This is a genomic window from Bacillus sp. FSL W8-0223 (genome assembly GCF_038006805.1).
GTDB classification, from domain to species: Bacteria; Bacillota; Bacilli; order Bacillales; family DSM-4216; genus Bacillus_O; species Bacillus_O smithii.
Map to the genome: position 1 here is coordinate 2561902 of NZ_JBBOVX010000001.1, position 115343 is coordinate 2677244.

Below are 115343 nucleotides of genomic sequence, written 5' to 3' on the forward strand. Positions count from 1 at the left end.
CGTTTGGATCGCTTTTTTCTGAGAGGAAGCATACTGTACGCCAATTCTTTCTTCTAATTTTCCCAAGGCTAATAAAAATTCTGATTCAGGAAATTGTTCCTCGTATTGATCTTGGGCTAAGATGCGCTGAATATTGGAAACAATCCCTTTTTCAGCGAAATAGAGAGACGGAATATAAATTCTGTCCTCTTCTTCAATCAGCTTCTTCTCTTTTTTCAATTGATGAAGCTGTTCGGATATGTCAGTCTCAGCGATTGGAGTGCTGCTGTTTTTATCCAAGAGAGCTTTTCCTTTTGAAAGCAAGTCCTTTTGATCCAAATAGACATGACCTTCTTGCAGACATTCCGATTCCAGCGTATACAAACAGGCTGCTTTCAAACGTTCTGGGTGTGTCTCATCCATTCCAAGCTGTTTTCCTAATTCATCAGCGCGCGAAAATCCGATCCCTTCCACGTCCTCCACAAGCTGATAAGGATTTTTTTGGATAATATCCAACGTTTGTTCTTTATAGGTCTGGTAAATTTTCATGGACATTTGCGGACCGAATCCGTATTGATTTAAGGCGACCATGATTTGTTCGAGCCCTTCATTTTCCTTTAAAACATCGTAAAGAGCTTTCGCTTTTTCTGAGGATAGATTCGGAACACCATCAAGCACGGAAGGGGATTTCAATATTTTGGAAATGGCATCTTCGCCTAAGTGATCGACAATTCTTTCCGCCGTTTTTCGCCCGATTCCCTTGAACAATTCGCTCGATAAATAATTGATCACTCCTTGCCTTGTCTGAGGAACTTCTTTTTGAAAATGTTTGCATTGAAATTGAATTCCGAATTTTGGATGCTCTTGAAAAAAGCCATAAAAGGTGTATGTTTCATGTTCGTGTACTTGCGGAAAATAACCAGTAATGACCGCTTCTTTTTCTTCATATTGGTCATTTGTTTCTTCCACTTTTACCCTTATGACGGTATAAAGATTTTGTTCATTGCGAAAGATGGTCGCGATATGGCGGCCTTTCACATATGTTTCCTGTTCTGCAAACAGGCTGATATTGTGCTGCCCTTCCATCATTGAACCTCCTTGCTTCGGTTCCAAATCCCACAGCTCATGTTTGATGATTCCCTTCATCTCGAAATTGGAAAGAAAACGGGAAACTCTCCTTAAAGGACGATTCGTTCCACCAACCAGCGATCGGAAAAAGTTTCACAGAAGATGAAAATTTCATTAGATTTTTTCCAGCATCTTTAAACCGTAGCCGGCAAGAAGATGATCTTCTTGCAGTTCAAGCGCTTTTTGAAACATTTTTTTAGCTTGCTCCCGGTCCTCTCGATAACCGGCATAAGCAACTCCTAAATTATAATAAGCGTCGGCATGATTAGGATTGAGCTGAATGACTTTTTCAAACTGTCGAATCGCTTCTTCATAAACGTTTAGCTTTGCCAAAGAAAGTCCGTATTGAAAAAGAGCTTCGCTGTCGTTCGGATTCAATTCGGCTGCCCGTTGTAGATAAGGCAAAGCGAGTTTGTTTTGTTCCAGTTGGACAAAACACATCCCGGCCATAAAATAGCTGTCTTCATCTTGCATTCCTTTTTGAATCGCTTTTTCAAAACAGCCGACCGCATCCTCAAAACGATTTTCATTATAATAAAGGCTGCCGAGTGCATAATAAGCAGCGGCCGCATTGCCGTCCACCTCAATGGCTTTTTGAAAAAAATTTTCCGCTTTGCGCATCTCGCCCACAGTAACTAGAACGTTTCCAAAATTAATATAGGCAGCGGGATCTTGCGGATTCTCTTCGATATGTTCTGTAAACATCTTCAATGCTTCTTCGACTTTTCCTGCTTGCAAATATTCAATTCCTTTTGCATTTTTGTCCATCATGACACCTCTGATTTGTTCTAATAGGAAGTATATCATATTTGGAGATCCCATTTTCATTTACAAAAAGAAAGGGTTAGACCTTCCGACACAATATATAATAAGTTTATATATCGTGCAGCCCGATTAGGTCAAACCCTGATAAATCGACTGATTCTAGATGATCACTTGAAAACGGCGGTAAATCTTTGGTTTATTTTGAAGCGATTTGGATTCCTATTACCCGACATACGACAAACGATTGCCGTTTTTAAACACTTGGTCAATGGTTCCGCCGCCCAAACATTCCTCACCGTTGTAAAAAACAACCGCTTGTCCCGGGGTCACAGCTCGTACGGGTTCGTCAAACACGACGCTGGCGCGACCGTTCGAAAGCAATTGGACTGTTACCTTCGTATCTGGTTGACGATAGCGGAATTTAGCCGTACAGGTAAATTGCTGCGGTTTTTCGCGATCCGATACCCAGCCGACGTTTGTCGCAATAATCGAATCTGAGTATAGGGCATCATTGTGGAAGCCTTGTCCTACATATAGAACATTGCGTTTCACATCTTTTCCTACGACAAACCACGGTTCACCTGAACCACCAATTCCAAGGCCATGGCGTTGTCCGATGGTATAATACATTAATCCATCATGTTCTCCCATCACTTTTCCATCCAGCGTTTCCATTTTACCGGGCTGAGCGGGCAAATACTGGCTTAAAAACTCTTTAAAATTCCGCTCCCCAATAAAGCAGATTCCGGTGCTGTCTTTTTTCTTCGCTGTAGCAAGCCCTGCTTCCTGTGCGATTTCCCTTACTTGCTTTTTCTCTAAATGTCCGATGGGAAACATTACCTTTTCGAGCTGGAATTGCTGCAATTGATTGAGGAAATACGTTTGATCTTTATTCGAATCTTTTCCTCGCAAAAGTTTTACTTCTCCGCCCCGTTCTTCAACTTGAGCGTAATGTCCGGTGGCCACATAGTCCGCACCAAGATTCATGGCATGATCCAAAAAGGCCTTAAATTTAATTTCTTTATTGCACATGACATCCGGATTAGGAGTGCGGCCCGCCTTGTATTCATCCAAAAAATACGTAAAAACTTTATCCCAATATTGTTTTTCAAAATTTACCGCATAATAAGGAATGCCGATTTGGTTGCAAACGCGAACGACATCATTATAGTCCTCCGTGGCTGTACAAACGCCATTTTCATCTGTGTCATCCCAATTCTTCATAAAAATGCCAATTACATCATACCCTTGCTCCTTTAGCAAAAGAGCGGCTACAGATGAATCTACTCCGCCGGACATGCCGACGACGACACGGGTATCTTTCGGTGATTTTTTCATTCTGCTTGTCCACTTCCCTCACTGCTTTGTCAATCGTTTTACTATCTTTGAAATAATAGCCGCCGCTTGAAGAATTTGATCTTCTGTATTATTAATGCCGAAGCTAAATCGGATGGAGTTGGTCAAACGGTCAGATTGGCTTCCGAACATAGCTCGGAGAACATGAGAAGGATCCACAGACCCAGCTGTGCATGCAGATCCACTGGAAGCTGCTATCCCTTCTAAATCCAAGTTCACAAGCATCGCTTCCACATTCGTGCCAGGAAAACTCAAGTTTACTACATGCGGAAGAGACTGTTCAAGCGTTCCGTTGATTGAAAACTCGACTCCTTCTTTTTTCAGCGTTTCGATGAGCAATTGCTTCAATTTATGGTAAAAAGCATATTTTTCCGGCTTTGTCTTTTGGGAAATTTCCACGGCTTTAGCAAAAGCAGCAATCGATGCGACATTTTCCGTTCCTGCCCGCCGTTTTCTTTCCTGTTCCCCACCGTGAACCGTTGGAATTAAGCGAACACCGTCCCTAACATACAGGAAGCCTACTCCTTTCGGTCCATTAATTTTATGACTGGAGACAGACAATAAATCGATATGAAGGTCTTGCACATCGATGTCTGCCAATCCGTATGCTTGAACTGCATCCGTATGAAAAACAGCTTGATGATTCGTTAACAACTCTCCAACTTCCCGGATCGGCTGCAGCGTACCAACTTCATTGTTGGCGAACATGATCGAAACAAGGATCGTATCGTCCCGCAAAGCCTTCTTCAACTCTTCCACAGAAATACGGCCGGTTTCATCCACCGGTAAATAAGTAACTTCAAATCCTTCTTTCTCCAAAAATTCACATGTATGCAAAACAGCATGATGTTCAACGGCTGTCGTGATGATATGTTTGCCTTTATCCGCCATGCCTCTGGCCACACCAATTAACGCCAGATTATCCGCTTCAGTCCCACCGCTTGTAAAAATAATTTCATCAAAGTTGGCATGAATGCTTTTCGCGATGAATTCTCTAGCTTGATCCACTACTTGACGAGCGTCGCGGCCAAAGTAATGGATGCTGGACGGGTTTCCATAATGATTTTGCATGGTTTCGGTTAAGACTTGGATCACTTCCGGGTGAACAGGACTTGTTGCTGCATGATCCAGATAAATGCGTTCCATTTTGAGAAATTCCTCCTTAAATGTAAAACATATAGGCATCCGATTCGCCTCGATCGGTATAATTCGCTAAGTCCTCCAATGTTGTGCTCTCAAGAACGTCCTTCACAGCATCTCGAATGCGCATCCATAACTCTCGTTTTGGAGGATCTTCATCTTCGATTCCTTCCACCGGGCTAATCGGACCTTCCAATACACGGATAATATCACCTGCTGTAATTTTGGAAGGGTCTCTGGCAAGTACATAACCTCCGTATGCTCCGCGGATGCTTTTGACCAAACCGGCATTTCTTAGTGGAGCGACTAGCTGCTCTAAGTAATGCTCAGATAAGTCATGCGTTTTTGCAATGGAGCGCAAAGGGGTCGGTCCCTCTCCGTATTTCTTGGCTAACTCAATCATAATCGTCAAGCCGTATCGGCCTTTAGTGGAAATTTTCATATTTTGCACCTCTATTCAATTCATTTTTTGATTTTTGCATTTTATGGATAAAGTAATCAGTGATTTTTTGACATTGTGGAAGTGTTATGCCTACAATCGTACCCATGAACAGACTAAATAAAATGGTTCCGACATGTACAGGTCCTCCCAAAAGAAAACCCATTATGAGAACGATTACTTCCATTCCCCTTCGAACGTGGGAAACTTTCCATCCCGTTTTCGAAGTAACGGCAATCATTAAACTATCTCGAGGTCCGGCTCCAATTTGGGCAGAAATGTAAATACCCATTCCGTATCCATTGATGATGATGCCGAGCAGAAACATGCACAGCTTTCCTAAAAAACTGTGGGGTGTTACGATAAAAGGCAGACTTAAATACATATCCATGAATATGCCAACAAGAAGCATATTTAAATAAGCGCCAAATTGAGGCCACTCTTTCATCAGTAAAGCAGATAAAGCTAAAACAGCCAACCCTACAAGTATTGACCAAGTCCCAACCGTTAACCCTAGTTTATAATATAATCCTACATGCATCGTGTCCCAAGGTGTCGCTCCGAGATCCGATCGAATCATGAACATAAGGCCGAGAGACATGACAAGCAAACCAGTCATAAAAACGACTAATCGAAAGATGATATTCCCCTTTGTTTTCACATAAACGCCCCTTTAGATCCCCCGCGTAGAACAAATAAAGATTAGCTTTTGTCATTATAGCATACAATCTGAGCGAATACAGTTGAACTTGCCTTTTCCTATGGTAAGTTATTGTCAAAGATGTTTAAAAGACAAAAGACATTTTAAAAACGGGAAACCGATATAACTTTAGATCTGGAGAGATGAAGTATGAGTACAAAACCGTTAGCATTTCGAATGAGACCGAGAACCATTGATGAAATTGCCGGACAAGAACACTTAGTCGGAGAAGGAAAAATCATTAGAAGAATGGTCGAAGCAAAACAGCTTTCATCTATGATTCTTTACGGGCCGCCAGGAATAGGCAAAACTTCCATTGCTTCCGCGATTGCCGGCAGTACTCAATATGCTTTTCGACAACTGAATGCAGTCACCAATAACAAGAAAGATATGGAAATTGTCGCTGAGGAAGCGAAAATGTCCGGAAAAGTGATTCTGCTTTTAGACGAAGTACATCGTCTGGATAAAGGGAAGCAAGACTTTCTTCTTCCTTATCTTGAAAATGGCAGCATTACATTAATCGGAGCTACAACCAACAATCCATACTTTTCGATTAATCCGGCTATTCGCAGCCGCTGTCAAATATTCGAATTAAAGCCGTTAACCCCGGATCAGATTCTCTCATTGTTGAAAAGAGCTCTTCATGATGAAAAACGGGGACTCGGAAAATGGAACATTCAAATCGACGAAGACGCGTTGCTCCATTTCGCGCATGGATCAAACGGAGATGCCCGCAGTTCATTAAACGCGCTCGAATTGGCTGTCTTATCTACAAAAGAGGATGAAACCGGTACGATCCACATTAATCTTGAAATAGCAGAGGAATGTCTGCAAAAGAAAAGTTTTGTTCATGATAAAGATGGAGATGCCCATTACGACGTACTCAGCGCTTTCCAAAAGTCCATTCGAGGAAGCGACGTAAATGCCGCGCTTCATTACTTAGGAAGGCTGATTGAAGCTGGCGACCTTCCCAGCATTTCAAGAAGGCTTCTTGTCATCGCTTACGAAGATATCGGCCTTGCCAATCCTCAAGCTGGAGTTCGAACATTGGCCGCCGTCCAAACAGCAGAGAAAATAGGCTTACCTGAGGCGAGAATTCCGTTGGCAGCAGCCGTTATCGAACTTTGTTTGTCTCCAAAATCCAATTCTGCCATCATGGCCATTGATTCGGCTTTAGCGGACATTCGAAACGGGAAAAGCGGAGATGTTCCAGACCATTTAAAAGATGCCCATTACAAGGGAGCCAAAGCGTTAGGAAGAGGAATCAGCTATAAATATCCGCACGACTATGAAAGCGGCTGGGTAAAACAACAATACTTACCAGACACATTAAAAGATGCCGTCTATTATCACCCAAAAACAACCGGGAAATTCGAAAAGGCGCTGGCATCTGTTTACGAAAATATTTCCAAACTTCAAAACGATCATTCTTAAAACCCAATAAAACGATGCCAGGATCATTCGAACGGCAGATTCCCCTTATATTCATGGTAATTGACATAAAGGTACGGCTTGTCATACCGCTATTTTTTAAACGCAACTGACGAGGGTCAATCGGCCAGTGGTGACCTCTTCATCATGCTATGGCTGTGACAATTATCGATTTCTGAAAATAAAAAAAATAAAAAGTAGACCATTTTCTTTACAAAAATCTTGACTCTTTTCAAAAAAATAAATTAAAATGATATTCGTCGCATTTTATGTTATTTTGTCGAATAGAGAGAAAGGAGTGGTTTTTTTGAAAAAAATTGGATTAGCTTGGCAAATATTTATTGGGCTAATATTAGGAATTATCGTCGGGGTTATTTTTTATGGCAATCCCTCCGTTCAAGGATTCCTACAACCTATCGGCGATATATTCATAAGACTCATTAAAATGATTGTAATCCCGATTGTTGTTTCCAGCCTCATCGTTGGAGTTGCAGGGCTTGGCGACATCAAACAATTGGGAAAATTGGGCGGTATTACGCTGCTTTACTTTGAAATCATTACCACCGTCGCAATCATTTTAGGGCTGTTGGTAGGAAATATCGTAAAACCTGGTGTTGGCGTAGACATACACTCTCTTCAAAAAGGTGATATCTCAAGTTACTTAAGCACCACAGAACAAGCAACCTCTCACTCATTTGCAGATACCATTGTCAACATCGTCCCTGACAATTTATTTAAAGCATTGGCGAACGGCGATATGTTAGCCATTATCTTTTTCTCCGTTATGTTCGGGCTCGGAGTTGCCGCGATCGGAGACAAAGGAAAACCTGTACTGAAATTTTTCCAAGCAACTGCCGATGCCATGTTTAATGTGACAAACATGGTCATGAGGTTTGCACCGTTTGGCGTTTTTGCCCTTATCGGCATTACCGTATCGAAGTTTGGAGTAAGTTCTTTAATTCCGCTAAGTAAACTTATATTAACAGTTTACGGAACCATGTTTTTATTTATTCTGGTCGTTTTAGGATTAGTTGCCAAACTATTTGGCATTAATATCTTTCATATCTTTAAAATCCTAAAAAACGAGTTAATCCTTGCTTATTCCACTTCCAGTTCAGAAACCGTTCTGCCAAAGTTAATGGAGAAAATGGAACGATTCGGATGTGCAAAAGGGATTACCACTTTTGTCATTCCTACCGGTTATTCCTTCAACTTGGACGGCTCCACTCTTTATCAATCAATAGCCGCCATTTTTATCGCCCAGATGTACGGCATTCATCTTTCAATTGCTGAACAAATTTCCCTAGTGTTAGTTCTTATGGTCACTTCCAAAGGAATTGCGGGGGTTCCCGGTGTTTCATTCGTTGTGTTACTTGCGACACTGAGCACCACCCATTTACCAGTGGAAGGATTGGCCTTTATAGCTGGAATTGATCGAATTATGGACATGGCACGTACAGTTGTCAATGTTATCGGAAATTCACTTGCTTCTATTATCGTTTCCAAATTGGTTGGACAATACGACGCTGAAAAAGGAAAAGAATATTTGAAAGAAGTCTCGTAAAGAAATGAAATGCTTGTCCGTATTTAGTGGACAAGCTTTTTCATCTCTTTTCAAGAAACGTGATGATCTGTATTTCACAGCTTTCCACTAATTCAGAAAGCTTTTCCGTTACCTCTTTTCTTCGGCATGACCCTCTAGCACTTCGTTTTGAACTGTTCGATAAAAATTCAACATTGACTTTTTAGAAAATAAGATGCATGCAACGGAATGTTCATCCGCACTTAGTCCCCTCGTACGGACAACCCAAGCAACGAATAAAATGCCATTCGTTAATTGTTGACCACTCGTCATATTTTCCCAACCAATATTAAAATGGTCCCAATGGCTAATAATCCAAAGAACAACGTCCATATTACATACATAATGAATGATCCTATCCTTTCCTTGATCTCATTATATTTTCTTTGACAATAAAATTGATAAATCCTTGCAGGATGATTCAAAAAATACGAAAAGGATTGTTCCAATGAGCCTTTATCTGTATAATTAGTTGTAAATACATTTGTTTACATATGTAATTACAGGAGGAAATCTTCAATGAATGACGCATTAAAACAAAACACTCGCAAGCTCCTAGGTATAGCCGGTTTCGCTTGGCTGTTTGACGCCATGGATGTCGGAATGCTGTCGTTTATCCAAGCTGCCCTGCAAAAAGATTGGAATTTGTCGGTCAAGGAAATGGGATGGATTGGAAGCGTTAACTCCATCGGTATGGCAGCAGGCGCCTTTTTATTTGGTTTGCTGGCTGACAGAATCGGAAGAAAGCCGGTCTTTCTGATCACGTTGCTTCTCTTTACGATCGGGAGCGGATTATCGGCGTTCACAAGCACTCTTGTCTTATTTCTATTCTTCCGATTTTTTATCGGGATGGGCTTAGGGGGCAAACTTCCCGTTGCATCAACACTTGTATCGGAAAGCGTACCGGCCAAAGATCGTGGCAGAATCATTGTCCTTTTGGAAAGTTTCTGGGCAGGCGGCTGGTTGCTTGCTGCTGTCGTCTCCTATTTTATTATTCCAGAATACGGTTGGAGAATGGCATTATTATTAGGAGCCATTCCGGCACTGTACGCCCTGTATTTACGCTGGAATTTACCCGATTCAGCCCGTTTTCAATCGGTAAAAACAAAACGTTCTTTCATTCTAAACATAAAAGAAGTATGGTCTCGTCCACATATTCGAAAAACGATCATGCTATGGATCGTCTGGTTTTGCGTCGTGTTCTCTTATTACGGCATGTTCCTTTGGCTCCCAAGCATTATGGTCATGAAAGGATTCAGCCTAATTAAAAGTTTCGGCTATGTGCTGATTATGACTCTTGCACAGCTTCCCGGCTATTTCACTGCTTCCTGGCTGATTGACAGAATCGGCCGTAAATGGGTCTTAATAATCTTTTTGCTGGGTACTTCCATCAGCGCATGGCTTTTTGGAAATGCGGAAACTTTGCCGTTGTTGATTACTTATGGAATTTTACTATCTTTCTTTAACTTAGGCGCTTGGGGAGCACTTTATGCTTATTCACCGGAACAATACCCGACGGCTATCCGCGGTACAGGGGTTGGAATGGCCACTTCTTTCGGACGAATAGGAGGCATCCTCGGTCCGCTTTTGATCGGTTTTCTTGGCAGCGAGACTTCTATCTCCGCCATCTTCTCTATTTTTTGTGCGGCGATTATCATCAGCGTTGTCAGCATCGCCCTATTAGGAACGGAAACAAAAGCGAAAGATCTGGCTTAATGCCGAAAATGCAGCTGATTAGATGAGGGAAAACTTCGATCCATCAATGTACCAAAAAAAGAGCGATGATCATTGGAAAGAACATCATCGTTCTATTACGGCAGCCTAAATGATGAACGATGACGTCGTTTCTTGACACCTTTACCAGCATGTCAAACGGGCGTCATTCTCTTTGCCTTTATTTTCATGGATTACTGCTCAAAAAAGAAATGCTTGCCTTAAAAATCGAGTAGGAGGGAGCGATTAACTCCCGTCCTCTCACACCACCGTACGTACGGTTCCGTATACGGCGGTTCAATTAAGATAATTGACGCAAGTCTTTATAACTTCCGTGAATAGCTGTTCTCTTTATGCCAGTGGTCACTCCACCCTCCAAGAGGTCTCCCACGGGATTCACCGCTTCCTCCCTCAAGTGAGGTACTACGTTTTCTGTGTTCATCATGACTCACTGAATACCAAGGGCTATTCTCTCTTAATTGTTCGGTCCTTCTTAGTTGTTCTAGACCAACTAATACTATGACCTCTGCTGACTTCTGACGGTTCAGCTACTTATCACTAAGTAGGTTATGAAGAGTACTTCACATATCCGCCAGACCTCCCCGGGTAAGTACATGCACTTTCACACCATCTATCCGCCTCATTTACTCGATATGACCTTCGACAGAAAGAGCTTTGTTTTGTTATGCAAACTCACTCAATCATACCTAGCCTTATATGAGGTTCGTGTTCCTCGGACCGGTGTTTTGCCTCCAGCTTCCTTCAGATTCCGCGTCACCACGGACACCCTTGCTCTTGGCTAACCTCTACTTCTGTCTTCGGGGTTCGGGACTTACACCCTATAGTTCATGTACATGCCGGGCGCACATAAAAAGCCGCCTGTACCGGCGGCTTTTACCCGTTTTGCACCCGTGCTATTTCTATTCCTTCTAGCAGCTTTCGAACCACGTATGAGGCCATAATCAGGCCGCATACAGATGGAACAAACGCATTCGAAGATGGGGGCATTTTCGCTTTTCGAATACTTGCTTCGTCGTTGCCGACCACTTTGCGGACGTCTTCGCGGATAACGATGGGGCTTTCATCGGAAAACACAACAGGGACCCCTTTTTTGATCCCCTCTTTCCGCAATCGGGTACGAACTACTTTCGCAATCGGGTCAGTGTGCGTTTGGGATATATCGGCAATCCGAAATCGGGTTGGATCCATCTTATTAGCGGCTCCCATGCTAGAAATGATGGGAATATCTCGTTTCAAACATTCTTTCATTAAATGAATCTTATAAGTAATGGTATCGGATGCGTCAATGACGAAATCAGGGCGATAGCCAAAGAATTGCTCATACGTTTCTTCCGTATAAAACATTTTTAAGGCGATGACTTCACAATCAGGATTTATATCCGCGATTCTTTCTTTCATCACATCCACCTTTGCTTTTCCGATCGTGGACAGCAAAGCGGGAATTTGCCGGTTCACATTCGTTATATCCACTACATCTTTATCCACCATTACAATACGTCCAATTCCGGAACGTGCCAACGCTTCAACAGCAAAGGAACCGACTCCTCCAACGCCTAGTACAGCAACCGTGCTGTTTGCTAATTTTTCCAGCCCTTCTTTTCCAATCGCTAATTCATTTCTCGAAAATTGGTGAAGCATATTCTCACTCCTATTATGTAATCAGCCGTTGCCTAAGCTCGACAGTTTTTTCGCCAAAAACTATCTTACCTCATCTAATAGAAAGGATTCAATAGACGTTTTTATGGAGGATAGTCGAATGACCTGCCTGATAAGAAAACCTTTTCATTCAATACGCAAAAACAACCGCTGCATGCAGCGGTTGTTCATCAAAGCAAAATGGTTTATTCGGGCTATTTAAAGTCTACGGAAACAAAAGTACGAGTCCCAATCGTGCCGTTGTCAAAGATCTATACGTTTTGAACCCGCTCTCGGCAGGTGGGTGCCCTGTTTTAAGCTTTGCAAGTCCTCCATCCAGAGAAAGAGGCATTTGCGCTACTTAAAAACTCCAGGCTCCCGTAAATCTAAGTGTTCGGTCAAAACAGAATAGGTTACTAACGTACACATCAGGACTCGTAATCGTTACTGATATATTAACATAGCCTTCTTGATTTATCAACATTCAATACACATAATCTTTACCCATTTTTTTCAACAGACAGTCTCAAATGCAACTCTTCCAGTTGGCTTTGACTAACTTCCCCCGGTGCATCCGTCAACAAGCAGCTTGCACTGGCCGTCTTCGGAAAAGCAATCGTATCGCGCAGATTAGACCGGCCAGCCAGAAGCATGACGATCCGATCCAGTCCTAATGCGATTCCTCCATGCGGCGGAGTTCCATATTCAAACGCTTCAAGCAGGAAACCGAATTGTTCCTCTGCTTCTTCTTTTGTAAAACTTAGCGCTTTAAACATTCTCTCCTGTATATCTTTCTCAAAAATCCGCAGTGAACCTCCGCCCAGTTCATAGCCATTGAGAACGATATCATATGCTTGAGCCCGTACTTTTTCAGGCTCGCTTTCAAGGTACGGCAAATCCTCTCTGAAAGGCATCGTAAACGGATGGTGGACAGCGTAATATCTTCCATCTTCTTCGTCATACTCAAGGAGCGGCCAATCGGTTACCCATAAGAAATTAAATTGATTGTCATCGATCAGACCTAGTTCTTTTCCAAGTTTAAGACGAAGAGCACCGAGAGCATCGGCCACAATTGAGTTTTTATCTGCGACGAAAAGAAGCAAATCGCCGCTCTCTGCTTCCGCCGTTTTCTTCAGCTGATCTTGTTCTTCTTCGCTGAAAAATTTGGCGATCGGTCCTTTTAATTCTCCATCTTCTACTTTTAGCCATGCGAGACCTTTAGCACCGTAACGCGCTGCAAATTCTGCCAGCTGATCGATATCTTTTCGGGAATACTGGCCTGCAGCTCCTTTGGCGTTAATTAACTTTACTTGCCCCCCTTGAGCTACGGCATTGGCAAATACTTTAAAACTTGAATTTTTAACAATTTCAGAGACATCGATCAGTTCCATGCCAAAGCGGGTATCCGGTTTGTCGGAACCATAGCGGCTCATTGCTTCTGCATAAGTCATTCGCGGAAATGGTTCGGTGATTTCCAGTCCTTTGACTTCTTTCATTAATCGTTTCAACATTCGTTCAGTCAAGTCCATAATATCTTCTTGACTTAAAAAGCTTGCTTCGATATCGATTTGAGTAAATTCCGGTTGGCGGTCAGCGCGCAAATCTTCATCTCGAAAACAGCGAGCAATTTGATAATAGCGATCAAATCCCGACACCATTAACAACTGTTTAAAAATTTGGGGAGATTGCGGAAGTGCGTAAAATTCTCCCGGATGCACTCGGCTCGGCACTAAATAATCGCGTGCTCCTTCCGGTGTGCTTTTTGTCAAAATCGGCGTTTCTACCTCGATAAATCCTTCTTCATCAAGAAAACTGCGAACCGATTTTGTAATGTTGTGACGCATTTGAAACGTTTCAAACATCGTATTTCTACGCAAATCCAAGTAACGGTATTTCAAGCGCACATCTTCCGAAACTTCGGTCCGGTCTTCAATCGTAAACGGCGGATTTTTGGCTGCGCTTAAAATCGTCACTTCATTCGCCTGAATTTCAATGGTCCCAGTTTTAATATTGGGGTTGATCGTTTCACGACTGCGCGCCACCACTCTTCCTTTTATGTCAAGAACATACTCGTTCCGAACTTTATCTGCTGTTTCATAAGCTTCTTTTGATGTTTCCGGGCTGAATACCACTTGGACAATTCCCGTCCGGTCACGCAGATCCACAAAAACCAAGCCGCCTAAATCTCTTCTTCTTTGCACCCATCCTTTTAAAACGACCTCTTCACCAATGTGCTGGTCTGTAATTTCTCCACAATAATGAGTTCTTCCAAACAATCTTTTCTCCTCCTCAATTGATAGACATAGATGAAATGGTTCATTGATCTTGGCATTTACCCCTCTGTTTTGCAGAGGGGTCGATATACAGATTGATTCGTACTTTATATTTCTTTTAATTCAGAAACAAGCCGGTCAATAGGAACTTCTCTTTGCTCACCTGTTTCCATCTGTTTTAGGACGACCACCTGTTTCTTTAATTCGTCTTCACCTAAAATCGCCGCAAAGCGAGCGCCTAACCGGTCCGCCTGTTTCAACTGAGCTTTCATTTTTCGATCTTGGTAGTCTTTATCGGCCCGAATTCCGGCATGGCGAAGCTCTTGCAACAGCTTGACGGAATAATCTTTTGCTTCCTCTCCCAAAGAAACAAGAAAACAATCGAGACCTCGTTCTACAGGCAATTTGACTTTTTCCGCTTCAAGTGCCTGCAAAAGCCGTTCGATGCTGAATGCAAAGCCAATTCCCGGCATTTCCGGACCTCCCAAGTCTTGGACAAGTCCGTTATATCGTCCGCCGCCGCATAAAGTCGTGATGGCACCGAATCCTTCAGCATTGCTCATAATTTCAAAAGCGGTATGATGGTAGTAATCCAATCCGCGGACAAGCGTAGGATCTACAATAAATTCAATTCCAAGTTCCTTTAAATAAAATTGAACTTTATCAAAAAATTTTCTGGAAGGTTCTGTTAAATAATCCAATATCGATGGAGCCGTCTTCATCAATTCATGGTCGCGATCTTTTTTGCAGTCTAAAATCCTCAGCGGATTCTTGTCCAGCCGATTTTGACAATCAGCACAAAATTCACCGATCCGAGGTTTGAAATGCTGAATAAGAGCTTCCCGATGAGCAAGTCGACTTTCTTTATCGCCCAACGAATTTATGACAAGTTGAATATTTTTTAGACCTAACTTTTTGAAAATAGTCATGACAATTGAAATGACTTCAGCGTCTATAGCCGGATCCTCGCTTCCAATCGCTTCAACCCCAAACTGGACAAATTGGCGAAAACGTCCGGCCTGAGGACGTTCGTAGCGAAACATCGGCCCTGTGTAAAACAGCTTAACAGGCTGATTAGGATCTCCGTACATTTTATTTTCCACATAAGAACGGACGACAGAAGCGGTTCCTTCCGGTCTAAGCGTCAGACTGCGTCCGCCCCTGTCTTCAAACGTGTACATTTCTTTTTGCACAATATCCGTTGTATCTCCGACCCCCCGCTGAAAAAGCTCAGTGTGTTCAAAAATCGGAGTACGAATTTCAGAATAATTATAGGTCCGACAAACCTCTTTGGCCGTTTGCTCAATCCACTGCCATTTTTCTACAGTTCCCGGAAGGATATCCTGAGTGCCTCTTGGAATTTGTATCATGATTTCTCCTCCTTCGTACCTAACCACTATGTACATGAGTTCTTACGGATGAACCCATCGGGCTAATCGAGTAGGAGGGAGCGATTAACTCCCGTCCTCTCACACCACCGTACGTACGGTTCCGTATACGGCGGTTCAATTAAGATAATTGACGCAAGTCTTTATAACTTCCGTGAATAGCTGTTCTCTTTATGCCAGTGGTCACTCCACCCTCCAAGAGGTCTCCCACGGGATTCACCGCTTCCTCCCTCAAGTGAGGTACTACGTTTTCTGTGTTCATCATGACTCACTGAATACCAAGGGCTATTCTCTCTTAATTGTTCGGTCCTTCTTAGTTGTTCTAGACCAACTAATACTATGACCTCTGCTGACTTCTGACGGTTCAGCTACTTATCACTAAGTAGGTTATGAAGAGTACTTCACATATCCGCCAGACCTCCCCGGGTAAGTACATGCACTTTCACACCATCTATCCGCCTCATTTACTCGATATGACCTTCGACAGAAAGAGCTTTGTTTTGTTATGCAAACTCACTCAATCATACCTAGCCTTATATGAGGTTCGTGTTCCTCGGACCGGTGTTTTGCCTCCAGCTTCCTTCAGATTCCGCGTCACCACGGACACCCTTGCTCTTGGCTAACCTCTACTTCTGTCTTCGGGGTTTGGGACTTACACCCTATAGTTCATGTACATGCCGGGCGCACATAAAAAACTCTCGCCCCTTGCTTGCGCTTGCCAAAACAAGGGACGAGAGTAGATTCCCGTGGTACCACCCTAATTGGAGCGAAAATTGCTCCCACTTTGTCCGTTAACGCCATCTGCGTTCCCTCCTACTAAAAGTTCAGAGGGAAACCTAAGGAGTGTTTTTCGTTAAACAGCCATGCAGAAACGCTTTCAGCCCAAGGCATTTCCTCTCTTTGCATGCGTTTTTAACTACTCTTCTCCCTCATTGGTTTTATCTATATGTGTTTGATAGAATTCGCACATGCCAATGTCCTTATTATAAGGAATTTCTCAAGAACGTTCAAGCCTCTTTTTTATCCGCTTGATTTCGTTCAGAGACACACCGAATTCAGAAGCAAGCTCCCATAAATTCGCTTCTTCTCTATCTATACGATCATGGAAATGGATGCCAAATAAAGGCTTGTTTTCACTTGAGACCATTGTTTGTTTATCGTTTGCCCGCATGATGATACCTGCCTTTCGTAAAATCTGATCCATCCGCAGTGAGATTGTTTCTATTATTTCCTTTTTCCTAATTTTTCATAAAAAAACAGGATTTTTTTTGAAAAAGAAGAATTGAAACAGTGAGTTCCTTTCAAAAGACGGATCAGAATCAAAACAGACATGGATGGTGAGTGATGGGTACACGTTTTTTGACGTTGTTTCTTTTGTCGCTTTTGATTGTTTTGCTTCAGACTAGCTTGGCTTACGCAAACAGCATCACCGTAAACACTGATGTCGTCAATGTTCGGGAAGGCCCCGGCTATTCTTTTGGAATCATCGGCAACGTGAAAAACAACGAAACCTATTCTGTGCTGGAATCACAAAACGGCTGGTACAAAATTGAATTAAAGAATGGAACAAAAGGATGGATCGCCGGCTACTTAACTACGTTGGATCAAAAACAGAGCGATTTCAGCCGACAAGGGATCATCATAGCAGACCACGTCAATGTTCGAAACATTCCTTCAGAGCAAGGAGATATTGTCGGAAAGTTGAATAGCGGAGATTCAGTGAAGGCCGAACAAACGAAAAATGAATGGGTGCAAATCGAATACCAAAACCAAACAGCTTGGGTAAATCAACAATTTATTCGCCTCAATGATCAAAAAGAAAACGTTTTGAACAATAGGATGGCCGTCGTTCTTTACAACAATACCAATATTCGAACTGAACCATCTACCGATTCCGCTGTTACGGCAAAAGCAAATGCGGGTGATCGTTATCCGATCAACAAAGAGGTTGGAAATTGGTATGAAATTTATTTATCGAAAGGGCAGACAGGGTATATAGCCAGCTGGGTAGTCGCTGTTCATCAAGCCAATGTTTCTTCCCAATCAGCACTGGATCCAAGCGTTCTAAAAGGAAAAACCATCGTCCTTGATCCGGGGCATGGAGGAAAAGACCGAGGAACAAAAGGAGCAAGCGGCACTATGGAAAAAATTTTAACGTTGGAAACAGCAGAACGTTTATACGAAAAATTGGAACGGGCTGGGGCGCATGTTTTTTTAACAAGAGAGGATGATTCCTATATTCCGCTGGCTTCGAGAGTGGCCATGTCCCAAATTTTAGGAGCCGATGCCTTCATAAGCATCCACTTTGACAGCAACCACAATCAAAATATTCGGGGCTTTACCACTTATTACTATCATCCTTATCAACAGAGGCTGGCTCAAGCGGTGGAAATGTAAGTAAAAAAAGCAAGTCCGCTTTTTTCTCTCGGCGTTAAAAAAGGCGATTTTTACGTACTAAGAGAAAACAGTCAACCTTCTGTTTTGCTTGAACTTGGTTTTTTAAGCAATCCACAGGAAGAGCAAACCATTATCACCCTTCCCTATCAAGAGCAGGCAACAACCGGCATTTACAACGGTCTCATTTCTTATTTTTCACAATAAAAAGGCGGCCAGTCGGCCATCCTCTTAAAATCACGTTATTTGCTTTCCAATATTAAGGTGACCGGCCCATCGTTGACTAATTTGACGTCCATCATCGCTCCAAATCGGCCGGTTTCCACGTGCACGCCTTTTTCGCGCAATAATTCATTAAAACGATCATATAAAGGCTCTGCATGGCTCGGTTTAGCGGCGTTCATAAAATTGGGACGCCGTCCTTTTCTCGTATCGCCATATAAAGTAAATTGCGATATGGAAAGAATTTCTCCATTTACATCAAGGATGGATAAGTTCATTTTTCCCTTATCGTCTTCGAATACTCTTAGCCCGGCAATTTTTTCCGCTAAATAAGCGGCGTCTTCTTCTGTATCTTCATGAGTGATTCCAACTAGAAGGACAAAACCGGATGAAATTTGTCCGACCGTTTTTCCGTCCACTTCGACGGAAGCTTCTTTGCTTCTTTGCAGTACGACTCTCATTTTCCACACCCTTAATTCATAATTCTTCTTACCGCATAAATGTCTGGTATTTGCTTAATTCGTTCCACCACTTTATGCAAGTGGCTGACGTTGCGTATGAAAATCGACATGTGTATTCTAGCTACTTTATTGCGATCGGATCGGCCGGTAACCGCTGAAATATTGGTTTTTGTTTCATTGACCACTTGGAGGACTTCATTTAATAAACCGCGGCGGTCATAACCCGATATTTCGATTTCTACGTTGTATTCTTTATGATTTTCCGGATTGCTTTCCCATTCGACCGGAATTAAACGATCTTTCGTCTCTTCAGTATGGATATTAGGACAATCCGCACGATGAACGGAAATACCGCGTCCTTTCGTAATATAGCCGACGATGTCATCTCCAGGAACCGGATTGCAGCATCTTGAAAGGCGGAGCAGCAAATTATCGATTCCTTTTACTCGAACACCGACATTCGTTTTACTAGTAGTCGGGAATGTTTTCAGCTCTTTGATCGCCGATTCTTGAACACTGATTTCTTCATCTCTCTGTTTTCTCAATTTTTCCGTCAATCTGTTGGCGATTTGGGCAGCGGTAATGCCATTATAGCCGACAGCTGCGTACATATCTTCTTCCGATGAGAAATTGAATTTTTCAGCTACTTTTTTAATATTTTCCGGCGTCATTACTTCTTTTAAATCAAAATCCATATTGCGGATTTCTTTTTCTACAAGCTCCCGACCTTTTTCAATGTTTTCTTCTTTCCGTTGTTTCTTGTAAAACTGTTTAATTTTATTTTTCGCTTGGGACGTTTGGGCCAATTTAATCCAGTCTTGACTTGGACCGTAAGAATGCTTGGACGTCAATATTTCCACGATGTCCCCAGTTTTCAGCTTGTAATCAAGAGTCACCATTTTTCCATTGACTTTTGCACCGATCGTTTTGTTGCCGATTTCCGAGTGAATGCGATAGGCAAAATCGATCGGAACAGAGCCGGACGGAAGCTCGATGACATCTCCTTTTGGAGTAAATACAAATACCATATCGGAAAATAAGTCAATTTTCAGAGATTCCATAAATTCTTCCGCATTGGCCGATTCTTTTTGAAACTCAAGAATTTCACGGAACCAAGAAAGTTTCTTTTCAAAAGAAGAGTTTTCATCAAGCGTTTTTCCTTCTTTATATGCCCAGTGGGCAGCAACCCCATATTCAGCGATGCGATGCATATCAAAAGTCCTGATTTGAACTTCCAAAGGATCGCCTTTCGGACCGATGACAGTCGTATGCAGCGATTGGTACATATTAGGCTTCGGCATGGCAATATAATCTTTGAAACGCCCCGGCATCGGTTTCCAGCATGTATGAATAATTCCAAGCACCGCGTAACAATCTTTAATGCTGTTGACTAAAATTCTTACAGCCAATAAGTCGTATATTTCATTGAATTGTTTGTTTTTTATGACCATTTTCCGGTAAATGCTGTAAATATGTTTAGGGCGGCCTGATATTTCCGCTTCAATCGAGACTTCTTTCAGCCGCTCCCTCACTTCTTCAACGACCTCTTCCAAGTATTCTTCGCGCTCAGCCCGCTTTCTCTTCATCAGATTGACAATTCGATAATATTGCTGCGGGTTTAAATAGCGAAGTGCGGTATCTTCCAACTCCCACTTGATTTTAGAAATTCCCAGCCGGTGAGCAAGCGGGGCGAAAATTTCCAGCGTTTCATTGGCGATTCTGCGTTGTTTTTCAGCCGGCAAATGTTTCAACGTACGCATGTTGTGCAGACGATCAGCAAGCTTAATCAAAATCACTCGAATATCTTGAGCCATAGCCAAAAACATTTTCCGGTGATTTTCCGCTTGCTGTTCTTCATGAGACTTATATTTAATCTTGCCAAGCTTCGTGACTCCATCCACAAGCATGGCAATTTCTTCATTAAATTCCCTCTTTAAATCGTCGAGGGTCATTTCCGTATCTTCCACGACATCATGCAAAAAACCCGCTGCCACTGTTGCAGGATCCATTTCCAAATCCGCTAAAATGCCTGCAACCTGCACCGGATGCATAATATAAGGTTCCCCGGATTTCCGGTATTGATGTTTGTGTGCTTCTTCTGCCACACGATAGGCCTTATATACTAAAGCTACATGCTCTTCATTTAAATATTGTTTCACCCGATCGATTACTTGTTCGGCGGTTAATACCTGATCTTTCGCCATATAAATACTCACCTTTGTAATTTTAAAAATATTTGGGTATTGAGTTTTAAAAATAACTTTATTTTTCTATTATCTTTAAAAAAAGAATAGATGTAAAGTCATCTATTCAAATTTATTGAAAAGAATGTTGAATTTTGTCGATTAATCTTTATTACAGCCCTTTTCGCCATTATCTCCTGCCAATCTGAGCCGCCATTTTCTCTGCCTTGCCCGCTGGACAATGAAAAGGATTCATCTTTCGTTATCGTTCGACCTTTTTAAGAAGACCAAAAAGCCCTTATAAAAAGGGCTTTTCATCCATTTTTTCGTCTTCGGCTAGTAACATTATTGTACCGCTTAAAACAAAATTGTCCAAGCGTTTTCCATCAAAAATGAGCGTTTCTCTACATTTGATCGAGTCGCATCAGCAAAAACACTCGAAAAAAGAGTGCCATACCTTAAAACTCTCATAAAAGAGAGTCGTTTATTCGTATTTCATTAACGCCAGAATATCGTACCCGTCCAGCTTCTTGCGTCCTTCCAGATAGGCCAATTCGATTAAAAAGGCAATGCCAACAACGATACCGCCGAGTTGTTCCACCAGTTTAATCGTTGCTTCGATTGTTCCTCCGGTTGCCAATAAGTCATCGATAATCAATACTCTTTGCCCCGGTTTAATGGCATCTTTATGGATGGTTAACACATCTTTTCCATATTCAAGGCCATATTCTACTTTTACCGTTTCTCGAGGAAGCTTACCTTCTTTTCTTACAGGCGCAAATCCAACTCCAAGAGCATAAGCAACAGGACAGCCTACAATGAACCCACGCGCTTCAGGTCCTACGACTATATCTACTTTTTTCTTTTCTGCATAGGCTACGATTTGATCAGTCGCAAATTTAAACGCTTCGCCATTATCCATGAGCGGCGTGATATCTTTAAATTGCACTCCAGGCTGAGGCCAGTCAGGCACGACAGCAATATACTTTTTCAAATCCATGTTTTAGTTTCCTCCTCATGATTTTGAGACAAATAAAAATATTGATTAAACCAATCTCTCAATTGTTCGTAGTTTGAATATAACAGTTCGTTCTCGATTTGATATTGCTCCTGTTTTTCGCGATAAGCTTTGGATTCATTTAAATCTCGCTTAGCCGGCGCTTCATTTAATGAAATAAGGCCATCTTCTATTGTAACAAATCCGAGTTCTAAAAACACTCTGGACATGAACTCAATCGTTTCTTTCGACCATCCCCGGTATTTAGCCAAATCGCCGCTGTATCGTTTTAAATCAAAAGTTTTCTGTTTGAGAAGAAAAGCATAATACCATTTAAAATGCTCCCTTGTGGGCACTGTACTGAAATAATGCTGCTTTTCTTGATAAAAATGGGCATAAATTCTGTTCGGACTCTTATGAGAAAGCAAGATTTCCATATATTCTTTTTTTGGAGGCAAATCCATAAAAACGATATTTCGACCGGAAATATCGAGATTAGCGGCTGTTTCCAAATTAGAAACGACGACAAGATCTTTTTCAAGAGGTTGAAGTCGAAGCCGGGCTATCGTGTCTTCATGAAAGACAATCAAAATCCTGTCATCCGGAACAAGATCCATCCACTTATCGAGTTGCCGCATTCCCCTGACATCGAACAGCTGCCATTCCTTTACTTGAATATCCTGCAGGACGATCTGCGGCTTTTTGATATGATTCCATTCGTTGATGCCAAGTTCTCCGATAACCGAAACCTTCGATTGAGGAGCTATGTGATCAGCCATTTCTCCCATGCCGAAACCGATAGCGTCCAAAGAGGCGTCACCACTGGCGAGCTGCATTTTCAAATGAGATTGATCTGCACCGATTTTCCGCATGTTGCGAAAAGCCAGATCCCCCAGTAAAAACGTTGGCTTCGGATTTTCCGTACCAAAAGGGGCAAGCAGCTGAAGTTCTTCAATCATCGACAGCTCGGCATCCTCCAGGTTTATGGCCATATCCACTTCCGTTTGTGGTATAAAATCTTCCTCATTCAGCTGTTCTCGAGCCAATTCGATCATTCGGCTGCGCAATCGATCTACGTCTTCGATTTTCATCGTCATTCCTGCTGCCATCGTATGTCCGCCAAAATGGGGCAATAGATCGCGGCACTCCGATAAGCTATCAAACAAGTTAAATCCTTGAATGCTGCGGGCAGATCCTTTTGCAAGCCCGCTTTCCCGATCAAAGCTTAAAATAATAACGGGTCGATAGTATTTTTCAACAAGCCGAGAAGCAGCAATCCCGATAACGCCGGGATTCCAACCTTCTTTCCCGATCACAAGGACGGGATTCCGGTCTGGCGGATAGGAAGTTTCAACGATTTCCACTGCTTCTTTCGTCATCTCATTTACCATTTGCTGCCGATCTGCATTCATCCGATTAATCTCTTCTGCAATGGAAAGAGCCGTTTCTTGATCTTCCACAAGAAGCAAGTCAACGGCGGGATAAGCAGAATCCAATCTTCCGGCGGCATTCAGTCTAGGGGCTATCATATAACCAATAGTATCTTCATTGATCTCTTCTAAGGATACGCCGTTTAATCGACAAATCGCTTGAATGCCCAAACGACTTGTCTGCTGCAGTTTTTTTAAGCCTGCTTTTACAAGAGAACGGTTTTCTCCCAAAAGCGGCACTAAATCAGCAACTGTCCCGATGGCGGCTAAATCTAATAGATTCTCCGGCAGCTCGCCATATAAAGCGTGTGCCGTCTTGAATGCCACTCCTACACCTGCCAAATAAGGAAACGGATAATTTCCTTCCGGATGCTTGGGATGAATAACGGCAAATGCTTCAGGAATGACAGGACCAGGTTCATGATGGTCCGTTATAATGACATCCATACCCAATTCCTTTGCCAGAGCCACTTCTTTCACAGCCGCTATCCCCGTATCTACGGTAATGATCAAATGAATATCGCGCGATTTTGCCAATCGAAAAGCATTTTCATTAGGTCCGTATCCTTCGGTAAATCGATTCGGTATGTAATAATCAACATTCGCTCCTAAATCTTGTAGAGCGGTAACCATAACCGATGTACTTGTCACACCATCGGCGTCATAATCTCCATATACCAAAATGTTTTCTTCGTTTTTAATGGCCTCTTTTATGCGACGAACTGCCTTATCCATATCTTTTAAGAGAAATGGATCATGAAAGCTTTCTCCTTTATCAAATAAAAAACACCGTGCCGATTCTACCTCGGTAATACCACGGTTCACTAACAGTTCGGCCAAAAGAGGGCTGATAGCCAGTTCATTTGACAATGTTCGAACAGTCTCATCCGAGAGATGTTTCCGAACAATCCATCGGGTTTTTGGTTTTAACATACGTTCACCCCTCAACTCATCCTATTATACAAAACTCATATTCTGCTTTCAATGACGGATTCACCCCCCACAGTTCGATGCCATGAAAAAAGCCGCAGGATGATCCTGCAGCTTTTAAAAGATGTTATTTATTTCATTTATACTTGCGGTTCGTCGCTCCATTTGCGTTTTTCTTTATACGTTTTTAAGGAACCTTTCTTCTTCAATTCTCTTTTTTTCATCACCAACCATAATTGAGCGGCAATAAACAAGGAAGAGTAGGTTCCGAAAATCAATCCGATGAAAAGAGCAATGGAGAAATTGCGAATCGATTCGCTTCCGAAAAGAAGCAGCGCCACAACAGTAATCAACACGGTTAAAACCGTATTCACCGAACGGGTCAACGTTTGCCGCAAGCTGCGGTTTACAATATCAGCCAATTCATCATACGATTTAATGCGGCGGCGTTTTTTCAGATTTTCCCTAATCCGGTCAAACGTGACGATCGTATCATTTAAGGAATAACCGACGATTGTCAACACGGCGGCGACAAATGTAAGATCTACTTCCAGTCTCGTTAAACTAAAGACGGATACAATCACAAATACGTCATGCAGCAAGGCCGCAATGGAAGAAATCCCCATGTAAATTTCGAAGCGAAATGCAAGATAGATAACGATCCCTATGGAAGCGATGATCAAAGCGTAAATCGCATTTTTCACCAGCTCTTTTCCGACAATAGGAGATACGCTGCTCACATTCGGCTCGTTTCCAAACTTCTTGTGGAAATGTTCTTTTACTTGGGCAATTTCTTTTTTGGTCAACGCTTCTTTAAATCTTGCTGCCCCGATATTTTTCTTATCGCCGGATATCAAAATTCGATCTGCTTTCAGATGGACAGCTTTCAGCTCATTCGCTACTTTTTCCTCCGTCAATGGCTGATTCGCCATAATTTCCAATCTCGTTCCACTCGTAAAATCAATACCCAAGTTCAACCTGTAGATTCCCAACACGATCATACCGGCAATGATCAAAATCAATGAAAAAGCAAAAAACTTGCGGTGATGCTTGACAAAATCAAAACGGTCAAATTTCGTACTCAAATCTAATGTATCTACGTTTTCTTTTATATCGTGGATATCTTTTTTGCGAACTCCAAACCATCCTGGACGGTTCTTGACCAGTCCGCTTTGAACAATTAATCCAAGCAAAACTCTCGATAACCAGACAGCGGTGATAAAGCTGACGATGATGCTGACAATTAAACTGGTCGCAAAACCTTTGACAGAGCTTGTCCCGAAGAAAAAGAGAACGGCAGCCGCCAAAAGAGTCGTAATATTGGCGTCAATTATGGTCAATAAAGAGTTTTTATTACCGGCTTGAAAGGCAGACCGAATGCTTTTTCCAACCCTTATCTCTTCCTTCACCCGTTCAGCCGAGATGATGTTGGCATCGACCGCCATTCCAACCCCAAGGATCAAAGCCGCTATTCCCGGAAGGGTCAACGCGGCGTGCATCCAATCGAATATCAAAAGTACTAAATAAATATAGATGGAAAGGGCAATCACAGCGATGATACCCGGCAACCGATAGTAAAAAATCATAAATAAGTAAACGATCGCAATCCCGATGATTCCGGCAAGAACGGTATCATGCAACGCTTGTTCACCGAATTGGGCGCCGACCGATGTCGAGTAAACTTCTTTCAGCTTCACCGGCAATGCGCCAGCATTTAACAAAGAAGCAAGGTTTTGGGCTTCTTTGGTGGTGAAGTTGCCCTCGATCGTCACTTGATCCGTGTCTAATACTTCGTTTACGTTAGGCGCGGATATAAATTTCGGATGTTTTTTCTGAATTTCTTTTTTAAAGGAATCTTTTCCTTCTTCAAAATCAAGCCAAATGACAAGCTGGTTATTGGGAGCCATGCTTACAATTTTTTGAGTGACCTTTTTAAATTTATTCCGGTCCTTTAATTTAAGCACAACGTTCGGCTTGCCATCCTGCGAAAATGATTGCTTCGCTCCTCCGGAGACAAGATCCGAACCATCAAGCATCACATGGTCATTGACATCGCGAAACGTCAAGTTAGCTTGAGTCGATAACATTTCACGAGCCTGATTTTGATCCTCCACCCCTGCCAGCTGGACGCGGATGCGATGACCATTCTCAATTTGAATACTCGGTTCGCTTACCCCGAGAACATTAATCCGCTTATCAAGGGCTTCGGCTGTATCCGCTACTACTTTATCCGTAATTTTTTGTCCTTTTTTCGCTGGTTCGACTTTGTACAGAACTTCAAAACCGCCCTGCAAATCAAGGCCCAGCCTGATATGATTCAAAATATTTTTAGTTGTTGCCCCCGCCAAGCTTCCGATTAGAATCACAATCAAAAAAAAGGCAACAATACGGCTCCGCTTTACCATTCCAATTAAAGCCTCCTTAAATATGTACTGCAAAGATACAAAAAAATTCTGGCGAATAAGGCACCAGAATCGCTCAACGTATTTATTATGAAGCAGAAAAAAGAAGCTGTCAATTTATCATCGTTCTTTTTGTGGATGAAAAAGGTATTGGATTTCTTCTCGATTTTGATCTGTCAACAAAGGAGAGGAACGATACGCTTCCACCGTTGCATAATTCATAAAATCTCCAGGTTTCAGTGCAATAATATCGCTTACTAATTGATAGATCCGAACATCTTGTTGGGCATTCTTCCATTTTTTCTTGATGAAATAATTCCATAATGAATCCAGTTGAACCGACTCATAGCCTAACAGCCGAAATTCTTCCACCTTGCTGACAAGAGCTGGTGTTAATCGATGATAAAACCGCTGATATGGGTGATGATTTTTTTTCATTTTCATCCCGCCTTTTCCGATAAATGAACATCTTGTCATGCTTTGTCCATTTGTTTGCATATATATCATTGTAAAAGATAACGGTACAGTTGAGAAGGCAGGGAGGAAAATGTCGAAGTTTCTTAGAGGAACACTCATATTATTAATAGCGACCTTTGTGACCAGAATCTTAGGGTTTATCAATAGAATTGTGATCGCTCGGTCCATCGGCGAAGAGGGAGTCGGATTATACATGATGGCCTACCCAACTTTTATACTAGCGGTTACATTGACGCAAATGGGGCTTCCTGTGGCTATCTCCAAAAGTGTGGCGGAAGCTGAAGCAAGAGGCGATTTTCGGAGGATCAAGAAAATCCTTGTCGTCTCACTTGGAGTCACGATTTCTCTCTCGCTCGTCTTTACACCGGGATTGCTGTTATGTGCGCCTTTTATCTCCAAAACTTTGTTTACAGATGAACGGACTTTCTATCCGCTTCTGGCCATCGCTCCCGTTATCCCTGTCGTTGCCGTCTCCTCGGTTTTAAGGGGCTATTTTCAAGGTAGGCAAAATATGAAACCATCCGCAATATCACAAGTATTGGAGCAGGCGATTAGGATCGCTCTCATCGCCGTTATGACAAAAGCCTTCCTACCATACGGCGTTGAGTTTGCGGCCGCAGGAGCGATGATCGCCTCCGTGCTCGGCGAACTTGGATCCCTGTTATATCTGTTTACCATGTTTAAAATGAAAAAGAGATTCCGCGTGCGAAACCATTTTTTGAAAACCATTTTTTCAGGGGGAGATGTTTTTAAAGAATTAATGATTGTGGGTATTCCGACGATGGGCAGTAGACTGATCGGCTCCTTGTCGTGGTTTTTAGAACCGATTGTCGTTTCCCGCAGTCTGGCCATCGCTGGAATCGCCTCCGGTGTGGCCACGCAGCAATACGGGATGTTAACGGGCTTTGCGTTGCCGCTATTACTGCTGCCTTCTTTTATTACCACTTCTTTATCTACTTCATTAGTACCGGCGATCAGCGAGGCCAATGCCCATAAAAACTATCGGCTTTTGGAATACCAAGTTCAAGAAGCTTTGCGATTTTGTCTAGTCACCGGAGGACTGGCTGTCATTATTCTTTATTTGTATGCCGAACCATTGATGCAGCTAATGTATGGATCAAATAAAGGGGCAGTGTTTATTCAATTGATGGCTCCTTTCTTTCTTTTCCAGTATTATCAAGGACCTCTTCAGGCGGTTCTGCAGGCGCTGAATCTTGCGGATGCAGCGATGATCAACAGCTTTATCGGCTCTTTTGTAAAATTGGCCGTTATTTTCGTACTCGCCTCCCAGCCTTCATTCGGCATTTACGGAGCGGCACTTGGGATTGTGACGGGAACCATGTTAGTGACGTTGCTTCATCTAATGACAGCCGTTAAAAAATTATCTTTAACGATTTATGTAAGAGATTATCTTCATTTTATATTTGTCGTCGTGGTTGTCATTATATTCTCCAAACTGGCAGATCAATATGTACTCACCATGGAAAGTCCATTCATTCGTTTTTTGGCGGGAGCCACTTTCACTTCCGTCCTCTACATCATTTGTTCCGGAGCGGCCGGTCTAATTAAAAAAAGAGATCTGCTAAAAATCCCTTTTGTAAAAAGATGGGTATAAAACGTTATGATCGGTTCTCACTATTCAGCAATGGCTTACCAACCAATACAGCAAATCATTAACCCACCTGTTGCTCTAATGGTCAATGGATCCGATTGAATGGTGAAAACGACAAGCAAGAACTGTTTCTAGTGTTGCCCGTACAAACAAACCATTCAATCTCGTTGATGATTTCCATCTTTTTTAGGTGGAGGATCGCTGATATCAATATAAAATTCTCCGTCCTGATAGCTGCAAAAAGAAATGTCTTTGATTTTTTTTAAGCCTCTTTCACGCAGCTCCCTTTTCAGCCAAAAAGGAGTTTTATGGATCATTTTTAAATTTTCCTCTTGTATGACACCGTCTAAAATAAGAGGAAGTGTAAAAGAATTTTCCTCTCTTTTTTTGTTGTCTTTTTTTAATACGGATAGGCTTCCAGAAGGCTCCAAAATAGCAAACTCTACATCGGCAATATTGCTGACATTTTTTTCTCTAAGTTGGACCATTAAGTCATCAAAATTATATCGATTTTTTTTCATCACTCTTTCGTCAATTTTTCCTTTGTTGATAATAATCGCCGGTTGTCCATCCATCATTTTGCGAAAGCGCGCGCTTTTCAATGAAATATAAGAAGATAAAATTTGAACGACCATAATAATCAACATAGGGAACAATGTGTACATGATCGGCGCATTCGGTTTCTCTATCGCGATAACCGCCATTTCCCCGATCATGATAAATACTACCAAGTCTAAAATACTCAATTCTCCTATTTCACGTTTCCCCATTAACCGAAAAATAACTAATATGGCGATATAAAGAAAAATCGTTCTAATTCCGATCAACCAATAAGTCACGAAATTCCCTCCCTGGATGTCGTTCACCTTTTTAGTATGTGTGAACAAGGATCAAAGATTTAAGGAAGAAGCTGGAATTTAGAATTTAAAATGATGCTTCTATTCCAAAAAAGAAGTGCATAAGCTTGTACTGGGAAAATTTAAATTTCAAGGCGGGAGGAGAAGCCGTTTTATGCAAAGGCAAATTAGTGCAGTTTTATACGGGGTCATCGCTATCCTGATCATGGCGGTGGTAAGCAGTCTTATATTTGCAACCATTTTACGTTTTTCGCAATTAACCGAACAATCTATTCATTTGCTTGTCACCATTATCTCTTTTTTTAGCCTATTCATCGGGGGATATATCACAGGAGGAAAAGGAAAGGAAAAAGGATTGCTTCTTGGAGCGATTACAGGAATCATTTATAGTTCCATTATTTTTCTATATCAGTTTCTCGGATACGACTCCATCTTTTCTTTAAAGCAACTCATCTTCCATCTTTGCTATATCGCCACCGCCATGCTAGGAAGCGTATTGGGCGTCAATCTTTCCGGCGGGAAAACGAAAGAGTCTTAGCAAGTTTCTGACCTCTGTTTTGCGCTTTAATCTATCCATAAAAAAGAAGCAATTCGAATGACCAAATTGCTTCTTTTTTTATTACGAGTTTGTTGAAGACGAGTTCGTCGAAGAACTTTTGGCTTTTTCAATCACATCACGAACCGCTGACCGGTCGTATGTCAAACGGCTGCCATCTCCGCATCGAATGACAATCGTATTTTCATCCAGCGAATCGACGATGCCATGAAGACCGCCAATCGTAACGATCTTATCTCCTTTTTCCAAGCTGTTCTGCATATTCATGACTTGCTTTTGCCGTTTTTGCTGAGGACGGATAAGCAAGAAGTAAAACAGAACGAACATGATAATTAAAGGCAAAAATGTTCCTAAACTACCCAATCCATTCACCCCTTTCTAAGTACAATAAACACTCAAAGCTTGAGGTTCAAGCTTACGTTCCTTTTTAAAAGTTTTTGGCATCAGGACGATTAAAACCGTACTGTTCAAAAAACTCTTCTCTAAAATCACCAAGCCGGTCTTCCCGGATAGCTTGTCTGATTTTCTCCATTAATTTTAACAGAAAATAAAGATTGTGGTAAGTCGTCAACCTAATTCCCAATGTTTCATTCGTATGAATTAAATGACGGATATACGCCCTCGAATAGTTTCTGCACGTATAGCAATCACATTGCTCATCAATCGGCCGAAAATCGCGAGCGTATTTTGCATTTTTCACCACAAGCCGACCTTGGCTCGTCATCAGCGTACCGTTTCTGGCAATTCGCGTTGGAAGTACACAATCGAACATATCAATTCCCCGAATGGCGCCATCAATTAAAGAATCCGGCGACCCTACTCCCATTAAATAGCGCGGTTTATCAGCCGGCAAAAGCGGCGTCGTGAATTCCAGCATTTCATTCATGACCTCTTTCGGTTCTCCCACCGACAGTCCACCGATCGCATAGCCCGGAAAATCAAGAGACACTAAATCATTGGCACTTTGCCGACGAAGTTCTTTATACTCTCCCCCTTGCACAATCCCAAACAACCCTTGGTCTTCCGGTCTTTTATGAGCTTTCAGGCAGCGCTCAGCCCATCGCGAAGTCCTTTCTATCGACTTTTTCATATAATCGAACTCAGCCGGATAAGGAGGGCATTCATCAAATGCCATCATAATGTCTGATCCAAGAGCGTTTTGAATTTCCATCGCTTTTTCAGGAGATAAAAACAGTTTTTCCCCATTTAAATGATTGCGGAAATACACGCCTTCTTCCTCAATGCGACGAAGTTTGCTCAAGCTGAATACTTGAAAACCGCCAGAATCGGTTAAAATCGCTCCATCCCAATTCATAAAGGAATGAAGGCCGCCCGCTTCTTGGATAATATCATGGCCGGGCCTTAACCAAAGATGATACGTATTGCTTAGAATAATCTTAGCCCCCATCTCTTTTAATTCTTCCGGGGACATGGTTTTCACTGTCGCTAACGTTCCAACGGGCATAAACATGGGCGTTTCAAAACTTCCATGCGGCGTCGTCACTCTACCAAGCCTTGCACCCGTCTGCTTACAAGTTTTCAATAATTCATACTTGATGGCTGGCAATGTTCCATGCTCCTTCCTCTTTTGATGCTAACTTTGTCTGCCAAATCAATTTATTTTATAAACATCGCATCTCCAAAACTAAAGAAACGATATTTTTCCCGCACGGCGGTTTCATAGGCATTCAGGATGTTTTCTCTCCCTGCCAAGGCGCTCACAAGCATAATCAGCGTCGATTTAGGAAGATGGAAATTCGTAATCAACCCGTCGATCGCGCGAAATTGAAATCCCGGATAAATAAAAATATCCGTCCAACCGCTAGCGGGAACAATTTTTCCGTCGTGATCCCTGGCAATCGTTTCGAGCGTTCGAGTTGAAGTAGTTCCAACACTATAAATTTTCCCGCCTTCTCTACGAACTTTTTCAATTAAATCCGCCGTTTCTTTAGACACTTGATAGAACTCGGCATGCATATCATGATCTTCCACCCTATCTACCGACACAGGACGGAACGTTCCAAGACCTACATGCAGAGTAAGAAAAGCCAGATGAACTCCTGCAGATTCAATCTCCTTAAGAAGTTCCTCCGTAAAATGAAGTCCAGCTGTCGGTGCGGCAGCCGACCCGCGTTCTTTTGCGTACACGGTTTGATAACGGTCTTGATCTTCAAGCTTTTCTTTTATATAAGGGGGCAACGGCATTTCTCCAAGCTGATCAAGAATTTCGTAAAAAATGCCGTCATAATGAAATTCGATCACTCTGCCGCCATGATCGAGCTTCCCAACGCACTCCGCTGTCAATTGACCATCTCCGAAAATGATTTGGCTTCCTTCTTTTAACCTTTTGGCCGGCTTCGCCAACGTTTCCCAGCGATCCCCCTCCAATTGTTTTAAAAGCAGAATTTCTATATGAGCACCCGTATCCTTCTTTACTCCATACAATCGAGCCGGAAGAACTTTTGAATCATTCAATACTAAACAATCACCGGGATTCAGATGGTGCAATAAATTTTTGAAAATATCATGCTTGATTTCACCCGTTTCCTTATCCAACACCATCAGCCGGCTTTCTGAACGATTTTTTAAAGGAGTTTGGGCTATTAATTCTTCTGGTAATTCAAAATCAAAATCTTCTACATTCATTCGATGTCACCTTTTCAATTCAATCTTTTCTAAGCAGAAAAATTCTTGTTTCTAAACGTTTCCCATCCTATATGCAGGATTGGAAGAACATCTTTTGCCAAATCGAGGCAGGCCGCCTGCGATTGGCAAAATGATTGGGTATTCCAAACGACCATAAGCCTTGAATGAAGATGCTACGGCCGGTTAAAACGCGACAAAAAATAGAAGATCGCGGACAACAGGACGCTTAACAGTATGGACGTAGCAATGGGAAAATAGAAGGTCATATTCCCTTTTTTTATGAGAATATCTCCCGGCAGTCTCCCAATTTTGATAAACTGCATGAGAAAACCGACCAAAAAAACAATGCCTCCAACAATCATCAATGTTTTTCCTAAACCGCTCATTCTTTAGGAACCTCCATTTGAAAGTGGTGATAAACAAGTTCCGTAACCATTCTTCCCCTAGGCGTCCGTTGTAAAAAACCTATTTGCAATAAATACGGCTCATATACTTCTTCTATTGTACCCGGTTCTTCGCCGATGCTTGCCGCAATTGTATCCAAACCAACAGGGCCGCCGCGAAATTTTTCAATGATGGTTAAAAGCAGCTTATGGTCAATGTGATCCAGCCCCATTTGATCCACCTGCAGCAACTCAAGCGCCTCAGCGGCAATATCGTACGTAATCAATCCATTTCCGCGAACTTGTGCATAGTCGCGAACTCGCTTTAGCAGGCGATTCGCTATTCGCGGCGTCCCCCGCGAGCGTCTGGCGATTTCCATCGCCCCTCTCTCTTCAATTTCCGTATGGAAAATATCGGCGGTCCGCAAAACGATTTCTTTCAACTGCTCTTGATTATAATATTCAAGCCGGCTTAAGACCCCAAATCGATCCCGCAAAGGAGCTGAAAGCGATCCAGCTCTCGTCGTCGCTCCGATAAGCGTAAAAGGAGGTACATCAAGCCGGACAGAACGAGAACTCGGACCTTTGCCGATGACGATATCTAAGCAAAAATCTTCCATGGCAGGATAAAGCACCTCTTCAATGGCCCTTGGAAGACGATGAATCTCATCAATAAACAAAACATCTCCGGGCTCAAGCGATGTCAAAATAGCCGCCAAATCACCCGGACGCTCAATCGCCGGTCCTGAAGTCGACCGCAGACGGACACCCATTTCATTAGCGATTACTTGAGCCAGCGTGGTTTTTCCCAATCCCGGCGGGCCATACAAAAGCACATGATCCAAAGTTTCCTGTCTCATTCGAGCGGCTTCAATAAAAATTTCCAAATTTCTCTTTACTTTGTCTTGACCAATATACTGCTTCAGTGTTTGCGGGCGCAGACTCGGTTCCATTGCAGCTTCTTGCCAATCTGCTTCACCCGACACAATCCTTTCCTCCACCGTTCATCTCCTCCCTCCTTATATCCCATATTAACGGGCAATACGTCCCTTCCCCTTCCTTGGGACTGCAGCACAGAAGACACCCTTTTTAAGGGAAGGCTTCCCCATATGCCCGATTGCTTCCATCCCACGGCTGGAAGTGTCACTCTATATTTTCAACAGTACTTGTAAAGCTTTCTTTATATATTCATCCGTTGAAAGGGCTTTTCCTTTCAACACATGAGCCGCTTTTTGAATTTCGTTGCGGGAATACCCAAGCGCCTCCAACGCAAGAGCGGCTTCCTCCCATTCAGGAGAAAATTCAGCAGGAGATTCAGGTGATGAGGAGGAAAATAAATTAGGAAAGTAATCGGGAACGACATCTTGCAATTTGCCTTTTAAGTCTAAAATCATTTGTCTTGCCGTTTTCTTGCCAACGCCAGGAAATTTCGTCAAAAATTTTTCATCCTCGTTTTCAATGGCGGCGATCACTTGTTGAGGGGCTCCCGAAGCCAAAATGGCCAAAGCTCCTTTTGGACCGATACCTGAGACATTTAATAATTTTTGAAATAACTTTTTTTCTTCGGCTGACTCAAAACCGTACAAAGCAAGCAAATCTTCCCGTACATGCATGTGTATGTACACTTTTTTCTCGCGTCCCAGCTCTTTTGAAAACACAAATGGATTCGGCATCATGATTTGATAGCCTATTCCTTGATGATCGACGACGATATATTCAGGACTTACATATTCAATAACACCTTTAATATATTCAAACAAACCAACTCTCTCCTTTTATGCTAACCATGATTGTACCACATCTTGATTTGTGAAGCGAAAAAAAAACGGGAGAGAATGAATGGGACTGTCAGGAACAAAAAAGAAAAGAAGCGCAGCATTCACTCCTATCCTTCTATGTTGTCAAAACGGCCGAAACAAGGCCGTGCAACTTTTATAACAGCCGTTGCGGCAACTAATCGGCAATGATGGAAGCCGAAGTAGATTTCATCCTTCATCTCCTTTAACAAAACATCTGTTCTTATTCTAACAGAAAAAATAGAAAACAAAAAACAGACCAATCGAAAACGAAACCAAGAAACCGACGGAATTTATTTTTTTAAAAGAAAAGTGGCGATCCTGCTTTCGCCATACGGAACCCTTATCTTTCCGTATCATTTGCCGACTTTAGACAATGCAGCCGCTACGATCTTTCTTTCAAGATTTTTTTCACTCGTTTGATGTCAGATACATTTTGATTGGCCATTAAAATATAACTGAATGCAGACGGAACAAGGAACAGCTGCAGCAGTGACAACGTGATCATATAGCTATATGGTTCATGATAAGAAGTAGAAACGATGCCAAGCACAATTCCAACTCCTACGTTACCGACAGTTCTGCCTAAACTATTGAAAAGATTAGCGACGCTAAATGCTGTCCCCCTGTGCTCAGGAAGATTCACATCTGTTATCAGCGCCAGCCAGTTTGGCGTGTTGGCAGATTGAGCAGCAGATGCCAAAAGCGATAAAGCAAACAATAAAGCAATCCATGGATTTGTGAATATTTGTGTGATTAAACCGCCTAAAACCGATAAAGCATTATGATCATTCGGCAATGACAGATGATCCAACGGAATGAAAAACATGAGTATATAAAGAGGCATCGTCAGAAATACGAAAACAGCCGTTAATAAAGCTCTTCCTTTAAACGTTTTCTTTTGCAACTGATCACCAAGATGGCCGAAATAAGCGGAAGTCATCCCGCCGATTTGAAAAATCGCATAAAGATAACCTGATGCAATCATGGCTGTTTCCAAACTGTACCCTTGCTGCTGAATTTTATAAATATATAAAGTTGGAATCCAAATGAGGCTACCCGTTGCAATATTCATAAAAAATGCCTGCAAAAACAAAAACACGTTGCTGCCTTTTAGAAGAATAGCGGGAAGATGCTTGGCCTCTATTATGTAGTTGTAAGATTGTCCATTTCTCATCAAATCTTTCAACTCAGGATCTGACTGGCCTCTGGACGGTTCTTCTACAAAAACGTAAAGAATAATGAGAAAAAAACCGATCAACCCAACGATTTCAAAAGGCCATCTCCAACTCGTATTAATGGCCGTTAAAGAAGCCATCAGAGACCCTAAAATACCGCCTAAGCCTTGTGCCATGCCCCAAAGGCTTAACACCATCCCCCGCTTTTGATAGGGGATATAATCCGTTAAAACACTGAAACCAATAGAAGCAATACAGCCTAAACCGATTCCTGTTATGATTTGAAACAGTAAAAGCTGCCCGTAACTTTGGCTAAAGGCCGTTAAAAATACAGATATGACCCAAATAAAGGTCCCAATCATAATCAGTCTCTTACGTTTATATTTTCCGGAAAGATATCCCCAATAAACGGAGGAAACCGCTGTAACTAAAATGTTAACAGCTGAAACAACTCCTAATTTCGCAACTTCCACATGTAAATCTTTTGCTATATAGCGAAACAGCGGAGGAAATAATCCAATGATGATATTGTCAAATGCCGCAAGGGCAATAAAAACAAAGATCGTATAGATGATTCTCCATTTCGTACGTTTCAAATATAATGAAAGCTCCTTTGTCTAAAAATTTGATGATATGGTTTGCTTTAAGATCGTCAACACGAATTGGATTTCTATAATACAAGATTTCTTATGCAGCAAGATGCGGCAGCTATTGTCAACATGCATTTCCTTTCAGATTCGTCCAGCCAATGGAAGTGCAGTTTGCAAAAAAACTTCTTTGGCATTTCATCAATATGATATTATATCTACAGATCATTTCAAACAAAAGATCATGACTAAGGTTCATCCTGCTTTTTTATTGGTTAAACAGGGATGAATGCAAGACAGCCGTCTATTTTTTCTTTACATACTATTTGGAGCAAGAACATATTTCTATTTTGGAAGTCTTTTTTAGTGAAAACACAGAAAGAACTCCGTTTTTATTTTTGAGTAGTACAATACTACCTTCAGGAATTCAAAAGTGTTTTCTTTTTTTTGCTTGATCAAAATGGAAGAAAATTTTAGTATTCTCCCTATCATTTATTGGTATGATTATATTATACAATGTGAAGAAAGGCTTGGTAAAATGGGCGTAAAAGTGCTGATCATTTCCTCTGATCATACAGGTCATGGGCATAAAAGCATTACAGAATCTTTATGCGAAAAAATTGGAAGGGACCATGACATCAACATACACGTTGTGGATGGCTTTTCGCTTGGCGGACAAACTCTGCTGTCGATCGGCAAACTATATGGACCGATCACGAGAAAAGCCGAAAATTTATGGAAGATGGTATATAACATATCAGCTGATAACCCAACGTTAATCAACTATTTTATAGAAGGATTAATCAAAAATAACTTTCTGCATTTGCTGGACGAAGTAAAACCCGATTTGATTTTGTCGGTGCACCCTAATTTTAACGGCTCGATTTTAAATATTTTAGAGAAACAAAATATTAAAATCCCATTCATTACACTGATAGCTGATCTTGTCAACATTAGCCCGTTATGGGCAGATATTCGAGCTGATTATATCATCAGCCCGACCGTGGAAGCGGCGGATAAGTGTATGGAATACGGCATTCCAGCGGAGAATATAAAAATTTTAGGATTTCCGGTTCGTTCCAGGTTTTTCAGAAACAACACCAATAGAAAGGTCCGTTATCAAAAAGGCGCCCCTTTAAAATGCTTGATTATGAGCGGCGGCGAAGGTGTAGGCAATATGAAGAAGATTGCGGAAATTTTGCTCGATCATTTTGATTGCACCGTCAAAATTGTGGCAGGGAGAAATGCGAAGCTGAAAGCAAAGTTAGAGCAATCCCTTTTTCCACAATATGGAGATAAAGTAGAGATATACGGTTTCACGAAAAATATCCATGAACTGATGTTTGCCTCTGATATCGTCTTTACAAGAGGGAGTCCTAACGTCATGTTTGAAGCCATTGCTTCCAATACGCCGATGATTATAACCGGTGCGTTGCCCGGCCAAGAAGAGGACAACCCCTACTTTGCCGAAAAATCAAATTTGGGAGTAGTGTGCAATAAGACAGACGATATCAAACAGACAATGACCGAATTGCTTAAAAATGATGGAGAAAAACTCAATCATATTATCGATAGCCAAAGAAAATTCATCAATCCGCATGCAGCAGAAGATATTTTACAATTTGTTTTAGAAGTGAAAGATCAGCAAATGGAAGTTGCAGCCGGTCTTTCTTTTAAATAAACTTCAACCGGACATCGGTTTAACGGATGGCTAGTTGACAGAACGATCTTTTTAGGGGACCGCTGTCACCCGCCTACCAATATATTTGACAAACAAATCACTACGAGAAACGAATCCTTGTTATATCGGGTTCGTTTCTTTTCTTTTTCCAGAAAGTCATTTGAATCTGAATAGTCAAATCCCCTTTGACAGCAAGATAACAATATTTTCAGCACTCTCCTTTTCACGGCTTTTTTGCCGCGAGCTCTTTATAAGTAAAAATAAAAAGGCCTTTTCTCAGTGTTAAGTCGAGGAAAGGTCGTTTATTTTCTTGAAAACGACTGTGATTGAATACTGTATCCAAAAGCTTGGATTGAAATGAACAAAGGTCAAAATCATCCTGTTTTTATTTTTCGATGGAGTATGGCTTAAACGTTTCAATTACTTTCGTATATTTTTCTTTTGTCTTAATGGGAATTCCGTGTCGTAATTCTTTTTGAACGCCGCTTTCAAGTTTATGAACATCAATTTGAAAAAAAGATTGAATAATTTGGGCGTTTTTTCCTTCCGGTTTTCCCTTGAAAATGGATAAAACCCCTTTGTCCGTAATGCCAAAATATCCGTTAGCTTTTAATAAAGGAGATATATCGTTTATTTTTTTTTGAAACACAGCTTCTGTATCATCCATTTCTACCAATTTCCAGTTTTTATAACGTTCAAGTATATCTCCAATAGAAATGAACGGCTCTGTCCGGATTTCTTCGCTGACCTCTCCATCCAAATAAATTCTGTCTAAAATCACGGTCATCTTTTTTTCAGAAACATTGGGCGACACGACACCGGCAGTACTTATTGGCTTTTCTTCACTCTCGGCCGATTTTTTGCTCGTATCCGTTTTGGCTTCATCGTGGAAAATCGTAAGGAAAAACGCTCCTGCCACCAATAACATCATAAAACTGATTCTTGTAAACAGCGTCATGTAAACACCACCTAAATGTAATGAACTCTTGTTGATAGTTTGTTCCAAAAAGGAGAAATATAATCATAATCGAAAGAGCAAATATAGTCCTTTCAACGGACGACTATCCCCTTTTTTTCTCTCATTTTGCCAAGGATACGGCCTCTTGACAGCAGAAGAAAAAAATTCTATCTTTGGCTTACTTATTATAGAATGAAGGAAGGAAAAAGCGTCCGTCGTCGCTGACGCAGCGAAACGAACTGACGGACGGACTATGCGGAGCAAAGGAGAAGATCATATTGCAACAATTCCTTACATTCAAAAGGCTACGCAGTTCAGCAAAATTTTTCTTTTCATTAGCCATCATTGTATTTGTCTTTTTTCAAGGAAAAAGAGAACTTTCCAATATCTCCATTAGCGATTCCATCCGCATATTAAAAAGTCTTTCATCCTACCAAGTGACGGTAGTTGTATTATTAGGCTTGCTCGCGGTCAGTACGATGTTTCTTTATGATTTCTTTCTTCTTCGTTTTTTGAACTTGAATATTCGTACGGGAAAAATATTCCGCATCTCTTGGATCGCCAATACGCTTAACGGAATTTTGGGCTTTGGCGGCATCATCGGCGCGGGATTAAGAATGATGTTGTATAAGCAGCATACGAAAGAAGAATCTAAGCTGTTGCGGGGAATTGCTTGGATGGCGACAGGCACCCTTGCCGGCTTGTCGTTTTATTGTCTATTCGTGCTCTTGAACTTTTTTCATGCCAAACCGCTGCTTGCCAGCAAAAAGTGGCTCGACATCGTAGTAGTCGTCATAGCGCTCTATTTGCCCGCCTTTTTTCTTCTGTCTCGCATCAAAGGGAAAGACGCTACTTCTTTCACTTTATCGGTACAATATATGGTCGCTTCTATTATCGAATGGCTGTCAGCGGCCATCGTCGCCTTTTTTTCGTTGCGGGTTCTGGGGATCCATGTACCGTTTGGAACAGCTTGCGGCATTTTCTTCACTTCAGCTGCTGCCGGATTAATCAGTATGATTCCCGGAGGCTTAGGCGCTTTTGATGTTATTTATTTAATCGGTTTTCAAGAATTGGGCTATCAAGAAGAAACGATTGTATCCGCTCTGTTATTGTATCGTACTGTTTATTACTTTTTGCCTTTTCTTCTCGGGCTTATCTTTACCATTTACGAATTCAGCGGCAACGTATTGAAAAAGCCGGAAATGAAACCGATTCTTGGACCGGCGATTGATACTTCGAGCGTCGTCTTGTCCTTGCAAAAAAGCTGGGTACAAAAAATTCCGTATTTGTCTTTTTCCATTTTGGTGTTTTTGAGCGGAGTCTACTTATTTTTATATGGAATTGAGCCTTATCATTTTGATCATTCGATCGCCGGCAAAGATTATACTCGTTATATCAAATTATTGTTTGACGCCTTTCTGGTCGCTCTTTCCATCACTTTGATATTAAGTGTCAAAGGGGTTTATTTAGGGACGAAGAGAGCTCGCCACTTTGTTTTCAACAGCTTTGTTCTGGCGCTTCTTTTTGTTCTCTTAACAGCGGGAACCGTTTTAGAGGTTATTTGGCTGATTGGCATGATCTTGCTTTTTGGCTACTCGAAGAAAAAGTTCGACCGCATCCGCCGTCCTGTAACGGGGGTCCGGAAACTGGTTCTTGCCGGCTTGTTTATGTTGTTTTATTGGATCTACTTTATTACGTTAAACAGTCTTCCTGATTATGCATATGAACTAGGAATGACCGTGCAAAAAAATGATGTCGAATTGACATTTGGAATGAGCACCGCTATCTTCCTCATTCTGAATATCATTTTTTATTACACTTTTGAATCCAAGCACAACGAAAAATTCGAAATGGAAGTTTCCGATGAGAAGCTTTTGGAATTGCTTCATCATTATGGGGGAAATTATTTAAGCCATCTGGCGTTTTTAGGGGACAAATCCTTTTTCTTGTCCAAAGATGGAAATGCCTTTATTCAATTTTCGATCATTCGCGATAAAGTGGTGGTGCTTGGCGATCCGGTGGGAAACGAAGACTCGTTTTATTCATTGTTGAATGATCTTTATAAAAAAGCGGATCGTTTCGGTTATCATATCATTTTTTATCAAGTCCAATCTAAATACATGCCGATGTACCATGACTTTGGCAACTCTTTCTTTAAACTGGGAGAGGAAGCGATCGTCGATTTAACTTCATTTTCCTTGAGAGGAAAGCGAAAGGCAGGACTTCGATCCACCAAAAACAGATTAAAAAGAGAAAATATACGCTTTCGGATGGTGGAACCACCATTTACAGACGAATTTTTCCATAATATTGAAGAAGTCTCTAATCAATGGCTCGGTAAGAAAAAAGAAAAAGGATTTTCTTTAGGTTATTTTGATCGAGACTATCTCTCGCTTGCCCCCGTCGCGGTATTGGAAACGGAAGAAGGAAAGATCTTGGCCTTTGCCAGCTTAATGCCGACTTACCAGAAAGGAATTATTTCCATCGACTTAATGCGATATGTACCCGATGCTCCTCCCGGCATTATGGACGGTCTATTGATTGCCATGATTGAATGGGCACAAGAACACGGCTATACCACATTCAACTTAGGTATGACGCCGCTTTCCAATGTCGGCCAAACCGAAACTGCTTTTTGGCCGGAACGGATTGCTTCCCATATGTTTCATCATATTCAATATATTTACCATTTCGCCGGACTGCGAAAATTCAAAGAAAAATATGATCCAAACTGGGAGCCAAGATATATGGCTTACCGAAAATACCGCTTCTTGCCTTTCTCGATGATCGATGTCGCAAGACTCATCAATCGCGGGAAACCGAAACCATCATCTTCTTAATGATACAGCAAAAAAGGACATGCCGGCATTCTACGCGTTTATCGCAGATTGCCAACATGTCCTTTTTTTATCATGAACGCTCACGTAAAAAGCTTTTATATAAAATCGAAAAACGAGGCCTTGCTCCAAATGGATGATGGATGAAACTTATTAAGCTTCTTGATAGTTATGATAAATTTCTTGCACATCATCGTTGTCTTCGAGCATGTCGAGCAATTTTTCCATTTTGGCTGATTGCTCATCATCAAGCACCGTATAAGTTTGCGGAACCATCGTGATTTCAGCGGTTGCAAAAGCAAATCCCGCTTTTTCCAAGTTTTCTTTCACTTCCATAAAGTTCTCCGGATCCGTATAAATTTCAAAAGCTTCCTCGCTCGTTTCCATTTCTTCCGCTCCGGCTTCAATAGCTTGCAGAAGCACATCATCTTCGTCGAGATTCAAATCTTCTCTTTCAATGACCAAATAGCCTTTGCGGTCAAACAAATAGGAAACACAGCCTGTTTCCCCAAGATTTCCTCCATTTTTCGAAAAAGCCATCCGCACATTTGATGCCGTGCGGTTTTTGTTGTCAGTCAAGCACGTGACCATAATGGCTACACCGCCGGGGCCATATCCTTCATACACAATTTCCTCGTAATTTTCTCCATTTTGATTGCCGCGAGCTTTTTCAATGGCTCGCTTTATATTGTCATTAGGCATGTTTGCCGCTTTCGCCTTTTCAACGACAAGCCGTAAAGCAGGGTTGGCGTCAGGATCAGGAAGCCCTCTTTTAGCGGCTACGTAGATTTCTTTCGCCAGCTTTTGAAACACTTTCCCTTTTTTTGCATCCTGCGCATTTTTTCTCCGTTGGATATTTTTCCATTTAGAATGACCTGCCATCCTAAATACCCCTCTCAAATCTGTTTTTCCGACAATAATATAGCACATTTTATTTCCTTTTGGTAAGTTTCTGGGTATTACGGACCGTTCAGGCGAACACAAGCGCAGCCTCGACAGACCAAAGGCTCTTCCTCTTCTTCGCTTTTGCTTTTTATTCCTTCCAACGCCGAATGATAATGGATGTGCCGGTCTCCTCTTTGATTTCTACGGAATAATGGAAAAAGCGCTGTTTGGCATTAACTAAGTGAAATTGTAGATGACCGCGGTGGGCGAGAATCAGTGGAAAAAGCGGACCAGGCGAGGCCCGAGAGCGAGAAGACACACGGAAAGCGAGTGAATTTCACGATAGAAAGCTTTACTCAAAAAAGGGGTGCCCCTGTGTCATATTACTGACTTTCGGGACATCCCCTTTTTCTTTATCTTTCCTGATGGCGTAAAGTTCGCATCATTTCTTTTAAATCAAGTTCTATTTGATCTTTTGGTCCGCCGTCCCTTAGTTCATTATCTATATTGCGAACGCGGCCGAAATTGCCTATACCCGTAACAACAGTGCATCGGCGCCCGTTTAAATACGGTTGGACTGCTTTTTTGACGCTTGATTTGACTTTTTCTTTAGCCGATCCGTTTTCGGTTATGACCGCAATGATCACATCTTTGTTATAAACGACGGCTCTTGCATCTTGAACATGATTGACTTTTACCGCTTTAGCGGCCAGTCTCTCTGCCATTTTCCCTTCATAAGCTTGATAATATGAATTTTTGGTCTGAGGCAATTGAGTTTGCAAATGTCCATGATAGTTTGCATCTTTACGACTGAACTGATTATCTCTGGCCCAAAAGTTTTTATCATCTTTCGCAAGCGGAACGGTCGGGTTGGGAGGATTTCCGTTATCATCACGCACTTGCAAATATCTTCTTTTATGTTCACGAATGGCCTGACCTTCTCTGCCGACAGAGTGGTCATACAGTTCTGTCATCGGGCCATCATGCCGGTCATTCGTATCGCCGCCATGCCCTTCGTTGGAAAAAACACCCTTTGGATGATAATTGGCCCGGTCGCCTCCATAAGCGTCTTCTCCTCCTGAACAAGCGGCAAGACTCAAAACCATCACTCCCGAAACGAGAGATTGGTAAATTTTTTTCACCATTATCCCCTCTTTTGCCACATAGTGAGCTCGACAATCAGCTCATTTTATAGTGTGCGGGGCTTAAAAAAAACTATACGAGGGAATGGATTCGAAAAACGATACGTCATTTGAACATTCTAGCGAATATTTTGTTAAAAAAGGCCGTGCGTTCGTCCATTTCCTTGACGGTTATTTGATATAAATACGGTAAATGACCGCTTCGAGGGCGTTTGAAAAAACGGTTCCATTCTCTAAAGATATCGCTTGGAAACAGCAAATGAGCAAGAAAAAATGGATCATCTTGATATTTGTCCAAAAAGGGGTGTTTCCAAAGAAGGGATTCATCCCAATGAAGAATGGGCAAAACTCTCATGGCAAACTGAATGTAATCATATGTTTTCGGAGCAATGGCAATCAGATCGAAATCCGTAATAAACAAGCGATTAGAGCGATCTTTGATAAAATTATGATGGGCGACGTCGCCGTGAATGATCGCCATTTCATCTTGTATCGTGAATTTCGATATTGCCTCTATCGCTCGTTCCCCCATCCATAAATACTTTTTGATCGTGTTCAAAGATAAATACCATTCCAGTTTCTTTCTGTTGGCCTCAAATTCATGATGCCTCTCTTTCCATTTTTTTGTTTGATCAAACTGCGAAATAACAGACAAAAAAGAGGAATAAAATGTCTCTGTGCAAGCGTGGAATTCATTTAAAACAGAAAGAGCTTGAATTCTTTCTTCTTCTCTTTTATAGGAAAAAGGGGGAATGGATGATTCGATCCATCGGAAAACACCATAAAATCGTTTTTGAAAGGAGATGACTTCTTCCGTCTGCATAGGATGAGGCTCTGCTGTTTTGAAAAAATGAACGCTATGAAGCGAACGAATAAGTGCTTGTTGTTGTTTCCATTTTGTTTCTGAAGAAAATTCCTTCAGAAACCATGGTCCTGACGGCAAAAAAATTTTCCATTTTCCTTCTTTTATAGGCTTATAGGCCAGCACGGGTTCTTTCAACACATTTTGAACAGATAAAAGGAGACGATGACTAAAATCGTCCCCACTACATACATCATTGATCATCATCATGACTCTCATCATCCGTTCTAGAGGTCCTAAAATCCGAATTTTGATCAGACGCCGGCGGATATCCCTGTTCCCCGTAAGGAGCCGCCGGTCCTGAACTGGGCTGGCCATAAAAACCGTATGGTGCCTGCGGATACAGGGGCTGATAAGGCGCCGGCTGAACCGGCATGAAAGTCCCTCCTGGATAAGACGGGATTTGTTGTCCGCTTTGATCTTGGCAATGGCAATCATTTGACCATTTACCCTCCGTCGGTCCTGCCTGTTGATAAGGCATTGGTTGATTGGAAATCGGTTGATTTGGCATTGGTTGGTTTGGCATCTGATTTGGCATCGGTTGATTTGGCATCTGATTTGGCATCTGATTTGGCATCGGCGGATAGACTGCACCAGGATAAGAAGCACCATAATAAGGATCATATCCAGTTCCCGGTGCCACTGGGGAAATCGGAACATAATTCGGCTGGTTCCCGTAAGCACCCGGAGGATACATTCCTGGAGCCTGACTTTCCGTAAAAGGCAGCAGCGCTGAGGAGGACTCTTCCATTGGTTCATTCATCCCCGCTCCGGGAAGTCCGTACGGATAGGAAGGCTGGTGAAAAACCGGATTCGCGGCAGGTTGAACAACCGGGACGGGATGCGACCACTGCGGTTGATACGGATAAACCGGGACGGGAGCGGGATAACAATTCGTATAGTATGGACTTACATATGGAAAGTTCCCGCCACATTCAAATTGGGCGATTTGATGATGATGAGACGATGATTCCTTTTCTTCCGTGAATTCCACTGACTCCTCCAGTCCGGGAAATATATTGGGCGGCACCTTATGAATTTCTTTTTGCGTTTGTTGACTAATTTGTTTGTTCATTTGCTCCATTGTCACGTCAAAATGCTGATTGATTTCTATATCCGGAACGATTGGCTGCGGCATTATGGGGGCGACATGTTTGGGCTTTTCTTTCGGGACTTCTTTTTTGGTGACTTGGCTGGGCGTTTCTGCGGTTGGAATAGTAGGAGGTTTCGATTCTTTAAATGGATGTTCGTATTTTTTTATTTCTTTTCCATGATGTCCATGGTGGCCATGATGATGGCTGGGCCCTTTTTTTACGTTTCCCCCTGTTCCGGGTATTTTAATTTTCATGCCAGGCATAATCATTTCCGGATTGGAGAGCTGAGAATTTATCTTTTTTAATTCTTCAAAAGACACGCCGTACTTTTTTGCGATCGTCCACAGCGTATCACCTTTTTGCACTATATGGATCTTCAACATTTTTCCCTCCTTAGGCGTAAGTCCATATATTGTATGCCTCAGATCCCAAAATGCGATTGAACTTACACAAAAATTTATGTTTTTTCCCCAAAAAATATGCCTTTCCTGCTCGGAAAGACATGATAGGCGGCCATTTTGAATCATGCAAGTGCAAGCATTCGTTCAAGCGCAAGTTTGGCTTCAATCGCTACTTGTTCAGGCACCTTGATGAAATTGACGGAATCTCCTTTGTAAATGGACTCCAATGACCAAAGCAGATGGGGAAGATCAATACGGTTCATCGTCATACACGGGCAAAAATTCGGGTTAAGGGAAATAATATGTTTATCCGGATGTTGTTTGATCAGACGACTGACGAGATTCATTTCTGTTCCAATCGCCCAAGATGTTCCCGGCGCCGCTTTTTCAATTGTTTGGATAATGTAGTTCGTGGAACCGCTGCTATCCGAAGCCTCCACGACTTCCCGACGACATTCCGGATGTACGATAATATTGATGTTCGGATATTTATTCCGTACTTCCCGGACATTATGGATAGTAAAATTTTCATGTACAGAACAATGCCCTTTCCATAAAATCACTTTAATCTCATTCACATCCCCATCGTAGATCAATTCGTCTTTCAACGGGTCCCAAAGAGCCATTTGTTGAAGATCGACACCTAAATCATAAGCGGTATTTCGTCCAAGATGTTGGTCCGGGAGAAACAGAATTCGTTCTTTTTGCGAGAATCCCCATTTCAATATTTTATGGGCATTGGAAGAAGTGACCGTGGCTCCGCCGTTTCTGCCAACAAATGCTTTGATCTCCGCCGTGGAATTCACATATGTTAATGGCAAAACGGTGTCGCCAAACCAATTCGCCAGCTTGTTCCATGCCCTCTCTGTTTGATGGATATCCGCCATATCCGCCATCGAGCAGCCGGCTTTCCTATCGGGCAATATCACTTTTTGATCAGGCGCGGTCAAAATATCAGCCGTCTCCGCCATAAAATGAACACCGCAAAAGACAATGTATTCCGCCTTTTTATTATCAGCGGAAATCCTCGCAAGCTTAAAAGAATCTCCAACGGCATCCGCAAATTGAATCACTTCATCCCTTTGATAATGATGCCCGGGAATAAACAATCGTTCTCCTAAACGAGTTTTCAATTCTCGGACTCTTTCTTCCATCTCTTGAATGGTCATCTTGTTATAACGCTCCGGAATCACCGTTGTTTGTTGAAGCGCCTGCAACAAATTCATCATCCAATCCCCCTTTTAAGATATAAAATTTGGCTGCACCTTTGCGCTGATATCGAGCACTTGGTAAGAGTGGGTCAAAAAGCCAAGCGAAATCCATTGTACACCCGTTTCGGCATACGCTCTCAAATTCGACAAAGTAATGCCTCCTGAAGCTTCTGTAATAATATGGTCCGGCACATAAACGATCCAATCGCGTATTTGTTCCGGAGTGCAATTATCAAACATAATAATATCGGCACCGGCTTCTACCGCTTCCAGCAGCTGTTCTTTCGTTTCAATTTCCACTTCTACTTTCGTCGTGTGCCCGGCAAACTGTTTTGCCCTTTTCACCGCAGACAAAATACTCCCTGCAAATGCAATATGATTGTCTTTTAACATAATGGCATCAAAAAGTCCTTTGCGATGGTTATAGCCCCCGCCTACACGAATGGCATATTTTTCAAGCATCCTTAGACCGGGAGTTGTTTTTCTTGTATCGCAAATATTCGCCCTCGTCCCTTGAACGATTTCAACTGCCTTAGCCGTTACTGTGGCAATCCCGGACATCCTTTGAATCAAATTTAAGATCACCCTTTCGCCTTGGAGAAGGCCGCGCATCGCACCCTTGATTTCAGCTATGAGTTCTCCTTTTTCCACAACATCGCCATCTTTCCGATATACGGTTACCTCCGAAGTGGGATCGATCAGACGAAAACCTGTCTTAATGACATCACTGCCACAAAAAACGCCGTCCGCCTTTGACAAAAAGTAAAAAGAGCCGCGATCATCAGCCGTAAAAATGGCTTCTGCACTTATATCCCCGTCCCCAATATCTTCGATAAAAAAATCTTTAAGCATGGATTCCAGTTTGATGCGATTCATAAGACTCTCTCCTCCATGTTATTTTCGTTTGTTCATGGATAATGCGCCGATCTTTCCAAAAAAGGTCTTCATTTGGAAAATCGCTTCGTATGTGGGCACCGCGACTCTCTTTCCGAATCAATGCCGACTTCGTCATGATAAAACTATTGATAAACATAAAAATCGTTTGAATTTGTTCGATTGATAGCCTTTCCAAAGATTGTTCCATCAAAGATTCCAACAACTGAACCGGCAGCCAATTCAATTGTCTGTTAAGTCCGGCTTCATCTCGGATGACGCCTACATTTTCGATCATGTTCCATTTCAACTGTTCTGAATCGAGATTTGGCATTTCGTCTTCTTTCGCTTTCAACGGATAGTCATAAAGAACGGATCGTATCAACGAAACGTGAGATTCATGGTTGATAAACTCAGCTGTTCTTTTCCCAAACACAAGCCCTTCTAAAAGAGAATTACTAGCCAGCCTATTGGCTCCATGGACCCCGCTGGATGCTGTTTCCCCGATCGCATATAATCCATTGACCGAAGTTCGTCCAAAGGAATCGATGACGATTCCGCCCATTAAAAAGTGGCTTCCGGGCACTACCGGGATTTTCCCTTCCTTAAGATCCACACCCTGCTCGCGGCATAATTGAGAAATGCTCGGGAACTTTTCTTCAAAATGAGATATTCCGCTTATATCTAAAAAAACGTCCTGCTGTTCTGCTCTTCTTTTGTAAATCTCATAGGCGACAATATGTCTCGGAGCCAAATCTTTTTGTGGATGAACTCCTTCCATGATCCGCCTACCTTTACCGTCCAGTAAAATAGCTCCGGCTCCTCTTACCGCTTCTGAAATTAAACCTTTTGTTTCTCCAGCCACATATAACAATGTGGGGTGGAACTGAACAAATTCCATATCAGCCACTGCCGCTCCAGCTCGGTAAGCCATCGCCACTCCATCTCCGATCATTCGCGGATGATTGGATGTATACGGATAAAGTGCGCCTGCTCCCCCAGTTGCCAGAACAATATGACGGCCAAAATAGCGATGAACAGAACCGTCAACTGATTTTGCCGCTACGCCGATACATCGGCTTCGATCATTTGTAAGCAGTAGTTCAAAAACCAGCTCATTCTCCACTATTTCAACATTTGGCGGTAACCGATCCAATAAAAATTCAATTAAATAACGACCTGTTGCATCCCCGCCGCAATGAACAATTCGGCGGCGACTATGGGCTCCTTCAAGTCCTAATGCCACCTCTCCCGTTTCATTCCGGTCGACAGGAAGACCGCTTTTGATTAACTCTTTCACCACTTCAGAACCTTCCCGCACGAGACCATCCACTACTTTAGTAGATTGGTGGTACCTTCCGGCAACTAACGTATCCTGAACATGCAAATCCAATCGATCCGTCTCGGAAACAACCGCAGCAATCCCTCCCTGTGCCTTGTAAGAGTTGCTGTCTCGGATTTTGCTTTTTGTCATGATCACTACATGAAATTGCGGATGAAGATAGCGAGCAAGCTGAAGAGCCGCCACCCCTCCCCCGATAATCACTACATCCGCTTCTTTCTCCATTCTTTATCTCTCCTTTTTGTCTCTACGCGCCTGTAACATTTTCCTCTATACTCCCCCGAAGATTTTTGTTTGAATTTTTACAGATATCTTGACATATATATTTACACAAAATTAAACTATTGACAAGCATTTTTTGAAATCGATCGTTTTTTGACAGAATCGAAAGGAGTGGGAAAAATGAAATATTTTGACTGTGCGGCCACTGTTCCAATGGACGAAGAAGCTCTTTCTGCCTATGTGGAAATCAGCAAAATGTATTTTGGAAACAGCGAAAGCCTCCATAACATCGGGATCAGCGCCCGGGACGTGTTGGAGAACGGCCGCTCCATTCTTGCCGAACAAATGGGTGTAGAACCTAAAGGACTTTTTTTTACTTCAGGAGGAACAGAAAGCAATTTGCTTGCCATCATATCACTAGCCAGAAAAGCGCGGGAAATCGGCAAAGGAAACCATATCATCACGGCAGAAAGTGAACATGCTTCTGTCCTTTCCGCCGTTCACTTTCTGGAAAAAGAGGGATTTCAAATAACCAAACTGAAAATGGAAAAAAACGGTCAAATATCGACTGAACAAGTCCTTAAAAATCTTCGTCCTGACACGATATTGATTTCCATCCAACACGTGAATCAAGAAATCGGAACACTTCAACCTATACAGGAAATCAGCAGGATTATCGATCGAAAAAAAGTGTTATTTCACACAGATTGCGTCCAATCTTTTGGAAAAGTCGATATACAAGAAATCATTCCTTATGTGGACAGTATCTCCGTCGCTTCTCACAAAATCGGCGGACCGAAAGGAGTCGGAGCCGTCTATATTCGCCCAGACTGCTCCTATGAACCGGTCTTTCCGCTTCTTTCGCAAGAAGACGGATTCCGTGGCGGAACGATCAACGTACCCGGAATTGCCGCCTTCGCGGTAGCTGCTGCCAAAACAGATCCTCCATCTTACTGGAAAGAATGCTCAAGAAAGCGTAAACTTTTTCGTTCAGCCTTGCCAGACTTCCCATACACCATTTATGAGGCGGAACAAAGCGTCCAGCTTCCATCCATTATCGGAATGACCATGGACGGAATAGAAGGACAGCTTGTCATGCTCGAATGCAACCGGCTCGGCTTTGCCATTTCCACCGGCAGTGCGTGTTCAGAAGGAAAAGGAGAAGGAGCCAAAACGATTACCGCCATGAGAGAACCTGATGCTTCTGCAAAACAGTTTTTCCGAATATCCTTCAGCGATCAAACGCCTGATTTTGATATCATAGAGCTGGCAAAAACACTTTATGAAATCGCTCGCCGGTTCTCTCCGGGTTCGCTAGCTCAACGAACTATGATACAATCGTAGTAGAAAATCGGCTAAAGAGATATTGAAGCAATTGGAGGGATTTTGTTGTCTTCCGGCAGAAAAATTTTAGGGGAAGAGCGAAGAACGCTTATTTTGCAGTACTTGAAACAATCGTCTGATCCGATCACTGGAAGTGAACTAGCGAAAAAAACCAACGTTAGCCGTCAAGTGATTGTTAACGATATTACTATTTTAAAAGCTAGAAATGAACCGATTATTGCCACAAGCCAAGGATATATGTATTTACCTCAGTCAGGCAATGATGGCGTTTTTGAGCGGACGATCGCCTGTTATCATACTCCGGATGAAGCGGAAGCGGAGCTTAATTTGCTTGTGGACTATGGCCTTACCGTAAAAGACGTAAAAATTGAACACCCTGTATACGGTGATTTAACTGCGTCCATAATGGTATCCAATCGCAAAGAGGTCGAACAGTTTATGGCCAGAATTCGCGAAACGAACGCTGCCTTTTTGTCGGAGTTGACCGATGGTGTCCATCTCCATACTGTCAGTGCCAAGGATTCCCGCACTCTTGACGCAGCGGAAAAAGCCCTGAAAAAAGCAGGATTTCTCTTAGACGAATAGTTTGACGCCTCGGAGCACCCGCAAAGGTTTTATTGAATTTCCTGGCTTAATCGCTCTTTTCATTTCATTTATGAAAAAAGGGCATCAAAAGCCTTTTTGGCTGGATGCCCGTTTTCCATATTTAAATTTGATACGATAAATAGCTTCCAAGAACTTTGACTGTACAACCCAGCGCTTCCATCTCAGCAAAGGCGTTGGGAAGCAAAATGTCGTCCATCCTTTGATTAATATCGATAATGAAAAAATAGTTTCCCAGTCCGGTCTTGACCGGCCTGGATTCAATCTTGCTCAAGTTGATTTTTCGCCAAGCAAGCGCTGATAAAACTTGATGAAGCGCACCCGCTTGATCCGATGGCAATGTGACCATAATCGTCGTCTTTTCCACACCAGACTCATAAGGTAATTCCAGCTTTTGTTCTTCTTTGGACAGCACAATAAATTTGGTATGGTTGAAATCATAATCGTGAATATTTTCCTTCACGATGGTTAAGCCGTATTTTTCGGCGGATAATGAATTCCCAATCGCAGCGGTGAGCTCTTCCGGATGTTCACTTACGTAACGTGCAGCGGCAGCAGTCGATGCTGCTTCTTCACATGGCACTTTCTCAAAATATGTATGTAAAAACTTATAGCATTGGGCAATGGCATGAGGATGAGACATCACTTTTTCGATGTTCTTCCAACGCTCTGCATTTTGAGGATGCATTAATAAATGCTGCCGAATGGGGGCAATCAACTCTGCAATAATTTTTAAATCGACTTCCTGGGTTAAATAATCAATGGTTAAATTCACGGTTCCTTCCAAAGTATTCTCCAGCGGTACCACTGCCAAATCCGCTTTTCCTTCCATAACCTCATCCATACACTCCGGAATGGTCATGCATGCTTTTTTTTCCGCTTTTGGAAAAGCAGAACAAACGGCTAAATCGGTAAATGTCGCCGCAGGTCCTAAATAAGATATCTTCATTTGATTTCTCTCTCCCTCTGTCAAGAAAATTATGAAAAATGGAGTGACACTCCCATCGGTGTTTCACGGATGATTAATGGAGCTATTTAGGCATCAGAGGCAACTGCCCCTCCATGCGGGAACACGAATGGTTAGTGGAACCAATCGGGCATTTAGAGGCAGTTAGACCTTTTCCCCTTCTCTTTTTTCTCCTGCACATCTCCTAAAAAGGGCTTACTGTCCCTTAATGTGGGAATAATATACCTAATTTTTATGCACCCGAACCTAGCACTTCCACTTTTTCGACAAATTCCAGTTTTTTCAGCTTGTTGAGCAAGTCATCCAAGTCCGTTGACATATTGGTCACGTCAAGCGAAAGAGTGACATTCGCCCGGCCTTGAATGGGAATCGTCTGGTGGATGGTCAGCACATTGCAATGGAAACGAGCCGCTACCTCGAGCAATTGTGACAGCGTCCCTGAACGATCCTCCAAATAAAAAAACAACGTAATGATCTTCTCTTTTACAACCGTATGGAAAGGGAATACGGTATCCCTGTATTTATAAAAGGCGCTCCGGCTTAAATCAACTTTGTTTACAGCATCTTGGACCGAATCGGCTTTTCCGCGTTCCAAAAGTTCTTTCACTTCCAACGTTTTTTTCATGGCTTCCGGCAGGACATCCTCACGAACTAAGTAAAATTTTTGATTCAGATCCTTTTTTCGCAATGCATTTTCCCCCAATTGCGATAAAATAAAACTTTTGGCAGTGCTAGTGGAAAAGAATCTTCGGCCGAACATAGCTTAACGAATAGTCCGGCCCGACTCCATCATTATTCGATAAATTCAAATTCGTAATCCAATAAACGGACAGTATCCCCGTCTTTCGCTCCTTTTGCTCTGAGAGCCTCATCGACTCCGAGGCTTCTCATTTGTCTAGCAAAGCGTCGGATGGATTCATCACGGGTAAAGTCTGTCATTTTAAACAGCTTTTCAATTTTTGCCCCACTCAGAACAAAGGCGCCATCAGGATCTCTTGTAATGGTAAACTCCTCTTCAGGCCGTTCGTATTTATACACGACTCGGTGAACGCCTTGTTTTTCTTCGGCATCATGAAGAGGAAATTCAGGTGTTTCTTCCAGCTTATCCGCAATCGCAAACAATAGCTCCCGTATTCCTTCTCTCGTTGCAGCTGAAATAGGAAAAACAGGATAGTCTTCTTGAAGTTTTTCTTTAAACCGTTTTAAATTTTCATGTGCTTCTGGAATATCCATTTTATTAGCCACAATAATTTGTGGTCTTTCGGTTAACCGTAAGTTATATTCTTTTAGCTCATTGTTGATCGTTACATAATCCTCATATGGATCTCGACCTTCTGACGCCGACATATCGATCACATGGACAATCACACGCGTTCGCTCAATATGACGCAAAAATTGGTGTCCTAATCCAACCCCTTGATGGGCTCCTTCAATCAGCCCGGGCAAGTCAGCCATCACAAAACTGCGGCCGTCTTCTGTTTCTACCACGCCAAGGTTAGGAACGATCGTCGTAAAGTGGTAATCGGCAATTTTAGGCCTTGCGCGTGACACTACAGATAACAGCGTAGATTTTCCTACACTTGGAAAACCGACAAGACCAACATCGGCAAGGAGCTTTAATTCAAGAACGACATATCGTTCTTCTCCCGGTTCGCCTTTCTCGCAAATTTCCGGAGCCGGATTCGCGGGAGTGGCAAAACGGGTATTTCCTCTTCCTCCTCTTCCTCCTTTAGCTACCACTACACGCTGGCCGTGTTCCGTTAAATCGGCAATGACTTCTTTTGTATCATCATCGATCACAACCGTTCCCGGCGGTACTTTGACCACCATATCCTCCGCATTTTTTCCATGCTGATTTTTACTCATTCCGTTTTCTCCGCGCGGCGCTTTAAAATGGCGCTGATAGCGGAAATCCATCAACGTTCTCAGTCCTTCGTCGACTTCGAACACAACATCGGCTCCTTTGCCGCCGTCTCCCCCGGCAGGACCGCCTTTAGGCACATATTTTTCACGTCGGAACGCTACCATGCCATTTCCGCCGTCTCCGCCTTTAACATAGATTTTGACTTGATCGACAAACATAGAAAACCTCCATTTACTTCCCAATAAAGTCTATTGAAGATCGTTTTATTCTAAATGGTACCATACAAGTTTTTTATCTTATACGTGTGTAAAGATCGCTTATCAAAAAAACGAAGAACAGATGGTCTTCTTTGACAAAGTTTATCTTTATTAAAAGGTTGCCGCTCTTTTTTGAAGAGCGCTGCAAATTTTTTTAACACGAGGGAGAGCTGGGGACTGCTCACCTAAGCATCCAGAATCCATTTATTTCTTCATCATCATTGGACTTCTTTCAAAACAGAATGGTTATGTCCTGTGCCAGCCACACTTGATGATTATCTTTCCATAGGAGAAAAACAAACTTGAAATTGCAAGTTCTCATCTGTTGATTCGATGAATTCCACCTCTGTTTCGAAAAGCGATTTGACGGATTGCTCAATCCATCTTTCCAGTTCATGGCTGTCTTTTATTATCCCACTTAAGTCAAAAAAGAAACAATGCGCCTTGCCTCTTTCTTGAATAGAAAGAAATAAATGATTCTCTCCTCGAGGATCCACCCTCTTTTCGATTTCTTGGCACAAAGTGCACATCCATTTTGTTATGAGCTGATCGTTTAACGAAACGTTGCGATAATCATCCAAAATCTCGTATTCTAGCGTCAGTTGTCGAGACCGCCAATTGTAAGTCATGATCCATTCAGCCAAACATGGCAAATTTAAATTGGTCAGCCTTGTTTCCTGACGGCTATTTAAAATAATTTCGTCAATCACACGTTTTGCATTTTCTGTATGTCCTAAATCAAGATTGCCCTTGATTAACTGGATGCGATTCATCCAATCATGCCGCACGTATTTTAAAACTTCCAGCAGCGTCCAGTCATTATTCATTCTTTTACTCCTATTTTGTCATATAGTAACCATCCCACACTCAATGGTTTTCCCATTCTTCTTCATTATGAAGTATAACAGAAAAGATTGAAATGAGATACAGAGGATTGCTTATTAAAAAGCAGCTGCATGCAACCAATGAACGACCAAACGCTTTTTACCGCTTCCGATGCTCCTTAAAACAAAAAAAGAGGGCGCCCAAAAGTTTCCCTTTGGGCACCCCTAACAGAAAAAGGATTATGCTTCTTTCGCAACAGGATAGACGCTAACTTTCTTTTTGTCACGACCGAATCGTTCAAAACGAACAACGCCGTCAATTTTAGCATATAGCGTGTCGTCTCCGCCACGGCCAACGTTTTCGCCAGGATAGACTTTCGTACCGCGTTGGCGATAAAGAATAGAACCGCCTGTTACAAATTGTCCATCCGCACGTTTAGCGCCCAAGCGTTTTGCGATAGAGTCGCGGCCGTTTTTAGTAGACCCAACCCCTTTTTTCGATGCAAAAAACTGAAGATCTAATTTAAGCATTCTTTCCACCTCCTACAGTTTTAAATACGATCTTGATAAAATCTCCGTACTGCTGTTCAATCGTTTGCAAGGACACCACCATGGCTTCCAAAAGAAGCTGAACTTTTTCCAATTCTTTTCCCGTCGTCGTTTCAGGAATAACGCAACGGAGAAAACCTCCGCCGCCTTTTTGTTCAATCTCCGGTTCCACATTTGTCAACACCATGATGGAATTAATGGCCCCGAATGATACAGCTGATGCCCCTGCGCAAACGATATCTTGGCCATATTCAGCAAAATCGGCGTGTCCGTCCATTGTAAATGAACGAATTTTGCCGGAACGATTTTTTTCGATCACGACATTTATCATCTTATATCGCCTTACGCGTTGATTTTTTCAATCACGACTTTTGTGTAAGGTTGACGATGACCTTGTTTGCGGCGATAATTTTTCTTTGGTTTATATTTAAAAACAACGATTTTTTTGCCGCGGCCATGTTTTTCCACTTTGCCAGTGACCGTTGCACCTTCTACAAGTGGAGTGCCTACTTTTACATCTTCGCCGCCTACGAATAAAACTTTGTCAAAAGTCACAGTTTCTCCTTCAGCAGCATCCACTTTTTCGATATAAACAGTTTGACCTTCTTCCACTTTCAACTGTTTTCCGCCAGTTTCAATAATAGCGTACATTTACTGCACCTCCTTAATAACTAAGACTCGCCAATGGCAGGTGTTTCGCAAAGCGAAAACTTAAAACCTGTTATGAGCGGTTGTAGCACGGGTGCTACAATAATAACATTGAGATTTTACCATCTTTTATAAAAGAGTGTCAACCTTTTTTCGGTCTTTCTCCTAGCAATTTCATTTCTTCCTCTGTTCCCAGTCGGCTGATTTCTCCAAAAGGATGTGGCCGATTGACAATCCTATAGAATATTTTTTTCTTTAGAAGATTCTCTAAATGAAAATGATCGCCATTTTGTTCGCCGGCAAATGCTTTTTTGACATCCTCCGTTACATCAAGCAAAACAGCTTCTTGATCCTGTCTCGCATATTCGAAAAGAGCTCTCTCCATTTGAAAAGCAGTCGTTGCTGCGCTTAAAACTCTTCCTTTCCCCATACAAACAGGGCAAGGCTCCGTCAACGTTTCCAGCAGGGAGTTTTTCGTTTTCTTTCTTGTCAGCTGGAGTAATCCGAGAGAAGTAAATTCGTACACGTTCACGCTTTTCGGATCCTTTGCTGTTTCTTCCTCCAGCACTGCCCGGATTTGTTCTCTATCTTTGTCCGAGTCCATATTAATAAAATCGATTAAAATGATGCCGCTTATATCACGCAATCGAATCTGCCTTGGAATTTCCCTTGCTGCTTCGATATTTGAGAGAAAAGCAGTATGACGAAAATCGCTTTTCCCCGTATATTTCCCCGAATTTACATCAATAACTGTCATCGCTTCCGTTTTTTCAATAATGACATATCCGCCGCTTGGAAGCCAGACAATTTGTTTTAATGCCTTTTGTATCTCCGCATCAAGGTCAAAAGTGGAAAAAAGATCTTGCGGATGATGATGAAGCTCACAACGCCAATGTTGACTGGAGAAACGGGCATCGCTAGTAATCAACTTTTGAAAAGCAGGATCGTCCACAATCAGCGACCCGCTCTTTAATCTGATCATTTGAGCGATCGCTTCTTCCTTAAACGGATCTCTTTGAAATAATAAAGAAGGGGCTTTTTTATTCGGTATTTGGGACAATACCTTTCTATGCATTTCCCGCAACGCCACCCATTCCTTTTCAATTTCTGTTTTTTCACCAGCGGCAACAGAAGTTCTTAAAATGACGCCTTCCTGCTCTTTTTTCATTTGTTGTGCCCATTGTTTCCAGTTTTCTCGTTCTTCTTGACCCATTTTTCTTGAAACGGCGATATGATTTCCTGCCGGTATATAGACTAAATACATCCCGGGCCATTCTATGAGGGCCGTCAACTCAGGACCTTTATGATCAGTGGCGTCTTTTTTTACTTGAACCGCTATCTTTTCCCCTTCAAACACTAATTGTGAAATCGGCAATTGGCGGGAATCAGGAATTTGATCTTTAGGCAAATAACCGTTTTTTCCGATTCCGATATCGACAAAACAAGCGTTCATGCCCGGCTCAATTTTTTGGATAACCCCATAATAAATATTTCCGACAATGGATTGATGCGAAGGCTGAAAAATATGAAATTGATCCGCTTTTCCGTCGCGGAGAACTGCCATGCGCTTTTCCCGTCCTTTTGCACTTACGATAATTTGATTCATCATTCCACCCTTTTCAACATATCCACATTAAAACAAAAAAACTTTTTGTCGCTGGAAGATAAAAAAATAGGTGCAAATGTCTCAAATCTATCTGTAAGAAACATTCCACCTTCCTTGATATCTCAGCAAAAATCTGAACATAACCGATTGGTCACATCCATATTCGATCCATGTACGTCTGTCAAAAAAAGATTTATCATGTAAATGGAAAAACAGCACCTCGTCCACTATACTTTACTCATTTCGTCAGCACCCGTCAATAATAATAAAGAAGGTCGCCAATTTTCACCGTTGTTTGTTTTTCAGAGAAATAGGCGTGTAACACTTCATTTTCATCTAATTTTCCTTTTTCTTCTCCATTTTCCATCACAATGATCGGATGTTTGACTCCCCGTTGAAACTGCATTAATACAGTCGATAAAACCGTATCGCTCGATACAGTGATCGGTTTAAGCTGATGTATCCCCCTTCGATTTCCGTAATAACGTTCAAGCAAAAAGCGCATCATCACATAATGACGTTGTTTCCATTCTTGCCAAAGCGAAAAATATAAGAATGAGAGAACAATCCAAAGATGGAGTTGAAACGGAGCCCATATCAAAACCATTGCATGCAGGCAAACGAGCAAAAAAAAGGAACTAACGACTGTCCACTGCATAGCGCTCAAAAAAGTTTTGACTCTTGACAGTATGAGCAAGATTAATTTTCCGCCATCCAGCGGCCAAATCGGCAATAAATTAAAACAAAGAATCATCCAATTGTACATAAGAAAATCATCATAAAATACTTTCGGAACTATATGAAAAGAATACAACAGTGCGGCTAATCCCATCATCCATACATGTTGAATCGGACCAGCGATGACGACCAGCAATTCTTCATGCAAAGGTCGATTTCCGTGTTCATCCATTTCCGCCACTCCGCCGAACGGGAGCAACGATACTTTTCTGATTCTCCACGAAAAAAACAGGGCTGTAAAAAAGTGCCCCATTTCATGGATGGCAATAATACATAACACCATGATTAAATCGAAAAAGTATCCAGTGGCAACGCTAATTCCGATCACCAGCCAAAGAAGAGGATGAATATGAATTTTTGAAAAAAAAGTGACGGCTTTATTCAAATTTGATCACCTTGTTTGGATCGATGTAATGATCGTCTTGTTTGATTGCAAAATAAAATTCACCAGAAGTTCCGTCTGCCCGGTCTTTCGCCTTTCCGATTGCTTCCCCCGCTTGAACGCGTTGATAGGGCTCCACAGAAATGGATTGCAATTGCCCATACCAAGATTCGGATTGATCAGGATGCTGAATGACTACTGTATTCCCCGTTTCGGCTTCTTTCCCGGCAAAGATGACAAGCCCACCTTTCATCGCATCTACTACTTCCCCTTTTCCTGTCTTCACCATGACTCCTTTTCCATTCGCTTGAAATGTTTCCACCACTTTTCCGGACGCCGGAACGGCCAAATCCTTTTTTGGTTTGTCCACTGTGACTGTTTTTTCTTTCTGCGGCCATATGGCCAAGGGCTTCCCAAACTGTTTTTCATACCAGTTGGCAATGGAGGCAAACTGAATGTCTGTTTCCATTGCTTGGCGTATCCACTTTTGACTGTCGACCATCACAGGTGATTGGCTTTTAAATACAATCGCGGTCCCCAAAACAAGCGCTCCCGAAGCCAATATTTTAAAGAGAAACCATTCCTTTTTCACGAAAGGCCTGTACTCATCATTTGGAGCTTCGTAATCAATGGCTTGGTGATCAAATTCCATTTCTTCTCCAAATGCCATATTGATAGGCTGAAAGGCGCGCTGATTGGCTTGACGTCGTTTTTCCCTGTTTCGTTTCGCAATTCTTTTCTTAATTTCCTTTTTTCGATCCTTCATCTCTCATCCCTCTTTGCTCCGTTTATGTTCCATCTTATGACTTGTCCAGAGAGAGTATGACTATTGCCCATCATTTCAAAGAAAGGAGAGACAAAAAAAATCGGCCTCTTCTTTGGTCAGAATATCCCAAAGCAAAGCCGAATCGTTTCCTGAAAATGTTCTTTCAAAATTTATTTGCTCCGAATGCCAAAAAACTTTTTAATTCGCGAAAAAACTCCTTCTTTTTCTGTTTCAAGCGGTTGAAGAGGGATGGATTCACCGAGGATTCGCCGGGCAATATTCCGAAAAGCAATAGACGCCCGATTATTCGGATCATGTGCAATCGGTTCCCCTGCATTCGAAGATTTAATCACTTCATCGTCATCTACCACGATTCCGAGCAAATCAATGGACAAATGGGTTGTAATTTCATCGACATCCAACATTTCACCATTTTCCACCATATGGCTGCGAATGCGATTGATCACAAGCTTAGGTGGCTCAATATGACTTTCTTTTTCCAAAAGACCAATGATCCGATCAGCATCCCGTACCGCCGATTTTTCGGGAGTGGTAACCACTATGGCCTTATCCGCTCCTGCCACTGCATTTCGATAGCCTTGCTCAATGCCTGCAGGACAATCGATTAAGATATAATCAAAATCCTGTTTCAATTCTTCAACCAGCTTTTTTATTTGTTCCGGAGAAACAGCCGACTTGTCGCTCGTTTGCGCAGCTGGAAGCAGAAAAAGCAGATCATTAAACCGCTTGTCTTTCACGAGAGCCTGATGAATTTTACAACGCCCTTCTGCAACATCCACCAAATCGTAAATAATTCTATTTTCCAATCCCAATACCACGTCTAAATTTCGTAGTCCAATATCTGTATCTACTAAACATACTTTTTTATCTAATAGAGCAAGAGCTGTCCCTAAATTGGCAGAAGTGGTTGTTTTTCCGACTCCGCCTTTTCCAGATGTTATGACGATCGCCTCACCCACTTTATTGTCCCCCTTTAAATCTCGTAATATTTGGTCTAAGATGTTTTAAAACTTGCAAACGATCGACGACAATTTGGTTGGATTCATTTATGTAGGCACACTCCATTTCATGACTCTCATCTTCGCTATATTCATCAGGAGCTCTATTTAAACAGTTGCTAATCCTTAACTGTGTTGGAACCATTTTTGAAGCGACAATAACCGCTTCATCATTGCCATAGCATCCGGCGTGAGCAATCCCTTTTAAGGATCCCATAATAAAAATATTGCCGCCCGCCATCACCATACCGCCAGGATTGACGTCTCCAACCAACAGCAAATCACCCGGAACTTCGATCACTTGACCTGAACGAACAATGCTGGCGATGGTGATAATTTCGCTTTCTTGTTTCCATCGCATAGCCTCCTCTATTGAGACTACATTCATGGAAACATCTTCTACAATTAAATTCTTTTTTGAACCGATCAACTCTTTAATTTGATTAATTTGTTGGTCTGTCAAATAACGATTGCCTGTTTGGATTTTCACGGAGATAAGCGGTGAATCGTCGTCTTGATGATCCAACAATATTTTTTCCTGCAATTCTTCAAGCAGTTCTTCATAGGAACAACGATCATTTAAATGAAGGGTCAATCCGTCCTTTGTTCCTTTCATCACAACATTTTGGCTTTTCTTCATGGCGCACTGTTCACCTCTGTCGTCCAGTAATTCGACATCCATTCGGCGTTTTCCTTTTTTATAGTCATGTTCCGATTATGTGAATTCCATATAAAAGAGAACGATTCGTTTCGCATTCTTTGTTGCGTTGGTTCCAACGTGCTTTTTGATACAGGGGGGCTTTACCATATCGTCCATTCCCACTAAAAATGAAACATTGCTTTACGCATCCAAAATCTCTCGCCTCAAACGAGTGAACACATTTTTTAACAGTCCTCCGAATACTAGATAAAAAGCAAGATTCAGAATAAGAGTCGCCCATAGCCGATCAGACAAAAATTGTCCAAATGTAAGATCCGTGCGCTGGATTAATAAATTTAAAGCATAAAGTATGGATTCTAAAACGGAAAGATCGATCACCACAACCAAAGCAACGATCAAAAAATCACTTTGCAAGACCTTCATCAATTTGGATGTAATATAAACAATAAACGGGAAAACAAACATATAGACACCTAACATTTCGGTATAGAACACATCAAATAGCAGACCAAATATAAATCCATATTTTATGGCTGTGGATCGATTGTAAAAAATCGTCATTAAAATAAGAGCCACCGCAAAAAAACGGGGAGCTAATATCCACCTGCCATCCAGCACAGATTCCGGGGTCCAGTTAAAAAACACATTTTCACTCAGGAAACATGCAACCATAATAAGAGGAAGAAGAAACTGTTTCACATTTCCCCCTCCCCATCAACTGTGCTTTGCTGCTGTTGTGAATTATCTGAAGCCATACTCGCGGTTCTCATTTTCCGTTTGACAACCATCACGTGTTCAAGATCATACATATCTGCCGCCGGTTTGATATAAGCTGTTTGCGTCAGACCGAATTGGTCCGGCACCAATTTTTTCACTTTGCCAATTAAAAGCCCTTTCGGGAAAACACCGCCAAGTCCAGAAGTGATGACGCTATCTCCTTTTTTAATTTTCGCATTGAACGGGATATCCTTTAACAGCAAATATCCTTTATCTTGATCGTAACCTTCAATGAGGCCGTAAACGTTTTTCTTCGATTGAATCACCGCTGAAATTCTGTTTTTTGGATCTTGCGCACTCAACAATTCAACCGAAGCCGTAAACTTTGCCGCACTTTTTACTTTGCCGATCAATCCATTCGCCGTTTGAACCGCCATACCGGGTTTTACCCCTGCCGCTTTTCCTTTATCGATCGTGACAAGATCAAACCACCGGTCCGGATTACGCGCAATGACCGTTGCTTGTATAACGCTATAATCTGACAGGCTTTCTTGTTTTTTCAAGACTGCCCGCAACTCTTGATTATCTTTTTTCAATCGGTTAACTTCACTTTCAATTTGCCCCAATTGTGCTAAATGGGCTTTTAACTTTTCATTCTCTTGATATGTATTTTTTAAATTCTGAATATCTTCAAAAAAATTCGTTATAGCGCCAGCAGGCTTTGAAACAACGGATTGTCCTAAACCAACAATATCTTTTACAAATTGTTCCGGCCAAGAGATATTTGCTTTATTGCGCAGGGAATATCCGATCAATGCCACGAGAACGATAATGCTGACAAGAAGAACTATAAGACGTTTATTCGAAAAAAACTGTGGCATGAAGTACACCTCTATTTTATCCTTTTTTCATCAACGGATGAAATCAAAAGTCATCAGCAGATAGGCTTCCCAATCGGCAAAAAAACAGGGGCAGCTGGTTTCAAGAATGAGAAAACTTTTTTATTTACTGTGCGCCAGCCGCCTCTTTTGCCGCTTGCCGCCCCATTTTCACGGGCGGAAGGGAATCCTATTTGCGATAAAAATCAATCTTATCTTGCTTTATTTTTGAACATATGAATATGATCGAGCGCTTTACCCGTTCCAACGGCTACACAATCAAGAGGATTTTCGGCAATGATCACAGGCATATTCGTTTCTTGGCTAATCACTTTGTCTAAATTGCGAAGCAGAGCTCCTCCCCCAGTCAATACAATTCCTCTATCCATAATATCAGCAGCCAGTTCCGGAGGAGTCTTTTCCAACGTGCTTTTCACGGTATCCACAATAGCATAGACGGTATCTTTTAAGGCAGTGGCAATTTCCTTCGCGGAAATTTCAATCGTTTGTGGCAATCCTGTTAACAGGTCTCGGCCGCGAATATCCATTTTTTCGACTTCCGCTTCACCATCTGCCGATCCGATTTCCATTTTAACAATTTCCGCTGTTCTATCTCCAATTAATAAATTATACTGCTTACGAATGTACGCAATGATCGCTTCATCCATTTCATCACCTGCCACTCTTAATGACTGGCTCGTCACGATGCCGCCCAAGGAAATAATCGCTACTTCAGTCGTTCCTCCGCCAATATCCACAACCATGCTTCCCGTCGGCTCCCATACCGGCAAATTAGCGCCTATAGCCGCTGCAAACGGTTCTTCAATGGTATAGGCATCCCTTGCACCCGCTTGACGAGTGGCATCGATCACGGCTCTTTCTTCCACTGCCGTAATCCCCGAAGGAACGCATACCATCACATATGGTTTTCGCGTAAAAAAGCCTTTATTCTTAGTTGCTTGAGAAATGTAATACTTCATCATGGTAGCTGTCGTTTCGTAATCCGCGATGACTCCGTCTTTCATCGGACGAGTAGCCACCACATTTCCAGGAGTCCGTCCGATCATATTTTTAGCATCATTTCCCACTGCCACAATTTGTTTTGTATCTGTCTGAATAGCGACCACGGAAGGCTCCCGTACGACAATTCCTTTTCCTTTTGCATAAACAAGTGTATTGGCCGTTCCCAAATCGATTCCTAAGTCTCTTGCTCCAATTCCAAACATTGTTGTATCTCCCTTTCTAACTGATACGAAATAGCAATTGAAAATGTGATCTCTGCAAAAGCCATCCATTAGGTAAGCACGTTTTTTTGCTGCCTAATAGGATTTCCCGCTTTAAAAAAGACTGTTAAAGAAGCGAACCAGTTCGAATGCTTGAATTGCCTTTTTGTGGTTCTCATTCCAACTGATGCCCCTTTAGTGCCACAACTTGATAAACTGTCGTTTCTCCCACAGCGGCAATGTGAGCAGAAAAAACCAAGGCAAGGCTTTCAAAACGCGCCTAACCCTCTAGATTCTGATGGCCCTATTCTCCATTGGAATTCGAAAAAACTTGTAAAAATCATAAATTATATTATAGCGTAACCCCCAGAAAAATCATAGCATTATAAGTAGCCTTTTTCTTTTAAACTAATGTATTTTTGGTCGCCGATAATGAGATGATCGAGAACTTCAATTCCGATGATTTTTCCACACTCAGCTAAACGTTTGGTCACCTCAATATCTTCTCGGCTAGGCGTCGGATCACCGGATGGGTGGTTGTGAAAGCAAATAATGGAGGCAGCGGAGCGGCGAAGCGCTTCTTTAAACACTTCCCTAGGATGAACAATCGAAGCATTCAAACTACCGATAAAAATGGTTTGTTTGTGGAGAACTTGATTTTTGGTGTTAAGGAAGAGGCACACGAAATGTTCTTGTGTTAAAAACCGCATTTCTTGCATGACATAATTTGCACCGTCTTCGGGAGAGCGGATAACATACCGTTCGTCTAATGAAAGACTGTGGATACGTCTGCCCAGTTCCAGCGCCGCCATGATTTGAACAGCTTTCGCCCGACCAATTCCTTTAATAGAGGTAATTTCTTCTAAAGTAGCATCTTTTAACATTCGTAATCCTTCGAACTGATTTAATAGCCGATTTGCCAGCTGCAAGACGGACTCTTCTTTTGTCCCCGACTGAAGAAGAATGGCGATCAATTCATGGTTGGACAAGCTGTGCGCTCCTTTTAATATCAGTCGTTCCCGCGGCCGATCTTCACGTGGAACGTTATGGATCCTAAGCGATTCTTTTGACAAATTTGATCCTCCTTGTATCAATATTGGTTTATCATCTGTTCTCCGCTCACTCATGAAAACGGAGTCAAAAAAGGAATTGTGCTTTGGTTCGCCGGACTTTTCTATTTGTAAAATGAGGAGGAAAGAATAGAACGGTATCGTGATCATCCCCGTTATATCAGAGGTTCTAATAAAGGGGATTCCAATACGATGCCTTCATTTCCTTGGTAAAAGATCGGGCAAGCCATGACAAGGAAAATTTCAGGGGTGTCTTTTCTTTTTGGAAGATTCGCATAGAAATAAACTTGCGTGTAATAGCGGTTCCTGACAAGCCAATCCGTTTTTACAACAGCTCCAATGCCACTTTCTTAGATGAAAGGCTCTGTCTTCCTCTTTCATCTCATGAAACAAATGGCCGATATCCCATTTCTTTTAATGTCCAGAATACCCTTGCTATTGGCAGTCCTACCACCGAAAAAAAGTCGCCATGAATTTCTTTGACGAATATTGACCCCAGACCTTGGATTCCGTATGCACCCGCTTTATCAAACGATTCCCCGCTGTTGAGATAGTCATCTATTACATCATCAGGCAATGTCCAAAAGGTAACATCCGTCCGTTCATAGAAAACGCGTTGCTGCTCCCCATGTACAATGGCTGTTCCGGTATAAACGGAGTGGGTTTGTCCAGACAGCATCTTCAACATGTTCTTAGCTTCCTCACGGCTTTTCGGTTTTCCTAAAATTTGATTGTGAATAGACACCATTGTATCAGCTCCAATAACAAAAGCTTCCGGTGCATGAGATGCCACTGCTTTTGCTTTTTGGAGGGCAAGAGACATTACCGCTTCATCAGGGGGAGCTTCTGGTGAGATCTTCTCTTCTACATGGCTGATTTCAACTGTAAAGGGGATATTCAGTCTTTGAAGAAGTGCTTTTCTGCGTGGAGAACTAGAAGCCAAAATCAATTTTTGCATACCTTCACGTTCCTTTCATGTCAGGGAGATACACGTCTATTTTACCAATATTCACCTTATAGTACAAATCCTTCAATCCTTTCACCATTCATCTTTTACTTTAAATTTTGACGATTTAAGTAGGACCAATCCTTTGTTTTTTGTAAACATAGGAAACTGTTTTGTCATTCTTTCATTTAAAAAATTTACAGGGTATAAAAACAAAAAATTCAGACAATTCCAAGAGGGTTCGGGTGTAGTTAGTTTGTCAACTCCTTAAATTCTACTTTGTTCATCCTTCACTCAGTCCGATTTACCGTTGACAAACAGCAAGCAAAAGTTTTCTTTACCTGTAAAACTAAGGTCGTGATAATAAGTATTAAAGCAAAAATTTAGGGATTCCTTTATTTTAGGAATCCCTAGAAAAAAACAATGCTAGTTATGTTTTAAATTCTTTTTGCCACTAAGTAATTGAGTAAACTTGACTACCCCAAACATTGCCATTGCAAAAAACAATACTGATATTACGCTTGAAACGATCATTCCAGTACCTCCCTTATTTTATGGAAGTACAACGTTTTCCTTTAATTGTTGCTCTTAACCAGCCGTTTCAACCACCAAAATCCCTAATTGGAGTCCCGACGTAAAATACAATGTTGCTTGTTTAGAGTTATCTACTTTTAGTTTACTTGATTTTACTCACCGTTTAAGCGACAGAACAACAAAAACCAGATCCTTATCGAAGCGAATTCAATACTGCATCCAACTGACTTTCCGTTTTGACGGACGCCCTGCAAAGAATCAAAAACTACTTTGCAGAGGAATAGGCGCCGATAAATTTCAACAGTTGTTCTTGGGCATCAATGCCTTTTTGTCGATCCGCTTGCTTGCTCAAATGAACGATATCCTTTCCAGCCTCTAATAGTGATTTTTGCATGGTTTTTAAAGCAGTTGTTTTAGGAGTTTGTTTTTCTACTTTTTGCAAATTAGATTGAATGATGTCTCGATTGGCTAAATCGGCTCCTTTGTTCAGAACAATATTGGCACTCTCCGCCGAAAGCAGCTGAAACAAAGAAACGTATTGCTCCACCAGGCCAGTGTCGCTTTTAGCAGCTTGGATCTTTCTTTCCGGCATCGTAAAAGTTTTCGCATAAACATCCACTTTTTTTTCTTTCCAAAGACTGCCTAACTTCTTTGCATCTTCAATCGATCCAGCCGTACCCAATAGAAGAACGTATTGTCCATCCTGCATGAACGTTTCGGCAGGGACCCCTTTATCTTTCACTTTTTTCAGCACCTCTTGCGCTGCTTCTTCTTTGCTGAAAATACCTCCCTGAACAATCGACGCCGAAAGTTCTGGAAGTACAAGCGTTTCCTCCTTATTGCTTTTTGCCGGCACAGTTCCTTGCTGGGAAGAGCGGACCTGCTTAACCGGTGTTCCCGCATCCGCATTCGTGACAACTTTAACAATCACAAAGCCGAGCATGATGCCGACAATCATAGCGCTGACTATGGATAACGCAAGCGATGCAGCCTGTTTTCCTCCCACTGATCTTTTTCCGCTTTTTTTCTTTCCTTTAGAGGTTGAAACATATTCTATTTTATGAAAGCCTTGATCCTCTCCCATTTTTTGAACTTCTTCTTCTGGAAGGACCCACGCAAAAGATTCATTTTCTTCGCCACTGTTTTTTTCAATCGCCGCAGCAGTCTCCTTTTGACTGGTATTCCAACGATGAGTGATTGAGTTCTTCTTTTCCGATTCTTTCCCATCTAGTACAATTTTGATCGTGCGATTTTTTTGCTCGTCCAATTTGCCTGCCCTCCCCGTGCATTCTTATTGCCTTATCCTAGCACACTCAATCAAAAAAAGAACAAGAGTTTTGTCGTCTTTTAAAGGCAGTTTGTCGTCAAATTTTTTCACTGCTTTTCTATTTTCGCAAGGCATGCATGAGAAAACGGTCGTAAATTTTCTAAAATATTCGCTTGCCCACTCGAAATGTCCCTTATTTTCCGCCAAAAATGTTAAGATCACGAATCATTCTCTCAAGATCATTACAAAACTTTATTTCAATAGCAAGCAAAAATTTTTTCTTATGTATAGTTGATGAAGTCTCTAAGTTATGGCATCGCCATTGACTTATAAACGTTATTTTGAAGGGTAGTTGTTGCATCACGGGAAGGCCGCATATGTAGATTCCCTTGCTATCATCAAAATGGATTTATTGACTCGTTATGACGACAAATCTTTAATCAAGAAAATACGTGTCGAATGGTAGAATAATCGTTGGATAAAAAAGCTATCAAAAAATAGTTTCTCCTTCGCCCGGACAGTCGATTTTTATATGAGAATAACAATTTTGATTCAACAACAAGAAAACTATTTCGAGCAAAAAAAGAAGACCCGCTACGAGTCTTCCTGATCGTTTTTCCTGCAAAGGGCAGTAAGACCTCTTCTCAATAAAGCTAACTGTCCCTGATGCCGATTGGTTCCACTAACCATTCATGTTCCATGAATGGAAGTGTCACTTTATCCCGCATGAAGGGGCAGTAAGTTCCTTCCTCTCCAGAACATATAGGACTAATAGAGCTCCAATTGGAGGACAACTGCCCCTAATGCCCGATTGGTTCCACTAACCATTCATGTTCCATGAATGGAAGTGTCACTTTATTTGTTTTTTTGGAATGCTTTTTTCACTTCTGAAAGAAAATACAGCGAGCCTGTAATCATGAGCATTTCGTTTTCTTGAAGAGAGGCTGTTTTTTCCTTCAAGAAAGACGGCCACCCTTCTCCAATATACGTTCCGTTGCAGCCTGAAAATTCTTCTGGTCCGGCTGCTTTCGGAAAATCAAATGTGGCAAAAACAAGTTCATCCGCGATTTCTTCAAGCGATCGCACCATGTCGTCTATATTTTTCGTTTTCAGCGCCGCAAAAAGAATCGTGAGTTTATATTCCGAATAACGCTGCCTTATCGTTTCGGTAAGCGCCTTGATCCCGTCAGGATTATGAGCGCCGTCCATCATGACTAAAGGCTTCTCGGACAAAACTTCCATTCTTCCTGGCCAAAACGCATTTTTTAATCCGTCGCGAATATGCTCCTCTTCAATTAAGAAAGAAAAGAACGTTTTCAAGTAGGAAGCCGCCATTAATGCAAGAGCAGCATTTTCGACTTGATGGACTCCTTTTAATCCGACAATTAAATGGTCCCAGCTTCCTAAAACGGATGAGAGGTTGATCTTTTCACCCTCCGGAACAGAAGCAACATGTTCGACCGAGAACTCTTTCCCCAATCGATAAAGGCTGGAACGGCCTGTCTTGCTTTTATTTTGAATGACAGCAAGAGCATCCTCTTGATGGACCGCCGTGATCACAGGGATTCCGTTTTTAATGATTCCTGCCTTTTCAAATGCAATTTTTTCAACAGTATCCCCCAAATACTCCATATGGTCCATTCCAATATTCGTAATCACCGTCAATATCGGAATAATCACGTTGGTGGAATCAAATCGTCCTCCCATACCCACCTCAAAAATGACTAGAGGAACCGGGCGGATTTTGGCAAAATAATAAATAGCCATCGCCGTAATGACTTCAAATTCTGATGGACCACCCCATTCTGTATTTTCCAGTTCTTCCGCCAATGGTTTAATCACATTGGTCAGCTGGACAATCTCTTCATTGCTAATGGGTTTGCCGTTCACGCTGATTCGTTCGTTAAATTGTTCGATATACGGGGAAGTAAAAGTTCCGACATGATAGCCCGCTTCTTGCAAAATGGAGCGGATCATTTCAACCGTTGACCCTTTGCCATTTGTCCCTCCGACATGTACGGCTTTCAAGCGGCGCTCCGGATGATCAAGCTTCTCCATCATCCATTCCATTCTCTTTAAACCCGGTTTTATTCCAAGCTTCAATCGTCCATGAATCCATTCTAACGCTTCTTCGTATGTATGAATCATTTTTCAATCCCCCCTTTATTACAATACTACTTGAGAAAAACGATTTCAAAAAAGAATACAAAAAAAGACTGGAAGGAAGGGGGAATAATGGCTTTGCAGAAGCAAATCCATTCCTCCTCATTTTCCAGTCCTTTTTCTTTTACGGAAAGCACATTCTGCTGGCTATTATAAATTTTGTAATTCGTTAATTCTTTCTTCGACAGCTTTTCGTTTTTCGAGATAGTCTTTTTCTTTTTGACGCTCTTCCTCAACCACTTTTTGAGGCGCCTTTTTCACGAAGTTTTCATTGCTGAGTTTTTTCTGTACTCTTTCCACTTCTTTATTCCATTTTTCCCATTCTTTTTTCAATCGGGCAATCTCTTCTTCCAAGTTGATTAAGCCTTCAAGCGGCAAGAAAATTTCCGCTCCCGTTACAACCGCCGTCATCGCTTTTTCCGGAGCCTCTATGTCCGTTGCAATCGTCAACGTTTCTGGATTGCAAAAACGTTCAAGATACACACGGTTTTTTTCCAGAACGGACAAAATATGTTCATCTTTTGCTTGTACCACCATTTTAATCGGCTTGCTAAGAGGCGTATTCACTTCCGCCCGGATATTACGGACAGAACGAATGATTTCCACCAGAAGCTTCATTTCATCAGCGGCTTCCGGATCAGAAAGTTCCGGACGAACGACCGGCCAGCTCGCAACGGTAATCGACTCTCCCTTATGAGGAAGATTTTGCCATATTTCCTCGGTAATAAACGGCATGAACGGATGCAGCAACCGCATCGTTTGATCCAATACGTACGCTAAAACGGAACGAGTCGTTTTCTTGGACACTTCATCATCGCCATAAAGAGGCAATTTGGCCATTTCGATATACCAATCGCAGAAGTCATCCCAAATAAAATTATATAATACCCGGCCGACTTCCCCGAATTCATAGCGTTCAGCAAGATTTGTCACAAGCTCGATGGTTTCATTCAAGCGGGTTAAAATCCATTTGTCCGCCACTGATTTCTCTCCGGTTAAATCAATTTCTTCATACGTGAGCCCGTTCATATTCATCATGGCAAACCGGGAAGCGTTCCAAATTTTATTGGCAAAATTCCAGACAGACTCAATTTTTTCAATACTGAAACGCAAATCTTGTCCCGGAGAACTTCCCGTTGCAAGGAAATAGCGGAGTGAATCAGCCCCGTATTGATCGATGACATCCATCGGGTCTACCCCGTTTCCAAGCGATTTGCTCATTTTTCGGCCTTCCGCATCACGGACAAGTCCATGAATAAGAACGTCCTTAAACGGCCGTTTCCTAGTAAATTCCAATCCTTGAAAAATCATTCTTGAGACCCAGAAGAAAATGATATCATACCCAGTGACAAGAGCATCAGTCGGATAATAGCGTTTGTAATCCGATGCTTCTGTATCCGGCCAACCCATAGTGGAAAATGGCCAAAGCGCCGAGCTGAACCATGTATCAAGAACGTCCGGATCCTGCTCCCAATTCTCAATATCTTTAGGCGGTTCCATGTCAACGTAAATTTCACCGGTTTCTTTATGATACCAAGCCGGAATTCGATGGCCCCACCATAGCTGACGGGAAATGCACCAATCGCGGATGTTTTCCATCCAATGCAAGTACGTTTTTTCAAATCGTTCGGGTACAAAGTGAACTTTGTCTTTTCCTTTTTGGCATTCAATAGCCGCTTTGGCCAACGGTTCCATTTTCACGAACCATTGTGTTGATAAAAATGGTTCAACAACTGCGCCGCTTCGTTCAGAATGCCCAACTGAATGCATGTGTTCTTCAATTTTGAAAAGAACACCTTGTTCCTTTAGATCTTTAACAATCTGCTTACGGCATTCAAAACGGTCCATTCCTTGATATTGAAGGGCATTCTCATTCATGGTGCCGTCTTCGTTCATGACTAATATCCGTTCCAAATTATGGCGGTTGCCCACTTCAAAGTCATTCGGATCGTGCGCCGGCGTAATTTTTACGGCTCCGGAGCCAAATTCCATATCGACATATTCATCGCCGATAACCGGGATTTCCCGGCCAACGATCGGCAAAATCACCGTTTTGCCAATAAGATGCTTATACCGTTCATCATCCGGATGAACAGCTACCGCCGTATCACCCAGCATCGTTTCCGGACGGGTAGTCGCCACTTCAATATAGCCAGAACCGTCTTTGAGCGGATATTTCATATGGTAGAAAGCGCCTTTTACTTCTTTATAGACGACTTCAATATCGGACAAAGCTGTTTTCGTCACCGGGTCCCAGTTGATGATGTACTCTCCGCGATAAATGAGCCCTTTGCGGTAAAGAGAAACGAACACTTTTCTAACCGCTTTTGAAAGTCCTTCATCGAGAGTAAAACGTTCACGGCTATAGTCCAGGCCAAGGCCGAGTTTAGCCCATTGTTTACGAATAAAATCGGCATACTCTTTTTTCCATTTCCAAACTTCCTCTAAAAACTTTTCCCGGCCTAGATCGTAGCGGGACTTTCCTTCTTCCCGAAGTTTTTGCTCCACTTTTGCCTGCGTAGCAATTCCTGCATGGTCCATGCCCGGAAGCCAAAGGACATCGTAACCTTGCATGCGTTTCATACGCGTTAAAATGTCTTGCAAAGTAGTATCCCAAGCATGCCCCAAATGAAGCTTTCCGGTCACATTGGGCGGCGGGATCACAATCGTATAAGGTTGTTTTTCTGGATCATCTTTTGCTTCAAAAAATTTACCGTTTACCCACCATTCGTATCTTCCCGCTTCTACAGCGCGCGGGTCATACTTTGGCGGCATCTTCACATCGTGATTCTCCACAGCGTTTCCTCCTTTTCAATTCAAAATAAAAAACTCCCATCGCCAAAAGGACGAAAGGAGTTGTCTTCGTGGTACCACCTTTTTTCCGGATCGAAATCCGGCACTCTTTCGGATAACGGGTTTTCCCGGCTTCGGCTACTAAATCGTTTCACAGAAGCAGCTCGAGGGCGACCTTCCGATGAATCCGCTCAGGAATCTTTCAGCCATGGATTCCCTCTCTAAAAGAGCGGTGATCACCGTACTCCTCCCTTTCCAAGCCATTAATCGATACTATATTATCATTCAGCTTTTATCTTTTTTCGTTGTCGCAATAACAGCGTTCCTTCTGTTTCAACCATTATATTAGCGAATTTGCTACCAGTTCGTCAATGATTATCGCCATTTTTCCTGTTTTTTAGACAATGCTGTTGTCTTTTTCGATATAAAAATTAAAACGGAAGTTGAGAAGTTTAAACTATTTTTCGAATATTTCGTTTCGATAAAAATTTGCAAAAAATATTATTATATAGTAATGACGAAGATTTAAACCTGTTATATAATAGATTTTGAAAGCGATCACGAAAAGGGGGAACACCAAAGTGAGGATCAACTTCAATAATTTAACCGTAAGGGTTATTATTGGAATTTTATTAGGAATCATTGTCGGCATCCTATTTCCAGAATTTGCATCAAAGCTAAAAATTTTAGCTGATTGGTTCATTAAATTAATTAAAATGTTGATAGCGCCTATTATCTTCTTAACCGTTGTCACAGGAATCGGCGGCATGGGAGATATGAAAAAAGTCGGACGGATCGGCGGAAAGGCCCTTATTTATTTTGAAGTCGTCAGCACTATAGCATTAGCGATCGGCACGATCGTCGTCAATATCGTCCAACCAGGCAAAGGCTTTGATTTATCCGGTGCTAAACACGAAGATATTTCCCAGTATGTATCACAAGCAAAAGAAACAGGGCACGGTTTTATTGATTTTATTTCCAGCATCATTCCGGACAGCGTTGTAGGAGCGTTGGCTAAAGGCGATTTACTTCCTATTTTATTTTTTGCTGTCTTATTTGGACTCGCAGCAGCGTCCTTGGGAGAAAAAGTATCACCTGTCATCAAATTGTTTGAACAATTAACAGATATTTTCTTTAAAATTGTCAATATGATTATGAAATTTTCTCCGATTGCTGCATTTGGAGCCATGGCCTACACCATCGGACAATTCGGAGTCGGATCCCTTGTCAACCTTGGAAAACTGATGGGTTCCATCTACTTAACTATGTTCCTATTTGTTTTCATTATTCTCGGATTGATTGCCAAATTGTTTAAATTTAATATTTTAAAATTTATCGCTTATATTAAAGAAGAACTACTGCTCGTTTTAGGTACGTCTTCTTCTGAATCCGCTTTACCGACTTTAATGAAAAAATTAGAAAATTTCGGTTGTTCTAAATCCGTTGTGGGTCTTGTCGTTCCAACCGGCTACTCCTTTAATTTGGATGGAACAGCCATCTATCTATCGATGGCAGCGATGTTTATTGCCCAGGCTTACGGGGTTCATTTAACCATCGGACATCAAATTATGCTGCTTGCTCTTTTGATGTTGACCTCAAAAGGAGCAGCTGGGGTGACTGGCTCTGGTTTTATTACGCTCGCAGCGACGCTTTCAGCTTTTCCGATGATACCCGTTGAAGGAATCGCATTGTTAATCGGCGTCGATCGATTTATGTCAGAAGCGCGCGCCATTACGAATATCATTGGAAATGCAGTTGCAACGGTTGTCATATCCAAAACAGAAAAAGAATTTGATCGCTTCTCCACTCATCCTGTAGTAAGTACGGAAAAACATTGGGGGACGAATTCAGAACAGTCTATAACCAAATAAAACAAAAAGCTGGCATAAAAGTTCAATCTTTCTGCAACAGGGAGCATATCGGTTCTAACAAGAATCATAAGTGCTCGTAGAAAGAGTGTTGAACTTTAAGCCGGCTTTTTTTGTTTCCTCACCAATTATCCCGATTGACATAGGATATAGTACACTACTCAGGAAGGTGTCCAGTATGCGAAAAAAGTATAATCCTCTCCTCTTGCCGCCATGGCTCCAAGTCGTAAGAGCAGTTGCTCGGCAATTAATCATTCCCTTTACCATTTTCCAAGCGATTCGGACGATTTTTTTGCCGACCACTTTTGATGTTATTTTACTCTCAATATTTGTCCTTCTTGCCATTGCCTTATATTGGGAATGGATTTAGAGTCTTCATTTCTAAAAGAAGGCTGCTATGCCCATTCCAACGAAAAGCGGGGAGCCGTTGTTAAAGACTTCCATCCTCACATGAAACAAAACGAAAAAAGTTCCTTCCAAACAACCGCAGCAAAGCTCACCGTTTCATGCCACTTTACATTTTTTATGAAGAATTGCCTCCCTGTTTTTCTTTTTTTGCTTGTTCATTCTCCAATATCCGCATGACGATATATTCTACATTTCGAAGCTGCCAATAGTCATGTTGAAGAGTGCGGACAAACTGTTTTTCATCCTTATTCACATCGGTTTCCGAATACTTTTCCAGAGTCGATAAAATTTGTCCGGGGTAAGATAAATAACTAAGAAATAACGACATTTCATCTTCTTTCAACGGAAAATAGGCAAAATAAGTCATAATCCATTCCAAACATTCGTCGTGCTTTGTTGGATACGTTTTTAGGGTCCGGGATAAGAACGGAAGAAGATCCCGAATCGGAAGGGCCGTTTGTGAACGTTCAAAGTTGGAGAAATAACCTAGTCCGTCTTCATTATAAAGAAAATGTTCCGGCGACAGTTTTCCGTGTATGATCACCGTACGCACCGTTTTATTTTCTTTTGACGCTTCATACCACTCTTCCAACTTTTCTTTTGAGAATTGAAGAGCTTGCAAAATTTGAATATAGTACAAACTGGATAACAGTTGAAAAGGCGACATATAAATTTCTTGTTCACAGCTTGTGATCCATTGTTCTAAAAATTCTTCCTGTTTCTCCCACTCTGCTTTCATTCTTTCAAAGTGCTGCTTTCTTTCCTCCTGATCCACCGGTATTTCCCGTGTGGACAAAGTGTGGAGTCTTGCGAGCTCACGGAACATTTGCTGATGGCGTTGGCTTCTCCCTTCCTTTTCATTGCCGGTTAGCCAGGGCATTAAATAATAAAGATGATGGCCATGAAGAACCCCGTAGCGTCCATCCAATGTCGGATAAACCGGAACGAGGCGATGATAGCCTTTTTGAAACAGAAGTTGAAGCGAGCGGATAAATTCCATCCCCTCGTTTGCTGGAATTCTTTTGACGGCGAACACTCCTTTATCGGTATGGACCTTCGCCACTTTCCCAAAAAGCTCATAGAAGGTCAGAGATAATCCATAGTTTTGAAGTATCGCTTGCATATCCTCCATACCTTCACCTGCTTTAAAAGAAGCGAGCAGGAATGAACCTGCTCGACGTCTAATGTTTTGCCGTTTTGGATTCCGGAATATACAGAACTTGACCACCGGAGACACTTTGTGTCGTTTCTAACTGATTTTCCTTTATAATTTGTTGAACGCTTACTTCATACCGCTCCGCAATTTGGTCAATCGTTTCACCATTTTGGACAATGCAAACTTTTAATTTTGCAGGCTTCTCTTCATCCTTCCTGGCAAAAAATTCTTTGAGCGATATGGATTCATAATGCTTTTTCTTTTTGAAAATCTTTTGTTTAGGCTTTTCCTCTTCTTGTTCTTTCGAATCCTCTTCTTCCGTCGATTCGTTTTCCTCCGCTTCACTTTGATGAGACGTTTCACCTTTGTGTTCGGCTGCATTTTCAATGAATATGTTTTCTTCTTCCGAATCAAAAAATGCTGGTTCTTTTTCGAAATACCCTTCCTTTCGATCAGCTTGCTCTTTACGTGGCGCCTCTCCTGATTGATTTTTCAGTTCTTTCCATTCTTCCTCTTCCGAAAACCTTTCTCCTATAGAAGCTTCTTCTTCCTCCTCTGGAAAGTTTTCTGTTTTTTCCTTTCTTTTTGCTTCAGCATAAAACGTTCCTTCTTCTTCCTCTAGTTCTGCATCTTGTTCCGAAAAAAGCGGGTAAATTCTTTCCTGTTCGTTCTTTTCCTCTTCTAATATTTCTTGATGCCGTTCCCGAGGAAACACCTCCACTTCTTCTATTTCTTCTTCCAATGAGAACGTCTCGTTATCCGTCTGTCTTGCGGCTGTACCGTCAATCGTTAAATCCACTGTCAGCTTTAAGCAAGATTTTTCCGGTATTTCATAATCGAACGTTTCAATGCTTACTTCAATATCTTCCAATGAATGCACCCTGCTTTTTGGAATCGATATATCAATGGGGAAGCCGTGGAAAAACTCCATCCCTCCTTCGTCGTCCACCCTCACTTCTTGAACATACTTCCCATTGGTTAACTGATCTTCCTCTTCGATTGCTTCTTCTACGGAAAGATATTCACCCGACAGCCTTAACTGCCCTCGAATGACAACGAAATGTTCTTGTTCTTCAACTACAATCTCGGGATCCAAAGAAATGGATATCAATTCCTCTACTTCCTGTCCCTTTCGAAACCAAAGCGTTTCTTCCAAAGAAAAGCGCAAACTTGATTGATCATTCTGTACCAAACGGATTCCTCCTTTCCAAGTTCAAACTGTTTTATAAAAGAACTTACTATCAGCAAAAATCCGGTATCCTTTGATTCTGCTCAAGTACGTCATCGAAGTTTTCCATCCAGTAGCCGATTTTTCATCAGCCCTAAAACAAAGACCCGCTGCTCTCAAGATTCGCTTTATTTTCAATCTATGCTCAAGTTTTCTGGAATATGTTTATTTGCGTAATAATTGATTTTTTATCAAAGAAGGAAATAAACTGCCCAAATTCAGTAAAATATTCCGGGAACACCGCTTTTTTCATGTATTAGGCAGCGTTGATGATCGCAAAATTCACTTGCCCTCCGCGGACGATCCGCAAATTTTCATTGCCAGTGCCGGTAAAAGTGAACATCGAATTCTGGCGGTTGCCATCACCCAGACACTTTCTGAAACAAGACTCCTTCAAAAAGAACTCCTAGAAATCGAGTAGGAGGGAGCGATTAACTCCCGTCCTCTCACACCACCGTACGTACGGTTCCGTATACGGCGGTTCAATTAAGATAATTGACGCAAGTCTTTATAACTTCCGTGAATAGCTGTTCTCTTTATGCCAGTGGTCACTCCACCCTCCAAGAGGTCTCCCACGGGATTCACCGCTTCCTCCCTCAAGTGAGGTACTACGTTTTCTGTGTTCATCATGACTCACTGAATACCAAGGGCTATTCTCTCTTAATTGTTCGGTCCTTCTTAGTTGTTCTAGACCAACTAATACTATGACCTCTGCTGACTTCTGACGGTTCAGCTACTTATCACTAAGTAGGTTATGAAGAGTACTTCACATATCCGCCAGACCTCCCCGGGTAAGTACATGCACTTTCACACCATCTATCCGCCTCATTTACTCGATATGACCTTCGACAGAAAGAGCTTTGTTTTGTTATGCAAACTCACTCAATCATACCTAGCCTTATATGAGGTTCGTGTTCCTCGGACCGGTGTTTTGCCTCCAGCTTCCTTCAGATTCCGCGTCACCACGGACACCCTTGCTCTTGGCTAACCTCTACTTCTGTCTTCGGGGTTCGGGACTTACACCCTATAGTTCATGTACATGCCGGGCGCACATAAACAAACCCGACAAGAATGATATCATCTCGTCGGGTTTTCTTGTTTTTAAAAGGGGGCTTTTAGGCCACCCCATAATAATTTTTATTTGAAACAATCTTAACTTGCATCCTTTAACGAGCATTTGAACCATTTTGCGGTTCATTTAGCAAAGCTTGATTGTCGCTCTCTCTGCTCAAGCGCTTTATCCTCTAATCTTTTTGAACGCTTTTTCAGCAGCAGCAATCGTTTTTTCAATGTCTTCGTCCGTATGGGCAGCCGATAGGAAAATTCCTTCAAATTGAGAAGGAGGCAGAAAGATCCCTTCATTGGCCATTTCCCGATAGTAGCTGGCGAACAGCTCTAAATCAGATGTTCTCGCTGTTTCATAGTTGATCACCTTTTCGTTCGTAAAGAACAAACCAATCATCGAACCGGCACGATTGATAGTATGCGGGATTTCGTATTTTTCAGCCGCTGCGTGAATGCCTTCTTCCAGCCGGTCTGCTTTACGGACAAATTCTTTGTAAAGATCAGGAGTAAGCTGACGAAGGGTTTCATATCCTGCTGTCATCGCAAGAGGATTTCCGGAAAGTGTTCCGGCTTGGTAAATCGGGCCGCTCGGTGCTACTTTCTCCATGATGTCCGCTCGTCCACCGAAAGCGCCAACAGGCAGTCCGCCTCCAATGACTTTTCCTAAACAAGTGAGATCCGGTGTTATTCCGAAATATCCTTGAGCACAATGGTAATCGACCCGGAAACCTGTCATCACTTCATCAAAAATCAAAAGCGATCCGTATTCCTTCGTCACTTTCTGCAGCCCTTCCAAAAATCCTGGAACCGGCGGAACAACGCCCATGTTCCCTGCCACCGGTTCCACGATCACGCAAGCGATGTCTTCACCGTATTTTTCAAAAGCTTGCTTAACAGCTTCCAGATCGTTATACGGGACAGCAATCGTATTTTCAGCTATTCCTTTAGGCACTCCCGGACTGTCAGGAAGCCCGAGAGTAGCCACTCCTGAACCCGCTTTGATCAGCAAAGAATCACCGTGTCCATGGTACGATCCTTCAAATTTTACAATTTTATTTCGTCCCGTATATCCCCTTGCCAGCCGCAGCGCGCTCATCGTGGCTTCCGTACCGGAAGACACCATCCGAACGATCTCTATAGATGGAACTCGTTCTTGAACGAGTTCTGCCAATTTATTTTCCATAATCGTAGGCGCACCAAAGCTCGTTCCATTTTCGGCCGTTTTCTTAATGGCTTCAATCACTTGATCGTTTGCATGTCCTAAAATAAGCGGACCCCAAGAAAGAACATAATCAATATATTCATTTCCATCAATGTCATAGATTTTGGAGCCTTTTCCCCGCTCCATGAAGATCGGATCCATATTGACCGATCTAAAAGCACGGACCGGACTGTTGACTCCACCGGGCATGAGTTTAACGGCATCTTTATAAGCTTGTTTGGACTTTTCGTAAGAACGCATGTTTATCCCCCATTTTCTTAATTACAAAACAGAATCTTCTTGAAGGTAACGGCAGACATCTTTTGCAAAATAAGTAATGATGAGATCGGCACCTGCACGTTTCATGCTCGTTAATTTTTCCATTACAATGGCTTTTTCATCGATCCATCCGTTTTGAGCGGCCGCTTTGACCATCGAATACTCACCGCTGACATTATAAGCGACAATCGGCACATTAAAGCTGTTACGGACGTCTCTAACAATATCCAAATAAGACATCGCAGGCTTCACAATTAAAAAGTCTGCGCCTTCTTCAATATCTGACTCCGCTTCCCGAAGCGCTTCACGACGATTGGCCGGATCCATTTGATAAGTTTTGCGGTCGCCAAACTGCGGAGTAGAATCGGCAGCATCGCGAAAAGGTCCGTAGAAACTGGAGGAATATTTCACCGCATAAGACATAATCGGCACATATTCAAATCCTGATTCATCCAGACCTTTGCGGATAGCCGCCACAAATCCATCCATCATATTGGAAGGAGCGATAATGTCCGCCCCTGCTTTTGCTTGGCTTATTGCTGTTTTGGCCAATAAATCAAGAGACGGATCATTTAATATTTGACTGCCTTCTACAACGCCGCAATGGCCGTGGCTTGTGTATTCGCATAAACAAGTGTCCGCCACTACGACGATGTCCGGGTAATGGCTTTTAATATAGCGAATCGCTTCCTGAACGATGCCATGGTCATGGTAGGCCCCTGATCCCACTTCGTCTTTTTCTTTCGGTACACCAAAAACGATCACCGATTTAATCCCTAATTCCACAATTTCATCCATTTCTTCTTTTAGACGATCGATGGAATATTGGTAAACACCCGGCATCGATTTCACTTCGTTTTTTATATTGACTCCTTCAACCGCAAAGATTGGATAAATTAAGTCTTCTTTTCGAACGAAATTTTCACGCACTAAAGCACGCATATTCGACGATTGACGAAGACGGCGATGACGTTTAAATTGCAGTTCCATATTATGTCTCCTCCTTTTTGAAAAAAGCGCAAATTTCTGCCAGCAAGGCATCCATCGTATACTCTCCTGGACAAATATGCACAGGAAGATGGTATTGCTTAAGCTCTTTACTGGTGACCGGACCAATGCTGGCAAACAAAATCCGTGTTAAGTGTCGTTTTAATTGATGTTCTTCTACTACTCTCATAAAATGGCGAACGGTCGATGGACTTGTAAAACATGCGACATCCAAAATATCGTGATTCAACAATGAAACGAGCTTCTCTTCCGATTCTTTTGGGAAAATCGTTTCATAGACTATCCATTCTTCCGCAGACGCACCAGTTGACCGCAACGCTCTTGCAATGGATTCTTTGGATAAATTTCCTTTTGGTATGAGAGCGCGTTCCGCACGAAAACGTCCGTTTTGAATGCAGCGGACAAACTCATCTGCCGTATACTGGTCGGGAACAAAATCCGCATGAAAGCCATGTTTATTTAAAGCTTGTTCTGTTTTTGCCCCTACCACGGCAAATTTGGCTAATAGGCTTTTTTGCGGGTTAACGGCTCTTTCCGACAGAATTTGAAAAAAGAAATCCACACCGTTTTTACTTGTGAAAATCACCCAGTCAAACATCTCGAGCCTTCGCAAAAATTCTTCTTCCCTTTGATCGTGAACAGGTTGAAACGCGATTAACGGTACAACATGGGGAATACCGCCAATCTGTTCAATTTCGGCAGCAAAACCAGCTGCTTGCTTTTGGCCGCGGGTAATCAAAATTTGCTTTCCGGCTAATGGAAGACTCCCTCCCATAAAGCTCACTCCCCAGCAAGCTGATCAATCAGCTGTTTGGCTCCCATTCGAATCATGCGACGAGCTACTTCTTCCCCCACTTGTTCGGGATTTCCTCCTACCGCCATTTCTTTGTAAACGGTTTTCCCATCTGGTGAGGCAACAAGTGCAGTCAATACTACTTCTTCTCCTTTTACATGAGCGTAGCCGGCAATCGGCACTTGGCATCCGCCGTCCATTTTTTGAAGAAAAGCTCGTTCAGCAGCGACTGATTGTGCGGTATCTATGCTGTTTAATCCTTGGAGAAGGGACAAAAGCTCTTCATCGTCTTTCCGGCATTCAACGGCTAGCGCCCCTTGTCCAACAGCCGGGAGGCAAATATCCGGATCTAAAAATTGTGTCACGACATCTTTTGTCCAGCCCATGCGCGACAAGCCGGCAGCGGCCAAAACAATCGCATCATAGTCGTCGGTTTCCAGTTTTTTCAGACGTGTGTCAATATTTCCGCGGATCCATTGAATTTTCACATCCGGTCTGTGCGCCAAGATTTGAGCTCCGCGCCGCAAACTGCTTGTCCCAATTTTCGCCCCAGCCGGCAATTGGTCCAGCGTGAGCCCGTCTTTAGAAATCAAGACATCACGGTGATCTTCCCGTTCAGGAATACAGCCGATCGTAAGCCCTTCAGGCAAATATGCAGGCATATCTTTCATGCTATGTACAGCCATGTCAATTTCTTTGTTCAGCATGGCCTGCTCGATCTCTTTGACAAACAATCCTTTCCCGCCCACTTTGGATAAGGTAACGTCAAGAATCTTATCGCCTTTTGTCACGATCTCTTTTATTTCAAATTCATAGGAAGGATTTAGCCTTTTTAATTGTTGAATGACCCATTTGGTTTGTGTCAGCGCCAATTTGCTTCTACGCGACCCTACGATAATTTTTCTCATAACGGCCTCCTTCAATCACATATACCAAAAATGAAATGCCGATAAGCGGCTGACTAAAAAGAAGTTGATAAGTACAATGAGAAACGCAGCTGTATTGAATAAAGCGAGCGCTTTTCCCTGCTTGTTTTTTCGAACTTTAAAGTAAAGGAACATGCTGTAAACAATCAATAAAATAAAAGAACTGATAATTTTTGGATCATACCATTCCACATTAGGGAGTTTTGTGAATTTCCATTGCAGCCCTAAAATCAACGACAATAGAAGCATTGGCACGCCAATTGCATTTAATATATAGGACAGCTGCTCAAGCTTCATCAAATCGCCAATCCGCCACAACCACTGACTCCACTTTTTTTCTTTCAAAAGCCGGTACTCCAGCAAATATAACAACGAAAAAATAAAGGACAGCGAAAAAGCCCCGTAAGAAAGCAGCGCCATTATAATATGAATCAGCAGAAGCTCAGAGACTAATCTTTCTGCCATTGCGTCCGATTGCATTTGCATAGGCGCAAATGTATGAATCGCCATAATGGCAAATCCAAGTATATTGGTGAAGAACACCAAAAAATCCATTCGTAAAAACCGATTGATCAATAATGAAAATGTGATCAACACCCATGCATAAAAATAAAGCCCTTCAAAAATGGTCAGGACCGGAAACCTTCCTGTCTTGAACATATAAAGAAACAAAAAAATTGTTTGAAGCACCCAAACAATCGCTAAAGTCCAGAAGGCGAACGAATTCGCCTTCCGATTTCGATGAAGAAAATCAATGAAGTAGAGCAAAATACTGACCGCATACAATAGAATCATGAGTTCATGCAATCTTGTCATACCGTGTACAAAAGCCATAAATGAACCCCTTACACTTGATAAGAAGAAGCCACGATGGCCCCCGTTTTTACGTCTTCTGCTTTCTGCTGATTTTCTGCTATCACTTGTTCCTCAATATTAAAGATTTTTGTAAAAAACTCCAATTTCTCTTTTGCGCCCTTTTGTCCTGCCAATTCTTTCGCTTGCAGGATTGGATCTTTTAACAACTGGTTAATAATGCTTTTTGTATGTTTATTAATAATCTTCCGTTCACGGTCGGTCAAATCGGGTAGCTTTCTATCCAAGCTTTTCATCGTTTCTGCTTGTATGGCAAGCGCCTTTTTCCGAAGCGCCGCAATAACAGGCACCACACCAAGCATATTCAGCCACTCATGAAATTCCGAAATTTCTTCTTCTATCATGATCATGATTTTTTCAGCTGCTTTTTTCCGTTCTGCCATATTCGCTTCTACAATGCCTTCCAAATCATCAATATCATACAAAAAGACATTTTCAAGCTCATGAATTTCCGGATCGATATCCCGCGGAACCGCTATATCGACCATGAAGAGAGGCCGTCCTTTTCTCAAATTAACGACTCCGGACATCATATCCTTTGAAATAACAAAGTCATTTGATCCGGTTGAACTGATGAGGATATCCGCTTCTAAAAGAGCACATTGCAATTCCCGCAGTTCTTTCGCCGTCCCCGAAAATCGCTCCGCTAACGAGGCAGCTTTTTCGAACGTACGGTTGATGACCGTTACTTTCGTCGCTCCGCTTCCTTGCAGATTTTTAAGGGCCAATTCCCCCATCTTTCCCGCACCGAGAATTAATACATGTTTGCCGTTTAAGTTTCCAAATATTTTTTTCGCCAGTTCCACGGCGGCATAACTGACGGAAACGGCATTCGCTCCAATTTCTGTTTTAGAATGAGCTTTTTTAGCCAATGTAACCGCTTGTTTAAATAATTGATTAAAAATCGTTCCAGTCGCTTCAGAACGCTGTGCTTGCATAAAACTATCGCGTACCTGTCCGAGAATCTGCGTTTCCCCGACAATCATAGAATCTAAACCGCACGTTACTTTAAAAAGATGTTCAACCGCGTCCGCTTCTTCATAAACAAAGAGAAACGGCGCGAATTCATCCATTTCGATATGAAACCATTCGGAAAGGAATTCCTTTATATAATAGCGTCCAGTATGAATTTGATCTACGACCGCATAAATCTCCGTCCGGTTGCAAGTAGAAAGAATGACGCTTTCCAGAATGCTTTTTTTGTTTTTCAGCGTGCGAAGCGCTTCATCCAGATCATTTGCGTCAAAAGTAAGCCGTTCTCTTATTTCGACTGGGGCCGTTTTATAGTGAAGTCCTGCTACTATGATATGCATGGCCGACAGTGACACCCCCAAAAATCAATACTATTTTTATTATACCATGTTCAAAAATTACTGAATCAAAAAATTATGAACATATGGTAACATAGATATTAGTTTTACCCTTAAAATGGCTAAATGGAAAGACATCCATTTTTATAATAATTATCATATTATATTTATTTTTAATTTCAAGTTTACAATACCAAACTATCCCGAAAGAATCAAATCATTGACCTTTTCGAAAGGAATGGATTTACGAATGAAACAACAGCGTTTTTTCCCAGGGATCATTTTAATGGGATTTGGAGCTTATTTTTATCTGCAAAAATCCAATATCCTATTATTCGATGGCTTTTTTACTTGGCCGACCATTCTCTTAATTGTTGGATTGGCTTTTCTTTTTCAAGCTTATGGCGGACAAGACTATCAGTTTATTCTGCCTGGCGTTATTTTGACAGGTTTTGGCATCCATTTTCATCTTGTTCGTCAGTTTCCAAATTGGCCTGATCAGATCGGAATTTTTGTTTTGATCATCGCCATCGGTTTCTTTCTTCAATCTCAAAAAACAAAAGAGGGCTTCCTATACAGTATGTTATTTTTCATTCTTGCCCTATTGTCGCTCTTTTATCAAAATGTCATTGCTTGGCTTGGATTGCTGAGGAGCGGGCAAGAAGATTTATGGCATTTTTGGCCAATACTGCTCATTCTAGTAGGAGCTTACTTATTATTTGTAAAACGAAAATAAGGAGGCAATGCATGCCTCCTTATTGACATTCTGAAACCTTTAAACAGAAACAGCAGCAATGCTAAAATCGCAAGACGCCGCTCATAACGACTCCGAATTAACGCAAATAGGCTTCAAGAAGATTCCAAGTCTTATCTTTTCCTTCTCCGGTCTCCGAAGAAAAAATGATGATTTCATCAGCCGGATCGAATTTCAATGTCTGTTTGACCTGCTTCACATGTTTCTGCCATTTTCCTCTTGGAATTTTGTCCGCCTTTGTGGCAATGACCATGCATGGGATATCATAGTATTTTAAAAAATCGTACATCATTACATCATCATTTGTCGGTGGGTGGCGCAAATCCACTAAAAGCAACACCAATTTCAATTGTTTTCTCGTCGTCAAATAAGTTTCAATCATTTGCCCCCATGCTTCTCTCTCTTTTTTGGAAACCCTTGCATATCCGTAGCCCGGAACATCCACAAAATAAAGCTTGTTTTCGATTCGATAAAAATTAAGCGTTTGTGTTTTTCCCGGATTGGATGATGTTCTGGCTAAACTTTTGCGATTGACCATTTTGTTAATAAAAGAGGATTTCCCCACATTTGAACGACCCGCAAGCGCAAATTCCGGAAGATCCTCTTTCGGATATTGTTCGGGCTTGACAGCACTGATCACTAATTCGGCTTCATGAACGTTCATTGGTTATCACCCGCCAACGCCGTTTTTAGCACTTCATCCATTTGAGAAACAAGCACAAAATGCAAATCTTTCCGAATGCTTGTCGGAATATCATCTAAATCTTTTTCGTTTTCTTGAGGAACGATAATCGTTTTTAATCCCGCTCTATGAGCTCCCAACGATTTTTCTTTCAGTCCGCCAATCGGGAGTACTCTGCCACGAAGCGTTATTTCTCCCGTCATTCCAACTTCTTTATGAACGGGGCGATTCGTCAATGCAGAAACAAGAGCAGTTGCCATCGTAATTCCTGCCGAAGGTCCGTCTTTTGGAACGGCGCCTTCCGGTACGTGTATGTGAATATCATATTTTTCATGGAAATCTTCTTCAATGCCCAGTTCTTTCGCATTGGAGCGGACATAGCTAAAAGCAGCTTGGGCCGACTCTTTCATCACATCTCCTAGTTTTCCTGTTAAAACTAGCTTTCCTTTTCCCGGCGCCAAAGAAACCTCGATTTGCAGTGTATCGCCACCAACAGGGGTGTAGGCTAGTCCGTTGGCTACGCCAATCTGATCCACTTTTTCCGCTGATCCATAACGGAATATCTTTTTCCCTAAAAATTCTTCCAGATTATTTTCTGTCACGATCACACGCCTTTTCTCTCCGGCTACAATCATTTTTGCCGTTTTCCGGCATATGGCCGCCAACTGACGTTCAAGTCCGCGAACACCCGCTTCTCTTGTATAATAGCGAACAATGTCTTGAATGGCATCGTTTCGAATTTGCAGCTGTCCCTTCTTCAATCCGTTTTCTTTCAATTGTTTAGGAAGAAGATGGTCTTTTGCAATATGAATCTTTTCCAATTCCGTATAACCAGGAATGCTGATAATTTCCATACGGTCTCTCAATGGTCCTGGAATCGTTGATAAATCATTCGCTGTCGCAATAAACATCACGTTCGACAAATCATATGGTTCTTCAATAAAATGATCGCTGAATGCATGATTTTGTTCCGGATCGAGTACTTCGAGCATGGCCGCGGATGGATCGCCGCGAAAATCGCTCGACATCTTGTCAATTTCATCCAGCAGAAATACCGGATTGATTGTCCCCGCTTTTTGCATCCCTCTTATAATTCGTCCCGGCATGGCCCCCACATAAGTTCGGCGATGCCCGCGAATTTCAGATTCATCCCGTACACCGCCTAAGGAGACGCGGACAAATTTACGATTAAGCGACTCTGCGATGGAACGAGCGAGACTTGTTTTTCCTACACCCGGCGGTCCTACAAGACATAATATCGGCCCCTTAACGGATCGTGTCAGTTTTCGGACAGCTAAGTATTCTAAAACCCGTTCTTTTACTTTTTCTAAGCCGTAATGATCCCTGTTTAATATACGTTCGGCCTTTTTTATGTTTAAGTCATCTTTGGTTGCTTTGGACCAAGGAATCGTAATCAGCCATTCTAGATAATTTCTGATCACTGCGCTTTCCGCCGAACTGGTCGGAATGCTTTCATAGCGGCCGAGTTCTTTCATGGCTGTTTCTTTTACATGTTCAGGCATTCCGGCATCTTCAATTCGTTTCGTAAGCTCTTCGACTTCTCCGGTTTTCCCTTCTTTGTCGCCCAACTCTTTTTGAATAGCTTTCATTTGTTCCCGCAAATAATATTCTTTTTGGGTGCGTTCCATAGATTGCTTTACGCGCTGTCCAATTTTTTTCTCAAGATTTAATATTTCTTTTTCGTTATGGAGAATGTCGATTAATTTTTGCAGCCGCTCCTTGATCGCCACTGTTTCCAATATTTCTTGTTTTTGATGGATTTTAATCGGCAAATGGGAAGCGATTATATCAGCAAGCCTTCCCGGTTCTTCAATGTCCGAAACGGTCGTGAACGTTTCAGCGGTAATTTTTTTCGACATCTTTATGTACTGTTCAAAAGAATCCAGCAGCGTTCGCATCAAAGCTTGTGTTTCGATATCTTTCATTTTTTCTTCTTCAAAGGTTTCAACGACGACGTGAAAATACTTTTCTTCATGATAAAACTCTTTAATTCTGCCCCGTCGAAGACCTTCCACAAGCACGCGGATCGTTCCGTTCGGAAGCTTTAACATTTGCTTGACTTTTGTCAACGTTCCTATCCTATATAAGTCCTCTTCAGAGGGATTATCTATATTCATATCTTTTTGGGTCGTTAAAAAAATCAAATGATTATCCATCAAGGCACGCTCCAGCGCTTCAATCGAACGCTCGCGGCCAACATCCAAATGCAAAACCATTGTAGGATAAACCAATAATCCTCTTAACGGAAGGAGGGGGATGGAATAGACCGTTTGTTCACTCATATTGGCACCTCCGTAATCTCTATGTTACTTTCGTATGATCTTTGTACAATTCTAACTTATTTATAAACACCTGTCCATTTGGAATTCTTCTAATCAAATGCAGCTGAATCAGAAAAATCCAATGGAACCCTTTGGAGGTCTTGAAACTGAATGATGCTTTTCTATGATCGCTTGCCGAAAACGGATGTTTCTTTCTTCATGCAAGCAGACTTCCCCGCTCCATTTATAGAAATTCAAACAAAAAGAACACAGATCCTGCCATTACATCATCACATAGTACGGATATTCGATTGTATTCCAAAAGCTAAGCCGTTTTCAGAAGGCCATACGAACGACCTAACAAATTCAGAGCATTTCCTGGTTATTATGCCAATGCGTAATCGTTCCTTCTGCATCTGCTTTCTTTTCAATCGCCTGTTCAATGACTTCGCGAATATGTTCCACAGGAATAATCGTAATACCATCGAATTCTTTGATGATTTCCTGCATGTTCGCTTTCGGAATAAGCACTTTCTCGACACCCGCCAGTTTGGCAGCCCTTATTTTCGGCATAACGCCTCCAATTGGCTTTACTGTCCCGTGGACGCTGATCTCTCCAGTCATAGCAATCTTATGAGAAACGGGCATCTTGTAAATAGCGGAATAAACACCGGTGGCTATGGCAATTCCTGCGGACGGTCCATCCACCGGAATTCCGCCTGGAAAATTCACATGAATGTCATATTGATGGCAAGGCACACCCATTGATCGTAAAACCGTGAGTACAGTTTCAATCGAGCCTCTTGCCATGCTTTTTCGCCGTATGGATTTTCCTTGGCCGCCTATACTTTCTTCTTCGACAATGCCAGTAATCGTCAGCGTCCCTTTTTTGGCTGCCGGGATGACAGCCACTTCAATTTCCAACAAAGCTCCGCTGTTCGATCCCATTACAGCCAAACCATTCACAATGCCGACTGCAGAATGATCTTTAATTTTCTGTTCATAACGGGGCGTCATTTGGCTAGACTGCACGATCCATTGGATATCCTTATCCTTAATGGCTCTCCTGCCTTCCGTTATCGCCAAGCCGGCTGCAATTTGAACAATGTTAACGGCTTCACGGCCGTTTCGTGCATAAGAGCTCAAAATTTTCAATCCACTGTCGCTCATGCTCATTTTGACCTTTTCTGCAGCTTTTTTGGCTACTTGGATGATCTCATCTTGTTCTAATCCTCGAAAAAACACTTCCATACAGCGAGAACGAATCGCCGGCGGTATTTCCTCAGGCGTTCTGGTTGTCGCTCCGATTAATCGAAAGTCCGCAGGCAAGCCATTTTTAAAAATATCATGGATATGGGCAGGAATTTGTGTATTCTCTTCATTATAATAGGCGCTTTCCAAAAAAACTTTCCTGTCCTCCAACACTTTTAACAATTTATTCATTTGAATAGGATGCAACTCACCGATTTCATCTATAAAAAGGACGCCGCCGTGAGCGTTGGTTACAGCTCCTTGTTTCGGTTGGGGAATGCCTGCTTGTCCCATGGCTCCGGCTCCTTGATAAATGGGATCATGCACAGACCCTATAAGCGGATCAGCTATTCCCCGTTCATCAAACCGGGCAGTAGTCGCATCCATCTCCACAAATACGGCCGATGGAGAAAATGGCGTTTTCGGATTTTTTTTCGCTTCTTCCAACACCAAACGGGCCGCCGCTGTTTTTCCGACCCCGGGAGGACCATAAATAATGACATGTTGAGGATTGGGACCGCATATCGCTGCCTTTAAAGCTTTTATACCATCTTCTTGTCCGATGATATCAGAAAAAGAAGTAGGCCTGACTCTTTCCGACAAAGGCTCCGTTAAGGAAATCGACCGCATTTTCCGAAGCTGTTCCATTTCCTTTCTTGATTCACGGTCAATGGATATTTTTTGGGTGCGTTGATTTTTCAACAAATTCCAAAAATACAGCCCTATGACGACACCAAAAAACATTTGAATCATTAATGCAATACCTGTCCAATTCATACTATATCCCCCTCCTGATTAACCATCGATATACGGCTAGTATCTCCTGGACACGAGGGGAATAAACATAAATCAAAAGCGCCTGGCGCCGACCATTTTCACCGTTTTCACGGTTCAATCGTCGAACAGATAACAGGTTTGATCAAGTGAAGCGGGGAAGCTTATCTTTTTCTCATAAATAGGGGAAAAAGGAGCCGAACACATCGGCTCCTTCGTCATGCAGACGTTTTTCGTTCTTCTGTTTCTTGAATAATTCTTCCGTCCGTCCCGATTAACTTTGGCATGCTGTTATTTAAAACGGTATCTTTTGTTATGATACACTTTGAAATATCTTCTCTTGAAGGCAAATCGAACATTACATCCAGCATAATGCTTTCGATGATGGAACGCAATCCACGTGCACCCGTTTTTCTTTCGATTGCTTTTTTTGCGATTTCAACAAGTGCTTCTTGTTCAAATTCTAATTCAACATGATCAAGTTCCATCATTTTTTGATATTGTTTGACGAGCGCATTTTTCGGCTTCGTCAAAATTTGAATTAACGCTTCTTCGTCAAGAGGTTCCAGACTAGCGATAACCGGTAAGCGGCCGATGAATTCCGGAATTAATCCGAACTTCAGCAAATCTTCCGGAACCACTTTGGAAAGCAGATCTTTTTCTTCGATTTCTCCTTTCGTTGGATCCGATCCGAAACCGATCACTTTTTGACCGAGACGGCGTTTGATAATTTGTTCAATGCCGTCAAAGGCCCCGCCGCAAATAAACAAAATATTGGTCGTATCAATTTGGATAAATTCTTGATGAGGATGTTTTCTTCCTCCTTGAGGCGGAACACTTGCCACTGTTCCTTCCAAAATCTTTAATAAAGCCTGTTGAACTCCTTCACCGGAAACATCCCTGGTGATGGACGGATTTTCCGATTTTCTGGCGACTTTATCGATCTCATCAATATAAATAATTCCTTTTTCCGCTTTTTCTACATCATAGTCGGCGGCTTGAATCAGTTTCAAAAGAATATTTTCTACATCTTCTCCGACATACCCTGCTTCCGTAAGAGAAGTCGCATCGGCAATCGCAAAAGGAACATTTAAGATACGCGCTAATGTTTGCGCTAACAAAGTCTTGCCGCTCCCAGTAGGACCGATTAAACAAATATTACTCTTTGCCAGTTCTACATCGTCGACTTTACTGTTGGAGTTGATCCGCTTATAGTGGTTATAGACAGCAACAGCCAAAGATTTCTTCGCTTGGTCTTGCCCAATGACGTATTCATCGAGAATTTCACGGATTTCACGCGGCTTCGGCACATCCTTAAACTCTACTTCTTCCTCGGTTCCCAATTCTTCTTCCACAATTTCCGTACACAATTCGATGCATTCATCACATATATAAACACCCGGTCCGGCGACCAGCTTACGGACCTGGTCTTGTGTTTTGCCACAGAAAGAACATTTCAATTGTCCTTTCTCATCACTGAATTTAAACAATTTACTTCACCCCTCAATTCTTCTTAAACCAATTATTGCCGAGTCTTCGCTTTGCCACGTTCCGTTGTTTCAAAGCCCTCAAAGAGTTATGTACAGCATTTTAACACATTTTACACAAGACACGAAATAAAAAGCTTAGTGTTATATATAATGTGCAATATGCCGAGCTCATTACCAAAATATTTTAAAAATATTTTATGTATTGGTGTATAAAACAAGGCACGTATAACCCGCGCCTTGTTTTTATACCGTTTTACTACTATTATGCAACAACTTTTGCATTTTCTACAAGAAATTCAACTGCTTTATTGATTCTTAAATCTGCTTTTAAATTTTCCAGATCGCCGAGTGCTTTCTTAATGTCTTCTACTGATAGGTTAAATTGATCAGCCATTCTTTGCAATTCTTTTTCTACATCTTCTTCGCTGGCTTCGATATTTTCTGCTTTCGCAATGGCTTCAAGCGTCAAGCTTGTCCGAACACGAGTTTCAGCATTTTCTTTCATTTGATTGCGAAGATCTTCTTCCGTTTGACCGGAGAATTGATAATACAATTCAAGGTTCATTCCTTGAGCGGAAAGGTTTTGAGAAAACTCTTGCATCATCCGGTCAATTTCATTTTCGATCATGACTTCAGGAATATCGATTTCTGCATTGGCTGTTGCTTTTTCAACCACTGCATCTTGCAATGCATGTTCCGCTTCATGTTCTTTTTGATGTTTCAAACGATCTTTTATTTTTGCTTTCAAATCTTCCAACGTTTCTACTTCTTCATCCACATCTTTTGCAAATTCATCATCAAGCTCAGGTAATACTTTCGCTTTTACTTCATGAACTTTCACTTTAAACACGGCAGGTTTTCCAGCAAGCTCTTCAGCATGGTATTCTTCAGGGAATGTGACTTCCACATCTTTTTCATCCCCTGCTTTCGTTCCGATTAATTGATCTTCAAAGCCAGGAATGAAAGAGCCGGAACCTAGTTCAAGCGAATAATTTTCCGCTTTACCGCCTTCAAACGGCTCGCCGTCAACAAACCCTTCGAAATCAATAACAACCGTATCTCCTTCTTCTGCTTTGCCGTCTTCTTTTACGACAAGTTCAGCATAGCGTTCTTGCAATGCTTTTAATTCATTTTCAACATCTTCGTCTGTTACTTCTGTATCTACTTTTTCCACTTCTAAGTTTTTATACTCGCCGAGTTTTACTTCCGGTTTAACTGTGACAGTTGCTTTAAAAATTAACTCTTTTCCTTTTTCCAGTTGTTCGATGTCGATTTCCGGACGATCAACCGGTTCAATTCCGGATTCTTCCACCGCTTTTGCATAAGCTTCCGGCAAGATATAATCGAGCGCGTCTTGGTAAAGCGATTCTACTCCGAATCGTTTTTCAAACAGAGGACGCGGTATTTTTCCTTTGCGGAAACCAGGGACATTAATCGTTTTGACGACTTTTTTGAAGGCATAGTCCAATCCCTCATTCACTTTGTCGGCATCCACCGTTACAGTAAGGACACCTTGGTTTCCTTCTAGTTTTTCCCATTTCACTGACATACAATTCCCTCCACAACAAATCTATAAGTTGATAGTTGAAAAATGAATCATTTATCAATTTCGTACTTTTAGTGTACAAAAAGAAAGCCAAGCAGAAAAGTACATATTATAACCATTACATTATAACATACGTACTAAGTCTTTCAATAAAAAGCTAAGAGACGGGAGCAGAAAATTCATCTAACTCTTTCAAATAAGCCATGCATTTTTCTCGATCAGCATCGTCATGAGAGAAGAGCTGCGGACATAGAATTTCTGCTTCTTCCGCTTCCCCGTAATATTCACAAGCCAACTGGAGCGTACAGGCAGCCCAAGTGTCCACGCTGAACTCAGGTTCGAATGGATAAAGAAGAAAAAAGTGGCGATTCACCAATTCTGTTAATTGGGAAAACAATACGGGATTAGATTGAGAAACGGCTTCCTCTAATTTGGTTAAAACTTGTTTGTAATAGGTCATTTGAAAAACTTCTTCCAACTGATTTGGGATCAATCGTTTTGAAAAATGAAGCTTTCGAACGAAAATTTCTTTATCCACTCCCTTCTCCCTCATTATATTGAGGAGAAGAGTTTTCAAAAATGGATGGGAATGTGCATCCCCGATGATATCAATCAATTCGTCTAGATACGGAGCAATATTTCGTTGAACTAGCTCCGCCGCTTTTAACGTTTGCTGCTCAATTGATTCATCCTCGTAAAACAATTTAGGTGCACGGTCAAAGTCAGATTGATATTCATTTTTCGCCGAAGTAGAAGCCATTTTCCGGCTTATTTGCAAAAGTTTCTCAAAATGCTCTTTTTTATCGGAAGGAATTTGGTTTTCCTCACAGAGAGCAGATAGCGTAATGTAAGCTCGCTGATATTCCTTCATTTGAAAGAGAATTGATATGTATAAATCCATTACATCGTAATAATCGCCGTTTCCCGCTTGAAGCATTTCTTCGCACAATTCTTTCGCCTCATCATATTGACCACATTCATAAAGGGCAAGCAACAAGGCCATTTGAATCTCATCGTCACCGGGATCCTCGGAAAAATGCAAAGCCTTTATAAGAAAATCAGAAGCTTCTTCATAATTTTTTTCCTGCAAAGCTTGGATTCCCTTTTCAACCAATCTTTCCCGTGTACCAGGCAATACAACAACATTATCAAATCTTTGGAGATTTTTCTTTCTTCTGCCCATTCTTATATGAACCGCCTTTTTCAAATGGAGTTGCCATAAGTTTAGCACGGAAACGCAGAAAAAAACAAAAGAAATCGTTTTCACGATCACTTTGGCAAGTTTTCCCCGGCACATTCGACTAAAGCTGACTTTATCAACAAAAGCTTAATGACTTCCATGATCATCCATCCAGCATCTCGCTCTCATATTTATTATACTTTTCTTGTGAATCGGCCACTTTCTTTCGCGTTGTTCATGCCGATAATGATTTTACTTCGAATATGACCGACCTTTTTTTCTTAATGCCTGCCAGCTGCGCTTTTCTTTCGGATATGATTTTATATAAATTCATATATTTTATCAAACCGAAAAATGGCGTGAAGTCAACAGTGTTTGTCCAACGCCAATCAAAAGTCTAATTTTATATATGACATTAATGACCCTCTGTGTTTGTCCTATATCATTTCATCTTTTCATCATAGGATAAGACTAGCCTTGAAAACGATATATGTTCATATACCTATACTTACGGAGAAATGACATTTCGAAAAGAGAGGGATCATAATTTGGATTGGTTCAAACTTTTTATAATTATCAATCTCATCGGAATTAGTTCTAATTTGGATAACACGAGTGTGGGAATAGCGTATGGTCTAAAAAATATTCGATTTCCTTTTTGGCTTAATTTCATTGTCAACTTGATTGGATTTGTCACTGCATTAGTTGGTGTATATTTAGGATCGTTTATTGCAAGATATATTTCTTCGGAGGAGGCTGCGTGGGTTTCATTCAGTGTCTTATGTAGCATTGGCCTATTTATTGTTTATAGTGAATACGGTCATCAATTGATTTTCGGTAAAAAACAACATATAAAGATTCAAAATCTTGGAATCCGTCAAGGCATCTTTCTCGGATTCACTCTTTCCTTTTCAAATATTATCACTGGTTTTGGAGCGGCCATTTCCAATCATTTATTTATCTGGCCCACAGTAATCAGCATCACCATATGGGGAATTATCACGATTTGGCTTGGTAATAAAATCGGAAAGGGAACGATCTCCAAACTATTAGGTAAATACTCATCTCTTGTTTCCGGGCTTCTTTTTATCTTGGTGGCATTTTATCAAATTTTGTAATCATGCCGCATCACTTCACTTCCGATTTTGCTCTAATCAATCATTCAAACACTCCAGCCGAAGTTAAATCTTTGTTTCCTTTTATTTTGGTCGCTTCTTTATTATCCGCCATTTTCCTGGCATACAAAAAACGCCTTGCCATTGTGTGTAGCCTCCTTTAACGGCTACCGTCGAACGATACGTTACATATCGTCCAACGTTCACTAGGCAAGACGTTCATCGTCTCGGCAGCATTTAGCGTTATTTTAACGCTTATGTAAACGTCACAATACCGCGTCAATACTGCGTTTATACAATTTTAGCGTCCCAGGAGAGATTCGAACTCCCGACCGACGGCTTAGAAGGCCGCTGCTCTATCCAGCTGAGCTACTGGGACATTTTTTCAATTTCATCAAGGACATTTTTAATTATATTAACATCCAAAATAAATGTCAATCATTTTTTTGTACAAACCGAAAAAATTTTTTCCCGTTTTTATAAAAAGTTGAAAAAGAACATTCGATTATTTTTTCAGATAAAGAAGAACAAAAGGCAAAACCATTGCCAGTTTGTTCTTCTCTATGTATTAAATGCCGCTTGTCAATCCGTTAACAGCTGATGTTGTTCGTTATAAAAATAAACAACCGAATCGTCTCCATCCAATTCCACGATTGCATAGGTTCTTTCTTTTCTACCTCGCGGCAAGAGAATGCTCCCCGGATTCAAAAACAACGTTTCGCCTATTTTTTCCGCTACCGCTTGATGAGAATGACCGAAAAACACAAAATCAGCTTTGTTTGCTTTTGCTTTCTGTTTCAGTTTCGAGAAAGACGCCTTGACATCGTAGCGGTGCCCATGTGTCATGAATATTCTCTTACCTTTTATCTCTTCCACGATATCATAAGGATAGCGATCATCCATATCGCAATTTCCTCTAACCACAATATAGCCTTTCATTACTTCACTGTCTGCCGGAAGTTCAGAATCACCACAATGAAACATGGCATCCATCTCTTGCTCGTAGCGTGCTTTTAAATCTTTTAAAATTTCCGTGTCCCCATGACTGTCACTTACAACTAGAAGCTTCATAGTACACTTTCCCTTTCCAATTGTTCCAATATCGTTCTCATTTTTGCCAACGCTTCGGCGCGGTGGCTGATTTTATTTTTTTCATTTGGAAGCAATTCCGCCATCGTACGCTCATAACCTTGGACAAAGAAAATAGGGTCATATCCGAACCCATTTGTCCCTTTTTTCTCAAAGGTGATGAATCCTTCACATGTCCCGTTCACTGTTATGGTTTCTCGTCCCGGAATTGCAAGAGCCAGAGCACAATAAAAACGAGCTGTCCGTTTCGAAAGAGGAACTCCTTCCAATTCCCTTAACACCTTTTGTATATTGGCTTCATCATCTTTTTCAGGACCTGCGTATCTGGCCGAATACACGCCCGGCCGGCCGTCTAACGCGTCAATCACCAAACCTGAATCATCTGCCATAACCATGGCTTTTGTCTCTTTCATGACCGATTCCGCTTTGATGATCGCATTTTCTTCAAATGTCGCACCCGTTTCCTCGATTTCCGGGAATTCAGGAAGATCAAGAAGCGTTTTTACCTGAATCTGAAACGGTTGAAACATTTGCTCAAATTCAAGTGCTTTCCCCTTATTTTTCGTGGCGATCACAACTTCTCGCATCATCGATTTGCTTCTCCACCTTTTGACATATTTCTTTCTATCTTCACTGCTATTTCGCTTAGCGCTTGCTTTTGAATGTCGATCAATTCTTGCAACCCTTTTTCTGCCAATGACAATAATTCTTGAAGCTGCGAATGGGAAAATGTGGACTCTTCTCCTGTTCCTTGAATTTCTACAAAATCTCCGGATCCAGTCATGACCACATTCATATCCACCATTGCTTCACTATCTTCTTTATAATTTAAATCTAATACTGCTCCCTCTCCATGTAAAATGCCTACGCTAGTAGCAGCCAGAAAATTGGTTACCGGAAAAGTCGACATTTCTTTTTGAATAGATAATTGATGCAACGCCATTGCCATCGCTACAAAGGCGCCGGTAATCGAAGCGGTGCGTGTTCCGCCATCTGCTTGTATGACATCGCAATCGATCCATACCGTTCTTTCGCCAATGGATTCCAAATCGACAACCGCCCGAAGAGCTCTCCCAATTAATCGTTGAATTTCCATTGTTCTTCCTGATACTTTTCCCTTGGAAGATTCTCTTATATTTCTTTGCTCAGTTGCCCGTGGCAGCATGGAATATTCCGCTGTAATCCATCCTTTACCGGACCCTCTCATAAAAGGGGGAACACGGTCTTCGATACTAGCGGTGCAAATAACCCGTGTATCTCCAACGGTGATAAGCACGGAGCCTTCCGGATGTTTTAAAAAATCCGTATCGATCTTAACCGCTCTTAATTCATTTTTTTGTCTTCCATCTACTCGCACCATAGATCCTCCTTTTAAGCTGCAGCTCCTGTCCCACGGCAAAATCCCCGCAAGGCCGAAACTTCCACCATTACCGTGAGAACGATTTTTTATTGACTCTTCAGTCGCTTCGCTTTTTCGATATGTCCAATAAAAATGAGGTGGCATTTGCCAACCTCTGTTTTGATCTATTATATAATATACCAAAAAAATTTTTTTAGAAACTACCGGTGTTGACATGCTCGGGCCTTGAAACGGTTTCGCTGATGGGTTTTCCTTTGTCGTCTACTAAGTTTGTCTTGCCATCCACTTCAACGGTTACACTTTTAATCCCTTTCTGTTCTGTCAAAGAAAGCACAAGAGGATTTAACGTATTTTTGGAGATCATTTTTTCCTCGAAACTACCTAAAATCGATTTATTAAAATTTAATGTGACTTTTCCATCCTTTACCACCGGAGCACTAATCAGTTTCACATCCGGCATAAATTCGCTTACCAGTTCAGACGAAGGGCTTGGTCCTTTGATGAGCTCATTGACGACCGCCGTAACATTATCTTTATTATTGTTGCTCACTCTTTTTGTGACGGGGACGTAATAATAATTCTCTCCGTCTTGAGCTAAATAATAAACGGTGATCGGTCTTGTATTCGTGATGTCGACCACGTTTTCAACATCCCAATTAATTCCGATGTTTCTGGATAATCCATTGGGATCAATCGCTGTCCCATCCACTGGCATTTCTTTTAATGGCTGGCCGTCCACTCTCAGTTCGACTTTTTTCACCGCGTCAAACTGCGTCAACGTCCAAGTAATAGCCTGTAAAATTTTCTTTTCGTCTTCCGCTTTGTACTCTTTAAATTCAGGAGAAAAGTCCGCGATGGCCTTTCCATCTTTAATTTGAACGCTTCGTACTTCCGTGCCGGCCGGCAGCACCGCTCTGAACCCGTTCGGAAGCATATTTGACACCGGCCCGTCGTCTACTAGATATTCAAGCGCTTCTTTGGCGATGCTTTGCGTTTTGGGAAGCGGCAGCGTCTGCGATACTACATAACCGTTTTTATCTATCAGATACAAATCTGTCATCATTACGTCTTCTTTTTTCATGTCCTGAGCAGATTGATGTTGCAATTCTTTTAAGGACCCGTCCTCTTTTAAATAAGTTACTTTTTGCGGTGGATCAATGTTCTCTTTCTTTTCATTGCTGCCGAGCAATCCGCATCCTGTCAAATAAATAGACGATAAAATGACAGCCGCCGCGACGAGAGTTTTCTTTTTGACCATCATGAAACCTCCTCACACAGTTTGTACTACATGTATACGAGCTGGTGAGGAAAATTAGACCGTTTTCCAAAAGAAATTCGCCGCAGTTTAAAAAACGAGTTCATTTTCATCTAAACGAATCGTAGAAACATCTATCGTTGGATCTTGGAGCCAATCGGAAGCGATCTTATAAAACAGCTCTTTAGATCCAGTTGTAAAGAATCGATTAGGGAGACAAGATTTCTCCATGTTTAAAAGTTCTTTATAATGCAATATGGCGCTCACTTCTCTTGCTGTTTCTTCTCCTGAACTAATCACCGCAACATTTTCGCCCATGAATGACGAAATAATGGGTTCAAGAAGCGGATAATGAGTGCAGCCTAATATCAACGTATCCAATTGTTTATCTTTGAGCGGCAGCAATGTTTCCGCTACAATTTTTTTGGCCATGGCACTATGATATTCCCCGCTTTCTACCAAAGGAACAAACTTAGGACATGCAAGCGGAAAGATCTTTACATTCTTATTGATAGAATGAAGAGCTTTTTCATACGCACGGCTTTTAATAGTGCCGATCGTACCTAGAACCCCAATACGAAAATGTTTTGACATTTTAATAGCCGCTCTCGCTCCGGGATGAATGACTCCAATAACCGGAATGTCGAGTGCTTCTCTAATCTCGTCGAGAACAGCAGCCGTTGCTGTATTGCAAGCGATCACGAGCATCTTGATATCATAACGAAGCAAATAGCGGGTCATTTCCCAAGTAAATTGTTTGACCTCTTCCACGGGTCTAGGCCCATAAGGACATCTGGCTGTGTCACCAATATAATATATCGTTTCATGAGGGAGCTGCCTCATGATCTCAATAGCAACTGTAAGACCCCCAACTCCGGAATCTATTACACCTATTGGCCTGTTTATCAACGTATCTCGCCTCATTCTTTTGTATTTTCTGGTTGCATCTTTCTGATCATGTCATCCGTTTTAGATGATCACTCTCTAAATATGCGATAAAAACCATTGCTGCTGAAACACTTTTTTCATTTTTTCTCCCTTAAACGGCACGAACGGATCTTCCGCAATATTTTCTTATTGGCAAATTGGCAGCGCCGTTTTACAAACGTTTCGTTCGTTTTTTCAATTTCTGAAAAGAAATGCTTCAAAACTCAAAGACTATATCCTTTATCTCCATGAGCCATTGAGAATGCCTCTTTGTTCTATTTCTTTATGTATATATGAAAATTTTCATTCCTAAACCGACATTCTTTTCGCTCTAAAAGTTTCCTAGTTTCTTCATTTCTAAACGAACTCTATGAGAAAAGAAGCTTCAGCAGTCTATCAAACATTTTCTCGTTTTTTACTTTGTTTTTCAAGAGTGAAGATCCGCCTATTTTTTCACGGAACAATGTGGGAATATCCTTATTTTTCAAAAACAACAGACAAGAAACTCACTCTTATGGTTAAAAGTCATCCCGGTTTCTTTCAGATGTGTACAACTTTCTTCCATTTTTAATCACTCATCCGTTCCTCAATTGTCGAGAGAGCTTTCTTTTGTTAAAAGCGTCTTTACATGACCTTTTTGCCATTAGAAAAATATCTGTCAAAATATATCCACATGCTTAAACACAACTTTATGGATCCTCCAAAGCAAAAGACCGATCAGCAAACTAGCCCATGCAGGTATCGGAATGACAGGCAGAATATCTTTTAAGAAAAAATAGATGACGAGCGGTAAAAAATAGGCGATCGTAATAGGAAAAACATATCCTAATAATACGCGGACGCTAAATTTCTTAAACGTGGATTCCCTCAGAAACAATAAAATAATGTCGAAGACAAGACACATAAAAATAGGTGTAAAGAAATAATCAACAGAAAACCCTTTTACCGGAGGCAGATCGGTAAATTGGTTTAACAAAGGATAAATGATCAATCGGGAAATGCCGTCTATGAAAAAAACAATATACAAGCCGATCCCAAAGATGAAGGCAAAACGACTGAACCTGAAATACGATTGTTTGCCCATTGTTTGCACGACTTCTTTGCAATAGGATTCCGGATTTTTGCCAAATACGTCTTCCGCCGACCGCCCTTCTTCTTGGGCGATCAGCAAATGGTCCAGCATTTCCAGCAGCAGTTCCTCCGTCTTTTTTTCCGGAATGGAACTGAGCCGCAAATAAACAAGCATGTTTTCATAATACTTCCTGTTTTCCTCGTTCAATTGCTTCCGTCGTTCATTGTTTACTTGGATCATCTCTTCTGCTGTCATGGTTCTCACTCCTTTGATTCAAAATATGATCGACTGCAACCTTCAGGTCCATCCAATTTTCTTTAAATTCTTCCAACTGTTGTCGCCCTGAATCGGTCAACCGGTAATATTTTCGTTTTGGACCGTTCGGAGAATCTTTCAGAGTTCCAGAAATAAGATTCTCTTTTTGCATGCGCAGAAGCACCGGATAAATGCTTCCTTCACTCACAAACGTCAATCCATACTCGACCAGCTTCATGCTTAATTCATACCCATAAATTTCTTCACGGGCAATCACCGCCAAAATACATCCTTCTAAAACTCCTTTCAGCAATTGACTTTTTAATGACAAAGATCATTCACCACACATTCCTCTATCTTGCCAAAACTTAGGAAGATCAGAACCATGATCAAACACGGTATCTTGTTAAACAAGTTACCTAACCAAAAAAAGATACTGACTTGCAAAACAAGGTAGTAACTTGAGTATACCAACACAAACGTAAGAAATCAAGATTCATTTTTACTAAACCGGAAAAATTTGTAATCACATGGTTGGATAGTCGCTTTCATATAAAAGTAATTGGTATTCCAATAGACAAACTGATTATCACATGCATATTTATTTATTCTAAACTACTTTTAAATAACTCAACTTTCGCAGTGAAAAATTTATGAATAATCCTTGATTTGATAGGTTTCTTTGGGTATCTCATATTCACTTGACACTGAAAAAATTCGTCTAAAAAACAAAAAGACACCTCTTTCTTTTGGTAAACTATTGGTGACCAAACCAAAAACCAAAGAAAGAAAGGTGTCACCATTATGATAACGAAAAAAGAGTATTTTGCGCAATTACCAAAAGAAATAAAAGACGGATTTTCTGAATTACAAATTGGTAATCATTTAAGAAAAGCAGGAATTATCAAGGCTTGTGGTTATTCTTGTTTATCGATTTTTCAACTATTATTTCTTCTTGTTTTTCAATACAGAAACTGGTACCACGCCTTACAAAGCAAAAAGGCTGCCGATTTACCAGGAAAAGATACCATTTATCGTTTTTTGAACTCGTCTACGTATAACTGGAGAACCTTTTTACTATCTCTGAGCTCCGAAGTGATTCGTCGTGTGAAACAAACGATTTCGAAGCGCCGTGTTACCGTGTTTATTGTAGACGATTCGATTTATTCTCGTAACCGTAGTAAATCGGTTGAGCTTCTAGCTAAAGTATTCGATCATTCCACTCGTCAGTTTGTCAATGGTTTTCAACTATTAACGCTCGGATGGTCCGATGGCTTTACATTTGTACCTATCGATTTCGCTCTTTTGAGTTCAGCGAACCAAAAGAATCGCTTGAACGAAATCCATTCGTCCATTGATAAACGAACCACAGGCTACAAACGACGGCTCGAGGCATTGGAAGCAAAACCAAACATGGTGTTGAAATTAGTAGAACATGCATTGGATAAAGGAATTTTCGCTGATTATGTGCTCATGGATACATGGTTTACTCATGCCCCGTTGGTGGAGAAGATTCACTCCAAAGGCCTTTTTGTCATTGGTATGGTCAAACAGCTGAAACAACGGTATCTTTTCAACGGAGAACGTTTAACCTTGGAACAACTGTATCGAAAAGCGAAACGAGACATTGGCAAAAAAGAAACACTCGGCTCGATTCACGCAACCCTTCATACGGGTTTACCAGTGAAAATCGTGTTTGTGCGGAATCGAAACAACCAAAGTGAATGGCTAGCCATTTTGAGTACAGATACCACGCTGTCTAATGAAGAAATCGTTCGAATCTATGGGATGCGTTGGGACATTGAAACCTTTTTTAAATTCAGTAAATCGTTTTTACATTTAGCCAAAGAGTTTCAAGGTCGTTCCTATGACATGATGATTAGCCATACTACCATTGTCTTCACTCGGTATATCTTGATTGCTTGGCAACTTCGGAAAGAAGAGGATCCGAAGACCATGGGCAACTTATTCTTGTTTCTATGTGACGAAGTAAAGGAGATGGACTTTAAAACGGCTTTACTACAATTGATTTCTCTTTTCCAAACTTTGGCTGAAGCTAAGGTTTATTTGAGTATGGACATTTTTCAGTGTCAACTGTCCAATTGGATTACTTCTTTACCTCGTTATATCAAGGACTGTCTCCATATTTCTGTGTGCGAAAGTTGAGTAAATAAAAAAAGCCGGCATCCCACTAAGATTTATTCCTTATGGGGTACCGACTTTTAGCTTGTTGAAAGAGAAAAAAGAAAAGCTATTTTACTTGTTTTTTGACTTCCATCCAGTCTTTTCCTAATATATGGCGGTTTCCGTTTGTTAGACGAATCCATTCTTCGACAAATGGTTTGCCTTTAGCCAGTTGTTTAGCGGCATCTGCGTTATGAACAATATCTCCTTTTTGATAGGTGCCGCTTTGGGGCATGGATGATTTCACAAAATGCCTTGTGTCTCCTTCCATCCAAAAATATCGTTCATTATTGTATTGCCGTACGATCGGGATCACAGGATGGATGGGAAAGTAATCATCCGTTCGAAACAGCCTGTCTTCCATATAAAAATTATCCGCTTTGATACTCGCTTTGTTTTCGATTGTAGAGGTCCCGTAAAATTTTCGTAAACGAGGAGATCCGATAACGTTATTTTTTCTTTCACGAAAACCGTCCATGACGATGTTGGCGTTATTCCCTACGGAAAGAATGGAGTAATTCGGCGCTTTCTTTTCATCGAATCGGCTGTAGACAAGAGATGTGTTTCGGATAGTGGTTTTCGAATCTCCGTCTATATAGAAAAAAGAACCATAGTTTTCACTCGGTTCGTATCCTTCAAAGTGAATGCTGTCGAGATCGATGTTGCTTCCGCTTAGAATGATCCCCTTGCCGTATAAACCATGTTCGATATTCAACTGCATAATAATCCCATCATCAAATCCTTTTAGTACCATACCGTATTTCGCTTGCAGTTTTGTTTTTTTGTTGTAGTCATTCCAATTCACCGCATATATATTCGATATGACATTTCCTGTATTTCCCCTGCTTGCCAAATACATGGCGGAGTGACGAAAACGAGTAATACGGATATCACGAATAGAGGAAGAATAGAGATGAACTTTGCTGTTTTCACGAAGATAGATGCCGCTAGTATTACTTTCAATATACAATCGTTCCAGAACCGCTCCGTCTCGTAATCCAGTTTTTAAGTAGATTCCGGTGCCATTGGGAACTTTCTCTTTAGAAGAAGGAAGGGAAGAATGACCGATGTATAAATCAGATATGTATGGAACGCCACCTGTGATGAGCACAGGCTGAGTGGTGTCCGTTTGAACCAATTTAGATTTGCCTCTTTCCTCACCAATCAGGCGCATATTCTCTTGTTCAATCGGCCTATTTATGAGGTATGTACCTGGAGGGATTCTCGTTTCATGGCCATCCATCAATGATTGCTGAATCGCACAAAAATCAACCTCTAAATTTTTCCAATATACATTAGGACCTGAATCCGTGATGAATTGAAATCGACTTTGATTTTGTTGTAATTTTGATGGATTGATAATCCATAAAACCCTTTTTATGCTTATGACCTATGTCATCTCTATTTCCGAAAATGGAACAAATCTCTTTTTTAGGTATACGAACCAAAAAAATAGACAAAAAAGCACAGGGAGTGACGTTGGACATCAGCGCCCGAACATTCGTTCGTTATCTTGCCTCTCTCCATTTCTGATAGACGTTCAGTAGGGGCTCGCTATAGCCACTCCTTCGCGTCCGTTTCATCCAGATCTGTCGTGATCGACGGACGAGTCGCCCTGCCATCGTGATCACCGTCTGAATAATCGTCTTGATGCGGCGGCGTTTCACTTTGTGGTGCAACGGATGTCTCGGATCGCTTAATAGATCTTGTCCAATCAGACGAAGAAGATTGTAAACGAAGGCTCCCATGACCAACACGAGCGCATTCGTTTTCATCTTCCCAGATGGAAGCCGCTCTAAATCTAAGTCGCTCTTCAGTTCGCTATGAAACTGTTCGCATGTCGCATGGTCATGATACAACGCGAGCACATCGCTCATTCGAACATGCTCGTATCCTTTGAGCCGCACCCAATAGCTTTCCACTTCATAATCAGGAACGAGCATCAGCTGTCCATTGCGTTCCATCGTCCGTTCCGTCACTTGGGTGACTTGAACGTACGTATACGTGTTTCCATCGATCGCTGCCTTCTGTGGAAGGCATAGCTCATAGGTTTGTACTCCTTCGCTTTGTCCATCATCGACACGTTTGCCCTTTTGCGAAGCGATCTGGAACCAAAGCGCTTTCGATTCTCGGCGTAAGTTTCGCTTGATGACAAAGTCCACGTCTTCCTTTAGGCATACGTGCACATTCGCTTCTGCATCGTTTCCTGCATCCATGCGAACAAGCAGACGAGATGAAGTCAGTTGACGAGCTCGACGGATAGCGGTGACTAAAAACGAGGGCATGTTGTCTTGCACATGTTGTTTCCCTGGACGCAACTCGGCATGAACGAGATACCCTTCCTTCCCTGCATACGCAAACAACGGTGTAAAACCGTCAAATCCTTTATACGTTCGACTGACTCCTTCTTTTTTCGTATCGGAGTTGTCAAATGGGGAACCATCTATATCAAGGGGAAGCCATGTCGTCTTTCCTTTGGTCCAACAAGGGGACAAAGTGGCATGTCGTTGAATCAACAGACGTATGGACTCCTCCCAAAGAATCGTTTCGGTCATCGGAAGACAAGCGAGCTGATCGAGTCGTTGTCGCAAGGTTGGAGAGGAAGGCACGTGCTGAATCCCCATCGATGCCGAAAAGATATCGTCTTGACGATACGCTTCGATATGATCGAAATCCGTTTTTCCTGTGGCAAGCAAGCCAATCATCGAGCGAATGACATCGCTATGGGAAATGTGCACTTCTCGACGAACCGTTGGAAGCCGAAGTGCGTTTACCCGTTTATCCAGTTTCGTTCGATGGAGTAAGTAGCCAACGAGAGCAAGCCCAGCACTTGGGGTAATCGCTTCATCTGTCAATACAAACCGAATCGGGAAATCTTTCATCACATCACCTACTTGATGAAGAATCGTCAACGTCGTTTTTCCTTATCGTATCAACGGTTTGCGACCATTGTAAAGATGTTTTGTCACGGATTCAGGACCTATGTTTTTATTACTTATTCAGCCAGAAAAATGGAAAAAAAATACTGTTAAAATATTGTTAAATATTTGTGTATTTTGTTGAAAATTGGTTATTCAAATGAACAACAGGTCTCAAATTTAACCAAAAAGCCTTACTTTGCAGGGGTTTCTGTCATAAGAGTTATAAATACCCATTTTCACTTTCTATAGGAATATAATGATTTCGATTTCTTATGATATTTCTCGTAATTTTTCTCTTGTTTACAAAAAAGCTTTTGAATAAAAATGAATTAACATTTTACGTTTTAATCCGATAAACACAGATCAAATTGGATCGAGAAAGAAGTTTTCTGAATACCAAAGACGATCCTGTTATTTCTGCTTTTACTAATTTGTTTCCATTCATCACAACATCGGGGATTTTAAAACATAGCCAAATCTTATTGAAATTATATAAGTCAAATTATATAAGTAAGTAACCGCGCAAAAACAAGAGATTGCCCCAAAAGGAAATCCCACCATTTTGAAGCAATCTCTTCATTCTATTTATATTCTTTTTTAACAGATCGAGCTGAATGGGGTAGACTGATAGCTGGTTACAACTTTGCCATTCACCATCTCAAACCACAGATCGATTGAAAACGTAATTTGAACATGTGTTTTCCGATCTACGTCACAAATTTCTTCTTCAAGTTGTCCCCTTCGTTCTATCCTTTTTTCCAACCATTCCTCCGTTATGAGACGGGCTTTTCCTTCAAAAAAATGCACACCTAAACAAAAAGATAGGACTGGAAGTGTTAAAAAATTCCACATAAGCCAGTCCATTGTTCCTCTTCGAAAAAACAGCTGCCATCAGATGCACAGCAAATGAATTCTAAAAGGCTACAGCATCTGAAAGAACTGATTTACTTGAATGCTCCATTCTGTTTACCGGCTCTCAACATCTTTTTAACGAATGTTGATAAAAGGTTCATTTATATTATCCTTACCAACGAAAAGCAGCTGTTCCTCACTTAAATGCAAGTCCTTTGGTGGGTTGGATTAAGGCATTGATGAATTCTAATACAGATTCAAGATTCATAAAAAGGCATTTGGCCTTGTTTGAAATCATTCATCCATGGTAAACTCAAAAATTTATGGAATAAATAGCTTCAAAAACTTGCGCATCCAATAATCGTTGGTTGTACAGTGTTAAAATCGTTGAGATCAAACAGATAGATGAAATCACAATGATCAACATATCTGTTAATGATCCGAAAAATCACCTATAGTCGTACGTTAACGTATTCAAGTATGGACAGACAGACAACCGGCATGCCCATTGACACGCCGGTCGCCGCTATAGTTTTAATTCACCCATACGTAGGAGTTCGACTACTGCTTGAGAACGACCTTTGACACCTAATTTTTGCATGGCATTCGAAATATGGTTCCGGACAGTTTTCTCGCTGATGAATAGTTCTTTGGCGATTTCTTTTGTTGTTTTATCTTGAACCAATAGCTCGAAAACTTCTTTTTCTCTTTTGGTCAGCAATGGTTTATGTGAAAATTCGCGATCCTTCAACTATAATTACCCTCCTTGCCTTCGCCAGCTTTAAAACAAAAGGGATGGGTCTAGCGTCGTCATGATATCATATGAAAAATCCAGCATATCAGTGACTTCACAAAGGCAAGGGTTGCGAAATAGGCGAAAAATAGTTTTTTCTCCTAAGACATTCGCTTCAGTCTGCCATCAACGTTCTTTTTTAAGAACAGCATGATCGATCATTGTCCGACAAAAATAATATAATCCCCCACCTGACCATTTTTCTTTCATTGTATTCTTATATGCTCATACTGCGTTTTTGTGATTCACTTCCAAAATGTGGATTCCATGCAAGGTATTGTTTTAGCTCAAGTGATTAAATATGGTATAAAATCCTTTCCAAAAAATTCTCATCATCAAAAGAAAAGGGCATTCTCATCTCACCATATAAAATTCACATATGAATCTGACTAACTCTCGCTTATTAAGGCAATATGATCTATTCTGGACTTTAGGTCTGTAAAAAAAGCCTCCAACACTTGGTTGAAGGCTTTTGAGGCTTTTGGAAAGACATTACACCATATAATCGCTTCCGAAGAATTTTTTAAAGGAATGGATGGTCGTTTCTCTATTTAGCGCCGCAATGGAAGTTGTGAGCGGGATGCCTTTCGGGCATGCTTGTACACAGTTTTGCGCATTTCCGCAGTTTGCAAGACCGCCATCCCCCATGATAGCATCAAGACGTTCGTCTTTGTGCATAGCACCGGTTGGATGAGCGTTAAATAACCGTACTTGTGACAGTGGAGCAGGTCCCATAAAGTTTGAATGACTGTTAACGTTTGGGCACGCTTCTAAACAAACACCACAAGTCATGCATTTTGCCAATTCATAAGCCCATTGGCGTTTTTTCTCAGGCATCCGTGGGCCAGGTCCAAGATCCCAAGTTCCATCAATTGGAATCCAAGCTTTCACTTTTTTCAACGAATCAAACATACGGCTGCGATCGATTTGCAAATCGCGAATAACCGGAAATGTTTTCATCGGCGCAAGACGAACAGGTTGTTCCAATTTGTCGATCAAAGCAGCACATGCTTGACGCGGTTTTCCATTGATCACCATCGAACAAGCTCCGCACACTTCTTCCAAACAGTTCATATCCCAAGCAACCGGAGTTGTTTTTTCCCCTTTAGCATTGACCGGATTGCGGCGAATTTCCATTAAGCAGGAAATGACATTCAAATTCGGACGATAAGGAATTTCAAATTCTTCTTCATAAGGGGCTGAATCCGGATTATCCTGGCGAGTTATAATTAAGCGGATCGTTTTCTTTTCACTCATCATTATGTCGCCTCTTTCTCCATAGTTTAGTGTTTTTTCGTGTAATCACGAACACGCGGTTTAATCAAAGATATATCGACATCTTCATAGTGGAAAGCTGGCGCACTGTCTTCTCCAGTAAATTTCGCCATTGTTGTTTTTAGCCATTCTTCATCATTACGATCAGGGAATTCTGGCTTATAATGGGCTCCACGGCTTTCATTTCGATTATAAGCACCAATGGTAATGACTCGAGCAAGATGAAGCATATTTTTCAATTGACGTGTAAAGCTGGCCCCTTGGTTACTCCACTTAGCAGTATCGTTAATATTGATATTTTTCCAGCGTTCCATCAATTCAACTATTTTTTCATCGGTTTTTAATAGTTTATCATTGTAACGCACAACCGTTACGTTAGCGGTCATCCATTCGCCGAGTTCTTTATGAAGAACATAGGCATTTTCCGTTCCGTCCATCTTAAGAATTTGATTCCATTTTTCTTCTTCTCGTTTTCTGTAACGATCAAATAAAGTAGAAGATATAGCATCAGAGCTTTTTTCCAAGCCATTGATATATTTCACAGCATTTGGTCCGGCAACCATTCCACCGTAAATGGCCGATAACAATGAGTTAGCTCCTAAGCGGTTCGCTCCATGTTGTGAATAATCGCATTCACCTGCAGCGAATACCCCTGGAATATTTGTACGTTGTTCATAATCAACCCATAGTCCACCCATTGAATAGTGAACCGCTGGGAATACTTTCATTGGAACTTTGTGCGGATCTTCACCCATGAATTTTTCATAGATTTCGATAATACCGCCCAATTTTACATCCAATTCATGCGGATCTTTGTGGGAAAGATCAAGATATACCATGTTTTCCCCATTGATTCCAAGTTTTAAGTCAACGCAGACGTGGAAAATTTCACGTGTAGCAATATCCCTCGGAACAAGGTTTCCATAAGCCGGATATTTTTCTTCCAAGAAATACCATGGTTTTCCATCTTTATATGTCCATATACGGCCGCCTTCACCACGGGCAGATTCACTCATCAAACGAAGTTTGTCATCTCCCGGTATCGCGGTCGGGTGAATTTGAATAAATTCACCATTAGCATAATAAGCGCCTTGTTGATAGACGATCGATGCAGCAGAACCAGTATTGATCATGGAGTTTGTAGATTTTCCAAAAATGATTCCCGGTCCGCCGGAAGCCATAATAACGGCATCAGCACGGAATGTTTGAATATCCATAGTAGTCAAGTTTTGTGCTACGATGCCCCGGCAAACTCCTTCATCATCCAAGACAAGGCCAAGAAATTCCCAGCCCTCATACTTCGTTACTAATCCCGCTACTTCATAGCGGCGCACTTGTTCATCAAGAGCATACAAAAGTTGCTGTCCAGTTGTCGCACCGGCATATGCTGTGCGATGATGTTGAGTTCCTCCGAAACGGCGGAAATCAAGCAATCCTTCCGGTGTCCGGTTAAACATAACGCCCATGCGGTCAAACAGCGAGATAATTCCAGGCGCCGCTTCACACATTGCTTTTACAGGAGGCTGATTGGCTAAAAAGTCTCCTCCGTAAATCGTGTCATCAAAATGAATCCATGGCGAATCTCCTTCACCTTTTGTATTGACAGCTCCGTTAATGCCACCTTGAGCACAAACAGAGTGAGAACGCTTTACCGGAACTAATGAAAATATATCCACCGGAGTTCCTAACTCCGCTATTTTCACTGTTGCCATTAAGCCGGCTAAGCCGCCTCCAACTACGATGATCTTTCCTTTACTCATGGACACTCACTCCTTTTTTACCTAATGATGTACATCATCCATCTGCCTATCTCATACAAAAGCGAACAAAGCAGAAAGGCCGACATACGAAAGCAATACGAATACCAACAGTGAAACATACGTGAAAACGCGTTGAGAACGAGGCGTCACAATGATTCCCCAACTTACGCAGAAAGACCATAAGCCGTTCGAAAAATGGAAAATGGCCGATACAACCCCTACTATGTAAAAAGCTAGCATATATGGATTTGATAGAATATTAGCTACCATATCATAGTTAACTTCTTCCCCCATGGCTGCTTGAACGCGTGTTTCCCAAACGTGCCATACAACAAAGATGAGCGTAAAAATTCCTGTTAAACGCTGCAAGAAAAACATCCAATTTCGGAAATAACCGAAATTTCCCAAATTATTTTTCGCCGTAAACGCAATATATAAGCCGTAAATTGCGTGATATAAGAGCGGCAAAAAGATTAACACGATCTCCAATAAATAAAGCAACGGCAAGCTTTCCATAAACTTCGCCGCACGGTTAAAAGATTCCGCTCCCCTAGTGGCAAAATGGTTCACAATCAAGTGTTCAGTCAGGAATAATCCTATCGGAATTACACCTAGTAAAGAATGAAGCCTTCGATTAAAAAATTCACGATTTCCTGCCATACGGTACCCCCCTTGGTTATGAGCCGCCAATCAACATTTCTACAAAAAGAAATGTTTTCTGGCAACTGCCATCATTTTGTAACAATTATTTGACAAGTTCATTGTAACCCCATCACTGGAAAGCGTCAAGAAAACGTCTACATATTTTTCTATATTAATAAAATGACCAATTATAAAAAAAGTCGATCAATTCAACAGAATGTATTTTAGCAGAATATAAATATTTTTCAGCTTAGAGACAAATATTCCACACCTATAAAAAATCGATCGTGGAATGAAAAAAAGTTTTTTCATCTCCATCAGTCTTGTATATAATGGATACAGAAAGTAGGGATTTCAAATGGAGAATCATAAAGACATTATTCCACAAGAGCCGCAATCTGTTTCGATGTTCGCCTATGAGCTGTACCGGGATATTTTGTTACCGGAAATATTCGGCAAAGACACGGCGGACATTTTCTATTGGGCAGGAAAACAGCTTGCAAGAAAATTTCCTCTTCTATCTATAGATGAAATCTGCTCTTTTTTTGAAGAAGCTTGCTGGGGAACGCTCCAGGTGATAAAAGAAGAAAAAAAAGAGTTGCTGTTTGAATTATCAGGTCCTATTGTATTACGAAAATTTGACATATATTCTGAACCATTTTTTTCGTTGGAAGCAGGTTTTTTAGCGGAACAAATTCAAACGCAGAAAAACGTGACTGCCGAAGCGATAGAAGAGGTACATAAACGTTCCAAAAAAGTCCGTCTTCTCGTGAAATGGGAATAACGGCATCTTTTCTCGTCTATTTGCATTAAAATAGTTGTCTTAGAAACTATGGTTTCGAGAATCTGCTTTCCCCAGCTTCTTTCTTTTTTCTACATAAGCCAAAAAGACGGATGGGCAATAAAACATCCGTCTTTTAATCATTTGACAACGATCAGATCGTCGCTTTTGTTTTTTGTTGAGCAAGCCCAAAACCATCATGAAGGACTTGAGCGGCTTTTTCCATATCTTTTTGATCTATGACTGTAGACACCTTAATCTCCGAAGTGCTGACCATTTTGACAGAGATATGGTTTTCAGCCAAAATGGCAAACATTTCAGCGGCAACTCCTGGGTTGGAAATCATTCCGGATCCTACAATAGATACTTTTGCCAGTCCTTCCTCATATGTAATAGAATCAAATCCAAGCTTTTCTTTATTTCGTTCCAATACATGGATGGTGTCATGCAAATCATCCGTTTTGATAGAGAACGACACACTGCCAGTTTGATCATGGATGCGGCTTTGAATAATAATATCGACGTTGATGCCATGATCCGCCAGAACGCCGAAAATGGAGGATAAGCTGTTGATTTCATCCTTTAAGCCTTCTACGGTAATTCTCGTAATGTCATCTTCAAATGCTACGCCTCTTACCACCAAATTCTGTTCCATCGATATTTCCTCCTCAATGATCGTTCCATTTTCCCTTTCCATGCTCGATCTTACAACAAGCGGGATGCTGTAATTTTTTGCAAATTCAACCGCGCGCGGATGCAAAACACCTGCTCCTAAATTGGCTAACTCCAACATTTCATCATAAGAAATGGAAGAAAGTTTTCTCGCCCCTTTGATATATCTTGGATCTGAGGTGAACACGCCAGTCACATCGGTATAAATGTCGCAGCGTTCCGCTTTCAACGCCGCCGCCAGCGCCACCGCCGTTGTATCCGATCCTCCTCGCCCGAGAGTCGTAATTTCACCGTCTTCTGTGACGCCTTGAAAACCGGCTACGACCAC

At 41.7% G+C, this 115343-nt stretch carries 95 protein-coding genes, 1 tRNA gene, 1 other RNA gene, 1 pseudogene and 3 other annotated features (2 of these 101 only partly in view); of the genes and pseudogenes, 16 read left to right on the forward strand and 82 right to left on the reverse strand.

The window, feature by feature from the left end:
- From recD2 to NST81_RS12495, 6 genes are all read right to left on the reverse strand, one after another.
- A protein-coding gene (gene recD2 / locus NST81_RS12470; protein ID WP_341030006.1) for an SF1B family DNA helicase RecD2 crosses the window boundary here: on the reverse strand, positions 1–1065 show its 5' end (the start). Its footprint begins 1338 nt before the window's first position; the window shows 1065 of its 2403 coding nt (coding positions 1–1065); its start codon is at positions 1063–1065; its stop codon lies beyond the left edge, outside the window.
- Between the two features lie 156 nt (positions 1066–1221).
- Positions 1222–1875: a tetratricopeptide repeat protein gene (locus NST81_RS12475; protein WP_341030007.1), complete on the reverse strand. Its 654-nt coding sequence runs from the start codon at positions 1873–1875 to the stop codon at positions 1222–1224.
- Between the two features lie 219 nt (positions 1876–2094).
- A complete protein-coding gene (gene mnmA, locus NST81_RS12480) occupies positions 2095–3210 on the reverse strand; it encodes a tRNA 2-thiouridine(34) synthase MnmA (protein ID WP_327796934.1) in 1116 nt (371 codons plus the stop codon).
- Positions 3211–3228: 18 nt separating this feature from the next.
- A complete protein-coding gene (locus NST81_RS12485) occupies positions 3229–4374 on the reverse strand; it encodes a cysteine desulfurase family protein (protein WP_327804039.1) in 1146 nt (381 codons plus the stop codon).
- A 16-nt stretch (positions 4375–4390) separates the two neighbouring features.
- On the reverse strand, positions 4391–4810 hold the full coding sequence (gene cymR, locus NST81_RS12490; RefSeq protein WP_003355470.1) for a cysteine metabolism transcriptional regulator CymR: 420 nt from the start codon (positions 4808–4810) through the stop codon (positions 4391–4393).
- Positions 4794–5468: a YczE/YyaS/YitT family protein gene (locus tag NST81_RS12495; RefSeq protein ID WP_341030008.1), complete on the reverse strand. Its 675-nt coding sequence runs from the start codon at positions 5466–5468 to the stop codon at positions 4794–4796. The genes cymR and NST81_RS12495 overlap by 17 nt, the downstream gene beginning before the upstream one ends.
- A gap of 189 nt (positions 5469–5657) precedes the next feature.
- Here NST81_RS12495 and NST81_RS12500 point away from each other — a divergent pair, with 189 nt between their 5' ends.
- The 3 genes from NST81_RS12500 (at position 5658) to NST81_RS12510 (ending at position 10236) form a co-directional block, all read left to right on the forward strand.
- Positions 5658–6941 carry a replication-associated recombination protein A gene (locus NST81_RS12500; RefSeq protein WP_341030009.1) on the forward strand — a complete coding sequence of 428 codons (1284 nt, stop codon included), beginning with the start codon at positions 5658–5660 and terminating at the stop codon, positions 6939–6941.
- Positions 6942–7245: 304 nt separating this feature from the next.
- Positions 7246–8502 (forward strand): cation:dicarboxylate symporter family transporter, encoded by a 1257-nt coding sequence (locus NST81_RS12505; RefSeq protein ID WP_048623739.1) that lies wholly within the window; start codon positions 7246–7248, stop codon positions 8500–8502.
- Between the two features lie 537 nt (positions 8503–9039).
- Positions 9040–10236 (forward strand): MFS transporter, encoded by a 1197-nt coding sequence (locus NST81_RS12510; protein ID WP_341030010.1) that lies wholly within the window; start codon positions 9040–9042, stop codon positions 10234–10236.
- Between the two features lie 891 nt (positions 10237–11127).
- Here NST81_RS12510 and NST81_RS12515 read toward each other — a convergent pair.
- From NST81_RS12515 to NST81_RS12535, 5 genes are all read right to left on the reverse strand, one after another.
- A complete protein-coding gene (locus NST81_RS12515; protein ID WP_003355475.1) occupies positions 11128–11892 on the reverse strand; it encodes a tRNA threonylcarbamoyladenosine dehydratase in 765 nt (254 codons plus the stop codon).
- 239 nt (positions 11893–12131) lie between these two features.
- Positions 12132–12327: non-coding RNA, 6S RNA (ssrS, locus tag NST81_RS12520), on the reverse strand.
- Positions 12328–12389: 62 nt separating this feature from the next.
- Positions 12390–14165, reverse strand: coding sequence for an aspartate--tRNA ligase (gene aspS, locus NST81_RS12525; protein WP_341030011.1), 1776 nt, complete (start codon positions 14163–14165; stop codon positions 12390–12392).
- Between the two features lie 104 nt (positions 14166–14269).
- Positions 14270–15535 (reverse strand): histidine--tRNA ligase, encoded by a 1266-nt coding sequence (gene hisS, locus NST81_RS12530; protein WP_061778474.1) that lies wholly within the window; start codon positions 15533–15535, stop codon positions 14270–14272.
- A 738-nt stretch (positions 15536–16273) separates the two neighbouring features.
- Positions 16274–16492 (reverse strand) — a binding site (T-box leader).
- Positions 16493–16547: 55 nt separating this feature from the next.
- Positions 16548–16721 (reverse strand): hypothetical protein, encoded by a 174-nt coding sequence (locus tag NST81_RS12535; RefSeq protein ID WP_340395997.1) that lies wholly within the window; start codon positions 16719–16721, stop codon positions 16548–16550.
- Between the two features lie 173 nt (positions 16722–16894).
- Between NST81_RS12535 and NST81_RS12540 the strand changes: the two are divergent.
- Positions 16895–18151: pseudogene (locus NST81_RS12540) on the forward strand (N-acetylmuramoyl-L-alanine amidase).
- A 35-nt stretch (positions 18152–18186) separates the two neighbouring features.
- On the opposite strand, the gene dtd reads toward NST81_RS12540, so the two are convergent.
- The 6 genes from dtd to NST81_RS12570 form a co-directional block, all read right to left on the reverse strand.
- Positions 18187–18627, reverse strand: coding sequence for a D-aminoacyl-tRNA deacylase (gene dtd, locus NST81_RS12545; protein ID WP_003355480.1), 441 nt, complete (start codon positions 18625–18627; stop codon positions 18187–18189).
- Between the two features lie 11 nt (positions 18628–18638).
- Positions 18639–20831, reverse strand: coding sequence for a RelA/SpoT family protein (locus tag NST81_RS12550; protein ID WP_270584286.1), 2193 nt, complete (start codon positions 20829–20831; stop codon positions 18639–18641).
- 463 nt (positions 20832–21294) lie between these two features.
- The gene (locus NST81_RS12555; RefSeq protein ID WP_003355482.1) at positions 21295–21810 is read right to left on the reverse strand and encodes an adenine phosphoribosyltransferase; all 516 of its coding nucleotides are present in this window, start codon (positions 21808–21810) and stop codon (positions 21295–21297) included.
- On the reverse strand, positions 21801–24170 hold the full coding sequence (gene recJ, locus NST81_RS12560; protein WP_341030012.1) for a single-stranded-DNA-specific exonuclease RecJ: 2370 nt from the start codon (positions 24168–24170) through the stop codon (positions 21801–21803). Before recJ ends, NST81_RS12555 begins: the two co-directional genes overlap by 10 nt.
- A gap of 137 nt (positions 24171–24307) precedes the next feature.
- The gene (secDF, locus tag NST81_RS12565) at positions 24308–26572 is read right to left on the reverse strand and encodes a protein translocase subunit SecDF (protein ID WP_341030013.1); all 2265 of its coding nucleotides are present in this window, start codon (positions 26570–26572) and stop codon (positions 24308–24310) included.
- 117 nt (positions 26573–26689) lie between these two features.
- On the reverse strand, positions 26690–27007 hold the full coding sequence (locus NST81_RS12570; RefSeq protein ID WP_003355485.1) for a post-transcriptional regulator: 318 nt from the start codon (positions 27005–27007) through the stop codon (positions 26690–26692).
- A gap of 109 nt (positions 27008–27116) precedes the next feature.
- Here NST81_RS12570 and spoVB point away from each other — a divergent pair, with 109 nt between their 5' ends.
- Positions 27117–28661 carry a stage V sporulation protein B gene (gene spoVB, locus NST81_RS12575; RefSeq protein WP_341030014.1) on the forward strand — a complete coding sequence of 515 codons (1545 nt, stop codon included), beginning with the start codon at positions 27117–27119 and terminating at the stop codon, positions 28659–28661.
- 155 nt (positions 28662–28816) lie between these two features.
- Here the strand turns inward: spoVB and NST81_RS12580 are convergent, their stop codons facing one another.
- Positions 28817–29497 carry a DUF421 domain-containing protein gene (locus tag NST81_RS12580; RefSeq protein ID WP_341030015.1) on the reverse strand — a complete coding sequence of 227 codons (681 nt, stop codon included), beginning with the start codon at positions 29495–29497 and terminating at the stop codon, positions 28817–28819.
- Positions 29498–29669: 172 nt separating this feature from the next.
- On the opposite strand from NST81_RS12580, the gene NST81_RS12585 reads away from it, so the two are divergent.
- Positions 29670–30053, forward strand: coding sequence for a TIGR04086 family membrane protein (locus tag NST81_RS12585; protein ID WP_341030016.1), 384 nt, complete (start codon positions 29670–29672; stop codon positions 30051–30053).
- Positions 30054–30134: 81 nt separating this feature from the next.
- Here the strand turns inward: NST81_RS12585 and yajC are convergent, their stop codons facing one another.
- The 7 genes from yajC to NST81_RS12620 all read right to left on the reverse strand — a co-directional run bounded on the left by yajC (position 30135) and on the right by NST81_RS12620 (position 36670).
- A complete protein-coding gene (yajC, locus tag NST81_RS12590) occupies positions 30135–30434 on the reverse strand; it encodes a preprotein translocase subunit YajC (protein ID WP_040341803.1) in 300 nt (99 codons plus the stop codon).
- A gap of 64 nt (positions 30435–30498) precedes the next feature.
- Entirely contained in the window at positions 30499–31638 is a 1140-nt protein-coding gene (gene tgt / locus NST81_RS12595) for a tRNA guanosine(34) transglycosylase Tgt (RefSeq protein WP_003355490.1), read from the reverse strand.
- 50 nt (positions 31639–31688) lie between these two features.
- Positions 31689–32717, reverse strand: a complete 1029-nt coding sequence (queA, locus tag NST81_RS12600) for a tRNA preQ1(34) S-adenosylmethionine ribosyltransferase-isomerase QueA (RefSeq protein ID WP_048623750.1) — start codon at positions 32715–32717, stop codon at positions 31689–31691.
- Positions 32718–32890: 173 nt separating this feature from the next.
- Positions 32891–33103, reverse strand: coding sequence for a DUF2905 domain-containing protein (locus tag NST81_RS12605; RefSeq protein WP_003355492.1), 213 nt, complete (start codon positions 33101–33103; stop codon positions 32891–32893).
- Positions 33100–34101, reverse strand: coding sequence for a Holliday junction branch migration DNA helicase RuvB (gene ruvB / locus NST81_RS12610; protein WP_341030017.1), 1002 nt, complete (start codon positions 34099–34101; stop codon positions 33100–33102). The genes NST81_RS12605 and ruvB overlap by 4 nt, the downstream gene beginning before the upstream one ends.
- A 147-nt stretch (positions 34102–34248) precedes the next feature.
- A complete protein-coding gene (ruvA, locus tag NST81_RS12615) occupies positions 34249–34860 on the reverse strand; it encodes a Holliday junction branch migration protein RuvA (protein ID WP_003355495.1) in 612 nt (203 codons plus the stop codon).
- A gap of 421 nt (positions 34861–35281) precedes the next feature.
- Positions 35282–36670: an MFS transporter gene (locus tag NST81_RS12620; RefSeq protein WP_174521033.1), complete on the reverse strand. Its 1389-nt coding sequence runs from the start codon at positions 36668–36670 to the stop codon at positions 35282–35284.
- A gap of 424 nt (positions 36671–37094) precedes the next feature.
- On the opposite strand from NST81_RS12620, the gene NST81_RS12625 reads away from it, so the two are divergent.
- Positions 37095–38342, forward strand: coding sequence for an MGDG synthase family glycosyltransferase (locus NST81_RS12625; protein WP_341030019.1), 1248 nt, complete (start codon positions 37095–37097; stop codon positions 38340–38342).
- A gap of 385 nt (positions 38343–38727) precedes the next feature.
- Here the strand turns inward: NST81_RS12625 and NST81_RS12630 are convergent, their stop codons facing one another.
- The gene (locus tag NST81_RS12630; protein ID WP_341030020.1) at positions 38728–39300 is read right to left on the reverse strand and encodes a BofC C-terminal domain-containing protein; all 573 of its coding nucleotides are present in this window, start codon (positions 39298–39300) and stop codon (positions 38728–38730) included.
- A 278-nt stretch (positions 39301–39578) separates the two neighbouring features.
- Here NST81_RS12630 and mprF point away from each other — a divergent pair, with 278 nt between their 5' ends.
- Positions 39579–42140, forward strand: coding sequence for a bifunctional lysylphosphatidylglycerol flippase/synthetase MprF (gene mprF / locus NST81_RS12635; protein WP_341030022.1), 2562 nt, complete (start codon positions 39579–39581; stop codon positions 42138–42140).
- Between the two features lie 150 nt (positions 42141–42290).
- Here the strand turns inward: mprF and NST81_RS12640 are convergent, their stop codons facing one another.
- The 7 genes from NST81_RS12640 to nadB all read right to left on the reverse strand — a co-directional run bounded on the left by NST81_RS12640 (position 42291) and on the right by nadB (position 50172).
- The gene (locus NST81_RS12640; protein ID WP_341030024.1) at positions 42291–43019 is read right to left on the reverse strand and encodes a YebC/PmpR family DNA-binding transcriptional regulator; all 729 of its coding nucleotides are present in this window, start codon (positions 43017–43019) and stop codon (positions 42291–42293) included.
- 416 nt (positions 43020–43435) lie between these two features.
- A complete protein-coding gene (locus NST81_RS12645) occupies positions 43436–44167 on the reverse strand; it encodes a YhcN/YlaJ family sporulation lipoprotein (RefSeq protein ID WP_048623755.1) in 732 nt (243 codons plus the stop codon).
- A gap of 103 nt (positions 44168–44270) precedes the next feature.
- Positions 44271–45236: a hypothetical protein gene (locus NST81_RS12650; protein WP_341030026.1), complete on the reverse strand. Its 966-nt coding sequence runs from the start codon at positions 45234–45236 to the stop codon at positions 44271–44273.
- Entirely contained in the window at positions 45220–46500 is a 1281-nt protein-coding gene (gene safA / locus NST81_RS12655; protein ID WP_341030028.1) for a SafA/ExsA family spore coat assembly protein, read from the reverse strand. The genes NST81_RS12650 and safA overlap by 17 nt, the downstream gene beginning before the upstream one ends.
- A gap of 143 nt (positions 46501–46643) precedes the next feature.
- Positions 46644–47747 (reverse strand): quinolinate synthase NadA, encoded by a 1104-nt coding sequence (gene nadA, locus NST81_RS12660; protein WP_327796921.1) that lies wholly within the window; start codon positions 47745–47747, stop codon positions 46644–46646.
- Positions 47748–47762: 15 nt separating this feature from the next.
- Positions 47763–48608 carry a carboxylating nicotinate-nucleotide diphosphorylase gene (gene nadC, locus NST81_RS12665; protein ID WP_341030031.1) on the reverse strand — a complete coding sequence of 282 codons (846 nt, stop codon included), beginning with the start codon at positions 48606–48608 and terminating at the stop codon, positions 47763–47765.
- Positions 48577–50172 (reverse strand): L-aspartate oxidase, encoded by a 1596-nt coding sequence (nadB, locus tag NST81_RS12670; protein WP_341030033.1) that lies wholly within the window; start codon positions 50170–50172, stop codon positions 48577–48579. The genes nadC and nadB overlap by 32 nt, the downstream gene beginning before the upstream one ends.
- Before the next feature lie 177 nt (positions 50173–50349).
- On the opposite strand from nadB, the gene NST81_RS12675 reads away from it, so the two are divergent.
- A complete protein-coding gene (locus tag NST81_RS12675) occupies positions 50350–51513 on the forward strand; it encodes an IscS subfamily cysteine desulfurase (RefSeq protein WP_327796919.1) in 1164 nt (387 codons plus the stop codon).
- Positions 51514–51558: 45 nt separating this feature from the next.
- Positions 51559–52098: a transcription repressor NadR gene (locus NST81_RS12680; RefSeq protein WP_327796918.1), complete on the forward strand. Its 540-nt coding sequence runs from the start codon at positions 51559–51561 to the stop codon at positions 52096–52098.
- Positions 52099–52219: 121 nt separating this feature from the next.
- Here NST81_RS12680 and pheA read toward each other — a convergent pair whose 3' ends face one another.
- The 20 genes from pheA to NST81_RS12780 form a co-directional block, all read right to left on the reverse strand.
- A complete protein-coding gene (pheA, locus tag NST81_RS12685) occupies positions 52220–53065 on the reverse strand; it encodes a prephenate dehydratase (protein WP_003355511.1) in 846 nt (281 codons plus the stop codon).
- Between the two features lie 250 nt (positions 53066–53315).
- Complete coding sequence (locus NST81_RS12690; protein ID WP_048623763.1) at positions 53316–53771, reverse strand: ACT domain-containing protein; 456 nt, start codon at positions 53769–53771, stop codon at positions 53316–53318.
- Between the two features lie 104 nt (positions 53772–53875).
- On the reverse strand, positions 53876–55165 hold the full coding sequence (gene obgE / locus NST81_RS12695; protein ID WP_048623764.1) for a GTPase ObgE: 1290 nt from the start codon (positions 55163–55165) through the stop codon (positions 53876–53878).
- A gap of 314 nt (positions 55166–55479) precedes the next feature.
- A complete protein-coding gene (locus NST81_RS12700) occupies positions 55480–56031 on the reverse strand; it encodes a Spo0B C-terminal domain-containing protein (RefSeq protein ID WP_003355515.1) in 552 nt (183 codons plus the stop codon).
- A gap of 237 nt (positions 56032–56268) precedes the next feature.
- Positions 56269–56559, reverse strand: coding sequence for a 50S ribosomal protein L27 (gene rpmA / locus NST81_RS12705; protein WP_003355517.1), 291 nt, complete (start codon positions 56557–56559; stop codon positions 56269–56271).
- Complete coding sequence (locus tag NST81_RS12710) at positions 56552–56908, reverse strand: ribosomal-processing cysteine protease Prp (RefSeq protein ID WP_341030036.1); 357 nt, start codon at positions 56906–56908, stop codon at positions 56552–56554. Before NST81_RS12710 ends, rpmA begins: the two co-directional genes overlap by 8 nt.
- Before the next feature lie 11 nt (positions 56909–56919).
- On the reverse strand, positions 56920–57228 hold the full coding sequence (gene rplU / locus NST81_RS12715) for a 50S ribosomal protein L21 (protein WP_003355519.1): 309 nt from the start codon (positions 57226–57228) through the stop codon (positions 56920–56922).
- A gap of 13 nt (positions 57229–57241) precedes the next feature.
- Positions 57242–57320, reverse strand: a sequence feature (ribosomal protein L21 leader region).
- Positions 57321–57367: 47 nt separating this feature from the next.
- A complete protein-coding gene (locus tag NST81_RS12720) occupies positions 57368–58831 on the reverse strand; it encodes an Rne/Rng family ribonuclease (protein ID WP_048623765.1) in 1464 nt (487 codons plus the stop codon).
- Positions 58832–59087: 256 nt separating this feature from the next.
- Complete coding sequence (locus NST81_RS12725; RefSeq protein WP_048623766.1) at positions 59088–59954, reverse strand: M50 family metallopeptidase; 867 nt, start codon at positions 59952–59954, stop codon at positions 59088–59090.
- The gene (locus NST81_RS12730; protein ID WP_003355522.1) at positions 59947–60717 is read right to left on the reverse strand and encodes a M23 family metallopeptidase; all 771 of its coding nucleotides are present in this window, start codon (positions 60715–60717) and stop codon (positions 59947–59949) included. Before NST81_RS12730 ends, NST81_RS12725 begins: the two co-directional genes overlap by 8 nt.
- 170 nt (positions 60718–60887) lie before the next feature.
- Positions 60888–61697, reverse strand: coding sequence for a septum site-determining protein MinD (gene minD / locus NST81_RS12735; protein ID WP_003355523.1), 810 nt, complete (start codon positions 61695–61697; stop codon positions 60888–60890).
- A 1-nt stretch (position 61698) separates the two neighbouring features.
- Positions 61699–62376: a septum site-determining protein MinC gene (gene minC / locus NST81_RS12740; protein ID WP_003355524.1), complete on the reverse strand. Its 678-nt coding sequence runs from the start codon at positions 62374–62376 to the stop codon at positions 61699–61701.
- A 201-nt stretch (positions 62377–62577) separates the two neighbouring features.
- Positions 62578–63096 (reverse strand): rod shape-determining protein MreD, encoded by a 519-nt coding sequence (gene mreD / locus NST81_RS12745; RefSeq protein ID WP_003355526.1) that lies wholly within the window; start codon positions 63094–63096, stop codon positions 62578–62580.
- A complete protein-coding gene (gene mreC / locus NST81_RS12750) occupies positions 63093–63995 on the reverse strand; it encodes a rod shape-determining protein MreC (RefSeq protein WP_003355527.1) in 903 nt (300 codons plus the stop codon). Before mreC ends, mreD begins: the two co-directional genes overlap by 4 nt.
- Before the next feature lie 209 nt (positions 63996–64204).
- Positions 64205–65218, reverse strand: coding sequence for a rod shape-determining protein (locus NST81_RS12755; RefSeq protein ID WP_048623768.1), 1014 nt, complete (start codon positions 65216–65218; stop codon positions 64205–64207).
- 380 nt (positions 65219–65598) lie between these two features.
- Complete coding sequence (gene radC / locus NST81_RS12760) at positions 65599–66288, reverse strand: RadC family protein (RefSeq protein WP_003355529.1); 690 nt, start codon at positions 66286–66288, stop codon at positions 65599–65601.
- A gap of 379 nt (positions 66289–66667) precedes the next feature.
- Positions 66668–67243, reverse strand: coding sequence for a Maf family protein (locus NST81_RS12765; RefSeq protein ID WP_048623769.1), 576 nt, complete (start codon positions 67241–67243; stop codon positions 66668–66670).
- 787 nt (positions 67244–68030) lie between these two features.
- Positions 68031–69032: an SPOR domain-containing protein gene (locus tag NST81_RS12770; protein ID WP_341030040.1), complete on the reverse strand. Its 1002-nt coding sequence runs from the start codon at positions 69030–69032 to the stop codon at positions 68031–68033.
- A gap of 855 nt (positions 69033–69887) precedes the next feature.
- Entirely contained in the window at positions 69888–71180 is a 1293-nt protein-coding gene (locus tag NST81_RS12775) for a bifunctional folylpolyglutamate synthase/dihydrofolate synthase (RefSeq protein ID WP_341030041.1), read from the reverse strand.
- A 165-nt stretch (positions 71181–71345) separates the two neighbouring features.
- Entirely contained in the window at positions 71346–73970 is a 2625-nt protein-coding gene (locus NST81_RS12780; protein ID WP_445662373.1) for a valine--tRNA ligase, read from the reverse strand.
- Between the two features lie 64 nt (positions 73971–74034).
- Positions 74035–74255 (reverse strand) — a binding site (T-box leader).
- Positions 74256–74569: 314 nt separating this feature from the next.
- Here NST81_RS12780 and NST81_RS12785 point away from each other — a divergent pair.
- Together NST81_RS12785 and NST81_RS12790 are read left to right on the forward strand one after the other, a co-directional pair.
- A complete protein-coding gene (locus NST81_RS12785) occupies positions 74570–75859 on the forward strand; it encodes a dicarboxylate/amino acid:cation symporter (protein WP_341030043.1) in 1290 nt (429 codons plus the stop codon).
- A 175-nt stretch (positions 75860–76034) separates the two neighbouring features.
- Positions 76035–76226: a hypothetical protein gene (locus NST81_RS12790; protein WP_040341825.1), complete on the forward strand. Its 192-nt coding sequence runs from the start codon at positions 76035–76037 to the stop codon at positions 76224–76226.
- 153 nt (positions 76227–76379) lie between these two features.
- Here NST81_RS12790 and ysxE read toward each other — a convergent pair whose 3' ends face one another.
- The 8 genes from ysxE to hemA form a co-directional block, all read right to left on the reverse strand.
- Entirely contained in the window at positions 76380–77396 is a 1017-nt protein-coding gene (gene ysxE / locus NST81_RS12795) for a spore coat protein YsxE (RefSeq protein WP_003355537.1), read from the reverse strand.
- A 49-nt stretch (positions 77397–77445) separates the two neighbouring features.
- Positions 77446–78612: a stage VI sporulation protein D gene (spoVID, locus tag NST81_RS12800; protein ID WP_341030044.1), complete on the reverse strand. Its 1167-nt coding sequence runs from the start codon at positions 78610–78612 to the stop codon at positions 77446–77448.
- A 1273-nt stretch (positions 78613–79885) separates the two neighbouring features.
- The gene (gene hemL, locus NST81_RS12805) at positions 79886–81175 is read right to left on the reverse strand and encodes a glutamate-1-semialdehyde 2,1-aminomutase (RefSeq protein ID WP_341030045.1); all 1290 of its coding nucleotides are present in this window, start codon (positions 81173–81175) and stop codon (positions 79886–79888) included.
- A gap of 21 nt (positions 81176–81196) precedes the next feature.
- Entirely contained in the window at positions 81197–82183 is a 987-nt protein-coding gene (gene hemB / locus NST81_RS12810) for a porphobilinogen synthase (RefSeq protein WP_003355541.1), read from the reverse strand.
- A 1-nt stretch (position 82184) separates the two neighbouring features.
- Positions 82185–82976 (reverse strand): uroporphyrinogen-III synthase, encoded by a 792-nt coding sequence (locus NST81_RS12815; protein ID WP_341030046.1) that lies wholly within the window; start codon positions 82974–82976, stop codon positions 82185–82187.
- Between the two features lie 5 nt (positions 82977–82981).
- The gene (gene hemC / locus NST81_RS12820; protein WP_341030047.1) at positions 82982–83902 is read right to left on the reverse strand and encodes a hydroxymethylbilane synthase; all 921 of its coding nucleotides are present in this window, start codon (positions 83900–83902) and stop codon (positions 82982–82984) included.
- A 15-nt stretch (positions 83903–83917) separates the two neighbouring features.
- A complete protein-coding gene (gene ccsA / locus NST81_RS12825; RefSeq protein WP_048623780.1) occupies positions 83918–84754 on the reverse strand; it encodes a cytochrome c biogenesis protein CcsA in 837 nt (278 codons plus the stop codon).
- A gap of 11 nt (positions 84755–84765) precedes the next feature.
- Positions 84766–86106 carry a glutamyl-tRNA reductase gene (hemA, locus tag NST81_RS12830; protein WP_341030048.1) on the reverse strand — a complete coding sequence of 447 codons (1341 nt, stop codon included), beginning with the start codon at positions 86104–86106 and terminating at the stop codon, positions 84766–84768.
- Positions 86107–86353: 247 nt separating this feature from the next.
- On the opposite strand from hemA, the gene NST81_RS12835 reads away from it, so the two are divergent.
- Positions 86354–86839: a LiaI-LiaF-like domain-containing protein gene (locus tag NST81_RS12835; RefSeq protein ID WP_003355546.1), complete on the forward strand. Its 486-nt coding sequence runs from the start codon at positions 86354–86356 to the stop codon at positions 86837–86839.
- Between the two features lie 97 nt (positions 86840–86936).
- Here NST81_RS12835 and yihA read toward each other — a convergent pair whose 3' ends face one another.
- The 6 genes from yihA to NST81_RS12865 form a co-directional block, all read right to left on the reverse strand.
- Positions 86937–87521: a ribosome biogenesis GTP-binding protein YihA/YsxC gene (gene yihA, locus NST81_RS12840; RefSeq protein WP_003355547.1), complete on the reverse strand. Its 585-nt coding sequence runs from the start codon at positions 87519–87521 to the stop codon at positions 86937–86939.
- Positions 87518–89842, reverse strand: a complete 2325-nt coding sequence (gene lon, locus NST81_RS12845) for an endopeptidase La (protein WP_048623782.1) — start codon at positions 89840–89842, stop codon at positions 87518–87520. The genes yihA and lon overlap by 4 nt, the downstream gene beginning before the upstream one ends.
- A 345-nt stretch (positions 89843–90187) precedes the next feature.
- Positions 90188–91849, reverse strand: coding sequence for an ATP-dependent protease LonB (gene lonB / locus NST81_RS12850; protein WP_048623783.1), 1662 nt, complete (start codon positions 91847–91849; stop codon positions 90188–90190).
- 215 nt (positions 91850–92064) lie between these two features.
- A complete protein-coding gene (gene clpX / locus NST81_RS12855) occupies positions 92065–93336 on the reverse strand; it encodes an ATP-dependent protease ATP-binding subunit ClpX (RefSeq protein ID WP_003355551.1) in 1272 nt (423 codons plus the stop codon).
- A 262-nt stretch (positions 93337–93598) separates the two neighbouring features.
- On the reverse strand, positions 93599–94885 hold the full coding sequence (gene tig, locus NST81_RS12860; RefSeq protein ID WP_003355552.1) for a trigger factor: 1287 nt from the start codon (positions 94883–94885) through the stop codon (positions 93599–93601).
- Between the two features lie 154 nt (positions 94886–95039).
- Positions 95040–96065, reverse strand: coding sequence for a tetratricopeptide repeat protein (locus NST81_RS12865; RefSeq protein ID WP_341030049.1), 1026 nt, complete (start codon positions 96063–96065; stop codon positions 95040–95042).
- Positions 96066–96610: 545 nt separating this feature from the next.
- On the opposite strand from NST81_RS12865, the gene NST81_RS12870 reads away from it, so the two are divergent.
- The gene (locus NST81_RS12870; protein WP_341030050.1) at positions 96611–97180 is read left to right on the forward strand and encodes a manganese efflux pump MntP; all 570 of its coding nucleotides are present in this window, start codon (positions 96611–96613) and stop codon (positions 97178–97180) included.
- Positions 97181–97482: 302 nt separating this feature from the next.
- Here NST81_RS12870 and NST81_RS12875 read toward each other — a convergent pair.
- The 8 genes from NST81_RS12875 to NST81_RS12910 all read right to left on the reverse strand — a co-directional run bounded on the left by NST81_RS12875 (position 97483) and on the right by NST81_RS12910 (position 103466).
- Positions 97483–97556, reverse strand: a tRNA-Arg gene (locus NST81_RS12875).
- A 203-nt stretch (positions 97557–97759) separates the two neighbouring features.
- Positions 97760–98248 (reverse strand): metallophosphoesterase, encoded by a 489-nt coding sequence (locus tag NST81_RS12880; RefSeq protein ID WP_048623786.1) that lies wholly within the window; start codon positions 98246–98248, stop codon positions 97760–97762.
- Entirely contained in the window at positions 98245–98853 is a 609-nt protein-coding gene (locus tag NST81_RS12885; protein WP_341030491.1) for an XTP/dITP diphosphatase, read from the reverse strand. Before NST81_RS12885 ends, NST81_RS12880 begins: the two co-directional genes overlap by 4 nt.
- On the reverse strand, positions 98853–99623 hold the full coding sequence (gene rph, locus NST81_RS12890; RefSeq protein ID WP_040341994.1) for a ribonuclease PH: 771 nt from the start codon (positions 99621–99623) through the stop codon (positions 98853–98855). Before rph ends, NST81_RS12885 begins: the two co-directional genes overlap by 1 nt.
- 196 nt (positions 99624–99819) lie before the next feature.
- On the reverse strand, positions 99820–100887 hold the full coding sequence (locus tag NST81_RS12895) for a GerMN domain-containing protein (RefSeq protein WP_048623787.1): 1068 nt from the start codon (positions 100885–100887) through the stop codon (positions 99820–99822).
- 84 nt (positions 100888–100971) lie between these two features.
- On the reverse strand, positions 100972–101787 hold the full coding sequence (racE, locus tag NST81_RS12900) for a glutamate racemase (protein WP_048624508.1): 816 nt from the start codon (positions 101785–101787) through the stop codon (positions 100972–100974).
- Between the two features lie 679 nt (positions 101788–102466).
- Positions 102467–103135: a hypothetical protein gene (locus NST81_RS12905; protein WP_048623788.1), complete on the reverse strand. Its 669-nt coding sequence runs from the start codon at positions 103133–103135 to the stop codon at positions 102467–102469.
- Positions 103101–103466: a PadR family transcriptional regulator gene (locus NST81_RS12910; protein ID WP_048623789.1), complete on the reverse strand. Its 366-nt coding sequence runs from the start codon at positions 103464–103466 to the stop codon at positions 103101–103103. Before NST81_RS12910 ends, NST81_RS12905 begins: the two co-directional genes overlap by 35 nt.
- Before the next feature lie 473 nt (positions 103467–103939).
- Here NST81_RS12910 and NST81_RS12915 point away from each other — a divergent pair, with 473 nt between their 5' ends.
- Positions 103940–105301, forward strand: coding sequence for an IS4 family transposase (locus NST81_RS12915; protein WP_003353499.1), 1362 nt, complete (start codon positions 103940–103942; stop codon positions 105299–105301).
- Between the two features lie 85 nt (positions 105302–105386).
- Here the strand turns inward: NST81_RS12915 and NST81_RS12920 are convergent, their stop codons facing one another.
- The 6 genes from NST81_RS12920 to NST81_RS12945 form a co-directional block, all read right to left on the reverse strand.
- On the reverse strand, positions 105387–106457 hold the full coding sequence (locus tag NST81_RS12920) for a hypothetical protein (protein ID WP_328204242.1): 1071 nt from the start codon (positions 106455–106457) through the stop codon (positions 105387–105389).
- A gap of 370 nt (positions 106458–106827) precedes the next feature.
- Positions 106828–108201 (reverse strand): IS1380-like element ISGsp2 family transposase, encoded by a 1374-nt coding sequence (locus NST81_RS12925; protein ID WP_341030492.1) that lies wholly within the window; start codon positions 108199–108201, stop codon positions 106828–106830.
- 1417 nt (positions 108202–109618) lie between these two features.
- Positions 109619–109843 (reverse strand): helix-turn-helix domain-containing protein, encoded by a 225-nt coding sequence (locus NST81_RS12930; RefSeq protein ID WP_003355567.1) that lies wholly within the window; start codon positions 109841–109843, stop codon positions 109619–109621.
- 534 nt (positions 109844–110377) lie between these two features.
- The gene (gene sdhB / locus NST81_RS12935) at positions 110378–111142 is read right to left on the reverse strand and encodes a succinate dehydrogenase iron-sulfur subunit (protein WP_048624509.1); all 765 of its coding nucleotides are present in this window, start codon (positions 111140–111142) and stop codon (positions 110378–110380) included.
- A gap of 26 nt (positions 111143–111168) precedes the next feature.
- Positions 111169–112920 carry a succinate dehydrogenase flavoprotein subunit gene (gene sdhA / locus NST81_RS12940; RefSeq protein ID WP_048623791.1) on the reverse strand — a complete coding sequence of 584 codons (1752 nt, stop codon included), beginning with the start codon at positions 112918–112920 and terminating at the stop codon, positions 111169–111171.
- Between the two features lie 51 nt (positions 112921–112971).
- On the reverse strand, positions 112972–113580 hold the full coding sequence (locus NST81_RS12945; RefSeq protein ID WP_003355571.1) for a succinate dehydrogenase cytochrome b558 subunit: 609 nt from the start codon (positions 113578–113580) through the stop codon (positions 112972–112974).
- Between the two features lie 340 nt (positions 113581–113920).
- On the opposite strand from NST81_RS12945, the gene NST81_RS12950 reads away from it, so the two are divergent.
- Positions 113921–114346, forward strand: a complete 426-nt coding sequence (locus NST81_RS12950; protein WP_003355572.1) for a YslB family protein — start codon at positions 113921–113923, stop codon at positions 114344–114346.
- Positions 114347–114497: 151 nt separating this feature from the next.
- On the opposite strand, the gene NST81_RS12955 is transcribed toward NST81_RS12950, so the two are convergent.
- A protein-coding gene (locus tag NST81_RS12955; RefSeq protein WP_048623792.1) for an aspartate kinase crosses the window boundary here: on the reverse strand, positions 114498–115343 show its 3' portion. 390 nt of this gene lie beyond the right edge of the window; 846 of the gene's 1236 nt are visible here — the last part of the coding sequence; its start codon lies off the right edge, out of view; the stop codon is at positions 114498–114500.

Coding starts and splice junctions, on each gene's coding strand:
- NST81_RS12475 (WP_341030007.1), bottom strand. CDS start 1,875: ATGGACAAAAATGCAAAAGGAATTGAATATTTGCAAGCAGGAAAAGTC.
- mnmA (WP_327796934.1), bottom strand. CDS start 3,210: ATGAAAAAATCACCGAAAGATACCCGTGTCGTCGTCGGCATGTCCGGC.
- NST81_RS12485 (WP_327804039.1), bottom strand. CDS start 4,374: ATGGAACGCATTTATCTGGATCATGCAGCAACAAGTCCTGTTCACCCG.
- cymR (WP_003355470.1), bottom strand. CDS start 4,810: ATGAAAATTTCCACTAAAGGCCGATACGGCTTGACGATTATGATTGAG.
- NST81_RS12500 (WP_341030009.1), top strand. CDS start 5,658: ATGAGTACAAAACCGTTAGCATTTCGAATGAGACCGAGAACCATTGAT.
- NST81_RS12510 (WP_341030010.1), top strand. CDS start 9,040: ATGAATGACGCATTAAAACAAAACACTCGCAAGCTCCTAGGTATAGCC.
- NST81_RS12515 (WP_003355475.1), bottom strand. CDS start 11,892: ATGCTTCACCAATTTTCGAGAAATGAATTAGCGATTGGAAAAGAAGGG.
- NST81_RS12535 (WP_340395997.1), bottom strand. CDS start 16,721: ATGCGGGCAAACGATAAACAAACAATGGTCTCAAGTGAAAACAAGCCT.
- dtd (WP_003355480.1), bottom strand. CDS start 18,627: ATGAGAGTCGTACTGCAAAGAAGCAAAGAAGCTTCCGTCGAAGTGGAC.
- NST81_RS12550 (WP_270584286.1), bottom strand. CDS start 20,831: ATGGCGAAAGATCAGGTATTAACCGCCGAACAAGTAATCGATCGGGTG.
- NST81_RS12555 (WP_003355482.1), bottom strand. CDS start 21,810: ATGGATTTGAAAAAGTATATTGCTGTCGTGCCTGACTGGCCTCAGCCT.
- recJ (WP_341030012.1), bottom strand. CDS start 24,170: ATGTTAAAACCAAAAACCCGATGGATTGTTCGGAAACATCTCTCGGAT.
- secDF (WP_341030013.1), bottom strand. CDS start 26,572: ATGGTAAAGCGGAGCCGTATTGTTGCCTTTTTTTTGATTGTGATTCTA.
- NST81_RS12570 (WP_003355485.1), bottom strand. CDS start 27,007: ATGAAAAAAAATCATCACCCATATCAGCGGTTTTATCATCGATTAACA.
- spoVB (WP_341030014.1), top strand. CDS start 27,117: ATGTCGAAGTTTCTTAGAGGAACACTCATATTATTAATAGCGACCTTT.
- NST81_RS12585 (WP_341030016.1), top strand. CDS start 29,670: ATGCAAAGGCAAATTAGTGCAGTTTTATACGGGGTCATCGCTATCCTG.
- queA (WP_048623750.1), bottom strand. CDS start 32,717: ATGAATGTAGAAGATTTTGATTTTGAATTACCAGAAGAATTAATAGCC.
- NST81_RS12605 (WP_003355492.1), bottom strand. CDS start 33,103: ATGAGCGGTTTAGGAAAAACATTGATGATTGTTGGAGGCATTGTTTTT.
- NST81_RS12630 (WP_341030020.1), bottom strand. CDS start 39,300: ATGACGCTGTTTACAAGAATCAGTTTTATGATGTTATTGGTGGCAGGA.
- NST81_RS12640 (WP_341030024.1), bottom strand. CDS start 43,019: ATGGCAGGTCATTCTAAATGGAAAAATATCCAACGGAGAAAAAATGCG.
- NST81_RS12645 (WP_048623755.1), bottom strand. CDS start 44,167: ATGGTGAAAAAAATTTACCAATCTCTCGTTTCGGGAGTGATGGTTTTG.
- NST81_RS12650 (WP_341030026.1), bottom strand. CDS start 45,236: ATGATGATGATCAATGATGTATGTAGTGGGGACGATTTTAGTCATCGT.
- nadA (WP_327796921.1), bottom strand. CDS start 47,747: ATGAATTTGTTGCAGGCGCTTCAACAAACAACGGTGATTCCGGAGCGT.
- nadC (WP_341030031.1), bottom strand. CDS start 48,608: ATGAATCGCATCAAACTGGAATCCATGCTTAAAGATTTTTTTATCGAA.
- nadB (WP_341030033.1), bottom strand. CDS start 50,172: ATGGAGAAAGAAGCGGATGTAGTGATTATCGGGGGAGGGGTGGCGGCT.
- NST81_RS12675 (WP_327796919.1), top strand. CDS start 50,350: ATGAAATATTTTGACTGTGCGGCCACTGTTCCAATGGACGAAGAAGCT.
- pheA (WP_003355511.1), bottom strand. CDS start 53,065: ATGAAGATATCTTATTTAGGACCTGCGGCGACATTTACCGATTTAGCC.
- obgE (WP_048623764.1), bottom strand. CDS start 55,165: ATGTTTGTCGATCAAGTCAAAATCTATGTTAAAGGCGGAGACGGCGGA.
- NST81_RS12700 (WP_003355515.1), bottom strand. CDS start 56,031: ATGAATAATGACTGGACGCTGCTGGAAGTTTTAAAATACGTGCGGCAT.
- rpmA (WP_003355517.1), bottom strand. CDS start 56,559: ATGCTTAAATTAGATCTTCAGTTTTTTGCATCGAAAAAAGGGGTTGGG.
- NST81_RS12710 (WP_341030036.1), bottom strand. CDS start 56,908: ATGATAAATGTCGTGATCGAAAAAAATCGTTCCGGCAAAATTCGTTCA.
- rplU (WP_003355519.1), bottom strand. CDS start 57,228: ATGTACGCTATTATTGAAACTGGCGGAAAACAGTTGAAAGTGGAAGAA.
- NST81_RS12720 (WP_048623765.1), bottom strand. CDS start 58,831: ATGAATCAAATTATCGTAAGTGCAAAAGGACGGGAAAAGCGCATGGCA.
- NST81_RS12730 (WP_003355522.1), bottom strand. CDS start 60,717: ATGAAGGATCGAAAAAAGGAAATTAAGAAAAGAATTGCGAAACGAAAC.
- minC (WP_003355524.1), bottom strand. CDS start 62,376: ATGAAGAAAAGCCAAAATGTTGTGATGAAAGGAACAAAGGACGGATTG.
- mreC (WP_003355527.1), bottom strand. CDS start 63,995: ATGCCACAGTTTTTTTCGAATAAACGTCTTATAGTTCTTCTTGTCAGC.
- NST81_RS12755 (WP_048623768.1), bottom strand. CDS start 65,218: ATGTTTGGAATTGGAGCAAGAGACTTAGGAATCGATTTGGGAACGGCC.
- NST81_RS12765 (WP_048623769.1), bottom strand. CDS start 67,243: ATGCAAAAATTGATTTTGGCTTCTAGTTCTCCACGCAGAAAAGCACTT.
- NST81_RS12775 (WP_341030041.1), bottom strand. CDS start 71,180: ATGATTCATACATACGAAGAAGCGTTAGAATGGATTCATGGACGATTG.
- NST81_RS12780 (WP_445662373.1), bottom strand. CDS start 73,970: ATGCCGCCAAAGTATGACCCGCGCGCTGTAGAAGCGGGAAGATACGAA.
- NST81_RS12790 (WP_040341825.1), top strand. CDS start 76,035: ATGCGAAAAAAGTATAATCCTCTCCTCTTGCCGCCATGGCTCCAAGTC.
- ysxE (WP_003355537.1), bottom strand. CDS start 77,396: ATGGAGGATATGCAAGCGATACTTCAAAACTATGGATTATCTCTGACC.
- hemL (WP_341030045.1), bottom strand. CDS start 81,175: ATGCGTTCTTACGAAAAGTCCAAACAAGCTTATAAAGATGCCGTTAAA.
- hemB (WP_003355541.1), bottom strand. CDS start 82,183: ATGGAACTGCAATTTAAACGTCATCGCCGTCTTCGTCAATCGTCGAAT.
- NST81_RS12815 (WP_341030046.1), bottom strand. CDS start 82,976: ATGGGAGGGAGTCTTCCATTAGCCGGAAAGCAAATTTTGATTACCCGC.
- hemC (WP_341030047.1), bottom strand. CDS start 83,902: ATGAGAAAAATTATCGTAGGGTCGCGTAGAAGCAAATTGGCGCTGACA.
- ccsA (WP_048623780.1), bottom strand. CDS start 84,754: ATGGCTTTTGTACACGGTATGACAAGATTGCATGAACTCATGATTCTA.
- hemA (WP_341030048.1), bottom strand. CDS start 86,106: ATGCATATCATAGTAGCAGGACTTCACTATAAAACGGCCCCAGTCGAA.
- NST81_RS12835 (WP_003355546.1), top strand. CDS start 86,354: ATGAAACAACAGCGTTTTTTCCCAGGGATCATTTTAATGGGATTTGGA.
- yihA (WP_003355547.1), bottom strand. CDS start 87,521: ATGAACGTTCATGAAGCCGAATTAGTGATCAGTGCTGTCAAGCCCGAA.
- lon (WP_048623782.1), bottom strand. CDS start 89,842: ATGAGTGAACAAACGGTCTATTCCATCCCCCTCCTTCCGTTAAGAGGA.
- lonB (WP_048623783.1), bottom strand. CDS start 91,849: ATGAATTGGACAGGTATTGCATTAATGATTCAAATGTTTTTTGGTGTC.
- tig (WP_003355552.1), bottom strand. CDS start 94,885: ATGTCAGTGAAATGGGAAAAACTAGAAGGAAACCAAGGTGTCCTTACT.
- NST81_RS12865 (WP_341030049.1), bottom strand. CDS start 96,065: ATGGGCAGAAGAAAGAAAAATCTCCAAAGATTTGATAATGTTGTTGTA.
- NST81_RS12880 (WP_048623786.1), bottom strand. CDS start 98,248: ATGAAGCTTCTAGTTGTAAGTGACAGTCATGGGGACACGGAAATTTTA.
- NST81_RS12885 (WP_341030491.1), bottom strand. CDS start 98,853: ATGCGAGAAGTTGTGATCGCCACGAAAAATAAGGGGAAAGCACTTGAA.
- NST81_RS12895 (WP_048623787.1), bottom strand. CDS start 100,887: ATGATGGTCAAAAAGAAAACTCTCGTCGCGGCGGCTGTCATTTTATCG.
- NST81_RS12905 (WP_048623788.1), bottom strand. CDS start 103,135: ATGACAGCAGAAGAGATGATCCAAGTAAACAATGAACGACGGAAGCAA.
- NST81_RS12915 (WP_003353499.1), top strand. CDS start 103,940: ATGATAACGAAAAAAGAGTATTTTGCGCAATTACCAAAAGAAATAAAA.
- NST81_RS12925 (WP_341030492.1), bottom strand. CDS start 108,201: ATGAAAGATTTCCCGATTCGGTTTGTATTGACAGATGAAGCGATTACC.
- sdhB (WP_048624509.1), bottom strand. CDS start 111,142: ATGAGTGAAAAGAAAACGATCCGCTTAATTATAACTCGCCAGGATAAT.
- sdhA (WP_048623791.1), bottom strand. CDS start 112,920: ATGAGTAAAGGAAAGATCATCGTAGTTGGAGGCGGCTTAGCCGGCTTA.
- NST81_RS12945 (WP_003355571.1), bottom strand. CDS start 113,580: ATGGCAGGAAATCGTGAATTTTTTAATCGAAGGCTTCATTCTTTACTA.
- NST81_RS12950 (WP_003355572.1), top strand. CDS start 113,921: ATGGAGAATCATAAAGACATTATTCCACAAGAGCCGCAATCTGTTTCG.